We start from the raw sequence: 83,694 nt of genomic DNA on the forward strand, positions 1-83,694 counted from the left end.
AGAGAAGTTAAGCCCGCCCGAGCCGATGGTATTGCCGTAACAGGTGGGAGAGTAGGTCGGTGCCTTTTTTTATACAACAGCCTTATCACATAACGTGGTAAGGCTGTTTTGCGTTTAAGGAAGTTTTGAAGATTGAATAGAGGTTTAGTAAATCATAAATATTGGAAATATTAGGTAAATTTAAATAATATATAAAGGGAGGAAGAAATGAATAAAGGACAATTAATTGAAATCGAAAGAGAAACTGAAAACACAAGACAACTTTTGTCGAGATTAAAGGAAGAACATTTTTCGTATAAACCTCACGAAAAATCTATGTCGTTAATACAATTAGCAAGTCATATAGTCGAATTACATAACTGGATGAAGGAAGCATTGTCAGGAGCGTATTTTGATTTTCCAACTATGTATAAGCCTTTTGAAGCACAGTCGGTGCAAGAACTATTAGATGTACTAAATAATGGTTATGCAGCGAATGTAGAGACTATATCAAACATCTCTGAAGAAGACTGGAAATCGATTTGGAAGCTAAAAGCTGGTGATTATGTCATTGCCGAAGTTCCTAAATCAGCGGCGTATAGGTTTATTATTCAAAATCATTTGGTGCATCATAGGGGACAACTAACGGTATACATGCGTATGCTAGATATTCCTTTGCCTGGGCTTTATGGTCCCTCAGCTGATGAGAAATAAATCGATAAACTCATTTATAAATGTTTATAATGTGGGTTTTCTCTGCCATTGAAATTTATTAAAGTGCAAAATCTGAATGTAATAGAAAAGGAGACTCTTTTGAAGTCTCCTTTTCTATTATAAAATATAATTAATATTATTTAGCTAATTCTTCAGCAATAGCTTTACCGATCTCAGCAGGTGATTCTACTACGCGAATACCACACTCACGCATGATAGCCATTTTTGCGGCAGCAGTATCATCAGCACCACCTACGATAGCACCAGCGTGTCCCATACGACGTCCCGGAGGCGCAGTTTGACCAGCGATGAATCCAACAACTGGTTTAGTACCGTTTTCTTTAATCCAACGAGCAGCTTCAGCTTCCATGCCACCACCGATCTCACCAATCATGATGATACCTTGAGTTTCTGGATCGTTCATTAACAATTCAACAGCTTCTTTCGTTGTAGTTCCGATAATTGGGTCACCACCGATACCGATAGCTGTAGATATACCTAAACCTGCTTTTACTGTCTGATCAACGGCTTCGTAAGTTAATGTACCTGATTTAGAAACAACACCTACTTTACCTGTTTTGAAGATAAATCCTGGCATGATACCAATCTTAGCTTCTTCAGCAGTGATAATACCTGGACAGTTAGGGCCGATTAAACGAGAATCTTTGTCACTCAAGTAAGATTTTACTTGAATCATATCTTTAGTAGGGATACCCTCTGTAATACAAACGATTAATGCGATACCAGCAGCAGCAGCTTCCATGATAGCATCTGCAGCAAATGCTGGTGGAACAAAAATAATAGAAACATTAGCACCTGTTGCATCAACAGCATCTTGAACTGTATTGAATACTGGACGGTCTAAGTGAGTTTGACCACCTTTACCAGGTGTAACACCACCTACGACTTGCGTTCCATACTCAATCATTTGAGACGCGTGATAAGTACCTTCTGTTCCAGTGAAACCTTGAACGATAACTTTTGAATCTTTATTTACTAATACACTCATTGTTCTAATTTTTAGCAGAGCAAATCTACCATTTTGTAACGACTTCTGGAAATAATGCTTACTCTATTCGGTCTTTTTTTTATTAAAACTTTATTTTCTTCAGGATATCCCAAAGAACTATTCCAATTGTAACAGAGACATTAAAAGAATGTTTTGTGCCAAATTGTGGAATCTCAATACAGCCATCGACGATTTGCATTACTTCCTCATCAACACCGTGTACTTCATTGCCAAATACAAAAGCATATTTATCGTTCGTCGGTATTTCAAATTGCTCTAAAGAAGTAGAATTCTCGGCTTGTTCGATGGCGAAGATTTTATAATCTTGTTCTTTTAAATGCTGCAAGGCTTCTGTTGTTTCTTTATAATGTGTCCAGTCTACTGATTGTGTAGCACCCAGGGCAGTTTTTTCAATTTCGCGATGAGGTGGCGTTGCTGTAATACCGCATAATAAGATTTGTTCGATCGCAAAACCATCAGCAGTGCGAAAGGCAGAACCGACATTGTGCATACTGCGTACATTATCTAGTACAATAGTAATAGGTGTTTTCTCTAATTCTTTGAATGATTCGATATCAACTCGATTGAGCTGATCCATAGACAACTTTTGCATCCGACAAAAATACTTATTTTTTACCTTTAATGGTTATCTTGAATGAAATACTACTTTATTTTACTTATCTTTGCAGGGTTAATAAAGGATTCGGATAGAAACTTGAAAATAGATTTTGAATATTAAATAATACTCGTTATTTTTGCAGTCCGAATTTAGTATAAAAAGTATTATAAAATATATAGCTAATAGAAATGGCAAATCATAAATCAGCGATTAAAAGAATTAGAGCTAACGCTGCGAAGCGTTTAAGAAACCGTTACCAAGCAAAAACTACGCGTAACGCAATCAAAAAATTACGTACTACAACTGATGCTGCTGAAGCACAAGCGTTATTACCACGTGTTGTTTCTATGCTTGACCGTTTGGCTAAGAAAAACGTTATCCACAAGAAAAAAGCATCTAACAACAAATCTAAATTAACTAAATTGGTTAATAAATTAGGTTAATCCTTGGATACTAAGATATATTAGGACACAGCGATGTGTCCTTTTTTATTTTGCATTATATTTTGATTTAGTATTACAAACAAAAGGTTCGATTAATTCGAACCTTTTGTTTGTAATATCTTTTGGATTATTCCATCCAACTTTTGTGGTTGTTTTTTATACTTTTCTAAATCGTATAATTCTACTTTTCTGAAATCAATCGGATGACTTTCTGATTGTAGATAGATATAACCACCTGTTATAGCTTTACCATCTTGTTTCACTGCCGGATTGTGTCCTTCTACCATATCTCCGCCAATTGTCGGTTTCGAATATTCAATAACCGTCTCACCTTCGAGCACGTGACGGATTACAGAATCTCCTAATACGACAAAGTCCGCAGTAACCCATTGATCACCATGATAAGTTTTTGATTTGGCATTAATACAGTGTGGTGTGAACAATTTATCATTCATCACGACGTGCGTACCTGGAGTACAAAGATTCGATGTAGTGCGTACAGAATTTGGATCGTTATCACCGCCTAAGAATTGCGCTTCGATCGAAATTGGGAAATTCTGATCTTTCCACATTGTCTTTGGATCTTGGCCATGTAGCATGGCACCACTGTTTCTCCAAGCCCATCCTTCTCCACCTTTTGGTTGCTCACCTACAAAACGATATTCTACGCGTAATACATAATAGGAGTATGGCGTATTGTATGCAATATGACCATATCTAAAGTTAAAATCATCGTATTGATCATATCTTACTTTCATCATGCCGTCTTCTACACGAAATGTGTTTCCGAAATTTACGCCAGTTTCATAATTTCTAATTTTCGGAGTCCAATTTTTAATGTCTTTGCCATTAAAGAGTTGAATAGCTTTTGGCTCATCCGAATCTACAGCACCTTTTTGAGTCGAGCAAGATAAAATTGATACAGTCGCTAATGCTGACCATACGATCGTTTTTAAGTTCATAAATTTAAGTTTAGTTGAAGTATTTATAATAAAGTATTTTGATGCTTTACGTAATCACTTGGACGCACACCAATAACTTTGTTGAATGTATTACTAAATGTTGGAAGACTGCTATATCCTACTTTCAAAGCAACTTCGTTTACACTTAACTTTTCGTCTAATAAAAGCTTAAGCGCCGTTAACATACGCAAAATTGTGTAATATTGAATAAAAGACATGTTTAATTCTTTTTGAAATAATCGAGCAAGTGTCCGCTCACTTATATCAAAATTTTGTGCAAGTACTTTGAAGCTCACATTTTCCGAAATATTGTATTCTAAATACTTAATAATGTCTTTTAATTTCTGATTCTGCGGGTAAGGCAATGCCAATGGTAATTCCGATTGCGAGAGCTCCGGTAAGATTAATTTGAATGCTTTGGCAATAGAATATTTAGGCTCTTCTACAGGGAAAATGTTACCATTCCAACGATTGGTAAACATGATTAATTCGATTAATAAATCATTTACGGGGTAAATATTTATTTTATCGTAAAAATCTGTATCTATTTCATATTTAGGAAAATACAAGTTACGCATTACAACATTAGAAGAACTTGGATGAATGCTGTGTTTTATACCAGCAGGAATCCAAATATAATGTCTTGCTGGAAGAAAGTAGGATTTTGTCGCCGTTTTCAAAAAGACTACACCGCCCTCTGTGTATAAAAATTGTCCTTTCTTATGTACGTGCTCACTAATGTAACTATCTCCCATCAATGCGTGATGACAATATATACTATCATCGAATGCATCAACTTCGGTCATGTAATATTTATTTACATATTCCTTTTCCATATACTATAATTTGAAACAAATTTCTAGTTTTTAAGTTAAATAACCAAAAAGTAAGTGTTTGATCACTTTGATTATACTGTTTTAGCCACAATTTAATGCTATACAATTAAAGATTATGGTGTCTAAATACATGTTTATGAGTGATTTGAAAGAGAATTAAAATTATTTTCTATTGTGTTTTAAGCATAAAATATTGATAATTAGATGATTGCTGTTTTTGCTGTTTGAATAAATAACTTACTGACTGAAAAGAATAAAAATGACACTTTTTTAATCATTAATATTGTAAAGTTATATGATTATAAGGTAGATAACGATTAGTAATATACTTTTGAATATGAATTTAAATAGAATACGTTTAGAATCTTTGCATAATAAAGTGATGACTGCTGAAGAAGCAGCGCAACTTATACAGGATGGTATGGTGGTAGGTTCAAGTGGCTTTACCAAAGCGGGAGATAGTAAAGTTGTACTTCCTGCATTAGCAGAACGTGCAAAGAATGAGAATGTAAAAATTACATTAATGACAGGTGCTTCTTTGGGACATGATACCGATGGTAAATTGGCTGAAGCAGGTGCATTGAGCAAGCGTATGCCTTTCCAAGTTGATCGTACCTTACGTAATAAAATCAATGCAGGTGAAGTACTATTTATTGACCAGCACCTGAGTGAAGCAGCAGAACTATTGCATAATAAAAATCTTCCTCCAGTGGATATTGCTGTATTGGAGGTAGCGTATATCGATAGAGATGGAAGTATTGTCCCAACTACTTCTGTAGGTAACTCATTGACTTTTGCTAATCTGGCGAAACAAGTGATTTTAGAAGTAAATACAGCTATTCCAGAAGAGTTTTACGGTATTCACGATATTTATCAAGCAGAGAATTATCCGCACCGTAATGTTATTCCTATTGTAGCGCCTTGGAACAAAATAGGTCGTAAGACTATTCCTTTGGATCCGAATAAAGTAGTTGGCATTGTCTTTACAGACAAAAAAGATAGTCCAGCTGATATCGCACCTCCTGATGAGAAAACATCAAGTATCGCGAAGCATATTTTACGTTTTTTTGAAAAAGAGGTAGAATTGGGTCACTTAACAGAGCGTTTACTTCCTATTCAAGCAGGTATTGGTAAAGTGGCGAATGCGGTATTGATGGGGTTCCAGGATAGTAATTTTTACGATTTGACAATGTTTTCGGAAGTGTTGCAAGACAGTACATTTGATCTGATTGACTCAGGTAAATTGAGCTTTGCTTCTGCATCATCAGTTACAGTTTCGCAAGAATGTTATGATCGTGTATTTGATAATTTGTCAAAATACAGAGATAAATTTGTATTGAGACCGCAAAACATTTCCAATACACCAGGATTGATTCGTCGTCTAGGGGTAATTGCTATTAACACTGCTATTGAGTTTGATATTTATGGTAATGTGAATTCTACACATATTTCAGGTACCAAAATTATGAATGGTATAGGTGGGTCGGGTGACTTTGCACGTAATGCTTATTTAAGTATTTTCGTTGCACAAGCAGCTTCTAAGGAAAACAAAATCTCACACGTATTGCCGATGGTTTCGCACGTCGATCATACGGAGCATGATGTAGATATATTGGTTACGGATATAGGTTTGGCAGATTTGCGTGGTCTAGCACCTCGTGAGCGCGCTCAAAAAATTATAGATAACTGTGTGCATCCTGATTACCGCGAAGAATTACAATCTTATTTCGATAGAGCTTGCGCGCGTGGAGGACATACGCCACACTTATTAGAAGAAGCTTTCAGCTGGCATCTGCGCTTAGCAGAAACTGGAAGCATGAAGAAGAATTAATTTTACTTTCTTGATTTTTATTCAATTAAAGTCGCAGTTTATACTGCGGCTTTTTATTTGTATTTTCTCTTGCGAAGGGATTGTTGGATAAAGCCAATGAATAGCAATAGTACGATTGGCGAAGCAACATTTATTAATTGCCATTTGAGCTTATCTTGCTTTACAACACTTTGATTTAATAGTCGCAGTTTTACTTCTCTATTACGAAGCTTAATCAGCTGCTCATCATTAGTCAGATAGTCAACGACATTTTGCAAAAGCGTTTTATTCGCAAATTGCTGTTCGGTATATCTATCCCAACCCAATGGATAAGGCGAATTATCTTTGCTATTCACCTGATTTATTAGCCAATCACCATCCGCAATGACAAACATTTTTGCGGGTTTGGAAATATTCGAAAGGTCAACTGGCGATTGTATACCTTGAGGTGCAGGACGATTTTCGAAAATATAGGGGAAGTGACCAGATAATAAGACAGCCACAAGTTTTTGTGCATTTTGAAATGTATTGGGATCAGGTTGTTCTTCGACCATATAAAATGAAATGCTAGCTCCAGTGTTATATACTTTATGGAATGGTGAAGATTCCAAAATAATTTCCTTTTTGATAGTTGGATTCGCAATGGTGTCTATGCTACCAATAAATTCCGTACGGATACCATCCAAATTTTTGATAATCGGATGTGAGCGTGTTGGCATTAGAATAGGGTAGAAGAGCCAAGGGGTTAATTCGATTTGTGGTTGGCCATTTATATTTCCGACTGACAATGGAATTTGCGTACAATTCATATCCGCGATGATATCATAATTTAGGCGCGCACCATACAAGAAAAGTTGGTCGTCGAGATTTAATTCTTTACCAATCAAAACTTGAGATCCCGATGTGCGTAAATTCTCTATAGTTGCGTGAACTTGATCAATCGCCCAAATTACAGAACCACCATTTCTAACGAAATAATCTAATTTATATTTGTCGCTCTCTGAAAATTTTCTTTGTGGTTTTGCGATGACGATAGTCGAGAATTTCTGTAGATCTTCCAATTGAATGGAATCTAAATTCAATCTTCCAACTTGATTTGTTTGCGCGAATGTTTGCATCGCATCATACAATTCCAAATCAGAAGGTTCGCCGTGTCCTTCAGTAAATCCGATAAAAGGTTTTGATGCTATAGACAGTTTCTTGATCGCTGAAATAAAACTGTATTCCAAGTTTTGGATGGAATTATTAAGCACTTGTTCAGGACTTAATCCAATTTTGTTTTGCAACAAATGCACATTAATTTCTTCTTCTCCCTTGTTGACAATAGCATAAGGGAAAATTAAATTTTGGGAAAATCCACTGCTATTTTTGACACTTAGATTTGTGGGTTGCAAGCCCCTATCGATGAGTGCAGCCGCTAGTTCTTGTTGCTCTTGTGCAGAACCATCCTTTGGATTGATAATATTGACTTTGATATTTCCATTCGAAATACGACTCATGTCGCGTGCCATATCAATAGCGGATTGACGTAAACGTTGAAATCCACTCGGCAAATCTCCATCCAAGAAAATGGTAATATACATCACATTTTCTGTGTCCTTCAGAATGGATTTTGTCGTGTAAGAAAGTGTATATCTTTTATCTTCTGTAAAATCAATTCTGCCAAGTAAGTTCGTAATAAATGATTGATTGATGAGAATGATCAATAGTAAAACTATGCCATAAGCAGTAAATGTTTTCTTACTTTTTCTAAATTTCCGACCCAAATGACCGATTGACAAAACAAGAAAGAATAGAATGAAACTTATAAAATATATTAAATCTGAAGCCAGCATTACACCTCGGCTTAATGCCTCGTAATGATATTGTATTCCTATCGCAGCAAAACCATCTTCAAAAACATATAAAAAAGGAAATTTACTTACGGCATCAAATCCATAATAACCAAAAAAGCATAATACAACTGCAAGCAAAAAGGCTATTATGGGATTGGAAGTTAACGTAGAACTGAAAATTGAAAGTGCTGTGAACGCAGCTGTCAAGAATAATAACCCTATGTAGGAGCCAATTATTCCGCCAACATCAATATTTCCCGAAGGTGCAGCTAAAAAGTAAAGACAAACCGGATAAATTAAAGTAGGTATAATTACGAGCAGAGAAATGGATAAGCTTCCTAAATATTTTCCAATAACAATTTCCGTAAATGTGATAGGCTTGCTCAATAATAAATCAAAAGTGCCATTCGCTTTTTCTCCTGCTATTGATTGCATTGTCACGGCAGGAATTAATAAGAGAAGTAAATAGGGACTCAGATTGAAGAATGAATCAAGAGTAGCGTATCCGTTATCCAAAATAGATGTCTCAGGAAACACCCAAATAAGTAAACCCGTGACTAAAAGAAATAACCCAATGGCTAGATAACCAATAAAAGCATTGAAATAGGATACGATTTCTTTTTTATAAATACTAAGCAATTTCTTAAGGTTTTAGGCTCGAAAATAGGAAATATTGCTGCATAAAGCAAAATATACCTCTTGGATTGATATAGTAATTATTTAGTTAGCAACACGAAAATTTCTTCCATTGACAGGTTTGGATAACGTTCAGTTTTATCCTGTAATAGAAATTGATCTTTAATTTTACCTTGATGAATTACTATAATTTCATCACAAATCGCTTCTACCTCTTGCATTAAATGGGTAGATAACAACACCGTTTTATCTTGGGCTAGATCACGAATTAATTGACGAATTTCAATGATTTGGTTGGGGTCAAGTCCAGTAGTTGGTTCATCCAGAATCAAAACTTTTGGATCGTGTACGATAGCGCACGCTAATCCAACACGTTGTTTGTACCCTTTTGATAGTTCTTTTATTTTCTTGTGTTGTTCGTTTACCAATCCGGTCTTTTCAATTACTTCACAAATGCGAGCTGGAATATTATCGATTTGGTACAGCGAAGCTTGAAACTCTAGCATTTCTTGGACATACATGTCCAAATACAGTGGATTATTCTCAGGTAAATAACCGATTATCTGCTTTGCTTCAATAGATTTTTCTTGAATATTCAAGTCATTAACCCAACAAGTCCCCGATTCAATAGGAATTATTCCTGTTAAAGTTTTCATGGTTGTCGACTTGCCAGCGCCATTAGGACCTAAAAATCCAATAATACGATTTCTTTGCGTTTGGAAAGTGATTTTATCCAAAGCTTTTTGTTTCCCATACAGTTTTGAGAGGTTCTGAATACGAATAGACATCTTTTATCGATTAATAAAAGGTGATTTAATATTTCTTTTCTGAATGTAGAAATCCAAAGCTTTCTGTGCCTCGACAGGACGGTCTGTGCTCAATATATCAGCTCCATTTTCTATGTATTCAGCGTACATCTGATAGCCTTTATTATCGGCTTGTTTATCCAAGTTGCCGATGGTTCCGAGGATAGTTTTGATACCATGTGCATGCAGTTTTTCGACCAAATCTTTTTTTGGTTGCGAAGTGCCAACAAATGCTACTATTCGATTGTCTGGAACACCAGCCTCAGCAAGCTTATCTAGATCTTTTTGTGATTTTACACTAGCTGAAATCATCAAATCAGGATTGATACGATTTATAGCTCGTGCTTGATTCGCATTATATGTAATTACCACCACCGATGCTTGTGCATTTGTTTTTTGAATGATCTCCGATAGCAGTGAATAGGGGACATCTTGTTTTACATCCAGCGTAAATACAACATTTCCTTTTCCCCACGTCAGCGCTTCTTCCAAAGTAGGAATTTGGTAGACTGTCAATTCTCCATTTTTGTCTTTTAAGCGTAATTCTTTTAATTCGGCTAAGGTATGTTTTCCAATTCTTCCAGATCCGTTCGACGTCCGATCTAAGGTTTCATCGTGCATTAAAATCAAAACTGAATCTTTGGACATTCGGACATCACATTCGATAATCAAAGGAAATTGCTTTGCCCAATGTTGGAACGTTTCGATAGCATTTTCGGGTAAACCGTCTGAATCACCACCGCGATGTACGCTCACTAATGGATATCGATTTTCGTTATAGGTGAGGAATTGATAAAGATCTTCAAGTGTCGTGATATTAAAATTGTCTGATGAAAAATCCGACGTTTGGATTGCGCTTGTTTCTCTTTTTTCTTTTTTATTGTCCGAAGGAGCATTTCTAAAGCAAGCTGTTAGTAAAAATGCGAAAATAAAAAGGCTTAAAATGTGCGTAGAATTTTTCATCTATTTTACATCGTGATTTTTGATCAGTTCAATTATTTCTTCTAACGGTGTGTGGATTTGCTCGAATTTAATGTCTGCCTTATCGTAAAACTCTTCTCTTTCCTTTAATTTCGTGTCGATAAATTCAAATAATTCATCACCAGATAATCCCTTCAATACAGGTCTTTTATTCACATCAGATTGACTCAATCTAGCCCAAAGAGATTTACTTGTATGGTATAAATACAATGAAAGTCCATTTTGATTTATCCAATCCATATTATCGAAATAACATGGTGTGCCTCCACCAGTAGAAATAATTGCAACTCTTCCTGCTTGTTTCTTTAGAAATTCGTTTTCTAATTTTCTAAAATTTTCTTCGCCATGCAGTTTGAAATATTCTGGAATAGTCATTCCTATATTTTCCACGATTTCATGATCTAAATCCACAAATGGCAAGTCTAATGCGTTTGCAATTTTTTTGCCCCAAGTGGTTTTGCCACTCCCCATAAATCCTACTAAGAAAATTGGTTTGTCCATTTCGTTATTTTAGATAATTAGCTACTAACTCTTCTTTGGATGGAAAAGTATCTTTTGACCATTTTTGAATGACAACACCATTTTGCATCAACATGACACCTGGATTTGAACGCACCATACTTTTTAACGGTACAGCATCTGCATAGAAAGTTTCTAAAACCAAATCCAATTGATCATTCAAATAATCAATATCCGAACTTGCACTAGCTGTCAGTAGTACAGCGCGAAGATTGTATTCTTCGCTCAACGATCTAATTGTTTGATTGATTTTGTCCAATGCTAAGAAATCTGCAGGCGTAAATTTTGTGACGTCAACACTTGTTACGATAAAATTGTAATGTGGGTTTTCGATCACTTCCTGCGTCAAATCTTGACCCTCATTATCCGAAATAATCAAATCTGGTATTGCAACTTGGTAACCTTTTTTGATAAGCTTAGTCACAGGCTCACCTACGATTTCCCAGTTCTCATCTTCCCAAATCTTTTGACCCATATATTCTTTATCTGTAACTTGTTTTGTCTCTCCAGACTGTTTATTTTTTAGGTTGTAAATGTGTTCAAACTCATCTTGTGCTGCGCCATCAGGAATTTTCATTAAGGATGGAATATTATTACCGACTTTATAAGGTAAGAAATCTAAGAATGGCAAATTCGTATACGTATAAACTCCAATTCCAAAAGAAAAAATTACAGCTAAAAAAGCAAGTAACTTGTTGATACCCGAATTGCTAAATAGAGGTGTGATTTTATGTCTTTTGATGAATATAATACCAATAAAAACCAGTAAAATTAGATCCTTGATAAAGGACTCCCAAGGTGTGAGTGGAATTGCATCTCCAAAACATCCACACGATGTCACTACATCAAAAAATGCAGAGTAGAATGTCAAAAATGTAAAGAAGACGATTAGGATCAAAAGTCCCCAAGCTACTGTATGTTTAGCTAGTCCCAATAGTAAAAGTATGCCTAAAATAATTTCAAAAGCACAAATTAGTATTGCAATCCACGTACTGTAATCATTCAAAAAATTAAGATTGAATACATGGAAATATTCTTGAAGCTTGAACCCAAAACCCATCGGATCATTAGCTTTGATTAATCCAGAAAATATAAATAGAAGCCCCACAAATAGGCGAGATATCCAAAGAAGAATATCAGGTTTCGCAGAACTATTTTGTAATGGACTATAAAATGAAGTATTCGACATAATTTTATTTTTTAACTGCAAATCCCATTTTGATTAATGCAAAAACGGCATAATTCAACATATCTTGGTAGTTGGCAGCAAAGCCTTCCGAAACTAATGTTTTGCCATCGTTATTTTCCATCTGTTTTACACGGTGCAATTTCATCAAAATCATATCCGTCATGGATGAAATACGCATATCACGCCAAGCCTCACCATAATCATGATTCTTAGCGAACATTAAATCACGTGTTTCGTTTACTTTTTCGCTGTACTTTTGCTCAACAAAGGTAGCATCTAAATTTTCTTCGCCTTCTTCGCCCATTTCGAGTTGCATTAAAGCAATCACACAGTAATTCACAATAGCTACAAATTCGCCAGCGATATCTTCACCAACTTTAGAAACTTGCTTTACCTCTAGCGTACGAATACGTTTGGCTTTGATATATAATTGGTCAGTAATAGAACTCAAGCGCATGATACGCCACGAGGTACCATAATCCTTGGTTTTGTTCACAAAAAGATTTTTACAAAAATCAATGACCGCATTATATTCTTCCGTAGTATTCATTCTTTTTATTTAGCTATGTTGTGTTACAAATATAGTCAGAAAAGTTTTTAGCCTGTAGTCACATTGCTGTCTGATTTTAGGTTTTTATGACAAATTCTAATATATTTTCGAGTAACTTCGAATATACTTAGAAATAACAGATGGGAATACAGAAACCAGAAATTCGGGAAGTCGAAATCATTCGCTATGTGCAACCTTTTCGGGAAGGAGGATCATTGCCAGGCTTGGTGGATGCGGATGACGACTTTAGTTACGTAATAAAATTTAGAGGTGCTGGTCAAGGTAAAAAAGCACTAGTTGCGGAATTGATCGGTGGCGAACTAGCTCGTGTTTTGGGTTTGCGCATGCCCGAATTGGTATTTGCTAATTTAGATGAATCATTTTGGCGCTTGGAATCGGATGAGGAGATTCAAGATTTACTTAAATTTTCTATTGGCAAAAATCTAGGTGTTCACTTTTTGAATGGAGCTATCACATTTGATGCGAATGTGGATGTCGTAAGCGCAGAAGAAGCTTCTAAAATCGTGTGGTTGGATGCTTGGCTGATGAATGTAGATCGTACAGCGCGTAATACCAATATGTTGATTTGGAAGAAAGAATTGTGGCTAATTGATCATGGTGCTTCGTTGTATTTTCATCATTCTTGGGATAATTGGGAAGACTATATCAACAAACCTTTTCTACAGATCAAAGATCATGTACTATTAAAGCAATCATCTTTGGTGCAGGAAATAAACGATAAATATACTTTGTTATTTACGGAAGATACAATCCGGGGTATTTTGGATGTTATTCCAGACGAATGGTTGGTGGAAGAGGGAAGAGAATTGAGTCCGAACGAAGTGAGAGAAGTATATTTCCAGTTTTTGGTGAGGAGATTAGCAAATTCAGCAGTGTTTTTAAATCAGATACAAAATGAGCGTAAGAACATTATATGAGTATGCGGTAGTGCGTGTGGTTCCACGAGTGGAGCGTGAGGAATTTGTGAATGTGGGAGTGGCACTTTATTGTAAGAAATTACGTTATGCGGAATTTTTATTTCATGTTGATGAATCTAAACTCAAAGCGATGTATGCTGATGTAGATATTGAAAAAATTAAGAAACATTTGGCATCGTTTCAAAAAATATGTGCTGGAGATGCCAATTTTGGTAAGATTGCGAATTTGGAACAAGCAGAACGGTTTCGTTGGCTGACTGCCAATAGAAGCACGATTATTCAATCTTCACCGTCACATACTGGACTTTGTATTTCGGCAGAAGACACCCATAAAGAATTAATGAATAAATTAGTTCTATAATATCTATCTTAAAAGTAGATTTTTATGTTTCAAAAATGTAGATTTGCATTCATGGAAGATTTTTATAACCATCTTTATCAAAAACAATTAGAAGCACAGGATATGCCGAGCAATACGCGCATATGGACTTGGGCGCGTGATTTGTTTAGAGCTTTATTTCCCGAAAGGAATCCGCAACAATTGTCTTCTGTTGAAGATGTAAAAGAGATATTTAATCGTTCTGAAGTCGAACTTTTAAGCATTCTGCGCAAGAGTCGTATGTGTAATCATTGTGATAACGACATCGTTGTACGAGAATTTTATGAATCCTTGCCAGAATTATATGATGTGATGTTGACGGACGCACAGGCTATTTTGGATGGTGATCCCGCTGCTCAAGATTTGCGCGAGGTTATTCGCACCTATCCAGGTTTCTTGGCTACCTGTATTTACCGTATGGCAAATAAATTGTGGCTTTTGGAAGTTCCGTTGATTCCACGAATTTTGACCGAATGGACACACGAACGTACAGGAATTGATATTCATCCAGGCGCAACAATAGGCAAATATTTGCATATAGATCATGGGACGGGATTAGTAATAGGAGAGACTTGTATTATTGGTGAGCACGTGAAGCTTTATCAAGGTGTGACATTAGGTGCATTGAGTGTGGAGAAAAATCTTGCGGGTAAGCAACGCCATCCCATTATTGAGGATCATGTCGTTATTTATGCAGGTGCGACTATATTGGGTGGTGAAACACGTATAGGTCATCATTCTGTCATAGGAGGTAATGTTTGGTTGACGTCGAGTATTGACCCTTACACCACTGTTTATCATCAATCGAATTCAAAATTTATAGATACTAAACCCGCTTTATAATGGGAAATATAATAGATACAATTGGAAATACACCTTTGGTAGAAATCACAAGTTTTCACGATAATCCAAAGGTCAAAATATACGCAAAGCTTGAGGGAAATAATCCAGCGGGTTCTGTAAAAGATAGACCAGCATTGAATATGATTCGTTCGGCAATAGAGCGTGGAGAAATCAAAAAGGGCGATAAATTAATTGAGGCAACTAGTGGAAATACGGGGATTGCTTTGGCGATGATTGCAAGTATGTATGAATTAGAGTTGGAATTAGTCATGCCGTCTAGCTCTACACGTGAACGTACCTTAACGATGGAAGCTTTCGGAGCGCAAGTTACATTATTAGAAAATATGGAAGTTTGTCGTGATTATGCAGAAGAAAAGGCTGAAAAAGATGAAGTATTCATTCTAAATCAGTTTGCAAATCCGGACAACTATGAAGCGCATGTAAAAACCACAGGACCTGAAATCTGGCGCGATACCCAAGGTAAGATTACACATTTTGTTAGTGCTATGGGTACTACAGGAACAATAATGGGAAATTCCATTTATTTAAAAGAGAAGAACCCAAATATTCAGATTGTAGGCTGTCAGCCTACAGAAGAATCTTCAATTCCAGGTATACGTCGTTGGCCAAAAGAATATTTGCCTAAAATATTTGATGCCTCAAAAGTAGATCGTGTTATAGATGTAGCACAGCAAGATGCTGTTGAAAAATCTCGTTTATTGGCGAAGAAAGAAGGTGTTTTTGCTGGAATGAGCACAGGTGGAGCATTTCATGCAGCATTACAAGTAGCTAATGAAATTGAAGAAGGTGTGATTGTGTTTATTGCTTGTGATCGTGGAGATCGATATTTAAGTTCGGATTTATTCGGCTAAGTATAAACAAAAAACGAGGATTTAAAATCCTCGTTTTTTTATTTTATTTTCTTGAACCGCATGATAGAGATATCATCCGTAATTAAAGTCAAATGATTAGCGTCAACACTAAAAGAAGCAATGCGCTCCAGATTCTTGAAATACAACGCTTCACCTTCTAAAGATGGACATGCCATCTTTGTAGACGCTATAGCTCCAAATTTTAATTTATACCCGTCTGCTTTGTACGTACCTGAATAATTGTTGCAACCACCATTACCTATTAAAGTTTCTTCTTTCGTATTAAATTCAAGTGTAGGTTTTCTAAATTTGTAAAGGTCTTCAAGAGATTTATTTGTCAAACGTGTAAAGTCTAATTCCCACTTGCCTTTTAATAAAGCAGATTTATCTTCTTTTTTCAGTTTAAATTGTGCTTTTACCATCTTCTTTGTATCCAAAAAAGATAGGGTGTCATTGCTAACTTTATAATAATTAATTTGTGGTAATATGCGAGATAAACCTTGCTCAACCGTCATATTATCACAGGCCATCATGGTTGAGATTCCAATTGAAAATTTAATTTTATCTGATGATTTTAAATCAAAACCACCCATAAGATTATTACAACCCGTAATAGCAGTATATTCTTTCTTAACTAAATCAAATATAAAGACAGGCTCTTTGCCATTAATTTTCTTGTCAATAGTTTTATTTTCAATGGATATTATTTGCCATTTAGCATTCAAATCACTAGCTTTTTGCAACCCTACTTTATTCGTGTTGTTCAATATATTACAACTTGAAAACAATATAAATGTTGCTGAAAAAAGTAAAATATTTGATTTCATAGGATAAAAGTATGCTTTTATTACAAGTATAACAATAAATTTAATATAACCTTAAAATAGACTATAGTAAAAAATCTCAGCTCTTAGCTGAGATTTTACCTGTTTTATTAAATTTTAAATTCTTAATTTGGATTTTATTCCTTTTTGGATACCATTTTTGTGTAATAAAATCGAAATAGTTTTATATTTTACAAATTCTTTAGTTGCGTACATGTAACCTTTGTAATCATTTGATTCACCCCAAGAGTTTTTAACAATATAATATTCTTTTCCGTTTTGATCTTTTACTAATCCAACGATGTGCATGCCGTGATCATCCGTAGTCGAGTAATCGTCATAAGCAGCTTGACGCATATCTTCTGTTACCTTAGCCTCTGGTTTCGGACCATTAAATAATTCAGCGACTTCTTGCGGAGTCATCTTATCCATTTCATTTTCAGGAACAAAAGCTACTCCGTTTTTCCAGCTAAAGAATTTTTCTGACACATCGGTTGCCCATGCAACAGTATAGCCGTTCACCAAAGCATTATCAATGATTTCCGTGATATCATTCATTTGGACATTGTAAAGACTTTCAAACGACCAGTTATCAGGAATCAATAAAACGAAAGGTTTGTAGTATTCTTGGGATTTAAACGAACTTATGCCAATGTAATCTTCAGGTTTGATACCAATAACTTGATCTGCCCAAGTGCGCGGCGTGTAAGTCTTTCCATTGTATTGGAAAGATTGTGGAGGAGTGCCCAAATAAGCATCCATTACGCCGGTAACCGCTTTCTGCCAATTTGGAGTTAGTTTTTTATTCTTTACAATATTTGCCGTCATACCATGAAGAATGCTACTCATTTCAGAGAAATTATTTCTTGTCTGTCCTTCACGCAAACCAGTGTAAACATTTTGCGGAACTGCACCATACTTGCGATAGATTGTCAATACATCATGCAATTGTCCACCTTCACCTTGAGCTTGATTACCATGCAGCTGGACAAATGTTTTTGCTTTTTCTAAATACGTGTAATATGCAGTAAAAATTTGTGAAATTTCAACAGGCTGTTTACCCATGCGAATCATTTCAGATTCTAAAAATGAATTTCCTGAGTACGACCAACATGTACCAGAAGAACCTTGATCTTTTATGGAAGTATTAGCCAAATTAATGACTTCAGTAAATACAAATCCATCTTTACTTTTGTCACTCACATTGTTTTTTAACGCATTAATGAGGTTATCTTGAGCAAAAGTTTGTGACGAAGTAGCCAACAATAATGCGGCTATATAAAAGGATTTTCTCCAGTTCATAAATTATAATTATTAGTTATTTCGATACGAATATAAGTGTTTTGCTAACTATTTTTTGTAAAAATGCTATCGCAATTATTGTTCATTTATATGCAAAGGGAAAATAATAAAAAATTTAGTGCCTGAATTTAATTTGGTTTCATAGCCAATAGTACCACCCAAGCCTGTTATAGTCTGCTTTACGAAGGCGAGTCCTAACCCCGTGCCGGAGGTCTTCGTCGTAAAGTTAGGTTTAAATATTTTTGGTATTACTTCATCTGGTATCCCAAATCCATTATCAATTATTTCCACTAAAACATGTTTGCTATCATATGGCTTGATGACGATTTGGATTTTGGGTTTACGACGTCCTAATGTGGCTTCAATAGCATTTTTAATCAGATTATTGAATGTCCGGATTACTTGGTCTCTATCCCCGAAAATTTCTATTCTATTGCCCAAATTCGTCTCATTAATTAAATCTATTTTGACGTTTGGAAGATTATCATATACGTGAATCGATTTATTGATTTTTTCGATTAAATTCAGCGTGGTGTATTTTGCTTCAGGTAATTTGGCGAATGCTGAAAATTCAGAAGCAATTCGTGCTAAAGTTTCAATTTGTTCGATGAACGAATTTGAAATCTTTTCAAATCTTTCTGGAAATCTGCTATCATTATCTTTGAAAGATTTATTGAGCTGCTGAATCCCCAATTTCATTGGGGTCAATGGATTCTTAATTTCATGCGCCACTTGCTGCGCCATTTCACGCCACACACTCTCGCGCTCAGCATGTCGTAGTTGCTTAGCATGCTCTTCCAATTTAACCAACATATAATTATATTCTTTGACCAACAGACCTATCTCGTCATCCTTTTCCCAAAACAAGGATTCATTAGGTTTATCAGAAATGTTTGTTTGGGAAAGTTTACGTCGAATCATTTGAAGTGGTTCGGTAATTTTGTTGGAAATGTACAAGGATAAGAACGCAAAAATGATTAGGATTATAGTGAAGATATTCAAGATTGTCTTCAACAAAATATTGGTACTCTCATTTTCCACTTCTTGATAATTGAAATATGGTATTCCAAGATATGCTATCGTTTTATAATTAGAATCTTTTATAGTTGCGTACGCGCTTTCATAATTGAAATCTATGATTTGCTCTTCGAGCAATGTTTCATTTTTCTTCAATACATTCATCTCCAAATATGCATGAGGATTGATATATGATGAGACTAAGTTATGGTTGTAAATATTAGGTTTTGTTGTAAAGAATAACTTCCCATTTTTGTCATACAAGTTGAAATCTGTCACGACAACATCAGTCAACGTAGTCATAACTTTGTGAAGTGAGGAAATGTGGGTGTATGATGTATCTTTAGATGATATACTTTCCAAATTCTGAACTACCTGTGCGATATAAGCTAATTTTTGGTCTTTTCTGCTTTGTGCGGTTTGTATTCGTATACTATAAAAGCTTATGATCCCAGAAATAATAATTGCGATCAAAACAGAACTTATGACTAGCGTCTGTATGCGGGAGCTGTATCTGATTTGTGCAAGTGTGTATCGTAATCGTAAATATAAATTGATGATTGATACATCTTGTTGTAAATATATAGGTATTATTTTCGCAAGGAATCTAACAAAATTGATGATTATGTATAAGAATAAAAATGTGATGGACACGACTGTAATAAATTGCCAATAGGATTGAATTGGCTTACTGATCAGAAGTGTCGTATGTTGATCTGGACGAAAAATTATATGTTGATGATCATCATTGTCATCGATAACGATAAATTCCTCTGTCTTTTGATTATAATATGGATCTCTGTTGGAGTAAGTGTATTTTCCGTTCTGACTGATTAGAATACCATTTTTATAGATTGCAAAATTGTAATCTTTCGTTCTTGAATGTTCAAAAGTTTCCGCACTATTATCCGTTAAAAATGGAATAAAAGTGGTAATACTGTTTAGGTTTTTTTTGAGATTAATAATAATAGAATAATTATTCCCTCGAATATCTTGTGAATTAAGTAATGTGAAGTAATCGTAATAACCGATTTCTGTTTTAGACTTATAAAACGATGTGGTATAATTTACTTTTGTAGCATTTGATATTACTTTTTCTCTAAAATCTGCTAAAGGATTAGAAAAATAATTAATCAGCGGCTTCCCGTTGAAATAATAATACATCGAATAATTGTAGTTTGTGAGATATCCTACCAAATAGTTCTTCTGAATATAATCATCAATTAATTGTGAATTAGGATTTACACTAGCAAGCTCTATTAATTTTTTAAGTTGCTCATCATTCTGAATTCTATTTTCTATTTCTGCAAAGTGAGAAATAGCTTCAACATCATCATCAGCTTCTAAATTTAGAAGCATTAACTTCATATGTTCACGGTTATTTTCATTGATTGCCTCGGCATATTTAATAGTTGTAATACAAGCTAATGTAAGTACCGTGATTATTTGCGTATAAATATTGTTGTATTTCAACATCGACTTATCAAAAGATTGCATCATTATCAAAATACCAATGAGCACATTGATTAATGAAAAATCTTGATAAAAACCACTTACAATTAAAGCTGTTACTAACGCAATAAGTTGAATATTAAGATTCGTTGTTGCTTTTGGCGTTAGAATTTTACCCACAAAAACCACAATGTCAGCAATCAAAATAACTGCGAAAACAATTATAGAATAAATAAGTATGTGATAGAATGTGAAGTCGTAAGTGAAAAAAAGCGTTATTAGATCTTCTGTAGAAAAAGAAGAGTGTGTAATCAGCGTTGCAAGTTGACTAAACAATTGATTGTACAAGAAATAAACACCAAGTAGTATGAGTAGATAAACCCAGTTTCGAATATTTCGCTTAAGTAATATCTCAGGTAAAACGATGTGTTGTTTGATAAATATGCAATAACATACTAACCACAAGAGTACAATTGAATTTACCAAGAACGACCAAAGGTTGGGCGCTAGGTAGCTGTAGGCATAAGTGCGTGGAGAAAATAATTTGTAGTCTGATATTTGCGACAACCAATTTGTCTCCAAATCAATAATTCGTATTACAACGAATGTAAATGTCAACAAAATTATTGACAATAAGGGTTTACCTTTTCGTGCTAATCCAACACAAATGCTACTAATTAATATTACACAACAAATAGTTCCTAATACCCAGCATATCAGTTGAATATTTAAATATATATTATTGTATTTATTACTTTTAAGCTTGACGGAAAAGAGGTAGTCTTTGTCGATAGAGTAAATATTTTGAATATCATCGCTGTCACCAAATTTTGCTACTTGAAGCTGGGTTTTAGAAGTTACACCTAGATAATGTTGATCGTTTTTCGCTTTGTAATTTGTATTATACTGCCTTTCTATGGGGATGAGTGCAAGAATATTTAGCTCATTTGCTAATTTTTTCTTCTTTACGAGAAAAGAAAAGTTGTCTGCGTAAATATAGGATGTGCCTTCTTTAAGACCAGCTTCTGTATCGGGAACATAGATATTTGATGCCCAAAAAATCGGTTTGGATTTTTTATAAATGTATAAATAAATCTGTTGTTGCTCGTATTCATTGGCAATTTCTCGAACTTGTAAAGGATAACGTTCGCTATTTACAAAGGTCTTGTTGAGAATCGAATCCGAAAAAATACCTTCAATGAGTTTTTCTTTCTGATGTAAATTCGAAGCAAATTTTTTACTTTCTAGATCTAAAATGTCTTTGTCTGTAATTGCGTTTTTGACGGTAACTGCTGTTGCAAAAAATAAAAGGGTAAGTACGAATAAAAGTATTCGGAGTTTGTTTTTCATGTTTTACGACGCTAACTTTTGTTTATTGCTACTTACAGATATTTGGAGATAGTTTAAGATAAAAATAACATAATTTATCCAAACAAAACTAAGGAACATATAATCATCGAATAAGTTTTATTTTCAGTATTTATTTTGCTGTTGGCAGATTTAATTCTTCGCTGCCCCATTCGGACCAAGAACCATCATAAACTCTTATTTTTTCGTATCCAATCAAATGGCTGGCAAATGCCAAGATGGATGCGGTTATTCCTGACCCACAACTGAAGATATATTCTTCAGCCTCTGGTCTTATATGTTTAAAGAAACGAGCGATTTTCTCCTTATCTCCGTAAAATTTTCCATCCAATAATTCCTCAAAAGGAATATTATTGGAGTGGGGGATATGTCCACTTTTTAAACCTTGTCTTGGCTCTGGAGCTACACCTGTAAATCTCGCTTTGCTTCTTGCGTCAAATATTTGGATGAAATCCTTTTGGTAATTCTCAAGAATATATTCTTTATCTGCGTACCAGGATACGTTGAAATTGGCTTTGAAATTTCCTTTTTCTATCGGCTCAATATAACGCTCTACCAAAGGGAACTCTTTCTCTTTCCAAGCGGGCAAGCCACCATTTAATATATGTACATTATCAAATCCCATTACTTTGAACATCCACCAGGCGCGTGGACTCGAGTAGATTCCCCAGCGATCATACAAAACTACCGTACTATCTTGATTGATGCCAAGAGCTTGCATTTCTTGCTCAAATATTTCTGCGGACACCAGCGTATGCGGTAATTTAGAGCTTTTGTCCGATAATTTTCCTTCAATATCAAAGAATAATGAATTCGGAATAAGTTCCAATGACTCATCTCGAAGTGATTGGCCGACTTTATCAATTGTACAATCTAGCAAAACAATGGACTTGTCATTTAATGCAGTCGCGAGTTCCTGAGTCGTAATAAGAGAAGAGTTAAATACCATAGTTAAAATTACAAATGCTTTCTTACAAAAGCAAAAAGCTCCAATCTTTCGATTGGAGCTTTAATATATTTAGTTAGTGACTAAAAAAAATTATTTTTTGTCGCCACCTTCCATTTGCTCTTTTAATTGAGCTAATACATCTAAATCACCTAAAGTAGATTTCTCAACTGAATCTTTTACTTTTTTCACTGCGTTAGAAGCTGATTTAGCATCTTTTTTGCGTGAGTTAGATTCTTCTTTGCGAGCTTCTTCTTTAGCTTCTTCCCAGATACGTGAGTGAGAAATAACTAAACGTTTGTTCTCTTTGTTGAATTCAATGATTTTGAATTCTTGTGTATCATCAACTTTCAATGAAGTACCGTCTTCTTTTACAGAGTGCTTAGAAGGACAGAAACCTTCAACACCGTATTGTAAAGCTACGATATCACCTTTGTCACCAACTTTGATTACTGTTCCTTCGTGGATCGAACCTTCAGTGAAGATAGTTTCGAAAGTATCCCAAGGATTTTCTTCTAATTGTTTGTGACCTAAAGATAACTTGCGGTTTTCTTCGTCTAATTCTAATACAACTACTTCTAAAGCTTCACCTACTTTAGTGAATTCGTTAGGGTGGTTGATTTTTTTAGACCATGATAAGTCAGAGATGTGGATCAATCCGTCGATACCGTCTTCTAATTCAACAAATACACCGAAGTTAGTCATGTTTTTAACAACAGCTTTTTGTTTAGAACCTACAGGGTAACGCTCAGTGATGTTTTTCCAAGGATCTGGAGTCAATTGTTTGATACCTAAGCTCATTTTACGCTCATCGCGATCTAATGTTAAGATTTGAGCTTCGATTTCGTCACCTACTTTTAAGAACTCTTGAGGAGAACGTAAATTTTGTGACCATGACATTTCAGACACGTGAATTAAACCTTCAACACCTGGGATGATTTCTAAGAAAGCACCGTAATCAGCAACTGTTACGATTTTTCCTTTTACTTTAGAACCGATAGCTAACGCTGTGTCTAAAGATTCCCAAGGGTGAGCTGATAATTGTTTTAAACCTAATGCGATACGTTTTTTCTCGTCATCAAAGTCTAATACTACCACGTTGATCGTTTGATCAAGAGCTAATACTTCTTTTGGATGTTCGATACGACCCCATGAGATGTCTGTAATGTGAAGTAAACCGTCAACACCACCTAAGTCGATGAACACACCGAAGTCAGTGATATTTTTAACAGTACCTTCTAATACTTGACCTTTTTCTAATTTAGCAACGATTTCTGATTTTTGGTTTTCTAAATCGTCTTCAATTAATACTTTGTGAGATACTACTACGTTTTTGAACTCGTGGTTGATTTTTACCACTTTGAATTCCATAGTTTTACCTACGTAAACATCGTAATCACGGATAGGTTTGATGTCGATTTGAGATCCAGGTAAGAAAGCTTCTACACCTTTGATGTCTACGATTAAACCACCTTTAGTACGAGATTTAACGAAACCGTCGATGATTGCATCATTCTCTAATGCATCATTGATAGCTTCCCATGATTTTTGAGTTTTTGCACGCTTACGTGATAATACTAATTGACCATTTGCATCCTCTTGAGATTCAACAAATACATCAACAGTATCCCCGATTTTTAATTCAGGAAGATCACGAAACTCAGTTTTTGCTACAAGACCGTCTGATTTGAAACCTACGTTTAATACAACGTCTTTGTTGTTGATAGATACAACAACACCTTCGATAATTTCACCTTGATTGATTTGGTTGAAAGTACCAGCGTATTGCTCTTCTAATTGAGCACGCTCAGTGTCACTGTAGTTACCGAAAGCTTTCTCGTCAGCATCCCAATCGAAATCACCTTCTGGTGTAGACCAAGTAGTTGATTTGATTTGGTCGATCAAAGTTGAATCTGCTTCAGACTCAATTGTCTCAGTGTCTTTCACTACTTTAGTGTCAGCACCTTGTAGCTCTGCGTTTTTCGCCGCTAACTCTTTTTCTGCTTCTTGTTTTTTTGCCATTAATTAATTTTCTCCTTTTTCCTACATTGTAGGAAGTGCAAAGATACGAAAAACTTTTATTTACAATTATTTATGTGAAAAAAGTTTTCAAGTAATCTTATAGAGTTGTGTTTGCTTGCGCTAGTGTATGATTGATAATTTTTACTAAATCTTTTTCACTGAAAGGTTTCATAATCACATTGTCAAAGAATTCGTTACGTTTTTTTTCTAATTCTTTTATTTGTTCGTAATCAGATGACGTTGCAATTATTTTTGTAAGTTTTAATTTGGGTAATTGCCTAATGTAGACTAATAATTCATCTCCTGTCATAATCGGCATATTAATATCTGTTATTATAATATTCGGCGTGTAAACTTTTAATATTTCCAAAGCTTCTAGACCATTCGAAGCAGTTTTCACATGTTTAAATGTTTGAAAGAATTGTTTTAAGTAAAGAATATTTAAAATATTATCATCAACTAATAGCCATGAAAGATCATCTGGGAAATCAGCTAATGATTTCAAATCAGATGATGATTTAATTTTCATTTTAGCTTTAGGAATTGGAATCTCAATGGTAAATGTTGTTCCTATGTTTTCTCTACTTACGAATGAGATTGTTCCTTGCAATTTACTTACTAATTTTTTTGTGATGTATAATCCGAGGCCTATGCCATTGCTGAGTTTGTTTTCATCACTTCGTGTAAAATATTTTTTGAAAATATGTGGTTGCATGCCTTCTGGAATTCCTAAGCCTGAATCAGAAATTTTTATCTGCAGGTTATTTATCTCATTGATCTTAATGTAACAACTGACTTTACCCTTGATTGTATATTTAATCCCATTGGAAATTAGATTCGTTAATACTTGTCTAATTTTTAGTTCATCACTGTATATAATATTTGGAGCTGTCTCATCGACTGTGACTTCAAAATCAATGTTCTTTATTTCAGCTTGGCTTTTATGTATGTGGTAAATATCATTTGCTAAATCATTGATATCAAAGTCATGTAAGTCCAAATTGGAAGTGTAATCTATCCTGCTCAAATTAAGAATATCATTTATACTGCGAGATGTATTCGTTATATTAGAATAGGCAGAATCTAAGAAAAGCTGTTCTTTTTCAGAATAAATATTTCCTCTTTTACGCAACAAATCAATTATTCCTATCAGAGAATTAAGGGGTGTTCGTATTTCATGACTTATTTCTGCAAGAATATCAGACTTTTCTGAAGCAAGTTTGGCTGCATAATGTTGCTCTTGTATCAATTGCTTTTCATAATATCTATTTCTAAATTGATAATAAATCATTATAAAAATGAGAATAAAGATAAATACCAAACAAATAATAGTCTGCCAAGTCAATTTGCTGGATTGAATCAATAATTCATCATGTTCACTTCGGAGTAATTTCTTATGATTGCCTATCTGATAGTCATATTCCTTGTATAGATTGATAAATACTGTACAGTAAAGTGAAATGATTAGAAAGAAGTTTACGTTCAGACTTTCTTAATGATTCGTATGAAGATCTAAATTCATTAAAATAATTACTGGTTGTTTTAGAAAAATTCTCCAGTTGCTTATTATGAACTCTTATGGTCTCTTCGTCGATAATTAATTGCGGTGTATTTTTGATTGCCTTTGGTAATGGTAATTTATTTGGTCTTTGTAGCGTTTTTGGGGCTTTATCAATATCAAGATTTAAATTTTTCGCAGTAGGAATTGGTAAATGATTTGTGCCAAGTGGGAGAGATTGTATTGAATCTATCCGTACAGATAGCGCGATTAAATTCTTTATGTCATTTTGTAATTGAGTATATTTCTTATATAGAATTGCATCATTAACCTCTGCTTGTTTTGCAGTTGAATCTCCCTTTTGTTGGGAAATTATATCAGATATTCTATTGTTAAGATTGTTTATATTTTTTTCATAGTTTTTATAATGGGCTATATCTAAGTCGATACTATATTTTCTAAAATGATTTTCTGCTTCTAAGAAGTCATTTACTACGTCTTCATATTTTGAATCTTTGTAATTCGTTAATTCTATAAGTTTTGTGATTCTTTTATGAATGGCTTCAAAATAATTGATGCTAATAAAGAAAATTGTAGTTATAACGAGGAAGAGCGAAATAGTGACAACAAGTAAAGCTGTTCGTATATTATTGTTTGACTCTACTTCTTTTTCAATCATTAATTAACTTATATTTTAAATTGGTTGTGTGATTTGTGTCTTACGACTTTAATACTTCGTTTGGATAAAACTAAGCTAGTGTTGAGTTCAAATCCTATCAAAATTATTAAAGAATTTAAATACATCCAAATCATTATAACAATAATTGTACCGATAGACCCGTATATTTTATTGTAAGCGTTAAAATTATTGATGTAAAAAGCAAACCCCGAGAAAGTGAGAATGGCTAAAATTGTGGCTAATATTGCTCCTGGGCTAAAAATTTTCCAATGTCTTGAACTTGATGGTCCATATTTATATACTAATCCAACTGTGAAAAAATATATTAAGAATAATATACACCATTTTGAAACGGTCAATAAAAATGTCCAAAACCAAGAAAGATCGTATTCTATGTTTTCTTTGAGGTAATTAATAAATATCCCAACAATTGTGAAAACACCGATACCTAAAGCTAATGCAGTAACGATTGCAAAAGAGAGAGCTAAGGCGATGATCCGGCGTACAAGCCATTTTCTATTCTCACGAGTCAATGATGCTTTATTGAAAGTCATCATTAGGTTTGTCATTCCATTGGTAGCAAAGAACGTTGCTAGGACGAAACCAAAAGACAATAATCCGCCATTTTGGTTTTTAATGATATCCTCTAATGTTGTTTGAATTGCAGAAAATGCATCCGTAGGTATGACAATTTCCAAAAAGCTGAGTAATTTCTCTTGAAAATTGTCAACTGGAATATAGGGGATAAGCGTGAACAAGAAGATAATCCCTGGGAAAATTGCCAACATAAAGTTGTACGATAGACTTGAAGCTTTGTTGAGAATTGATTCACGAGTAATTTCTTGGAAAAAGAAGGTTGCGACAGTGTAAAGCGGTAATTTTCCGAAACCTGGAATTATGGCTTTTTTGCTCCATTCGACTAAGTTGTCGTAGGGTTTAAACACTAATAATCGGTTATGGAGCTTTTTCATTTCATATTAATCAAAATATGGCTCCATCTTTTGCATAAACACATCAGGTGCTTTGCATGGCCTATTTCGAGCCATATCTACAAATACCAATTGTGTATTTCCTATATTTAGCAAGGTACCAGCTTCGTCATATACTTCGTATTCGAACTTGATACGTACAGATGGTTTTTCTTTGATGATAACTTTTATGGTAAGTAATTCATCGTATTTTGCAGGCTGGCTATATTTGATGTTCATTTCCAAAACAGGCATCATGACGCCCATCTCTTCTAATTCTTTGTACGAAAATCCTGTTTTACGCAACATCTCTGTACGTGCTACCTCGTAGTATGCGGCATAATTTCCATAGTATACGTATCCCATTTGGTCTGTCTCTGCATACCTCACTCTAATCTTTTCTTCGTGTACAAACATGGATTTGTTTTATTTCTTAATATTTCTCTCGTCTAATGCTTTTTGGAATTTACGGGCATTCACCAAATGTTCTGCTACAGTCACAGCGAAAGCATGGTAACCCGAAAAATCTTCTTTTGCACACATATAAATATAATTGTGGTCTGCTGGGTTTAATACCGCATCGATTGCTACAATAGGTGGCATATTAATAGGACCTGGAGGTAATCCTTTGAATCGATATGTATTATAGGGATTGTCAATAGTCAAATGTCGATTCAGCACACGTCTTATTGTAAAATCATTATTCGCAAATATGACAGTAGGATCCGCTTGTAATAGCATACCTTTTTTCAATCTATTCAAATACAGACCAGCGATCATCGGCATTTCATCGTTGTGCAACGCTTCACCACGCACTATCGATGCAAGAATTGAGACTTCAGCAGGTGTTAAATTTTGTTGTTTTGCTTTTTCTAAACGTTCTGCTGTCCAAAACTTTTTATATTCTTCACTAAATCTTTCTAAAATTTTGTCCGCTGATGTATTCCAATAGATTTGGTATGTATTTGGAATAAACATTGTGTAAAAATTGTCTTTCGTGAAACCGTATTTTTCAGCTTCTAACTCGTTCGTAAGTAGAGATATGAATTGCACTGAATCTGGTTCGAAATTGCGTCCTAGGAAACCCGCAAAATCCTCTTTTAATCTAATATTAGAAAAACGAAGCGAAACTGCTTCTTGATAACCACCACGTAAATTACCTACTAATCTACGGTTACTCATTCCTTTCTCAAGTTTGTAACGACCCGCTTTTACTGTGGTAGGATATTTCATCGTTTTCGCTACATAATCGAATTCGTCAGCATCTTTTACTATATTTTCTGTGCGAATTCTTCTAAGGACATTCTCGTAAGTATCATTAGTATGTACGTAAAGATATTTTTGTGCGTCTGTAACCGAAGCACCCAAAAATATTTGATATACTTTATACCCAACAATTAATCCGATAGCAAAAATTATTGCAATAGTTATTCCTATCCATTTAGGAAACTTTTTCGTTGTAGCCATTTTATTAATTTGGATTATTTTGAGTTGGTGTAATATCGTTGCCTAATTCTAAATTAATTGGTGATCCAATACTAATGAATCTGGAAGTAGAGTCAGGAGATTGGCTGATTACGCGGGCTGATGCAGTATCTATTATGTTTCCGGTGATCTTGCCTAATGTTAGTCCTAGCCCAGCTAATGCAAACTTTGCTTCTACTAAAGTATAATTAGTTAATGTTGGTATTTCCACTTCGTTAGCGCCACGTCCATTACCAAGAACAAGCGTGATTTTAGAGCCTTTAGCTATAAGACGACCTGTTTTGATGGTCTGACCAGCAAATTTAGCGTCCAATACAACATCTCTGGCAATATCATTGATGTAAATGGTATCACCAATTTTTAACGAAGCATTATTAATAATTGCTTGGGCTTCTATAAAATTCTTTTCGATAATATTAGGGAATTCAACATCTGGTGCAACTTCGGTAATGATTGTTAAGTAAATTGTTCGTCCACTTTTAACTAATGCAGTCGCTGAAGGGTTCTGCTCGATTACTAATCCTGGTTTTGCATCCATTTGGTATACAGAGTCTACCTTATATTCCAAACCTGCTTTGTCTAATACTTCTTTAGCCTCGCTGATGGTTAGTCCTTTTAATAAAGGCACTTCTTGTGCATCACCATGTTTGGTATAAATTCTAAGTCCAATATATACAGCTAGGAAAAAAACTGCAATTACAATCATTGCATAAATTAGATTTTTTCTGAATACATCAGTTTTAAGATATAATAATATTTTGGACATCCCTTCGTGTTTTTATTTTGATGATGTAAAGTTAAGTTATCTATAGGGGATTAACCTAACGAATATTCAGCAAAAATATTCGTTTTTCCGTGTATCACAAATTATATTTGCGAACAGAATCCCTTAACATGAAAACAAAAGTAGCATTAGTCACAGGTGGATATACAGGTGAAGCTGAAGTATCTTACAAAAGTTCAAAATTCGTCTACAGCCAATTAGACAAAGATAAATACGATATATATATAATCGATATCACTCCCGAAGGTTGGTTTTATACCGATGCTGAAGGCGTCAAGCATACAGTTATCAAAGATGATTTTTCATTGTTGTTAAATAATGTTAAAATCAACTTTGATGTCGCATTTATCATTTTGCATGGAACACCTGGCGAAGATGGGCGTTTACAAGGATATTTTGATATGGTCGGTTTACCGTACACATCGTGCAATGCATTGACTTCTTCCTTAACGATGAATAAAGGGTATACGAAATCAATCATAGCTGATATTCCCGAATTAAATGTCGCAAAATCAGTTTTATTATTCGAAAATCATAGAAATGAAGCTGTTCAATTAGTCGAAGAAAAATTAGCGTTGCCTTATTTTGTGAAACCCAATGCTGGAGGTTCAAGTATCGGAATGAGCAAAGTAAAAGTTGCTGAAGAATTACAAGAAGCTATTGATAAAGCTTATGATGCTGAAAATACAGGCGCTCAAGTGTTGGTGGAAGAGTTTGTGTCGGGTAGAGAATTTTCACAAGGGATTTTTAGAAACGCAATAGGTGAATTGGTGGTGCTTCCTGCTACTGAAGTTAAAATTACACGTGAGTTTTTTGATTTCGAAGCCAAGTATGTTCCTGGGTTAACGGAAGAAATTACTCCCGCTGATTTGACGCAAGAGCAACAAGAACGTGCTGCACGAATTATCATAGAAATTTACATACGTCTGAATTGCAAAGGTATGGTGCGTGTGGATTTCTTCTTGGAAAATGAAACGGATAAATTTTATTTTATTGAAATTAATACCATCCCTGGACAAACTGCTCAAAGTTTTATTCCACAGCAAGTAAGAGCTTTCGGTATGAAAGAATCTGATTTCTACGCAGAATTGATTGAGGCTGCTTTGGTGAAATAAAATAAATTGCCATAAACAATAAGAGCAAGTTCTTATGAGCTTGCTCTTATTGTTTTAATACAAATTGTTGAACAACAATTTAAATGTAACGTGAGCTTGCGCTCGAAAAGTAATGTCAGGCGTGAAAACCGTGATTTTGCCCTTTCCTATACTTTTTTCAAAGCCTAGGATACCATCTTTAAGGTGTTTTTCACCCCAAGACCAACCACTTTTTAATACTTTATCCGAAGAAAACCATAAAAGAGGTTTGATCGAAGAATCTTGAATGCGATACACATTATTATTTGCGAAATAAAAATCAATTTCTTCAGGATAACCAAGACCTGATTTGCTAGAATTATCCACATTAGCCTTTAGTACAGAGCCAGGTGTATAGTAAACTTCGCGTTTCAGCGGTTTGTTTTCATTATCCACCAAATGATTAGTTACCTCAATTTTTAAATCTTCCACAATGCTTGAGCTATTTCCTATTGATATAAGATGACCACCGTTTTTGATGAATTTTTCTAATTGGGGAACTGTTTTTTCTTCAGTCATATTTCCCCACCGCGAAGCATATTCTTCTGGGATATTATCAGGAATAGGATTAGAAGAAGTTCTTACAAGCGCATTACTCGGTAATAAAATTACATCAAATTCTTTGTTTAAATCTCCTTTATCCAATTCTGGTGCATAGATAACTTTGTAATCAAATCCATATTTTTCAAATATATAACGCGTCCAGCCAGAAGGCATACTTCCACCATAAGTATCCCACAGGCCAATCCGTAATACTTTAATTGTTTTCACATCAGAAGGTAATTTATCTATTCTTTTGGTTGCAAGACTTGAGCTTGAAAGTAGTTCTTTCGAAAATGCATTATTCGCTACAATGAATTCACCTTTGTTTGTACGGTAAACTTTAATTTTCTTCTTAATCAGTTCGTTAATTACACGAAAGCTTTCGTTATCTTGATTCGAAAGAGTTAGGAATTTTCCCTCTGCAATAGGTTGTTGAATTATTTTTAAAGGTTCACCAAACGGTAAAATCGTGAAATTTTCAGTTATTTCCTCAAAGACACGATCAAAATTGATGTGCATCAAATAAGCCAATGTCCATCCAGCAGCATCGTAAGGTGGAATAGGAGGGCCTCCAGCATATTCAAAATCATTCGGGTGATCTTGTGCCTCAAACATATCTAAGATATGAGGTCGAAAGGCTTGATTTGTCTTAATGATATAACTTTGCGCTGGGTAGTTCTTGCCATTGACACTAAATGATTCATTGGCTTTTTCGATACGAATTCCATTTGCAGAAAGTGCATTTAAAAATCGTAATGTTGTCGCTGGATTATACTGCTGCGCAGAAATGATATACGCACGTGGATCACGGTGTTTTGGATTTTTTAGTAATGAGTCAATCGCTTGTTTGGGATTGCCGCGTTGATTTTTTAGTTTTTCATCTTGCGCTTTTAGATTTTCAATAGCTTTTTCCACCACAGCGACTTTACTAGGTGACAAGGACCAAGTATCTTGATTGCCTTTTTCTATGGAGTTTCTACCCATTCTATAGATATTAAACAACAATTCTTCTTTAAATTTTGCAGCATAATTTAAAACAGCGTAATTCAACGAAGTAGAATATTCAATGGATTGTTTGAAGTGCCATGTTTGGGGAATGACTGGATAATGTGTATTGCTATTTGGAATTAATCGTGACGGTACTAATGGAATTTCAAAAGGATTGGGTCCACCAATAATTTCGGTAAGTAAGCCAATGGTATTATGAAAATAAGTTGTGGTCCGCAATCCGCCATTATACCAAGTTGAGAAAACAGAACCCCCACGCTGGGTATAACCAGGTTTATTTTCGGCATATAATCGCGAAGCCATAGCTGCCCCCAATGATTCAATTCCTGTAATCACAAGTGGATCAAATACATAATTAAACGGATCACGATAAGGAGCGCCTGCTACAACCGCACCAGCAGGTGCTGTTTGGTGATGGTTGTACATTATTTGTGGATTCCACTCAATGAATAACTGCTTTGCGATATTCTGTGATTCTTTCAAATTCAACATAAAGAAATCCCGATTGTTATCATGTCCTGCATACTTTTGATAGAGTTTTGGCAAATTGGCTAATGATCTTTTTTCCGGTACAGATTCACGCATATACCAATTGCTAACTAATTCTTGCCCATCTGGATTTGCATGGGTCAGAAGTATGATGCTATTTTCAAGTATATTTTTTGTTTCATCATCGCTTTGACTTGCCAGAAGATAGGCGATTTGGATGAGTTGGTGCATCGCAACAGTTTCTGTCGAATGCAATCCACCGTCAATCCATACCACAGATTTTCCATCTTTGGCTAATTTCTTTGCTTCAGTTTCAGGTAATTCAGCACGTACTAATTTTTGTGCTATGGATTGGTAATGGTCAAGTTTGGTGAGATTCTCTGGTGCGGAAATAATGAGCATAGGTTGCTCTCTGCCTTCTTCTGTCTTACCAATAACTTTATAGCGAATTCGATCAGATTGTTTAGCTATTTTTTTGAAATAAGCTTCCGTTTGAGTGAAGTTAGCTAAATGATAATCATCTCCAATAGCAAAGCCAAAATGTTCTTTTGGAGTTGTGATTTGCGCTTGGGAAAAAGTGATTTGCGCAATAAATAGAATTACAAGGTATATTTTCTTCATCAACTTAGAAAATTGGTGGTGTTGAATAAAGATAAATAAGAATGCTGGAATTGTATCGTCCAAAAACTAGGTCATTAGAATTGTTACATTCTATTTTTCGACGATAGTTCGAAAAGTAAGGTTGATACGTGGCGAATTAACTCTCTTGGTCGGTGGTAGCCGATGCAGCCAATTCGTTTGAGTCTCATCTTTCATTATTAAGAGAGAGCCATTTTCCAAAATTAGATCAATTTTTTCTGTAGTAGTTTTATGTTTAAAAGAAAATTTTCGTTCTGCCCCAAAACTCAAAGATGCAATAGCTCCGTTTCTCTTTAAATCTTTTTCACCATCACTATGCCATGCCATACCTTCGCTGCCATCGTGATATAGGTTCAGCAGACAAGAATTAAAAGTTTCTCCACATATCTTCTCTACTAGACATTTCAGTTCTAAAAGTATAGTGTTCCACGGGGAAGCTACTTTTTCAATGCCAGAATATTTATAGTTGAATGCCTTATTGCCGTACCAAGCTACCTTACGTTTGGTGGTTACTAACTTTCCAAAAATAATCGCTTGATCATGTTGCCAGTCTATTTGATTTAATAAGCTCTGAAAGTAGTGGTCTGGATTTGCAATAACATTCCCATAGTAATTAACTGTTCCATCATGAGGCAAATGATTTTTGAATGGATCGGCTGTGTTAAAAAGTTTCATCACTACTTACATTAATCTTCGCATTTTCCCAGCCGATAATGGCTGTTTTGCGAATCGGTCCCCACATATAACCACCGAACAATCCAGAAGTTTGAATGACACGGTGACAAGGTATCAGAAAAGCTATTGGATTGCTTCCAATGGCTGTACCTACAGCTCTTGAAGATTTTGGATTGCCAATTCGTTGCGCGATGTCTCCATAAGTTTGGAGCTGACCTTGTGGGATTTTTAATAAAGCTTCCCAGACTTTTAGTTGAAAGGGAGTTCCTTTTAAATGCAAATGAAGTGGAGAGGTCAATGTTGCAGTATTGGTGAAAAAATGAATTACTTCTTGATGGATAGACATTTCTTGATGAATGATTTGCGCATTCGCGAAATTTTGCAGCAAACTTTGAATCGGATTTTCTTGCTCATCAATAAAGGAAATATGACAAATTCCTTTTTGAGTCGAAGCAATACAAATTTCGCCAAAAGGTGTGGTTTGTGTGCTGTAATATATAACTAAGGAAGCTCCAGCATTTTTAAATTCAGCGGGAGTCATACTTTCTATATTCACAAAGAGTTCGTGCAAGCGACTTGAACTACTTAATCCTGTTTCATATGTTGCCTCTTCTGTAGACTTTGATTCTTGAAGAATTTTCTTGGCGTATTGCAAACTTATAAACTGCAAAAATTTCTTAGGCGTAGTACCTGCCCATTCTTGAAATAAACGTTGGAAGTGAAAAGGACTCAAATGCACATTTTCAGCAATTTCTTCCAAACTAGGTTGTTGTTTGAAATTAGCTTGAATGAAAGCAATTGCTTTGGCTATTCTATTGTAATTCAGTATATCTTGTGACATCTCCATATTCAAATGTCCTACTTCTTTTTCGCCTACACAATCCGAAAATTGCTGAAAATAAATTATATGTCATTCCAACGAATGAGGACTGGAATGACGGTACAAATTATTTCCTTGGTTCCATTCTTACTAAAAACTGATCATTCTCATCTTCGAAAAGAATCTGAACGACCCAACCTTCCTCATGCGCTACTTTGATTAATGTTTTTTGATCCAAGTAAAGCCATTTGAAAGGTTCCCCTTTGACTCCATTAAATTCATATTGGTAACCAATTTCTCCAAAATAATATTCAGGTCTTTGGATGCGGTATTCGTCATACAAATAGGAGATGTCAGAGCTGTCAAAAAGCAATTGACCTTTTTCGGATAATAATTTTTTACTGTGAGCTAATAATTCACGAAATCCATCTAGCGATCCCGCTAAACCAATTCCATTCATCAAAAATAAAAGTGTGTCGTATTGCTGATCTGCTAAATCAAAGAAATCTTGCTGTACAATTTTTTGCACACCACGTTGTTGCATGATATTACATGCCGTTTGCGAAATTTCTAATGCTGTAACATCAAATTTCTTCTCTTGAAGATACAATGCATGCGCACCAACACCTGCGCCCACATCCAAGACTTTACCATCACAAAGTGATAGTGCGATAAATTCCAATTCTGGGAAATCTTCTGAATCTCGAAAAAACACTTCTACCGGCATTTCTTCGATATCACCGTAAGTGCTGTGCAATAATAAAGGTGAGCTTAATTCTTCCTTCTCAAAATATTCGGCAAGTGCTTCGCCGTAAACGTCTCTATGTGTGCTCATCAATCTGTAAATATCTTTTTGCTAATTCAATCTCTTCGGGATCTCCTGTATGTTTCATTGCTTCGTCCGAAAGTTTGATAACGGGAGTCCATTCGCCATCTTCTGGTAGTGTTTCAGTCATTTTCAACACAATATTCATACGTTCTAAACCTACATCATTCGTGAAGTCTGTCCCGATACCGAAGGATATTCCTATTTTTCCTTTGCAAAAGTTGACAATACGTTCAACTTTATTATAGTCCAAGCCATCGGAGAAAATGATGGTTTTAGAATTTGGATCTATTCCTTTACTGATATAATGGTTGATTGTTTTTTGCGCAAATTCAATTGCATCCCCCGAATCATGACGCACACCATCAAATAATTTGGTCAATTTTTTATCAAATTGTTTGAAAAAAGCTTCTGTAGTATACGTATCTGATAAGGCAATTCCCAAATCTCCACGATAGACATCTGCCCAATTTTCCAACCCCAATAAGTTTGCCATTTTGTAACCAAACTTTGCGGCATGAAACATAAACCATTCGTGTGCATGCGTGCCTATGGGCTTGGTCTGGTATTTCATTGCCAAATACACATTGCTCGTTCCAATGAAGGTTTTTGAATTGTGGTTTTTAAGTGTTTTTATAACCAAATCATGAACAGCAAAAGAATGTCTTCTTCGAGTTCCGAAATCTGCTATTGTAATATCCAGCTTGTCGTATTTCTGCATTTTGCTTTCAACAATTGTAGCGACTTCTTCGTCAGACACACGCTGTAGGCCAGTGGTTTCGTAATACAATTCGCAGATCAACGACATAATCGGTACTTCCCACAGAATTGTGCGGTACCAATATCCTTCGATTTTTACCGTCAATTCGGGTCCTTCTTGCGTAACCGTTACTTCATCTGGATCATAGCGATAACCTTGAAGAAAATCGAAATAAGTTGGATCAATATAAGGACATGTTTCTGCAAAGAAATTTTTCTCCTCTCTCGATAATTTCAATTTTCCTAATTCTTGAATAGCTTCTTTCAGCTTCTCTCCAAACCCATCAGGGTATTGATGTTTTCCTCTATTGATAAACTGATATTTAGCTTTTGCTCTTGGGAATAATTTGATCACTGCATACTGCATGGTGAACTTATAGAAATCATTATCTAATATGGATTCGAGTTTTGCCATAAGAAGTAATTATAAAGTTGAAATCCCAAATAAGATGAAATTGTTCGACCAAAATTTAATCGAAAATACATAAAAAAAGCGAGCTAAGATGTCCTAGCCCGCTAAATAGATGAATTATGATTTTATTCTTATATTATCTTCTGCTACGTTCAGAGCTGTTTCCGTTTCCTCCGCGTTGTGAAGTTCCTGCTGATCTACTGCTCGATGCAGGAGCAGAACGTTCTACACGTGGAGAAGATTGTCGCGCAACAGTCGTACTCGAAGATTGAGAACTACGCGTATGTGATGCTTGTTGCACTGGTGTGCTGCTTCTCACACTACGCTCTTGTGTTCTTTGCTCTCTTTGTGGTTGCGCACGCTCTTGACGTTGCGGTTGTGTTCTCTCCACTCGTGGTGCTTCTGTTCTTTCCACGCGTTGTGGCTGAGATCTCTCTACTCGTTGTTGTTGTTGTGGAGCTGAGTTTCTTGAATTTACAGATTCTCTGTTTTGTACATTACTGCGTTCACGATTCACACGGTTATTATCTGTATTGTTGTTTGTTACCGGACTGCGCTCCACAGTTCTAGCACTTCTGTCCGTATTACGATTTACATTATCCGTATTTCTGCTGGACGTATTTCTTGGCGTGGTTTCATTCGTATTTCTATTAGTTACAGCACGCTCTTCTGTTCTGTTATTTCTATCACGAATAGTAGTGTTTCCATCGCTACCGATATGCAATTCACGTTGCGCGCTTCTAGCTGCACTTCTGCTGTTGTCAACACGGTTCTCATTTCTATTCACTTCTCTAGAGTTTGTTGCAGATCTTCTTTCTGGAGATACGGAGCGGCTTGTTTTTCTGTTATTATCGCGATCAGGTCTGTAAATAGATACACTTCTGTTGTCTATACGAGAAGCTCCTGGGCGGTCTGATTGTCTTACGCTACGAACATCCACTCTTCTGCCAATAGCACGTTCTACATCTCTACGTGATGGACCTCCATAATAATGATTGTTATTCACTACATATGTATTGTTGATTATAGTCGTTCTATTGTAAATGTTAGTACGTCCGTAATACGCATGTCTATGAAAATTGCGCGAGTAGATATGTCTTACAGGCGCAAAACACCATGCTGACACCGGAATATGAATAGAAATGCTAACTCCTGAACGTGGCATCATTGGCGCCCAGCCATAATAGCCATTACCCGAACGCCAGTCTACCCATGCAGGTCCCCATTCGTAGCCAGGAATCCATCCCCATCCCCGATATGAATTGTGTACCCAGCGACCATAATGAAAGGGAGCCCAACCCCATGCGTAATTAGACACCCATGTGTTGCCATATTCTGTCATTGTCCAATAGCCATTTGTGCTGTATGGTCTGAAATTTCTACCTTCGTTTGGATACCAAATATCCCCATAAGTAGGATCCATATCCCAATCACCGTAAGGTGATAGTTCGTCATAAAATATATCTAATGAAACTTGTCCATATACTTGTGCTTTAGCATTGCTTAGGAACAAGATGCTGGAAAGTGCGATTACTATCGCGGACATGTAGTGGGTAAATTTCCAGTTTTTCATATCGTATAATTTTAAATGTAAATATTCTCTTTTTGTAATCAATTTTGTGGGTATGACAATGCGAAGAGGAAGATGGTTTAATTCGATGAAATATAATTGTGCATTTGTATCAACAAGTTGTAAATATTCGTTAAATATTTTTACGCAATAGGGATATTAATGTTTATTCGATGTCATTTAAAACAATTTATCGATTATTAGTATTTGTAATTTTAGCTATACATAAGAGCGGTCGCTTAAAAATTTGTACATTTGCGCTATACTTTATGTATAGTACTTTTTAATTTATCTAATTCGTATAAGAAATATAAATGGGAAGGAAAATCAATAATTTACTCCTCGAATTTGCTAGAATGCATCGCTTTTTGATGCGTTTTTTTCGCGAAGTTGTAAGTCCACCATTTGAGTTTAAGGAAATTATTAGACAATGTTATGAAGTTGGGTGGAAGTCTTTTCCATTGATTTCATTAACAGGTTTTATCGTAGGTTTTGTTTTCACAAAACAATCGAGACCGTCTCTAGAAGAATTTGGGGCAACATCTTGGTTGCCAGCTTTGATTTCAATTGCAATAGTTCGTGCACTAGCTCCCTTGGTTACAGCATTAATTGCGTCAGGTAAAGTGGGTTCACAAATTGGCGCTGAATTAAGTTCGATGAACGTAACGGAACAAATCGACGCGATGGAAGTTTCAGGTACAAATCCTTTCAAATTTTTGATTGTTAGCCGCATTATTGCCACAACGATAATGATTCCTGTATTGTGTTTTTATGTAGCGGGAATTGGACTCTTCGGTGGATACTTAAGCATTAGCGCAGTAGATGATTTGAGTTTGTTGAGTTTCTTTTCACAAGTATTCGATTCGATCCAAATGATTGACTTATTCGCAATGGTTTTACGCGCTGTGGTGTTTGGATTTACAATTGGATTTGCAAGTTGTTATGTTGGATATTATTCCTCAAAAGGTACAGAGGGTGTCGGTAAAGCAGCCAACTCAGCTGTGGTTGCTTCTATGTTTATCGTCTTCATCGAAGAATTATTGATTGTACAACTTTTGGGTATTATTACACCTCTAATCACACAATAATGGAAAAAGCAAAATCGCATATAAATTATGACAACGCTGTAATTCATGTTGATGATGTAAGTAAATCTTTCGGCGATAGACAGATTCTACGAAACGTGGATTTGAAATTGTTTGAAGGCGAAAATTTAGTGGTTTTAGGTCGTTCTGGAACAGGTAAATCTGTGCTTATAAAATTGATTTCTGGTTTATTGAAGCCAGATTCGGGCACGATTAATGTATTGGGCGAAGTTGTGAATGATCTGAAAGAACGTGAATTAATGCAATTGCGCTTGAAAATTGGCTTTTCATTTCAGAATAGTGCGCTGTACGATAGTATGACAGTGCGTGAAAATTTAGAATTTCCACTTGTTCGTAACAAACGTAATCTTTCTCGCGCAGAGATTAACCGTGAGGTGGAAGATGTATTGGAAGGAGTAGGATTATCTCAAGCTATTAACCAAATGCCGTCTGAACTTTCTGGTGGTCAGAAAAAAAGGATAGGTATTGCACGTACATTGATTTTAAGACCTGATATCATGCTGTATGACGAACCTACAGCGGGTTTGGATCCGATCACATGTTTAGAAATTAATACGTTGATCAACGAAGTGCAGCAACGGTATAAAACTTCTTCGATTATCATTACCCACGATTTGGCTTGTGCTAAAATGGTAGGTGATCGCATGGTGATGTTATTGGATGGCCGATTTGAAAGGCAAGGAGCTTTCTCCGAAATATTTGATACGGATGATGAACGTGTCAAACCGTTTTATGATTATAATTTTATAGTGTAATATATTAATAATGAGTGCTTCAGAAAATAAAAGATCGTTAATAGTAGGGCTTTTTGTTTTTATTGGATTAATAATTTTGGTTGCAGGTATACTTGTAATGGGTACACAGCAAAACAAATTTAGTAAAAACCTAAAAGTAACTTCATATTTCAAGGATGTTAAAGGACTTAAAGTTGGTAACAATGTTTGGTTTTCAGGTGTGAAAGTCGGTATTGTTAAAGAGATAGCTTTCGAAGGAGTTGAAAATGTGCGTGTAACAATGAATATTGAGGAGAAAAACAGTCAATTTATTCGTAAGGATGTATTGGCGACTTTGGGCTCTGATGGTTTGATTGGAAATTCGATCATTAGTTTGGTAGGTGGTAATGCTCAGACTCCACAAATTCAAGAAGGAGATGTCTTAAAAACGGGTTCAAGTGGAGGCATGGAGCAAATGATGGGTATGTTGCAAGAAAATGGAGCTAATCTATCCGTTATTACACAAAACTTTGCTAAACTTTCTCAACAAATGGTGGATGGAAAAGGTACAGTGGGTGCTTTAATGACTGATGACGCGATTGCGACCAATTTGAAAACTTCTGTACAATCCATGAATAAGGTTATGACTGATGCAAGTGTTGCGGTTAATAATTTAGTAGCGTTGACTCAAAAATTAAACAACGATCAAGGTCTTATCCATGATTTGACTACAGACACAAAAGTTTTTGCGTCGTTGCGTGATGCAGCCGCACAGTTACAAGGTGTGACACAAACAGCAAATGCTTTGGTGGAGAACTTAAATCAAACTTCTTCTCGTCTGAACGATAAAGATAACGCAATTGGCGTATTGACGAATGACCCTGCAGCAGCGCAAGAGATCAAACAAATATTAAGAAATTTGAATACAAGTACGGAGAAGCTTGACCAAAATATGGAAGCTTTACAAAGCAACTTTTTATTCAGAGGATTCTTCAAAAAGAAAGAAAAAGAAGAGCAAAAGGAAGTAGTTAAGTAGGTAATTCTTTTAAAAATTATAATGTCTGTAATTACAGAAAATGATGTCATATTCGAAGACAATCATTTAATAGCAATAAACAAGCGCGGTGGTGACATCGTTCAAGTGGATGATTCGGGAGATAAGTCACTTGAAATAATGGTCAATGAATTTTTGACTAAAAAGTATAACAAGCCGAATGGTGCTTTTGTAGGTGTTATTCATCGACTAGATCGCCCCGTGAGCGGTATGATTTTGCTGGCGAAAACCAGTAAATCGTTGGATCGTATGAATAAGGCTTTTCACGACCGCAAAGTTCAAAAAACTTATCTTGCTATAGTACGCGAACGTCCGCCTCATAAAGCAGGGAAATTGACCAATTGGTTGTTGCGTGACCGGAAGAAAATGGTGACAAAAGCGTACGATAGGGAAGTTAAGAATGGTAGCTATGCAGAATTGGATTACGAAATTGTAGGTCATTTAGATGGATATTATTTGTTAAAAGTAACCCCGTTGACTGGACGCACACATCAGATTCGTTGTCAATTGGCTTATATGGGATGTCCAATTGTTGGTGACAATAAATATGGCTATCCACGTGGTTCACTTCGTCGTACAATCTGTCTTCATTCGCGTTCTTTAGCATTTGCACATCCAGTGAAGGAAGAAGAAATGTTGATTGAAGCTCCTTTGCCTGTAGATGGCTTTTGGGAGAAATTTAACGTGTTATTGAAATAGTTTTCTTACACAATTTTGATATTTAATTAGTTACCTTTGAGGTATGAAATTATTCCGAATTCTTCTTATTTGTTTTACACTTTCAGTAGGTTTAACTACAATTCCGACCAAGGTAGTTGCCCAATGCGCTATGTGTTCGTTAAATGCAGAAAATAGTACACAAAATGGCAATACGCAAGGTAAAGGGTTAAACAACGGAATACTTTTTTTACTTGCCGCGCCTTTTCTAATTGGCGGAGGCGTAGCAATTCTATGGTACAAGAAATTTCGTCATAAAGAAACAAAGTCTCCTATATTTTAGGAGACTTTGTTGTTATTTGGTTGCGCTAAAATGCTAGATGTATTTCATTGTACTATCAAAAAGAAATGCTTTTTCCAAATGATTCGTTGCAATATGCGATTGAAGAATTACTAATTTTTCTTGTTGGAAAGTTGGTATTTCTGAAGGGTTTTCAAAGATCAATTGCACACAATATGTATGCCCTTCATGTGGGGAATCTAATAATTTCAAAAACTTAGCTTGCGCGGGAAGTGTATTTAACCAATTGTCTTTCACCCATTGAATCAAAATCTCGTGTCGATCATTGTCGACGATAATAGATATGTTGTATAGATACATGCTACAAAGTTAGGAATTGAAGACTAATAAGCTGTAAAATTAAGGTTGCAATTGTTAAAATATGTTAGAAAATTACTTTATTTGAATAGAAGTCGAGGTTTTATGAACATAAAGGTGTTATTCAGGTGTGTGCTTTTATCAATATCATTATTGGTAATGAGTTGTGGTGGCAATGTTCACGATCAACACATTCCAATTGAAGATTTTTTTGACAAACCTGATCATACTAGTTTTAAGATATCTCCAAATGGTAAGTGGGTAGCATATTTAGGTTTAGAAGATCACTGCAAAAATATTTTTATTCTTAATCTAGAGCATCCCGATTCTTCAAAACAGCTTACCTACCAAAATAGCATGAATGTGCAGTATTATTTTTGGGCAACCGATAATACTATCGTCTTTTCAAATGCACAATCTTATCAGGATAGCTTGCGTCTCTATACCGTTGATATTCATTCTGAAAAGATTAATACACTTTTAAAACCAGCTAAACACAGCATAAAGTGGCTTTCTCCTTCCACAGCCTTTGATGGTCATTTGTTAGCTCAAATGAATAGGAGAGATTCTACTGTCATTGATTTATACCGCATTCCGCTGAATGGCGATGAACCTATTTTGGTTGATAAGAATGTACATAATTTCAATGAGTGGTTTGTATCATCCGACGGTAAGGTGCGGTTGGCTATATCTAGCGATAGTGTCGAAGACAAACTTTGGTACAGGGAAGAGGAAGGGCTACCTTATCAAAATGTATTAGAGACAGACTTTTCTTCGATGATATATCCATTGGGTCCTGTTAACAATTCTAAGCATACTATTTATGCTTTATCCAATAGAGGACGTGATAAGATAGCTGTCGTTAACTTAAATTTGGAGAATGGAGAGGAAACGATTTTGGCGAGCAATAATGAAGTTGATTTGAATGCAGAAGGCTATTCTTTCACGCGCCAAGAAGTATTATTTTCTACAGCTTTTTCCAAAAAGAAAGAAACGATTATTTATAACACGGAGTTGAAAAATATTTACTCAAAAATTTCTGCTCAATTCGAAGGTAATAGTGTAGATATAATGGATGTAGATAGTGCGTTCAATACAGTACTGTTTAAAACCTATACTGATACACATCCAGGTGGTATTTATTATTATTACAAAGGAAAAATTAGGGAACTAACACCGTTGAATCCTTCGTTGCGTGACAAGCAGCTTTCTCCTATGGAGGAAGTAACTTTTGACTCACGGGATGGCAAAAGCATAAAGGGGTATATTACGTATCCGTTAAAAAAACTAGATAAATACCCAGTGGTGGTATTGGTACACGATGGCCCAAATAGACGTGATGTGTGGGGGTTTAATTCGGAAGTTCAATTTTTGGCCAATAGAGGGTATGCTGTTTTTCAGGTCAACTACCGTGGCTCTATAGGTCTAGGAAAAGACTTCTACGTTTCGGGATTCAAGCAGTGGGGTGGAGAAATTCAGAACGATATAAATGATGGTGTGGCATGGTTGATTCATACTGGTATTGCGGATAAGGAGCATATTGCTATCATGGGTACTGGATTTGGCGGTTATTCTGCACTATACGCAGCTTGCTTTAACCCAACGATGTACAAATGTGCTATTTCTTCTTCGGGTTATATTAATTTGTTTACTTATTTTAAAGAATTGCCTCCTTATTACAATTCATACAAACAATTGTATTATAAAATAATTGGAGATCCACAGAAGGAGTACGAGCTATTTAAGGCTATCTCACCTCTATTTCATACCGAAAAAATCAGAATGCCGATTTTGATGTTTCAAGGGGGAAAAGATCGTTATAATACAATGACAGATGTTAATCAATTTGTGCAGAAGTTGAAAAGTAACAATGTGGATTTGCAATACGTATGGAAAGAAGACGAAAATAGAAAGTTCAAAAAGGAAGAAAATATTATTGAATTTTATCAAATAATAGAAACATTTCTGAAAGAGCAGATGAAATAATGGCTAAGATAGATTCGAGATATAGAAAGAACTTTGGCTTATTAATAGTCTTTCTTTTATTTGTTACTTTGTTGTTTGTAATTTCTGTGTTTTTTGCGCGTACAATTACAACTAATTTTGTCCAAACAGATTTCAATAACCGTAAAACTGAAGTTTTTGATGAAACCATAAGTGATTTCAATGAGTTTTTTCAGGAGAAAATTCCCGAAGTAGCTTATTATCAGGGTTTCATGGATTCTGTGCAAGCAAAGGATTTTTCGAATTCAATATTACGTAGATATCCATTCGTGCAGAAAATAGATTTCTCGGATATTGTCTTTACCAATAGCGATACGATCGAACGCCAAATGCGAATTGGCAATCTTGGTGCTTCTGCCAAATCGAGTTATCAATACCAACTTACTTCGGATTACAAATTACAAAGTAGAAAACAGGTTTCTAGCAGTGATTTATCTTCCAACGAGGAGCTTTACAGTATTTTCTTAAAATTGTGTACCTATCTCGGTCGAGATAAAATTGATAGCGCACGTATCTCCAATACCGAAGTTTACAAACTTTTTTACAATATTCAACCTGGAAAGATTTCATATATGAATATTCCGAGAATGACTGATATTTTGTCGTTCCGCAATATGATGGTAGATGATAAATTTCAAGAATCCAATTACGAACAGGATTTTTATGTGTTTTATATCTCACCTACGAAAATTCAAGTCAAAAATAAGTACCGAAATCTATACGAACACATAAGTATAATGCCCGTAGTGGATCAATATTCTCTAAGTGAAGAAGCTTATTTGAAAACTGAAATCGCTCTACCTGGTGCTTTGTCTGATTATAAATTGCAATTTGAAACATCGCAAAGTCATTTCACCAAGGAAATTAACAAGTGGTTTTTTCCTGTAGTAGGTATTTTAGTTTTAATCTACTTGATTTTACTTTTGATTGGTTATTTGATTTATCGCAATGTGTTGATTAATAATAGGATGTTTCAGTTGCAGTATGATTTCATCAATAACCTCACTCATGAATTCAAAACTCCAGTTAGTGTAATTAAAATTGCGGGCAATAATATTAAAAGTGCAGAGCAGATTAGTGATGCCGAGCGCGCGATGTATGGGCGTATTTTGGATCAAGAAGCGGATAAGCTCAACAGCTTAATGAATAAGTTGCTTTCTTTTGCACAAATTGAAAATAAATCTATTAAATTCAACGGAGAGTTTATAGATTTAAACGAGTTTTGTCAGCATGTATTTGAATCTACTCGAATCAAATATCCAGACTTACAACTTTTGGATAGTGTGGAGGTAAAGGATGAAATATATGCGGATCCAGTATTGTTAAACTCTGTTTTTCAAAATCTGATAGACAATGCGTACAAGTATTCAAACCCGACGAATCGGTTTTTGGAAATAAAAGTGGAACAAACTAAGAAAAATTTTGTTATTTTATTCAAAGATCGTGGGATAGGTATAGATAAGAAAGAATTTAATAGTATTTTTAAGAAATTCTATCGAGTCAAGAATCAATTTAACCAACAAGGTAGTATAGGATTAGGCCTGGCGTTTTGTAAGGAAATCACCGAATTCATGGGTGGTGAGATTAAAATAGAAAGCGAACTTAATATAGGTACATCATTTACATTGATATTTCCTATAGAAGTGAAAAATGTATAAAATATATGGATAGAGATATAACAATTGCTGTCATTGAAGATGACGAAAATTTACGTTTCTTGATTAGTCATCGTTTGCAGACAGAGCGTTATAAAGTAGTTCAAGCTGGAAATGGGGTAGAAGCAGAAGAATTGATCTTATCTGTACAACCTGATATCGTTCTTTTGGACTGGATGTTACCTGGTAAGGAGGGTATAGATGTTTGCCAATCGGTTCGTAAGCAAGGCTTCGAGAGTATTATTATCATGATGACTGCAAAGTCGCAGGATGTGGATAAGATCGATGCATATAGTCATGGTATCACAGATTATATCACTAAGCCATTCAATATGGATGTATTGGTGGCCATGATAGATAATAAGGTGCGTTTCTTTGTGCCCAAAAATGCAAATAAAGATGTTTACTTTTTTGGCAATACAGAACATCACCCACAGATACACTCTTTAATTCGCGAAGGCAAAAAGATTGAATTAACGATTTTAGAAAATCGTATTCTATTACATTTTTTGCAGAATATGGGTAAGGAAATTACCCGTGAAGAATTGATGGAAGTTGTATGGGGATACAGTTCTAATGTGAATACGCGTACACTCGATATGCATGTGGTTCGTTTGCGTAAGAAAATTGAAAGCAATCCAGATAAACCTACTTATTTACAGACCGTTCGTGGTTTGGGTTATAAATTTGTAGACGAGGAATAGATTTTTATTAATTTGGAAGTATAATATATTTGGTATATCTTCGTGTATACCGATGAACAAGACCATTCTCTCCGTGAGCGAATGGTCTTGTTTATTTTTTTGTTAAATTTTTAGTAGTTAATAATTAAGTTTAAATATATATTATGGCAGAAATAACTTATTACACAGCAGAGGGGTTAGCGAATCTCAAAGAAGAATTGCATTACTTGAAAACTGAAGGTAGAGCGAAAATTGCTAATGCGATAGCAGAAGCACGTGACAAAGGTGATTTGTCAGAAAATGCAGAGTATGATGCTGCAAAGGAAGCTCAAGGGTTGCATGAAGCTAAAATAGCGAAGTTAGAAGATGTATTGGCGAGTGCTCGTCTTATTGATGAATCAAAGTTAGATCTGAGTAAGGTATTAGCGTTATCTATCGTTCGTATCAAGAACAAGAAGAATGGCGCAGAAATGACTTACCAATTGGTATCTGAAACAGAAGCAGATTTGAAGGCAGGGAAAATTTCTGTAAAATCACCAATTGCACAAGGCTTGCTAGGTAAGTCTGTAGGTGATGTAGCAGTAGTAAAAGTACCCGCAGGAGAAATTGAGTTTGAAGTTTTAGAGATTTCAAGATAATACATATAGGGGTTATGAGCGGTGCTGCCATAACCGCTTTTAATACTTTATATTTTTAAATAAAATGAGGATTCCGATGAAAATCAGAATCCTCATTTTATTTGATTATGTTTTTTTAATGTAATAAGAACAACAAAACCCATGTAATATATATGATATTCTCTTTTATATTTTATTATATTTGCAGGTACACTGATTTGATATATTTTTATGTCTACGATATTTTCGAAAATTATTGCTGGTGAAATACCTGCGTATAAGGTCGCTGAGAGTAATGATTTTTTAGCTTTTTTAGATGTATCTCCCCTGACACCAGGGCACGTATTGGTTATTCCTAAAAAAGAAACCGACTATATATTTGATATTGATAATGACGAATATATGGGGTTGTGGGTGTTTGCAAAAATTGTATCTCAAGGTATCAAGAAAGTGTTTCCTTGTAAAAAAGTGGGTGTAGCAGTGGTAGGGTTAGAAGTTGCACATGCGCACATTCATTTGATTCCGTTAAATAAAGTTAGTGATATGAGCTTTGATAAACCTAAATTATCATTGCCAGCTGATGAAATGAATAAAATTGCTGAAGATATTCGTCAAGCAATATCAGAAGTTACCAATGCTGAATAATATAAAGCAGCTATTGTCTTATAACTAACAACTATGCAAGATTTTTTAATTTCTTTCCAGCAATTGATGGATCCGGAGTATTTACTAAGTCATGGTGGATTCTATTTAGTTTGCTTGATTGTATTTGCCGAGACTGGTCTTTTCTTTGGCTTCTTTTTACCAGGTGATTACTTATTATTTCTAGCAGGTTTGTTTTGCGCATTAAATAAAATAGATGTGAGCATTACGACTATGTTTTTTGGTATACTTGGTTCAGGGGTAGCAGGTAATTTTGCGGGCTATTGGTTTGGTTATCGAGCTGGGCCTATGCTCTTTAAACGGAAGGATTCCGTTGTTTTCAAACAGAAATATATTGTAATGGCTGAAGAATTCTACCAAAAATATGGTGGATCTGCTTTGGTTGTAGGACGCTTTGTGCCGATTATTCGTACATTTGCACCAATATTCGCTGGGGTAGTAAAATTGGACTTCAAAAAGTTCGTTTTTTACAATGTCTCAGGAGCCTTAATTTGGGTAGGCGTATTGACACTATCAGGGTATTATTTGGGCGCAGCCTTTCCTGAAATCATCAACTACGTAGAATATATTGTCATTGGTATGATCGTCATTGCGTTTTTGCCGATCATCATTGCTGTAATAAAGCGATGGCTAAAAAATAGAAATCAAAATAAACAACAATAAACAGTAAGAATATTAATGAGTACACAACATCCTTGGCATCAAGTGTCTCCTGGAGACGACGTGCCAAATTCAGTAAATGCTATAATCGAAATACCTAAAGGCTCGAAAGCGAAATACGAAATTGATAAAGATAGTGGTTTGATTAAATTGGATCGCGTTTTATTTTCTTCGGTAATGTACCCTGCAAACTATGGTTTTATTCCACAAACATATTGTGACGATAAAGATCCATTAGATATCTTAGTAATTAGCTCGGTGGACGTATATCCAATGAGTCTGATTGAAGCTAAAGTAATCGGTGTAATGCACATGATTGATGGTGGCGAACAAGATGATAAAATCATTGCGGTAGCTAAAAACGATGTTTCTGTTAATTATATCAACGATTTGTCGGAATTACCTCCGCATACGATGAAAGAAATCGTTCGTTTCTTCCAAGATTATAAAGCATTAGAAGGTAAGAGCGTAGAGGTTCAAAACCTTTATGGTCGTGCTTATGCTCAAAATATCATCAACGAAAGTATTGAGCTTTACAATACTGAAATAAGAAATAAATAATCAAATGGCTCTCGATATTTTTTGGACATTTTTATTGGTCTTTGCAAATGGCTTTTTTGTCGCCGCCGAATTTGCGATTGTCAAAGTAAGGGCATCGCAGATCGAGCTACAAGCTAAATCCGGTAGCAACGTAGCAAAAATAGCAAAGAATATTACAGAGCATTTGGACAAATACCTAGCTGCAACACAGCTAGGTATTACTTTAGCATCCCTAGGCCTAGGTTGGATCGGAGAGGAAGTGATGACGGAGGTGGTAAATCACGTTTTTACTTTTTTCAATATCGACATTTCCCAAAGCTGGACTAAAGGATTAGGATTAGTGCTAGCATTTGGATCCATTACATTATTACATGTGGTATTGGGTGAGTTGGCACCAAAATCAATTGCTATTCAAAAACCAATAGCTACGACAATGAGAGTCGCTATTCCATTAAGATTATTTTATTGGCTAATGATGCCATTGATTTATGTATTTAATGGATTTGCTAATTTCTTATTGAAATTAATTGGTATTACACCTCATCCCAACGAGGCGCATCATTCTTCCGAAGAGCTTCAATATTTATTGGATAAGGGTATGGAGTCTGGCGCTTTGAATCTTTCTGAGCATGAGCTTATCAAAAATGTTTTTGATTTTAATGAGCGTATTGTCAAGAATATTATGGTTCCGCGAACTAAGATCATTGCGGTAGAGTTATGTGATTCGCCAGAAGAATTCATCAATACCGTCACAGAAGAGGGATATTCTCGTATTCCGATTTATGATGACAACATTGATAATATTGTCGGTATTGTACATACAAAAGATATATTGCCACTTTTGTTTAAAGGCGAAGAGATAGAGCTTAAAAGCATAATGCGTAAGCCTTATTTTATTCCTGAGACGAAGAAAATCAATGATTTGATGGCAGAGTTTCAACAAAAGCGAATTCAAATTGCTATTGTGTTAGATGAATTTGGTGGTACTTCAGGTATGGTAACTTTGGAAGATATCGTTGAAGAACTCGTTGGTGATATTCAAGATGAATACGATGAAGAAACACCAGTGGTGGAACAAATTTCTGAAACTGAGTTTATTATTGATGCAGGTGCAGGGGTTCATGATGTGAATGAATATTTACCTTTTGAGCTTCCTCAAAGTTCGGACTACGATACGATTGCAGGTCTTGTGAGTCATGTGTTTGATAAGATTCCTGATGTGGGCGAGACTACAGAAGAATTTGGGTATCGTTTTACAATCATGAAGAAAACGCAACAGAATATCGAATACGTAAAACTTGATGTAGTAGAAGAAACAGGAGACGAAGATTCAGATTCATAATATGCAGCTTTTTTATACACCTGAAATTCAACCAGCACACCCAACATTTATGTTGAGTGAAGAGGAAAGCAAACATGCAATTCGCGTGTTGCGACTTACTGTTGGGGAGAAAATTCACCTTATTGATGGGCGTGGTGGTTTATACGAAACTGAAATTATCGAAGCGCATCCCAAACGGACTACTTTGCGTGTGCTTTCTGTACAAGAGAATTTTGGAAAGTCCACGTACGAAATTCATATGGCTGTAGCTCCAACCAAGAATATTGATCGTATTGAATGGTTTCTTGAAAAAGCTACCGAAATTGGTCTGACATCTTATACGCCTATTATTTGCGAGCATTCTGAACGTAAAGAAGTTAAGGTGGAGCGACTGGAAAAAGTCGCTATTGCAGCGATGAAACAATCTTTAAAAGCTTATTTGCCCAAAATAAAACCACCTACGAGCTTTTCTAAATTTATCCAAGAAATTAAAGACGAAACTTACACTAAAGGAATTGCACATTGTGTAGATAGCGAAAAGAAATATATTTCTAACACATTCGCACCTCGTGGTAAGTATTTGATTTTGATTGGTCCAGAAGGTGATTTCTCTGAAAAAGAAATAAGCCAGGCTATTGAAGCTGGCTTTATCCCTTTATCTTTAGGTGAAGCAAGATTACGCACGGAAACCGCGGCGTTAGCTTCAGTTCTTGAAGTTTCTTTATTGAATCGTTAGTTAATGATTTCCGCATCCACAATCTGAATTTCAGCATTTCCTTTCAGTGGTTCAGGATTGAAAACCATTTTTCCTTTTAATTTCAACGGTTCTTCTGTGAACTTAATCGAACCTTTTTTCATAAAAATCTCGACCATTGGTGGAATACCATTCGTTCCACAAAATTGACACTGCGCTATAGGTAAGACCGATAACATAAATGTGCTGTGTTGACGACCGCTTGTCAGTGGTACCAAATAACCTGGTAATTCCACAATCTTGTTTTCTAGTTTTTTCAATTCCGCAGGATAATGTGGCGTGTACACTTTTTTGTTTCCACTTGTCGTTACTTTATACATCATTTTGTCAATGGCTTCCCATGTGCTATTCATCATTGGGGTATGATCTGGAACGTCGAGCCCTTGGTTGAAGCCACCTATCTGAGCTTTAGCCCCAATTGTTAATAACGATAAACAAAGTACAATTATGTAGTTTTTCATTTTATTTAGAAGATAATGTGTTCGAAATAGTTGTTTGATAAGCCTTAATAGCAGGGATAATACTTGCTATTACGCCAATTAGTATTGCTGAAATCAAAATTACAAATTCATTTGGATGCATTGCGAATGCTTGAATGAAATCAGCGCTTTCGCTAGTTTGTAAACTGATATAATACAATATGCTATGCCCCAAAAATAATCCAAAAATTCCACCAATTAAAGTAATAACCAACCCTTCGACTATAGTAATGGTAAATAGTTTAGCTTTTGTGGCTCCCAAAGTACGCATGATAGCCAAATCATATTTGCGATCTTTCATTGCATTGTACAAACTAATAAATACGCTGAATCCTGCAATGACCATGATAACATAAGCCAATATTCCTAAAGAATCAAAGCCAACGCCTAATAATGAAAATATTCTTGAACTTTCCATGGCAGGTGAAGCCGCTTGCATTTGGGTACTTTGATTAACCATACGTGGCAATACACTAATTGCAGTAGGTGAGCTGTATTTGATTAACAAGGCCGTAATTTCAACACCTTGATCATCGATCATGTCTTGTCCTAAGCTTTTGATGAAGTCATTGTTCTGTGGTTTCTCCGTTACTAATTGCTCTTCGTGTACATGTGATGATTCACTGTGTTCGTGTTTATGATCGTCATGGCTGTGATCGTGTCCTTCATGATCGTGGTCAGAATGATCGTGTTTATGTTCATCATTATGGCTTTGCGCTGTTGATGTTGTCTCATGTGCATGATTGTGACCATCATTGTGGTCATGGTCGTGATTATGATCGCAATGTTCGCCGTGAATATGTTCGCCATTGTGTGCAATCCCATGAACTTCCCAGACACTGGCTAGATTACTTAATATTAAATTATCGACAATAGACTGTCCTGGATTTAAAATACCGACAACTGTGAAAGGGTGATCGTCGTGCTGATGTGCATCAGCAGAGAGTCCGTGAGCACTGAAAATTTGATCGCCAATTTTAAGATTATGCTTGCGTGCGACCTCAGAACCTAATACAACTTCAAAAGATTTGCTCCACAATTTCCCTTCTTTCAATTTCAACTCATATAGTTGTAAAAAACTAGCATCAGTTCCGATAATACGATGACCTTTGTAATTATCACCTAAAGATATTGGCGTAGCTAATTGTACTAAAGGATTTTCAGCAAGTTTATTCGCTTCGCTCATTGGAATATTACCCGTAGGGTTATCTACATGATACAGCGAACTCAATATCAATTGCATTGGGCTACCTTTAGCTCCGATAACTACATCTATATTTTTGGTGTTATTTTCAAGTTGTTTTTCTAATGTCACTGAGCTAATGTAAATGACAATTAGAATAGCCACACCAAAAGCAGTAAGCAGGACACTTAATAAAGTGGATCCCCATTGTTGTGAAATATTTTTCCAAACAAGAGATAATGTATTCATAGGGTGCTGTTATAATTGATAAGTGTGTGCAAAAAATGATTTTATGCGCGTGTCGTGCGTGGCAATCAATAGCGTAGCATCATAGTTCGCCGCTATTTCCAAAAGCAAATCCATTGCATGCTTCGTATTCGAATCATCTAAGGCTGCTGTTGGTTCGTCCGCAATTAATACTTTTGGATTGTTTATGACAGCACGTGCGATAGCAGCACGTTGCAATTGACCACGACTCAATTGGTTTGGGTAGCTATTTGACTTTTCGCGTATTTGTAATTTATCTAGAATATCAGCAACAGCTTTTTTGTTTTGCTTTTCTTTCGCTAGATATTGTGCAAGAAGAATATTCTCTTCGATTGTCAGATTTTTGAGTAAATGCGCATCTTGGAAAATAAACCCCATATTTTTTGCTCTAAAAAGATCTCTTTCTTGTTCGCTCAAACTATAAATGTCCGTTTCATTAATAAAAACTTTACCGGATTTTGGTTGAGATAGCCCACCCAACAAATGCAGTAAAGTTGTTTTGCCACTTCCTGATTCTCCCAACAAAAGGGAATGATTATGTTTCTCAACATGCATACTTGGAAAGGATAATTCAGCAGAATTTGAATATTTAAATGTGAGATTTTCTGAACTTATCATAGATTTTTTATTTCTAAATAGCTTTTAGATTAACATTAAAGGTATAGACAATACATTAGATTCGAAAATTCTATTCAAATTATTACAAGGTAAAGACCGTATTCTGCGTAAAGAAAAATTAATCTTAGCACAACATAACGTGCCTTTTTTACCGGCTATATCTAACTTTTTGACATTCAGTTTTACTTATTAATGATTACTTAACATTTCTGTCATGAAATGGTAATTTGACCGTAACATTGAGTTAATACACTTGCTTTTAATTTGTGTTAAATTAAAATTAAATAATGTTGAAAGTAGATTTACACATTAAAAAGGCAAATTTATTATTACTAGGTGTAGTTTTAAATGGAATGGTTTTCGCGCAGAGCACGGGTATTGTTGCCGGATCTATTAAAAATGCTAATACTGGAGAGCCTCTTCCTGGTGTTGCTGTTAAGATTATTTCACTAAATAAAAAAACAGCATCTGAGCCTAGCGGTAATTATACTTTAGCGGGCTTGTCACAGGGACAATATACATTGGAATTTTCTTCCAAAGGTTGGCAGACACAAACGATTGATTCTGTAATAATCACTGGAGGAAAATTAACAAAGGTGAATGTTGATCTTATAAATAATAACAAAAATAACACAACTGGCCTTACAGCAGCTCAGCTTGACACAGCAAAAACCTTAGTTGCATTACAAAAAACGAGTGCGCCTATCGCTGATGGTGTTTCTGCTTTAGGTATTAAAGGTCGTGTCATCGACGTGGAAACTTTAGAACCTATTCCTGGTGTAAGTATCGTCTTATTGGAAAATGGCAAAGCAACTTCTACAAACGAGCGTGGAGAGTTTACAATTCCTGTAAATACGAAAGGCAAATACAGCATAGAAACGAGTTATCTAGGGTATAATAAAGAAACTACACCTGTCGTATTCACAGATAAGAATTGGGAAATGGTCAATGTCGTGCTAGTAAATGCGAGCTCTGCATTGGATGAAGTGGTTGTGTCACGTCGTAGATCACAAGTTGGTGAGCTGGCTTTATTAGAAGAGCGCAAAAATGCAGCTTTGGTCGTAGAGAAAATAGGAATAGAGGAATTGTCGAGAAAAGGAGTGAGTGATGCTGCTACGGCTGTTTCTAAACTTTCGGGCGTATCAAAACAAGAAGGTAATAGTCAAGTGTATGTACGCGGCTTGGGCGATCGATACAATACCACTTCGTTCAATGGCTTACCGATCCCATCAAGCAATCCAAACTTAAAGAATATTGCTTTAGACGTATTTAGCACGGATGTAGTCGATTATATAGGTGTAGATAAATTGCACAATGCAACTTTGAACGGTGATTTTGGAGGAGCAAATGTAGACATTGCTTCCAAAAATTTCAAAGGTGATCAGTTATTTGAAGTTTCTTTGGGTTCTACGGTGAATACAAATGCATTGAAGCAAGCGGGCAATTTCAATTTGCAACAAGGACCTAGCTTTTTTGGATTTTCGAACGCCAATATTCCAGCTGACGCACAAGGAAGTTACCATTTCAAAAATAGTTGGGATTTAGGCTCCAAAAATATCTTGCCCGTTGACTTGGGTGTCAAGCTAGGTAAATCATTTAATATCGGAACTGACAGTCGTTTAAGTCTTTTTGCAACCATGAATTTCACAAATGGATATACTTATCGTGAAGGATTAAATGCAAATGTAGGCGCTCAAGGTGATCGTTTGAAAAGCTTTTTTCAAACACGACACAGCTACAATACCAAGTCTACAGGTATGTTGAATGCGAATTATAAAATTAATAATAAGCACAGCGTAGCTTACAACTTTTTGTATATCAATTCTGGAGAACAATTCGCAGATAATTTTAAAGGATACATTCGTGATGCAGCAGAAGATGAGAATGGCGTAGTGAGACGTAACACATTTTCACAGACTCAACTAATAATCAATCAATTCCTAGGTAAACATGAGTTGACAGAAAAAATTGATTTGAATTGGGGCTTGGTAGCGAATATTGTAGACGGCGATATGCCAGATCGTATGCAATCGCAGACGCGTTTGTTGAGTAATGGAGATCATGTTTTCATTCGTGTGAATGAAGCTGATAATCACCGCTACAATTATTTCTTGAAAGAAAATGAATATGCAGCCAACATTGCGGCAAGCTACAAATTAGGTGATGATAATAAAGGGAAAATTACATTAGGTTACAATGCAAGAATGAAGAAAAGATCATTTGATGTAATGCAATTGAACTTTAATATACTTACAGATGCTAGACAAACTGTTATAGATCCGAATAATATGGATCAGTATTTAGGAGCTGCAGGCTATGGAACATTTTACCAATTAAAAGGATTTGCGGGCAATGCATTCCAATATTATAATGGAGATCAAAATATTCATTCCGCTTTTGCAAGTGTAGATTATGCATTGACGGACCGTTTGACTGCTGTATTAGGAGCTCGTTTTGAGAAAATCAAACAAAGTGTTGATTACTATAGTATAGAATTTCCAAAAGCAAAAAATGAGATTCTTAAAGATGCCTTTTTACCCAGTTTGAATCTAAAATACACATTAGATGAAAAGCAGAATTTAAGATTTGGAGCCAGCAAAACTTATACGTTACCACAATTCAAAGAGAGAGCACGTTTTCCATACGATGATGTAACTGAAGTGGTGCTTGGTAACCCATATTTGTATGCTTCGGACAATTATAATTTAGATTTGAAATGGGAAATGTTTCCGAATGAGTCTGAATTAATTTCGGTAGCGGCATTTGGTAAGTATATACAAAATCCGATAAATGAGATTATGATTGCTTCTGCAACGAATGATATTTCATATGCGAATACAGGCGACAATGGTTATGTATATGGTGTAGAATTAGAATTCAAAAAGGATATTTTTGAATTTAATGGAGATAAATTGAGCTTCGGATTTAATTCTGCAATCATGAAAACAGACCAAGATTTCGATGCGGAAAAAGTGAATACTGAAACGAATGGTATCGTTAATATCGACCCAACACACTCAAGTTCAAAATTCACTGGAGCCTCTGATTTTATTATCAACGCGGATTTATCATATAATAAAAATTTCGCTGAAGGCAAAAATATAGTGGCTACTGTACTTTACAATTATTACTCCGACAAAATTTATGCAATTGGAACAGGTGGATTAGGACATCGTGTCGACAAAGGCTTGGGAACATTGGATTTAATCGTAAAAAGTAAAATTTCGAAAAGAATAGGTTTGGAATTAGCAGCACGTAATATTTTGAATCCAGCATTCGAAAGATGGCAAGAGAATTCGGAGCCTGTGAAAGTTCTTTCATACAAAAAAGGCCAATTCTTCAATATAGGTTTGAAGTATAATTTCTAAGCCTTTATAATTAATAATTAATTAACAATCAAGTAATTAGGTGTTAATACTAACTAGGTTTATTTGTATAAATAAAAATTGAAAATTAATAAATCATAAATAATGAAAAAATCAGTTTCAACTCTATTATTATTAATGTCCTTATCTGCGACGCCATTCGTTTTCACAGCTTGTAGTAGCGATGATGATGAACTTATTGTGGTAGATCCGGGAAAGCAAGTAGATCGTGAAAACCTAAAAGGTGCGATTAAGAACGGTGAACACATCGTATTGGAAAGTGGAGTTTACAAATTGACAGGACCTCTTATCGTAGAAAACGGCGGTAAGTTAACTATTAAGGCTGGTGTTATTGTAGAGGCTACAGCTTTCAAAGATGGGGAAGAAATAAGATATATTGCTACAGCTCAAGGTGGTCAAATCTTTGTAGAAGGTACAGCAACAAAACCTGTCGTAATGACGGCAACAAATAAAGTGCAAAGTTCTTGGGGAGGTTTAGTGTTATGTGGTAAAGCTCCAATTAACAAGGGAACTACAGCTACAGCAGAAGTGTCAGGTTTAACTTACGGTGGTACGTTAGCAAATGACAACTCGGGATCAATTAAGTATTTGCGCATTGAATATTCGGGCTATTCTTACTCAGCAGAAAAAGAATTTAATGGATTATCAATGTTTGGTGTAGGTAAAGGTACAACAATTGAGTATGTACAAGTTCATGAAGGTTCAGACGATGGGTTCGAATGGTTTGGGGGAACGGTTGATTCTAAATATTTAGTAGCTACAGCAAACGAAGACGATCAATTTGACTGGACTGAAGGCTGGAATGGTACAAATGAAAATTGGTATGCAAAAGAAGCTTCAGCTAAAGGAAATAGAGGTATTGAAGCGGATAACAATTCAAATACACATGATGTAACCCCAACCTCTAACCCAACGATTAAAAATTTAACTTTGATTGGTCGTGGTGCTCATGAAGGTGAATCTCAAGCTATAAAACTTCGCGTAGGTACAAAGGGTATGCTTGATAATGTGGTTCTTTCCAACTGGGGAACTGGATTTGATGTAGAACATGATGTGACAATTGGTTATGTTAGTTCTACGTTGAAAGCTACTCGTGTAAAATTTGATAATGTCGCTACCAAGTCTAAAGGTAAGAAAAGTGATGGTTCGTCTGTAGATGTAGCATCGGTATTTACAGAAGATGGAACTGCTACTGGTGCTGGAGCAGGTACTTCTACACCTGAATGGGCTAAAGGTTGGACTGTAGGTTTGTAATCTTCAATCAAATTATTATATAATACTATAATTTTAAACTTAATATAACTCCTTGCTATTTCGGCGAGGAGTTTTTTATTTGGGAGAGTAGTGATATACGACTTTGTATTCTTCGTCCAAATATTTGTCTGCCAATTCACCTATGTTGAAGCTTTTAGCTTGCGGTGTTGGTTCACAAATTGAATAATATTGATCTTCAAATTTGATGGTTTTACCAATTTTTTTGTCAAACTGAACACCCATAGTAATGTGTGTTGGGTACAAGATCGCGACCATCGGAAGATTATAAATCTCTTTTACCAAATAGAAAAACAACGCCACACGGTCATCACAATCGCTATATGGATTGAGCAGCGTGAGTTCTGGTGAAAGTCTTTTTTCAGTGCCAAAATTTTCTTCGTCATTTTCATATAGGAAAGCATAGCGTGTAAATCGCATCAAATAATCGACTCCATTTTCAGTGTTCATCTCAGCTACATTCTTTTTCAATACAGGGATCAACGAGCTGTATGTTTCTTTTGTGAGTGGTATATTAAAGTACGATTCGAAATCAACACCTGGATAGTTTTTAAATATACTGGAAACTTCATCATTCACTTTGATGTTAAAATTGTACACTTTGTCGTTATATTCAAATTGAATATTCTTTTCTTTGTAGCCTTGTGCCATTAACTCCGGCATTTGATCTATTTTATACCTAAAATCATTTTTACCTTCCGCAAAGTAAATATCTACAGGCTTATACGCATTGGTTCGTTGAAATAATTTTCCATAATCGTGGTAATTCAAGCAAGTGTATTGTTGATTATCAATGTTAAAAAATGGGATGTCCGAAATGTCTTCTTTGTTTTTTATGTAGAAAATGATTTGATTATTTCCGATTGCGATTCGTGCATCATAGCCCGATTTATTCATCAGGTACCATTTATACAATGTATAGCGCGGGTAATTTTCAGCCTTTGGACTCAAAGATTGCGAAACTCGTCGAATCAGTTGATAATACAGCCAATCGCTAAGCTTTTCATTCGTACGATAAGTTACGAGTTCATGTATAAGATGCTGATATTCTTCTGAATTAATCTTTTGATGAAATTGTTGAATTGCCTCTTCACTTATTATGGTTGGAAAATCAAATGTTTCTAAGCGTGATTTGTCAAATTGAAATGGTTTTTGCAGAAAGTCAATGCTTTCAAAATTTTGACCAAATGAAATCAAGCCATTACATAGAATAGTAGCAACGCAAATAAACCGTGTAAATAATTGATTCATTCAGAAGACCTTTAAATAACATAAATATAACACAAATTTAATCAAAAAGTTGGTGCTTAAGATTTCAAAAGAAAACCCCTTATTTTGTGAATAAGGAGTTAACAATATATATAGGGAGAGAAAGTTCTATTTTAGCGAGATGCACAATTTATTTTGGCATCTTATTATGTATGTAAAGAATAAGCTTTAGACATTATGTAAGTGTATTCGTGCTAAAGCTTATTCTAACTCAATAATTCAATATTGAGGTTAATAGGTTTGGTTAAAATTTCTTATAATATTTAAGTTTATCCTCGTAAATCTGTGTATGTCTGTTTTTATATGTTTAGTTGATTACTATTAGCTTCACAAAGCATTTCAACATCCATTCATCATTTAATTTCGCTACGACAAGACACATAATTGTACTTAGTAAACATAAATTTTTGAGTTTTCAAATCTTATTTAGTTACAAGAGGTGCCGAAACTAGTGCTTTATCTCGTGTAATTCTTAATTCATACTCAATTGTTTCCTTGCCTTTTACCAGTTTTACAATATAATGTCCTTCTGGGAAGGCATTTAGGTTGTAAACCTTAGTTAAAGGTTTGTCAGCTTTGATACTTTCTTTATAAAGTTCACCTTCATATATGTTGTAGATAAATAAATCTACTTTTTCAAGTTCTTTTGTTGAAAGGATAATTGATTTTTCTTTATATGAATGAGGTTTTACCGATAATTTGATATCGTTGCTATAAGTTGCTGATGAAATTGCTAAAAGAGCAAGTAAAAAAGTTGATTTTAATAAATTTTTCATGACAAATAATTTTAAATAATTATTAAATAACTTACAATACAAATGTATAGCTGAAAAATGTGTAATTTTTATGCAGTATTTTCTAATTTCTATGCTATATTGATAATTTATCACAAATAATAATCTTTAGTTAATTTCTTGTAAATTTTTATCTAACTTTCTACTCGTTATGAAAAAGATCAACCCAAGCTTTGAAGTAGTCGAGCCCTCCTTCGGCAGTTCTTTCGCTTATTCGAAATATATAGAGAATGAAAATAATAAGGCGCATGTCTGGCATTATCATCCTGAGATAGAGATAGTATATGTGCATGGTGGAGCGGGAAAACGACAAATAGGTAGTCATATCTCGTATTATACCAATGGAGACCTCATTTTGATAGGTAGTAATCTTCCACATTGTGGATTTACAGATACAAATACTGGGAATAAAAAGGAGACAGTAATCCAATTTAAGCCAGAGTTGTTTGGAAGAGAATTTATGATGCTTCCTGAAAACAAATTTTTAATTGACTTTTTTGAAACTGCAAAGGCAGGTATGGCATTCAGTGCCGCGACTAAAAAATCTGTTGGTTCTAAAATCGAGAAGATGTTCGATCAAGAACCTTTTCAACGATTAATTAGCCTTTTAGAAGTTTTGAAAGAGTTGGAATCAGCCACAGATCATAAGATATTGAATGCTTCAGGTTTTACGGTAGAGCTTCAAGTGCAGGATAATGATCGTATCAATATGATATTTAATCATGTGAAAGATCATTTTTTAGAAGAAATAAGTTTAGAGCAAGTAGCTGAAATGTCTAATATGACTATTCCTTCTTTTTGTCGATTTTTCAAAAAAGTAACCAATAAGACTTTCACTCGCTTTGTCAACGAATACAGAATCGTACATGCGTGCAAATTGTTAGCCGAAAAACCAATGAGTATAGCAAATATCAGCTATGAAAGTGGCTTTCATAATTTTAGTCATTTCAATAAACTGTTTAAAGAATTTACGGGTAAAAGTGCTTTACAGTATCGAAAAGAATTGAATACTATTATTAAATAAGTATATTTAGTTTTCTAGTTCCTTTATTATATCAGACAAACTTTATGTAGCGAGTTAGTTGATTTAGTCGTTACTGTAAGTAAATCAATTATAATTATGAGAAATTTAATAATCATGTTTTGCATAGTTGGATTGCAACTAATGAACTCATCCTGTAAAAAGAATAATTCAAGTGAATCTGAAGTATCCTCAATCATTGGAAAATGGAAATTGACGGAAGTTTATTCAGATCCGGGTGATGGTTCTGGCAAATTCACAAAAGTTAATGGCGGTAAAATTTTGGAGTTTACATCTGAAGGTGAAGTTTCATCAAATTCTTCATTATGCTCCTTGATTTCAAATGGTCTTTTACATGAAACATCTGCTTATACAATAACAGAATATACAGATAATAGAAATACCATAAAAATAGAGAAATGTCCTACGAATTTTAGTTATGAATTGAAAGGAAATCAATTAACAATATATTATCCATGTATTGAGGGCTGTGGTGAAAGATTTGTACGTGTCGCTGATTAATGAAGGGGTAATTATGTAATCATGTGTTGTCTTAGCGTTCGAAATTAGCTATCTTTGTGATGATGGATAATTTCATTGTTTCTGCACGTAAATATCGTCCCGTTGCCTTCGATTCTGTCGTTGGACAATCACATATTACGAACACCCTTAAAAATGCTATTCACAACAATCAGTTAGCCCAAGCTTTCCTTTTTTGTGGACCAAGAGGTGTTGGTAAGACGACTTGTGCACGTATTTTGGCAAAAACCATCAATTGCGAACAGATTTCTGAAAATACAGAAGCTTGTGGCACTTGTGAGAGTTGTAATTCTTTCCAAAATGGTGCTTCATTTAGTATTCACGAATTAGATGCAGCCTCCAACAATTCTGTGGATGATATACGAAGCTTGATTGAGCAGGTACGCATTCCGCCGCAGACGGGCAAATATAAAATTTACATCATCGATGAGGTGCATATGTTATCTCAAGCCGCTTTTAATGCTTTCCTGAAAACATTAGAAGAGCCACCCTCGTATGCTATTTTCATCCTAGCTACTACAGAAAAGCACAAGATACTTCCGACTATTCTTTCGCGTTGTCAAATCTTTGATTTTAATCGAATCAAAGTAGAGGATATGGCCAATCATTTGGCAAATATTGCGGCAAAAGAAGAGGTAACTTTTGAGGCGGATGGCTTACATGTGATTGCGCAAAAGGCAGATGGCGGTCTTCGTGATGCTTTATCGATGTTTGACCAAATTGTGAGCTTTTCGAATCGCAATTTGACTTATCAAGCTGTAATTGATAATTTAAATATTCTTGATTACGATTATTATTTCAAATTAATGCAGGCTATCGCTCAAGAAGACGCGGCAGATACGTTGTTAATTTTTGATAATGTGTTGAACAAAGGTTTTGATGGGGGGCATTTTATCGCAGGATTGTCGAATCATATTCGAAATCTTTTAGTAACAAAAGAACCACGTACGTTAAAGCTTTTGGATGTCAGTGAGAATATTAAGAAAAAATATTTTGAGCAATCTTCTGCATTAAGTTCGGGATTGTTGCTTTCTGCATTGAACATTGCGAATCAATGCGAAATATCTTACCGCACGAGCAAAAATCAACGTTTACAAATCGAACTGGCTTTATTAAAGATGTGCCATTTGTCCTCCGCTATCAAGTTAGGAGTAAATGGTATATCAGCTACGCAAGTGGAACTAAAAAAAAAACTCCCTGAGTCAGTAAAATCAGCTGTGGCTTCTACGCCGCAAGCTCCTCAAGTAGCATCTAATACATCTTCAGCAACTAGTGCGCCAGCTCCCGTAAAATCTCCTATTCCAAGTCCTGTTAAGGCACCTGAACCAGAGAAAAAATCATTTTCTTCTGGGAAAGGATGGGGAAGTTTCAAACCTTCTGTTGCGGTGCCGAGTTTGACTACAGTTTTTGAAGAAAAAACAACAGATGAATCCGAAGAATCCGATTTAGTACAAGGTAACGAGTTTCATGAAGTAACTTTCAATTCATTTATCAGTAAATGGAATACTCTAGCAGAAAAGCTAAAAGCTGAAAATCGTATTACCTTGTATACCATTATGACGGCCAACGAGCCACGTCTGAATGGGAATATTATCGAGATCGATGTGGAAAATATGGTGCAAAGTGAACAGCTTAAAGAAGGAAAAATAGATATTCTTAATTACTTAAGGGTAGAACTAAAAAACTTTTCCTTGGATATTACGACACATCAACTTGAAAAGTCTGTTATCCGTAAAGCTTATACTTCCCAAGAAAAGTATCAGGTCATGGTGCAAAAGAATCCATCTTTGGAAACTTTGCGAAAAACATTCAATTTAGGTCTTAGCTAAATTTCTCTTTCTTATCTTTGTACAAAATTTTGGTAAATAGTTATTAAGCTACTTATCTCATTACTTATAATTTACAATAATGCAAAACAGTTTCCAACGTCGTGATCGCGGCGAACAACGAGAAAGTAATCAAATGGTTTTTGGTATTCGTGCTGTCATCGAAGCCATCGATAGTGGTAAAGAGATAGAATCTCTTTTTATCCAACGTGGATTGAGCGGTAGTTTACTGTTGGAATTGAAAGCATTAATCAAGGAAAATAACATTGGTTACCAACAAGTGCCAGTTGAGAAATTGAATCGGATTACACGCAAAAATCATCAAGGTGTAATCGCCGTTATTTCACCTATTATTTACAATAACATTGAAGATATTCTTCCTGAGATATATGAGAAAGGTGAAACGCCATTGTTGTTGATGTTGGATGGAGTCACAGATGTTCGTAATATGGGCGCTATTGCGCGTACGGCAGAATGTGCAGGTGTACACGCGATTATTGTTCCGAAAAAAGGTTCGGCAGAAATCAATCCTGATGCAATTAAAACTTCAGCAGGTGCTCTTTATAAGATTCCAGTTTGTCGTCAAGATTCCTTAGGTAAAACAGGGCGATTTTTAATTGATTCGGGAGTACAATTGGTAGTGAGTACCGAAAAAACGAAGGATTCTGTGTATGACGTAGATTATTCAGGACCTACTTGTATCATTATGGGGGCTGAAGATGTCGGTGTGTCGGATGATTTGATTCGTATTTCGGATAAATTGGCAAAGATTCCGATGTTTGGTGAGATAGGTTCATTGAATGTCTCTGTTTCAGCAGGTGTGGTGCTCTATGAGGCTATTCGCCAACGAAATAATAAATAAAAATGCTAAAGCAAAAACTACGAAGACAACTTAGAGTTTATAAATACGTAGTTTATAAAGAAACATTAGTCGATTTTAAAGACCATTTCTGGTCTTTTGTCGGTGCTTTTATAGGGATTGGAATTATTGCTTATTTGCAATCCCTTCAACTTCCACAGTTAGAAAATCTATTTCTCATCGGTTCTTTTGGAGCTTCTTCTGTATTGATTTACGGTGCAGTGTACAGTCCTTTGGCGCAGCCAAGAAATTTGGTAGCTGGTCATGTTATTTCGGCAATTGTTGGAGTGACTGTAGCGAAAGTTTTTCCAGATATCATATGGCTCACAGCACCAACTGCTGTTGCACTTTCGATAGTTGCGATGCAGGTTGCTCGATGTTTGCATCCTCCAGGAGGAGCTACAGCTTTGATAGCGGTATCTGGTGGAACCAAGATTGCTGAGATGGGGTATATGTATGTGCTATCGCCTGTTCTTTCAGGGGCTTTGATTTTATTGGTGATTGCTTTAATTTTCAATAATATCACAAAAGATAGACATTACCCCGTTAAACACTCCCGCCTACGAAAATCACGAAGATTGCAATTGAAAAGAAGATTTGTGAAGCTATAAATATTCATATTTTCATTAACATCATTTTTCTCATTAAAAAATAATGCAGGTTTGTAAAGGTTTGCTCTAAAAAACTATTAAATTAGCGCAATCAACCTAATGAAAAATGAATAAATCTTTTGCGGGTCTATCACTTCTTGCGTGTTTGTGCTTGAATGTACGAACTTCTTTTACACAAGAAAAGTCAAAAATTGAGGATAGTATTTTGAGGGATAGCAGCAGTTTCTATCATATCGATTTCTCTAATTATTCCCGGCCTTTACATCAATTGCCGATAGGCGTTTTTGATTCAGGAACTGGTGGATTAACTGTGCTGGACGCCTTGGTGAATTTTGATCAGCATAACAATATTTCTAAAGAGCGAGGTGCGGATGGGGCTTCTGATTTTTCATCTGAAAAATTTATCTACCTCGCAGATCAAGCCAATATGCCGTATGGAAATTACAATTCAACAGGTAAAGATGATCTGCTGAAAGAACATATTATAAAGGATTTCCAATTTCTATTAGGGAATAAATACTACCAATCCGGTACAAGCACATCTTATTTATCGAATAAGGAACAAGTCAAAGCTATTGTAATCGCGTGCAATACAGCTACGGCTTACGGTTATGAAGATGGTCGATCCTTTGTGAAAAAAACAAACTTGGATATCCCAATTATTGGCGTGATAAACGCAGCTACACGTGGAACGCTTTCTTTCTTTGATAAAACTGAAAATGGTGCAATAGCTGTTTTTGCGACAGTCGGTACTATTGCTTCCAGAGGATATGAGCGTACATTGAGGCAACAAATTGCAGAAGGCAATTTCAGTGGAAATATTCAGATTTTTAATCAAGGAGGTTACGGTTTGGCTGAGGCGGTGGATGAAGAACCTGATTTTATTCGAAAAAATACTAATGTTCCACAAGATGCTTATCGTGGACCTTCCTTCGAAAATCCAAATTATACGATTGATAAAGCGTTGATAGATGTTTATAATTTCAAAAATGAAGGAAACAGTTTATTATGCGATAATAAAAATATAGACGACTGTTCCATAATTCAGCTCAATGATGCAGAAAATTATGTGCGATATCATCTTGTTTCTTTATTGGAGCAAATGCGAAAATCGAAAGACCCACAACCTTTAAAGGCTATTATTTTAGGCTGTACACATTATCCATATTTAATCAAAGAAATTAATAAAGTCTTCGCGGAATTAAGGAGTTATAGGGGAGGTGATGGAAGATATCATTACAAGCATTTGATAGGAGAGAAGTTGCACATAATTGATCCATCCGTGTATGTAGCTCAGGAGTTATATTCGGCTTTAGAGACTAAGAAGTTATTTAATGCAAGTAAACAACCATTATTACAGCAGTCAGAATTTTATATTTCTGTTCCAAATTTGACAAACTCAAATGTAAAATTGGATAGCGCGGGACGATTTACATACGATTATAAATACGGAAGAACTGAAGGCGAAATTCAAGAATACGTGAAGTCTATTCCTTTTGATCGAGAGAATATTTCTGCTGAGACTTTAAAACGCTTGGAGACTATGATTCCGAATACCTATAAACTCATTCAAAGGTTTTCGAAGGAAAATCCAAATACTAATCATCTAAAATCGGAAAATAAGATTTAAAAATATAGCCTTCACGATTTGGAAGGCTATATTTTTAAGAATAAATTTCCTTATAGTTTACAAGATATTTCTCAATAATTTTCTTGCGTTTCATCTTCAAAGTAGGTGTCAATTCACCACCTTCAATGGTGAATTCATTTGGAATGATAGCGAATTTTTTGATTTGCTCCCATTGTCCGAATGCTGAATTGACTTTGTCGATCTCTTCCGTAATCTTATGTTTAATTTTATCATTCAGAAGAAAGTTTTCCTGCGCTAATTTAGATAATTCTGGAGCGTTGACTTTTGCCCATTCCAATAAGTTTGTATAAGAAGGAACGACAAAGGCAGCGGGGAATTTTTCGCCATCGCCAACTACCATTAATTGTTCGATATATGGCGATTCGACCATTTTGGATTCTATAGCCTGAGGAACTACATATTTGCCACCAGAAGTTTTAAACATTTCTTTCTTGCGATCGATGATTTTTAGGAATTTACCATCCACCCATTGTCCAATATCACCTGTATACAACCAACCGTCTTTAATAACTTCCTGTGTCGCTTGTGGATCTTTGTAATAGCCCAACATCACATTGTCTCCTTTGGCAAGAATTTCACCATCTTCGGCTAATTTGATTTCGATATTGATTAGTGGTAAGCCAACAGTTCCGATTTTCATTCCGCGTTTGAAATCATTAACCGAAAGGCAAGGGCCACCTTCTGTGAGTCCATATCCTTCGTAAATCATAATTCCTGCAGCTATATATAATCTTATCAAACGCTCTTGTAATGCTGCTGAGCCTGTCGCAATACCCTTTATTTCGCCACCCAAAGCTTCTTGCCATTTTGAAAAAATCAATTTACGTGCTATGTTGAGCTGTGTGTCGTACCACCAAGATCTTTTCGACTCATCTAAATCATATTTTTCACCTAAGCCAATAGCCCAAAAGAATAGTTTATGTTTTATTCCAGTGAGCGAATTGCCAGTAGCCATAATTTTGTCATACACTTTTTCCAATACACGAGGTACAGCAGAGAAAATATGTGGTTTGACCTCCTTCATATCAGCACCGATAGTTTCCATCGATTGTGCATAAAAAATCGTCAACCCTTTGTACATATATACGTAATGAAACAAGCGTTCATAGGCATGGCAGACGGGAAGAAACGATAAGGCACGATCGTATGCAGTTACTGGAAAGGAATATTCACTACTCATCATATCCGCTAATAGATTCTTGTGTGTTAGCATGACACCTTTGGGACTACCTGTAGTGCCACTGGTGTAAATGATCGTGGCAATATGCTCATTTTCAACCGCGGATTTACGTGCAGCAAGTTCGTTATCAGAAATTACTTTTCCTGTTTGTAGTATCATATCCCAATTGGGATATAAAGTTCCTTCATCCAAAATAAAAGTATGTTGCAATTCTGGTATGCTAGGTCTAAGTTCATTTATACGTTCATATAAAGTCTTAGAACTTATTATTGCAAGCTTGATTTCGGCATGATTGAATATATATGAATAGTCGTTGTCCGAAATGTTTGGATAAAGTGCGACAACCACAGCGCCAATTTGTTGTATTGCGAAGTCTATTAAAGACCATTCAATTCGATTTTCACTTACGATACCTATTTTATCATCGGGTTGTACACCTAGTGCGATAAGACCTTTTGAAATCTCATCGACTTTTTTTTGAAAGTCCAAGTTTGAAATTTCTTTCCAGCGGTTATTTTCTTTGTGTGAAAAAATCGCGGAAATAGGGTAAGTGTGTTGTCTGTAGTTGACTAAGTCAAATACACGTGTAAGCTCGTTATTCATAAGCAATATCACAAAAAAATAAGGCTACCCAAAGTAGGTAGCCTTACAAATTTACGCAATATTCTTAAGATTAATATCTGCTTTTCGATTCGCGTTTTTTGCCAGAGAAATCACGGAATCCGCCATTATCTCCGCCGCTGCGCTCTCTTCTTTCGCCGCCACCGAATCCACCACGACGATCACCGCCACGATCTCTTCTTTCGCCGCCGAATCCACCACCACTACGCTCACCACGAGGTCTTCCTCCACGGTCACCGCCTCTTGAAGGACGACCACCACGATCTCCGCGATCCGAACGACCTTCGCTAGCGCCAGATACTTCGATACGTACTTGACGTCCGTTGTAATCTACACCTTTGAAACCATCGAATACTTTATTAACTTCTTCGTCTTGAACTTCGAAAAATGTGAAAACACCCTTCAAATCAATTTTACCGATAGACTTGCCAGTAATATTTGCAGTATTACAAATAAATCCTAACATATCTCCACGGCTGAACTCATCTACAGAACCTAAGTTCATGAACAAGCGAGTGTAACCTTTAGAACTCTGACGAGGTCCACGATCATCTCTTTCACGTCTATCGCCACTTATTTCGCGAGCTTCGATGTTTAAGTCCGGAGAATTTTTGTAGTATTCTAAGAATCTATTAAATTCTAATGATGCAAATCTTTTTACAATCTCCTCTTTTGATAAAGATTCAAAACCTTCCATAATAGCAGGCATGAATGGATTGATTTGATCTTCGTTAACCTCTACATTATTAACTTTGTTTATGATAGTCAATAACTGTTTTTCAACAACATCAGCACCTTGAGGTACTTGCATTTTAACAAAAGGTTTACCAATTACTTTTTCAAGTTGACGGATTTTACTTTGCTCTTTGATGTTGATTAATGAGATTGAAATACCAGTTTTACCAGCGCGAGCCGTACGACCAGAACGGTGTGTATAGTTTTCAATTTCATCAGGTAATGAGAAGTTAATAACGTGTGTCACGTCATTCACATCGATACCACGTGCAGCTACGTCTGTTGCGATCAACATTTGTAAACTACGGTCACGGTAACGCTTCATTACTTTATCGCGTTGTTGTTGTGATAAATCACCGTGTAAAGCATCCGCATTGTAACCATCTTTGATTAATGCTTCAGCGATTTCTTGCGTTTCGATTTTAGTACGACAGAATACGATACCAAAGATTTCTGGATTAGAATCAACGATACGTTTGAATGCTGCGTATTTATCTCTCGCTTTTACCAAGAAGTATTGGTGTTCGATATTTGCATTACCTGTATTTTTTGTACCTACAGTTAATTCAAATGGATCAGTCATATACTTCTGAGCGATACGACGTACCTCTCTTGGCATTGTTGCAGAAAACAACCAAGTTTTTTTGTCCTCGGGAGTTTCTGATAAAATGTTGTTGATGTCTTCTTGGAAACCCATGTTTAACATTTCGTCCGCTTCATCTAATACAACATATTTTACGCTAGAAAAATCAATTGCATTTCTGCCAATGATATCTAACATACGACCTGGGGTCGCTACTACAATTTGCACACCGCGTCTGATTTGACGTAGTTGGTCACTGATATTTGCACCTCCATATACAGCAACAACATGTACGTTATCGATGTATTTAGCAAATTTTTCTAAATCTTTAGCGATTTGTAAACACAACTCACGTGTAGGGCACAAAATTAATGCTTGTGGGTGTTTTTGAGAAAAGTCTAATTGCTCTAATAATGGAAGACCAAATGCCGCTGTCTTACCTGTGCCGGTTTGGGCTAATCCGACAAAATCGTCGCTACCAGTCAATAAAACAGGAATGGCTTTTTCCTGAATTTCAGAAGGTTTCTCGAAACCTATTTCTGAGATGGCTTTAACAACTTCCTCACGGATTCCCAGTTCTAAAAATGGGTTCATGAAATAAATTATACAATAGGCACTATTGCCTAAGGCGTTGCAAAGGTATGCAAAACATTTGATATACACAATAGTATATTGTTTTAGTTTTGAACTATATTCGAAAATTCAAAATTATTTATTCATTTATATTATGAAATATCTTATTTTATTATTTCTTTTTATTAATCAGGCTGTTATAGCACAAGAAAAACCTAATTCTAAACTCTTTTTGGAGCAGTTCAAGCCATTTGAAGGTCAATATTTCGAAGGTGAAATAGTGGAAGGTGGAAAAGAGGGGGATGGTTTTACAGGAAAACGATTGCTTATGCAAGTAATGTCTTACGATGATCGCGAAGTAAAAATTCCATTCTATGTCGGCGAAGACAAATCCAGAACTTGGATTTTAAATTATTCCAACAATGTTATTACCCTGAAACACGACCACAGACACGAAGATGGTTCTCCAGATAAAGTAACGTTCTATGGTGGCACATCACCTAATGAAGGTGCAAAACACATTCAAGTTTTCCCAGCGGATAATGAAACTTGTGATCTTATTGATCATGCGTGTCAAAATGTGTGGTGGATTACTATGGATGGTACAACATATACCTATAATTTGAGAAGAATTGGATCAGAAAGAGTATTTACTGTAAAATTTGATTTAACGAAACCAGTTAATTCGAATTATAAACCTTGGTAATTTTTTTCTTTTTAGTTTTATTTATTAAATATTGTGTTTAGATTGGATTAATTATTCAAATCTAAATTATGTGGTATAAAAAATCAATACCCAAACTAGTTGCCGAGGCGTCACAAAGTGGGGAAGGTACATTAAAAAGAACATTAACAGTTCTGGTCTGATAGCTTTGGGAGTAGGATCGATTATCGGAGCAGGACTTTTTTCTTTAACAGGTATTGCGGCAGTTGAAAATGCAGGTCCTGCCGTCATGTTATCCTTTATAATTGCAGCGGTAGGATGTACATTCGCTGGTTTATGTTATGCTTAATTTGCTTCTATGATTCCAGTTGCTGGTTCTGCCTATACTTATTCCTATGCAACGATGGGTGAGTTTATGGCATGGATAATTGGGTGGGATTTGGTATTGGAGTATGCATTAGCGAATGCTACAGTCGCTGCGAGTTGGTCGCAATATTTCAATCAATTACTCATTGTTTTTGGCATGTCATTACCTCCTGAGTTATTGGCGGGACCGTAGGAGGGCGGAGTGGTAAATCTACCAGCAATCGTAATAGTTTGTTTGCTGTCTTTGTTATTGATGCGTGGCACACAGGAATCTTCTTTTGTGAATAATATTTTGGTTGTATTAAAAGTAGCTGTAGTTATCCTATTTATAACATTAGGTTGGCAGTTTATTAATCCTGCGAATCACACACCATTTATCCCTGTAAATGAGGGAGAAGAATTACTAAAACAAGGTAAAGTCGGTTTTTTTGAGTTTTTCTCAAGTGATAGTTTTGGTGAATTTGGTATTTCAGGTGTACTTCGTGCCGCTGGAGTTTTATTTTTTGCATTTGTAGGATTTGACGCTGTGAGTACAGCAGTTCAAGAAGCTATTAATCCAAAAAAGGGAATGCCTATAGGAATAATTGGACCCTTACTTATTTGTATTATTCTTTATGTACTATTCTCCTATGTAATGACTGGTTTGGCTAATTATACGGAATTTAAGGGGGATGCTAAGCCCGTAGCAACAGCTTTTGGTAGGACAGGCTATGATTTTCTGAATACAGCTATGGTTGTAACTATTATCGCAGGATACACCTCCGTAATTTTGGTTATGCTATTAGGACAAAGCCGTGTTTTTTATTCGATGAGTAAAGATGGTCTTTTACCTAAAATATTTTCAGACTTATCCAAAAGACAAACGCCGTGGAAAACAAATTTAATTTTTATGGTTTTCGTCAGCATATTTGCAGGATTTGTTCCCGTATCAGATCTTGGACATATGGTAAGTATTGGGACATTATTAGCATTCACATTGGTGTGTATAGGTATACTTGTTTTGCGTAAAAGTAATCCAACTGCAAATCGTCCGTTTAAAACACCTTTCGTGCCTTTAGTACCAATATTAGGTATAATTGTATGTGTACTTATGATGCTTTCGTTGCCACTGGTTAGTTGGGAGAGATTAGGGATTTGGATGTTAATTGGGGTTGTAGTCTATTTCATATATGGTAAGAAGCATTCTGTCTTGCGAAAAGAGATTGAATCAGGAGAGCAAGCGCAATAGATATAATTAAAAGCAAAACTAACCTGCAAATTTTGCAGGCTAGTTCTTTATTCTTTTTTTCTATTTTGAATCTTACTTCGTAGTAAGTTGAAAAAATCTTCTTCGACTTGAAAAAATTGTGAAGCTCGAGTTTGTCCTATGAATTTTGCAAAGTCAGCACGATAGGCTTTTTTGAGTTCAACTTCTTTCACATCATATGCAATGACATCACGTTTTTCGGGATTTAAAGAATTCGCACCTTCTGGCGTACGTTGAGCACCTCTTTTAGCACGTTTTAATTCCCACATTTCTTTATTGTATTGATTGTATATCGGAAAAAATCGTTCAGCCTCTGCAGGTGTTAATTTCAATTCTTTTGTAATATATGCTATCTTTTCGCTTTCAATTGCCTCAAAATTGCGTTGCGCAAAAGAGAAGTGTGTTATAAAAAGCAAACAAATAGTAGTAAGTATATATTTAAAATGTAACATTATAGCACGTAATTTAAATAATCTTCAATTTCATCGTCATCAATATTTGAATCTAATTGTGTTTTCTCGTCATCGTTATAATCATCAGACGCAAACTCTGCCAATTGGATTAAATCTTCTCCTTCAGAAACTTGAGCTAAATAACCGAGAATTTCTTCGTCACTTATATTCTCCAAATTCACATCTGAAGATGCCACCTGCTGTTGCAATTGTGGATTTGAATTGCTGTTTTGCAAACCAAAATAAGCTCCACTACCAACAATTATAGCCACCGCTGCTGCTGCGTATTTTTTCCAAATCGGACGTTTTGGCAATGTAATTACCTTAACTTTTTCTGGTATATCACCTACGGTTTTAGCAAGGATGTTATCAGATAACTGATCAAAATATCCAGTTGGAACAGCAAAATGTTCTTTACCTAAATCTTTTGACCATTTTTCAATCAATATACGGTCTTCAATTTCTGCGGTCGCTTGAGTAAAATATTCCGTAGGAACCGTAAAACCTGTATCATTCCCAATTGTATCGCGAAGATTCTGCTCTGCGATTTTAGCGAAAATACCTTCTTCTGCTTTCGCGAAATAATCTTCAGGAATTTGATATTCTAAAGTTGGGCTGAAAGATTTTAAATTTTCTTCTGCTAAACGCACTTCGATAGTTTGACCGAATTGTTCGAAATATTGATCTGGCACAATAAAACCTTCTTCACTTACTTGATCCTTCAAATCTTGTTCGGCAATTTTTGCGAAAATATTATTTTCTAATGTATCAAAATAGCCTTCAGGAACTTTCGCTTCTGTAGCATTTGATTCATCATTTTCGTTAAAATCACGCAGACTTTCAAGCATAATTTGATGTAAGATTTGGTTTTCTTGCTCCGCAAAGAAATTAGTAGGAATGGCAAAAGGATTTACACGCAATGAATCTGGTAGATTTTTGCCTCCTAATTCTTCGTTATATGTGTTATTTTCCTTCATGAGTCCTATATAGATGTCTTTAATATCCGAAGGTTTAATCTTGGCTATTAAAAAAATGTTCTATTTTTTTGACGGCTAGGTGGTATGATGCTTTTAATGCACCAACACTAGTCCCTAAAATACTAGAAATTTCATCATATTTCAAATCTTCGAAATATTTCATGTTGAAAACCAAGCGTTGCTTTTCTGGTAATGTAAGTAAAGCTTGTTGCAATTTCATCTGCGCTTTATCGCCGTTGAAATAGCTGCCACCTGCTAATGTTTCGGATAAATACGATGAATTGTCGTCATCCAATGAAACATTGTTTTTTTGCTTTTTCTTATTTAGAAAAGTGATGCATTCATTCGTTGCAATTCTGTACAACCACGTATACAATTGAGAATCTTCTCTGAACTTATCTAAATTACGCCATACCTTTACAAAGATATCTTGGGTCACGTCATCCGCATCGTCATGATCGATGACCATGCGTCTGACATGCCAATATATTTTTTGCTGATATTTCTTCAACAATTGTTTGAAAGCCGCTTCACGCGAACTTTCATCGGCAAACATGGATATTATTTGCGCGTCTTCCATTTATTATTTTTTTCTGCTAATAACTTTTTGAGCTGCAACAACAATGTTAGCGGCATTCAAACCGTATTTTTCCATCAATTGTGCTGGTGTTCCTGACTCGCCGAAGCTATCATCTACAGCTACATATTCTTGTGGAGTTGGTAAATGTTGAGCCAAAACTTGTGCTACGCTATCACCCAAACCACCTAGACGGTTGTGCTCTTCTGCTGTTACGACACAGCCCGTTTTCTTAACTGAGGCTAAGATTGCTTCTGCGTCCAAAGGTTTGATTGTATGAATGTTGATAATCTCCGCATCGATGCCTAATTTTTCCAATTCTTCACCCGCTTGGATAGCTTCCCATACCAAGTGACCCGTAGCGATGATTGTTACATCTTTACCTTCATTTAGCATCACAGCTTTACCAATTTCGAAAGTTTGATCTGCAGGTGTAAAGTTAGGGACAACTGGTCGGCCGAAACGTAGGTAAACAGGTCCTTCGTATTCTGCTACCGCAATAGTCGCCGCCTTAGTTTGATTGAAGTCACAAGGGTTGATAACAACCATTCCTGGCAACATTTTCATTAAACCAATATCTTCTAAAGTTTGGTGCGTCGCGCCATCTTCACCCAAAGTAAGACCTGCATGTGAAGCAGCAATCTTAACATTTTTATTCGAATAAGCAATAGATTGACGGATTTGATCATAAACACGTGCTGTAGAAAATTCAGCGAAAGTACCTGTAAAAGGAACTTTTCCGCCGATTGTTAATCCAGCCGCAATACCCATCATATTTGCTTCTGCGATACCAATTTGGAAAAAACGCTCTGGAAATTCTTTAATAAAAGCATCCATTTTCAACGAGCCTACCAAGTCAGCACACAATGCTACTACATTTTCATTCTTTTTTCCGGCTTCCAGTAAACCAACACCGAAACCCGAACGTGTATCTTTAGATTCTGTAAAAGTATATTTTTTCATGTTTGTCGTAGTATTTAGATGTTAGTAGTTAGTATTTAGAAAATAATCTAATATCTAACATCTCATATCTAAAATCTATTATTAATAATCGCCTAATGTTTCTGGTAATTGATTCAAAGCACTAGCCAATTGCTCATCATTTGGAGCTACGCCATGCCATTTGTGTGTACCCATCATGAAATCAACTCCTGAACCCATTGCTGTATGCAATAAGATAACAACAGGTTTACCTTTTCCACTACGTGATTTTGCTTCTTCGATACCAGCTACTACTGCAGACATATCGTTACCTTTTTCTACATCTAAAACATCCCAACCGAAAGCTTCCCATTTTGCTCTCAAGTTACCTAAAGACAAAACTTGATCTGTAGAACCATCAATCTGAGCACCATTATAATCCACAGCAGCGATAATGTTGTCCATTTTGTTGTGAGGAGCATACATCGCAGCTTCCCAAACTTGACCTTCTTGCAATTCACCATCACCCATCAATACATAAACAAGACTATTATCTTTGTTTAATTTTTTAGCTTGAGCTGCCCCAATAGCAACCGAAAGACCTTGTCCTAATGACCCTGAGGCAATACGGATACCAGGTAAGCCTTCATGCGTAGTAGGGTGACCTTGTAGACGTGTATTGATCTTACGGAAAGTAGCCAACTCACTTACTGGGAAATATCCAGCGCGAGCTAATGTACTGTAAAATACAGGTGAGATGTGTCCATTTGACAAAAAGAATAAATCTTCACCAGCACCATCCATATTAAATGATGGGTCGTGTTTCATAGCATGAAAATATAACGCTACGAAATAGTCTGTACAGCCTAATGATCCCCCTGGGTGGCCTGATTGACATCCGTGTACCATACGTACGATGTCACGTCTTACTTGTGTTGCAGTCTGTTCAAGTTTATTGATATCTACACTCATTTTGATTGTTTTATACAAATTTATGCGTGTAAAGTTAATGAATTAAAATGTTTTAATAACTTACAATTTGAGGATAATGCGATTTTGCGAAGCTTTTTTATAGAATTAGTAAATACCAATCGAATGATTTGATTTGGATTTAAGATTTATGTATAAATTCTAATCACAAATCACCTTTCAGTTTTATGTACTAAAACAGATATTCGTAAATAAAGTGTCTCAAAATTTCTTCTTCGCTTTTATAATGCTGAAGAAATTTCCTCCATGTCGATGGCGAAAATTGAAATCTATTGCCTAACGAATCTTCATAAGTCCATCTTTTTGTTTTATTCTCAAATAATTTTGCGAATTCATTTCCATCGCGATAGATATATTCCGCATTGCTAATTCTTCGAATTCGAATATCCTCATCTAAGGATGTATCTTCTACAACATTGAAATCTGGCATAAGGTAATACGCATCGTTTGACTCTCGCTTAAAACCTCTATTGTCGGAAACAATCACTTTGTTAAAAATGTCTACTTCAAAATCGACCTTATAATTTTTTTCCGAAGACAGTCTATCGATAAGATTTGTGAAAAATTTATACTGGTCTTTACTATTGCGAAAAGGGTTATTTTGAATTTTTGCTAGATATTTTTCATCGTAAGACAATTGATTCCCCTGATTATCCGAAAAAATACGCGCATTAAATATGTCTTTTTTGAATTTCGCTTCGTAATTATTATTAACATTTGTTTTGAATATCCAAGTGTCAAATATGTCAATTTCAAATTCTTCTGTTCTATTGGTTACATTTCGAAAGTAAGTAATGTGATCTTCAAAAAATATTTCTTGATCTTTAGAATTTGAAAGTACTGTAGGATTTGTTCTAGACAAAAATTTATTATTAAAAGTGATTTTGTTGTTTTTATTATCCGTAAATATTAAGTCATTGAAAACGTTTTTCTCCAATTTGGATTTGTAGTTTTCTCGCGCAGACTCGTGCGTCAAATTATTAAAAAAATCACGTCCAAACTGTTGGGCAAACGAACTGAAAATAAATACTTGAAAGCAAAGAAATAGGATTACACTTTTCATAATGGATAATTTGTAAGTATGACTACTGCGTAGCCCGAAAGTTTATTGCTAAATAATATAATCTTTTGGGAAGTTATACTATTTCATATGTAAAATAAAAAGGCTCATTTTGAGAAAAATGAGCCTTCAATATTTTTAGTTTAAAATCGACCAAGTCGACCAAGGAATTCTGGTAAGAATCAAGATCAATGCAATCGTGTAAGTGATAAACACTGTTTTGTTTGCTGCATAATCTAATGTTGCTTTCTTCGCTTTGATATAACCAACCGTGATTAATACAATTGCAATAATCATTATCAACGGGTGCTCCAAGAAATATAATCTTGATAAGCTGTTGCTCATATTCTCTCCAGAGAAACTTTTGATGCCAAGTGGAGACACGAAGTAAATAATCAAACCAATAAGTAATTGCAAGTGTGCAGAGATAAACCCGATTAAAGCAATTTTACGGTTATATGGATTTGCTTTGAAATAGTTTACCGCTGTAATGACAATTGAAATAACTAAAGCCAATAAAAGAATGACAGCTAAAGTCGAGTGTAAATGTTTCATGCCTGTTAACATATGTTTAAAGTTTTAATTTTTTTCTATTTCCTACAAAAGTACTATTTTGAAAGTCGTTTTTCGCCTAATTCTCTAAATTCAGATTTAGCCTTGAATTGTGGGAATGTTTTTTCTTGACTCATTACATATCCGATATCAAAGAAAAGACGAATATCAGCCAAAATTCCACCGAAATCCCAATTTTCATCCAATTCATCTTGCGGTTTGTGGTATCTATTAGCTAATGCTTCTTTACGCTTTTCGTTTGCTACAGAATCTGTCGAAATTAATTCTGAACCTGAACCCATAAACAATCCTGGTACACCTTTCTTCACAAAATTGAAGTGATCAGAGCGGTAAAAGCCTCCAGAAGTCGGATTTTTCTCACCAACTACTGTTCTTCCGAATTTAGCAGCCGAACGCTCTACGTAATCTTCAATCTCTGTTTGTCCAATACCCACTATCGATACATCTTTTGTCGCACCTAATGGATTAAACGCATCCATATTTAAGTTAGCTACTGTTTTGTTTAACGGATAAATCGGATTGTTCGCGTAATAAGATGAACCCAATAAGCCTTCTTCTTCAGCGGTCAACGCAATAAATACAATAGTACGTTCGGGTTGATGTTTAGCAGCTTTGAAAGCTTTTCCTATTTCAAATAAAGCCGCTACACCAGCTGCATTGTCAATGGCACCATTGTAAATCGAATCACCATTTACTGGTTCACCGATACCCAAATGATCCCAATGTGCCGTGTAAATAATTGTTTCGTCAGCACGTTTCGTGCCTGATATTTTCGCGATTACATTGTTTGACTTGGAATGTCTAAAAACATTTTTTAATTCTACTTTCGTGCTGATATTCATCGGTACTGCCTTGAAGCCAGGCTTTTTAGCAGCTTCCATTAAGTCTGCGTTAAGACCAGCGAGTTTAAATAATTTTTCGGCAGTAGGTGTAGAAACCCAGCCTTCAAATTCGGGTAACTCGTCAGGATTGTTGGTTGTTAATTCCAATTGCGGTCCCGACCATCCTGAACGAACAACATCCCAACCATAACTTGCTGCGCCAGTTTCATGAATTAATAAAATTCCGGTTGCGCCTTGACGACCTGCTTCTTCAAATTTATAACGCCATCTCCCATAGTAGGTCATCGTATCGGCTTTGAAAAGGTTTTTATCGTATCGCCCTGGGTCGCTAACCATTACTACGACAGTTTTGCCTTTTACATCCAATCCTTCGTAATCGTTCCAATTATATTCTGGTGCGAAAATACCGAATCCTGCAAAAACAAGTTCAGTATCTTCCACTAAAGTATTTTCCTTGAGTTTGCGCGTGCCAATAACAAAATCATCCAATGATTTTACAGAAATAGAACCGTTTTTGCCTTTGAAAGTTAAATTAGGCTCGACAGGTTTTGATGTGATTTCAACCATTGGTACTTCTTGAAAGTATGAATCGCCATTCCCTGGCTCAAGTCCTATTGCCTTAAATTGTTCTTCAATATAATTGACAGTTAATGTATCACCTTTGGTAAAAGGCTTTCGACCTAAGAAATCATCAGAAGCGAGTTGAGCTACGTGGGCTTTGTAGGATTCTTCTGTAATAGCTTCAAGTGCTGTGCTGTCTAATGCTGTAGCATCAAAGTTCGAAGCTTGTTCAGTACAGGAAAATAGCCCTATACTCAATGCACAGGAAAATAGAAAAGTTTTATTCATAATTCTTATGTGTTGAATCAATAAAAATACGATTTAAAAAGAAAGATAGACTTTTGTATCTAATCTTTGACAGGAATGACCTCGGCAATTGGGTGAAATAGATAGATTTTTTGTGTGGAAATCTCCAAACACTTGTATCTTTTACGAAGTTTTTCTAGTTTTTGAAAAGTTCTTCCATTTTTCATTTGAAAGATTGACTGTTCGGGTAATTCTTCAACATGAATTAGTTCAGACACCTTCTTATCATACTGTTTTAGTACACGATAGAGATTCAAATCCGTGCAAGAAGATGCCGCAGGATTGTTCATGTAATTATTAATTGCGATGACAACATCAGCAGGAAAAATGTTCAATTTCAAAAAGGGTTGAATAAGCGATTTAAAATTGTTTTTCCATTCCTCTCCGTGGGGTTTTACACGGTTTTTATATTCTTGATACGTTTTCAAATGCGCAAATTCATGTACTGTTGTCATCAGAAAAGCATAGGGATTGAGGTCGTAATTGACCGTGATTTGATGAGAACTTCCACGAAATGGAGCACGGTAATCGCCTAATTTTGATGCACGACTTTTGGTTACCTTAAATCGACAAGCAGAATCGTTAATCCACTGCGAAATAATAGGTGCAGCTTCTGCAGGAATGTACTTACTCAATTGTTTGCTGAAATCTGGCATATCACTACAAACATATTATTTAAATACTAAAAAGTGAATTTTTTATGGTTCTCAAACCTAAATCTTATCCCTATATTTGACATTGAAATTTCGTTACACATTACATCAATTTATAGAATATGCTATCACGATTACTCATAAAAAACTACGCTTTGATTGATAATTTGGATATCGCTTTTGATAAGGGATTGAATATTATCACCGGGGAAACAGGAGCTGGTAAATCTATTCTGATGGGTGCTTTGGGCTTGGTTTTGGGAAATAGAGCGGAGGGCAAACAGTTTTTTGATGATTCCAAGAAATGTGTTATTGAGGGTTATTTTTCTATTTCATCGTATGATCTGAAAGGATTTTTTGAAGAATATGATTTAGAATACGAAGACGAAACGATTATTCGTCGTGAAATATCGGTAGATGGCAAATCACGTGCTTTTGTTAATGATTCACCAGTAAACTTAGCAACATTGAAGGCTTTGGGTGAACGATTGATTGATATTCACTCGCAACATGCGACTTTGCAAATCAATACAGAAGAATTTCAACTGTTTGTGCTTGATTCTATTGCAGGGAATGAAATTTTACTTGAAGAGTTTCGACAAGAACTTCAACAATTGCGTCAGCTCGATAAAAAGTTAAAAACGCTTAAAGAAGAATCTCGCACGGCCAATGCTGAATTGGATTATAACCAATTTCTATTTGATGAATTGGAAAAATTAAATGTGCGTGAAGGCGAACTCAAGGAATTAGAAGAGGAGCAAAGCCAATTAGAGAATGCAGAGGAAATCAAGCGCGCGTTGTTGGCTTCTACGCATTTGTTGGCGGACGGCGAACAAAATGCATTGACCTTATTAAAGGAAAGTATACAACAAATTCAACAGGCTTCTCGGTATTTTACAGATGCCGAAGAGTTGGCAAATCGATTGAACAGTGCCTATATAGAAATCAAGGACGTGTCATCAGAAATTGCACATCAGGAAGCTTCTGTCAATTTGGATGAAAAGCGTTTGGATGAAGTGAATTCACGTTTGAGTGATATCTACAGTTTATTAAAAAAACATCGCTTTGAATCGGAAACGGAACTTATTCAATTAAGAAATGAATTGGAAGAAAAACTCCAGGTTGCCTTAAATCACGATGATATCTTAGCGAAACTAGAGGGGGATAAGAAAAATCAGGAGGCAAAAGTTTCACAATTGGGTGCAAACCTTCACAAAAAGCGTCATGAAATAAAGGCTAAAGTAGAAGAGTCAGTTCAAAAGACTTTGGCTCATGTAGGGATGGTAAATGCTAAACTCGAAGTCTCCTTAAACTTGCTATCGTTAGATAAAGCTTCCAATAGAGGTATGGACAGCGTTCAATTTCTTTTCTCCGCAAATAAAGGACAAGCTTTACAACCAATTCATAAAGTTGCTTCCGGAGGTGAATTATCACGTGTGATGCTTGCTATTAAATCATTGGTCGCTCAGAATTCAGCTTTGCCTACGATTATTTTTGATGAGATTGATACAGGAATTTCAGGGGAGGTAGCACTGCGAGTGGGAGAGGTGATGCATGATTTAGCGAATAATATGCAGGTATTGGCGATTACACATTTGCCGCAGATTGCTTCAAAGGGAACCTCGCATTTCAAAGTTTACAAAGAGGACAAAAATGATAAAACGCGTTCGAATATTGTACTGATGAATGCGGATGAACGTATTGTAGAGGTTGCACAAATGCTTAGCGGAGCGAATCCAGGAGAAGCGGCATTAGCTCACGCGAAGAATTTATTGAGTTAATAGCATTTTACTATCAACTAAAGACGCCTGCGA

At 35.5% G+C, this 83,694-nt stretch carries 76 protein-coding genes and 1 pseudogene; 33 read left to right on the plus strand and 44 right to left on the minus strand.

The genetic code is table 11. The features are described from left to right. The first annotated feature begins 207 nt into the window (after positions 1-207). Positions 208-693 carry a DinB family protein gene (locus GOQ16_RS08825; protein ID WP_160068951.1) on the plus strand — a complete coding sequence of 162 codons (486 nt, stop codon included), beginning with the start codon at positions 208-210 and terminating at the stop codon, positions 691-693. Positions 694-829: 136 nt separating this feature from the next. Here the strand turns inward: GOQ16_RS08825 and sucD are convergent, their stop codons facing one another. Beyond that, positions 830-1,702, minus strand: coding sequence for a succinate--CoA ligase subunit alpha (sucD, locus tag GOQ16_RS08830; RefSeq protein WP_160068952.1), 873 nt, complete (start codon positions 1,700-1,702; stop codon positions 830-832). Positions 1,703-1,784: 82 nt separating this feature from the next. After that, a complete protein-coding gene (locus GOQ16_RS08835) occupies positions 1,785-2,315 on the minus strand; it encodes an RNA methyltransferase (protein WP_160068953.1) in 531 nt (176 codons plus the stop codon). 194 nt (positions 2,316-2,509) lie between these two features. On the opposite strand from GOQ16_RS08835, the gene rpsT reads away from it, so the two are divergent. Continuing rightward, entirely contained in the window at positions 2,510-2,764 is a 255-nt protein-coding gene (gene rpsT / locus GOQ16_RS08840; RefSeq protein ID WP_149915512.1) for a 30S ribosomal protein S20, read from the plus strand. Positions 2,765-2,856: 92 nt separating this feature from the next. Here rpsT and GOQ16_RS08845 read toward each other — a convergent pair whose 3' ends face one another. Next, positions 2,857-3,726, minus strand: coding sequence for a 3-keto-disaccharide hydrolase (locus tag GOQ16_RS08845; RefSeq protein ID WP_160068954.1), 870 nt, complete (start codon positions 3,724-3,726; stop codon positions 2,857-2,859). A 23-nt stretch (positions 3,727-3,749) separates the two neighbouring features. After that, positions 3,750-4,562: a helix-turn-helix transcriptional regulator gene (locus GOQ16_RS08850; RefSeq protein ID WP_160068955.1), complete on the minus strand. Its 813-nt coding sequence runs from the start codon at positions 4,560-4,562 to the stop codon at positions 3,750-3,752. A 337-nt stretch (positions 4,563-4,899) separates the two neighbouring features. On the opposite strand from GOQ16_RS08850, the gene scpC reads away from it, so the two are divergent. Beyond that, complete coding sequence (gene scpC, locus GOQ16_RS08855) at positions 4,900-6,393, plus strand: succinyl-CoA:acetate CoA-transferase ScpC (protein ID WP_160068956.1); 1,494 nt, start codon at positions 4,900-4,902, stop codon at positions 6,391-6,393. Positions 6,394-6,446: 53 nt separating this feature from the next. On the opposite strand, the gene gldG is transcribed toward scpC, so the two are convergent. From gldG to GOQ16_RS08885, 6 genes are all read right to left on the minus strand, one after another. After that, a complete protein-coding gene (gene gldG / locus GOQ16_RS08860) occupies positions 6,447-8,846 on the minus strand; it encodes a gliding motility-associated ABC transporter substrate-binding protein GldG (protein ID WP_160068957.1) in 2,400 nt (799 codons plus the stop codon). A 77-nt stretch (positions 8,847-8,923) separates the two neighbouring features. After that, complete coding sequence (locus tag GOQ16_RS08865) at positions 8,924-9,631, minus strand: ATP-binding cassette domain-containing protein (protein ID WP_160068958.1); 708 nt, start codon at positions 9,629-9,631, stop codon at positions 8,924-8,926. A gap of 3 nt (positions 9,632-9,634) precedes the next feature. Next, complete coding sequence (locus GOQ16_RS08870) at positions 9,635-10,612, minus strand: glycerophosphodiester phosphodiesterase family protein (protein ID WP_160068959.1); 978 nt, start codon at positions 10,610-10,612, stop codon at positions 9,635-9,637. Next, positions 10,613-11,131 carry a shikimate kinase gene (locus tag GOQ16_RS08875; protein ID WP_160068960.1) on the minus strand — a complete coding sequence of 173 codons (519 nt, stop codon included), beginning with the start codon at positions 11,129-11,131 and terminating at the stop codon, positions 10,613-10,615. 4 nt (positions 11,132-11,135) lie between these two features. Next, positions 11,136-12,338, minus strand: coding sequence for a BT_3928 family protein (locus tag GOQ16_RS08880; protein ID WP_160068961.1), 1,203 nt, complete (start codon positions 12,336-12,338; stop codon positions 11,136-11,138). A gap of 4 nt (positions 12,339-12,342) precedes the next feature. After that, on the minus strand, positions 12,343-12,888 hold the full coding sequence (locus tag GOQ16_RS08885) for a DUF1599 domain-containing protein (RefSeq protein ID WP_160068962.1): 546 nt from the start codon (positions 12,886-12,888) through the stop codon (positions 12,343-12,345). Positions 12,889-13,028: 140 nt separating this feature from the next. Here GOQ16_RS08885 and GOQ16_RS08890 point away from each other — a divergent pair, with 140 nt between their 5' ends. From GOQ16_RS08890 to cysM, 4 genes are read left to right on the plus strand one after another with little or no spacing between them, the layout of a single operon-like run. Continuing rightward, a complete protein-coding gene (locus GOQ16_RS08890; protein ID WP_160068963.1) occupies positions 13,029-13,826 on the plus strand; it encodes a HipA family kinase in 798 nt (265 codons plus the stop codon). After that, positions 13,804-14,187 (plus strand): DUF3037 domain-containing protein, encoded by a 384-nt coding sequence (locus tag GOQ16_RS08895; RefSeq protein WP_160068964.1) that lies wholly within the window; start codon positions 13,804-13,806, stop codon positions 14,185-14,187. Before GOQ16_RS08890 ends, GOQ16_RS08895 begins: the two co-directional genes overlap by 23 nt. Positions 14,188-14,211: 24 nt before the next feature. Next, the gene (locus GOQ16_RS08900; protein WP_240140989.1) at positions 14,212-15,048 is read left to right on the plus strand and encodes a serine O-acetyltransferase; all 837 of its coding nucleotides are present in this window, start codon (positions 14,212-14,214) and stop codon (positions 15,046-15,048) included. After that, a complete protein-coding gene (gene cysM, locus GOQ16_RS08905; protein WP_160068965.1) occupies positions 15,048-15,920 on the plus strand; it encodes a cysteine synthase CysM in 873 nt (290 codons plus the stop codon). Before GOQ16_RS08900 ends, cysM begins: the two co-directional genes overlap by 1 nt. 38 nt (positions 15,921-15,958) lie before the next feature. On the opposite strand, the gene GOQ16_RS08910 is transcribed toward cysM, so the two are convergent. The 11 genes from GOQ16_RS08910 to GOQ16_RS08960 form a co-directional block, all read right to left on the minus strand. After that, the gene (locus GOQ16_RS08910) at positions 15,959-16,747 is read right to left on the minus strand and encodes an META domain-containing protein (RefSeq protein ID WP_160068966.1); all 789 of its coding nucleotides are present in this window, start codon (positions 16,745-16,747) and stop codon (positions 15,959-15,961) included. A gap of 114 nt (positions 16,748-16,861) precedes the next feature. After that, the gene (locus GOQ16_RS08915; protein WP_160068967.1) at positions 16,862-18,046 is read right to left on the minus strand and encodes a C1 family peptidase; all 1,185 of its coding nucleotides are present in this window, start codon (positions 18,044-18,046) and stop codon (positions 16,862-16,864) included. A 75-nt stretch (positions 18,047-18,121) separates the two neighbouring features. Beyond that, on the minus strand, positions 18,122-21,865 hold the full coding sequence (locus GOQ16_RS08920; RefSeq protein WP_160068968.1) for an ATP-binding protein: 3,744 nt from the start codon (positions 21,863-21,865) through the stop codon (positions 18,122-18,124). Positions 21,866-21,995: 130 nt separating this feature from the next. After that, positions 21,996-22,832, minus strand: coding sequence for a sulfurtransferase (locus GOQ16_RS08925; protein WP_160068969.1), 837 nt, complete (start codon positions 22,830-22,832; stop codon positions 21,996-21,998). Positions 22,833-22,922: 90 nt separating this feature from the next. Next, on the minus strand, positions 22,923-24,851 hold the full coding sequence (gene rpsA / locus GOQ16_RS08930) for a 30S ribosomal protein S1 (protein WP_149915530.1): 1,929 nt from the start codon (positions 24,849-24,851) through the stop codon (positions 22,923-22,925). 97 nt (positions 24,852-24,948) lie between these two features. After that, positions 24,949-26,142 (minus strand): hybrid sensor histidine kinase/response regulator, encoded by a 1,194-nt coding sequence (locus GOQ16_RS08935; RefSeq protein WP_160068970.1) that lies wholly within the window; start codon positions 26,140-26,142, stop codon positions 24,949-24,951. A 124-nt stretch (positions 26,143-26,266) separates the two neighbouring features. Beyond that, positions 26,267-27,028 carry a CHASE3 domain-containing protein gene (locus GOQ16_RS08940; protein WP_160068971.1) on the minus strand — a complete coding sequence of 254 codons (762 nt, stop codon included), beginning with the start codon at positions 27,026-27,028 and terminating at the stop codon, positions 26,267-26,269. 8 nt (positions 27,029-27,036) lie between these two features. Next, positions 27,037-27,999, minus strand: coding sequence for a YihY/virulence factor BrkB family protein (locus GOQ16_RS08945; protein ID WP_160068972.1), 963 nt, complete (start codon positions 27,997-27,999; stop codon positions 27,037-27,039). 6 nt (positions 28,000-28,005) lie between these two features. After that, on the minus strand, positions 28,006-28,413 hold the full coding sequence (locus GOQ16_RS08950; protein WP_160068973.1) for an acyl-CoA thioesterase: 408 nt from the start codon (positions 28,411-28,413) through the stop codon (positions 28,006-28,008). Positions 28,414-28,422: 9 nt separating this feature from the next. Further along, positions 28,423-29,463, minus strand: a complete 1,041-nt coding sequence (gene mltG / locus GOQ16_RS08955; protein WP_160068974.1) for an endolytic transglycosylase MltG — start codon at positions 29,461-29,463, stop codon at positions 28,423-28,425. Between the two features lie 4 nt (positions 29,464-29,467). Continuing rightward, entirely contained in the window at positions 29,468-30,187 is a 720-nt protein-coding gene (locus tag GOQ16_RS08960) for a PASTA domain-containing protein (protein ID WP_240140990.1), read from the minus strand. Between the two features lie 188 nt (positions 30,188-30,375). On the opposite strand from GOQ16_RS08960, the gene GOQ16_RS08965 reads away from it, so the two are divergent. Beyond that, entirely contained in the window at positions 30,376-31,380 is a 1,005-nt protein-coding gene (locus GOQ16_RS08965; protein WP_160068976.1) for a D-alanine--D-alanine ligase, read from the plus strand. Positions 31,381-31,434: 54 nt separating this feature from the next. Here the strand turns inward: GOQ16_RS08965 and GOQ16_RS08970 are convergent, their stop codons facing one another. The 6 genes from GOQ16_RS08970 to GOQ16_RS08995 form a co-directional block, all read right to left on the minus strand. Further along, positions 31,435-34,059 (minus strand): M14 family metallopeptidase, encoded by a 2,625-nt coding sequence (locus tag GOQ16_RS08970; RefSeq protein WP_160068977.1) that lies wholly within the window; start codon positions 34,057-34,059, stop codon positions 31,435-31,437. A 90-nt stretch (positions 34,060-34,149) separates the two neighbouring features. Continuing rightward, entirely contained in the window at positions 34,150-34,752 is a 603-nt protein-coding gene (locus tag GOQ16_RS08975; RefSeq protein WP_160068978.1) for an alpha-ketoglutarate-dependent dioxygenase AlkB family protein, read from the minus strand. After that, positions 34,739-35,599: a methylated-DNA--[protein]-cysteine S-methyltransferase gene (locus GOQ16_RS08980; protein ID WP_160068979.1), complete on the minus strand. Its 861-nt coding sequence runs from the start codon at positions 35,597-35,599 to the stop codon at positions 34,739-34,741. Before GOQ16_RS08980 ends, GOQ16_RS08975 begins: the two co-directional genes overlap by 14 nt. 100 nt (positions 35,600-35,699) lie before the next feature. Then, the gene (locus tag GOQ16_RS08985; RefSeq protein ID WP_160068980.1) at positions 35,700-36,407 is read right to left on the minus strand and encodes a class I SAM-dependent methyltransferase; all 708 of its coding nucleotides are present in this window, start codon (positions 36,405-36,407) and stop codon (positions 35,700-35,702) included. Continuing rightward, positions 36,394-37,572, minus strand: a complete 1,179-nt coding sequence (gene pncB, locus GOQ16_RS08990; RefSeq protein ID WP_160068981.1) for a nicotinate phosphoribosyltransferase — start codon at positions 37,570-37,572, stop codon at positions 36,394-36,396. Before pncB ends, GOQ16_RS08985 begins: the two co-directional genes overlap by 14 nt. A gap of 133 nt (positions 37,573-37,705) precedes the next feature. Continuing rightward, positions 37,706-39,142: a DUF6600 domain-containing protein gene (locus tag GOQ16_RS08995; protein ID WP_160068982.1), complete on the minus strand. Its 1,437-nt coding sequence runs from the start codon at positions 39,140-39,142 to the stop codon at positions 37,706-37,708. Positions 39,143-39,453: 311 nt separating this feature from the next. Between GOQ16_RS08995 and GOQ16_RS09000 the strand changes: the two genes are divergently transcribed. The 5 genes from GOQ16_RS09000 to GOQ16_RS09020 are packed head-to-tail and all read left to right on the plus strand — an operon-like array spanning position 39,454 to position 43,012. Beyond that, entirely contained in the window at positions 39,454-40,227 is a 774-nt protein-coding gene (locus tag GOQ16_RS09000) for an MlaE family ABC transporter permease (RefSeq protein ID WP_149915544.1), read from the plus strand. After that, positions 40,227-41,000, plus strand: a complete 774-nt coding sequence (locus tag GOQ16_RS09005; RefSeq protein WP_160068983.1) for an ABC transporter ATP-binding protein — start codon at positions 40,227-40,229, stop codon at positions 40,998-41,000. Before GOQ16_RS09000 ends, GOQ16_RS09005 begins: the two co-directional genes overlap by 1 nt. 10 nt (positions 41,001-41,010) lie before the next feature. Then, on the plus strand, positions 41,011-41,994 hold the full coding sequence (locus tag GOQ16_RS09010) for an MlaD family protein (RefSeq protein WP_160068984.1): 984 nt from the start codon (positions 41,011-41,013) through the stop codon (positions 41,992-41,994). Positions 41,995-42,015: 21 nt separating this feature from the next. Further along, complete coding sequence (locus GOQ16_RS09015) at positions 42,016-42,711, plus strand: RluA family pseudouridine synthase (protein ID WP_160068985.1); 696 nt, start codon at positions 42,016-42,018, stop codon at positions 42,709-42,711. A 43-nt stretch (positions 42,712-42,754) separates the two neighbouring features. Beyond that, entirely contained in the window at positions 42,755-43,012 is a 258-nt protein-coding gene (locus GOQ16_RS09020) for a hypothetical protein (RefSeq protein WP_160068986.1), read from the plus strand. A 33-nt stretch (positions 43,013-43,045) separates the two neighbouring features. On the opposite strand, the gene GOQ16_RS09025 is transcribed toward GOQ16_RS09020, so the two are convergent. Then, positions 43,046-43,330 carry a DUF4286 family protein gene (locus GOQ16_RS09025; RefSeq protein ID WP_160068987.1) on the minus strand — a complete coding sequence of 95 codons (285 nt, stop codon included), beginning with the start codon at positions 43,328-43,330 and terminating at the stop codon, positions 43,046-43,048. Positions 43,331-43,432: 102 nt separating this feature from the next. On the opposite strand from GOQ16_RS09025, the gene GOQ16_RS09030 reads away from it, so the two are divergent. The 9 genes from GOQ16_RS09030 to GOQ16_RS09070 all read left to right on the plus strand — a co-directional run bounded on the left by GOQ16_RS09030 (position 43,433) and on the right by GOQ16_RS09070 (position 52,206). Next, a complete protein-coding gene (locus GOQ16_RS09030; RefSeq protein WP_160068988.1) occupies positions 43,433-45,313 on the plus strand; it encodes a S9 family peptidase in 1,881 nt (626 codons plus the stop codon). Further along, positions 45,313-46,989 carry a sensor histidine kinase gene (locus tag GOQ16_RS09035; RefSeq protein WP_160068989.1) on the plus strand — a complete coding sequence of 559 codons (1,677 nt, stop codon included), beginning with the start codon at positions 45,313-45,315 and terminating at the stop codon, positions 46,987-46,989. Before GOQ16_RS09030 ends, GOQ16_RS09035 begins: the two co-directional genes overlap by 1 nt. 5 nt (positions 46,990-46,994) lie before the next feature. After that, positions 46,995-47,690, plus strand: a complete 696-nt coding sequence (locus tag GOQ16_RS09040; RefSeq protein ID WP_149915552.1) for a response regulator transcription factor — start codon at positions 46,995-46,997, stop codon at positions 47,688-47,690. Positions 47,691-47,833: 143 nt separating this feature from the next. Then, complete coding sequence (gene greA / locus GOQ16_RS09045; protein ID WP_149915553.1) at positions 47,834-48,307, plus strand: transcription elongation factor GreA; 474 nt, start codon at positions 47,834-47,836, stop codon at positions 48,305-48,307. Between the two features lie 210 nt (positions 48,308-48,517). Beyond that, positions 48,518-48,931, plus strand: a complete 414-nt coding sequence (locus GOQ16_RS09050) for an HIT family protein (protein ID WP_149915560.1) — start codon at positions 48,518-48,520, stop codon at positions 48,929-48,931. A 33-nt stretch (positions 48,932-48,964) separates the two neighbouring features. Then, on the plus strand, positions 48,965-49,612 hold the full coding sequence (locus GOQ16_RS09055) for a DedA family protein (protein ID WP_160068990.1): 648 nt from the start codon (positions 48,965-48,967) through the stop codon (positions 49,610-49,612). Positions 49,613-49,627: 15 nt separating this feature from the next. Then, complete coding sequence (locus tag GOQ16_RS09060; protein ID WP_149915562.1) at positions 49,628-50,170, plus strand: inorganic diphosphatase; 543 nt, start codon at positions 49,628-49,630, stop codon at positions 50,168-50,170. A 4-nt stretch (positions 50,171-50,174) separates the two neighbouring features. Further along, positions 50,175-51,491 carry a hemolysin family protein gene (locus GOQ16_RS09065; RefSeq protein ID WP_160068991.1) on the plus strand — a complete coding sequence of 439 codons (1,317 nt, stop codon included), beginning with the start codon at positions 50,175-50,177 and terminating at the stop codon, positions 51,489-51,491. Position 51,492: 1 nt separating this feature from the next. Next, a complete protein-coding gene (locus GOQ16_RS09070) occupies positions 51,493-52,206 on the plus strand; it encodes a 16S rRNA (uracil(1498)-N(3))-methyltransferase (protein WP_160068992.1) in 714 nt (237 codons plus the stop codon). Here the strand turns inward: GOQ16_RS09070 and GOQ16_RS09075 are convergent. Genes GOQ16_RS09075 through GOQ16_RS09085 form a run of 3 tightly spaced genes read right to left on the minus strand, consistent with a single transcriptional unit; the run spans position 52,203 to position 54,771 of the window. Beyond that, complete coding sequence (locus GOQ16_RS09075; protein WP_160068993.1) at positions 52,203-52,685, minus strand: hypothetical protein; 483 nt, start codon at positions 52,683-52,685, stop codon at positions 52,203-52,205. The genes GOQ16_RS09070 and GOQ16_RS09075 overlap by 4 nt on opposite strands. A gap of 1 nt (position 52,686) precedes the next feature. Further along, a complete protein-coding gene (locus GOQ16_RS09080; RefSeq protein WP_160068994.1) occupies positions 52,687-54,135 on the minus strand; it encodes an ABC transporter permease in 1,449 nt (482 codons plus the stop codon). A 9-nt stretch (positions 54,136-54,144) separates the two neighbouring features. Next, positions 54,145-54,771 carry an ABC transporter ATP-binding protein gene (locus tag GOQ16_RS09085; RefSeq protein ID WP_160068995.1) on the minus strand — a complete coding sequence of 209 codons (627 nt, stop codon included), beginning with the start codon at positions 54,769-54,771 and terminating at the stop codon, positions 54,145-54,147. A gap of 287 nt (positions 54,772-55,058) precedes the next feature. Here GOQ16_RS09085 and GOQ16_RS09090 point away from each other — a divergent pair, with 287 nt between their 5' ends. After that, a complete protein-coding gene (locus GOQ16_RS09090; protein ID WP_160068996.1) occupies positions 55,059-58,139 on the plus strand; it encodes a TonB-dependent receptor in 3,081 nt (1,026 codons plus the stop codon). A gap of 102 nt (positions 58,140-58,241) precedes the next feature. After that, on the plus strand, positions 58,242-59,411 hold the full coding sequence (locus GOQ16_RS09095) for a beta-helix domain-containing protein (protein WP_160068997.1): 1,170 nt from the start codon (positions 58,242-58,244) through the stop codon (positions 59,409-59,411). Positions 59,412-59,486: 75 nt separating this feature from the next. On the opposite strand, the gene GOQ16_RS09100 is transcribed toward GOQ16_RS09095, so the two are convergent. Together GOQ16_RS09100 and GOQ16_RS09105 are read right to left on the minus strand one after the other, a co-directional pair. Then, complete coding sequence (locus GOQ16_RS09100) at positions 59,487-60,680, minus strand: hypothetical protein (RefSeq protein WP_160068998.1); 1,194 nt, start codon at positions 60,678-60,680, stop codon at positions 59,487-59,489. Between the two features lie 440 nt (positions 60,681-61,120). Then, on the minus strand, positions 61,121-61,474 hold the full coding sequence (locus GOQ16_RS09105) for a hypothetical protein (RefSeq protein WP_160068999.1): 354 nt from the start codon (positions 61,472-61,474) through the stop codon (positions 61,121-61,123). 169 nt (positions 61,475-61,643) lie between these two features. On the opposite strand from GOQ16_RS09105, the gene GOQ16_RS09110 reads away from it, so the two are divergent. The 6 genes from GOQ16_RS09110 (at position 61,644) to GOQ16_RS09135 (ending at position 67,979) form a co-directional block, all read left to right on the plus strand. Further along, on the plus strand, positions 61,644-62,516 hold the full coding sequence (locus tag GOQ16_RS09110) for an AraC family transcriptional regulator (protein ID WP_160069000.1): 873 nt from the start codon (positions 61,644-61,646) through the stop codon (positions 62,514-62,516). Positions 62,517-62,612: 96 nt separating this feature from the next. Further along, complete coding sequence (locus tag GOQ16_RS09115) at positions 62,613-63,035, plus strand: lipocalin family protein (RefSeq protein WP_160069001.1); 423 nt, start codon at positions 62,613-62,615, stop codon at positions 63,033-63,035. A 59-nt stretch (positions 63,036-63,094) separates the two neighbouring features. Further along, positions 63,095-64,882: a DNA polymerase III subunit gamma/tau gene (locus GOQ16_RS09120; protein ID WP_317163810.1), complete on the plus strand. Its 1,788-nt coding sequence runs from the start codon at positions 63,095-63,097 to the stop codon at positions 64,880-64,882. Between the two features lie 79 nt (positions 64,883-64,961). Next, positions 64,962-65,741: a 23S rRNA (guanosine(2251)-2'-O)-methyltransferase RlmB gene (gene rlmB, locus GOQ16_RS09125; RefSeq protein ID WP_160069002.1), complete on the plus strand. Its 780-nt coding sequence runs from the start codon at positions 64,962-64,964 to the stop codon at positions 65,739-65,741. A gap of 2 nt (positions 65,742-65,743) precedes the next feature. Next, positions 65,744-66,349: an HPP family protein gene (locus tag GOQ16_RS09130; protein WP_149915574.1), complete on the plus strand. Its 606-nt coding sequence runs from the start codon at positions 65,744-65,746 to the stop codon at positions 66,347-66,349. A 106-nt stretch (positions 66,350-66,455) separates the two neighbouring features. Continuing rightward, on the plus strand, positions 66,456-67,979 hold the full coding sequence (locus GOQ16_RS09135; protein WP_160069003.1) for a glutamate racemase: 1,524 nt from the start codon (positions 66,456-66,458) through the stop codon (positions 67,977-67,979). A 34-nt stretch (positions 67,980-68,013) separates the two neighbouring features. Here the strand turns inward: GOQ16_RS09135 and GOQ16_RS09140 are convergent, their stop codons facing one another. Then, the gene (locus GOQ16_RS09140) at positions 68,014-69,783 is read right to left on the minus strand and encodes an AMP-dependent synthetase/ligase (RefSeq protein ID WP_160069004.1); all 1,770 of its coding nucleotides are present in this window, start codon (positions 69,781-69,783) and stop codon (positions 68,014-68,016) included. 70 nt (positions 69,784-69,853) lie between these two features. Then, complete coding sequence (locus GOQ16_RS09145; RefSeq protein ID WP_149915577.1) at positions 69,854-71,713, minus strand: DEAD/DEAH box helicase; 1,860 nt, start codon at positions 71,711-71,713, stop codon at positions 69,854-69,856. A gap of 133 nt (positions 71,714-71,846) precedes the next feature. Here GOQ16_RS09145 and GOQ16_RS09150 point away from each other — a divergent pair, with 133 nt between their 5' ends. Further along, positions 71,847-72,398 (plus strand): hypothetical protein, encoded by a 552-nt coding sequence (locus GOQ16_RS09150; protein ID WP_160069005.1) that lies wholly within the window; start codon positions 71,847-71,849, stop codon positions 72,396-72,398. A gap of 68 nt (positions 72,399-72,466) precedes the next feature. Then, a pseudogene (locus GOQ16_RS09155) lies at positions 72,467-73,950 on the plus strand (amino acid permease). A 47-nt stretch (positions 73,951-73,997) separates the two neighbouring features. On the opposite strand, the gene GOQ16_RS09160 reads toward GOQ16_RS09155, so the two are convergent. The 9 genes from GOQ16_RS09160 to GOQ16_RS09200 form a co-directional block, all read right to left on the minus strand. Next, a complete protein-coding gene (locus GOQ16_RS09160; protein ID WP_240140991.1) occupies positions 73,998-74,420 on the minus strand; it encodes a hypothetical protein in 423 nt (140 codons plus the stop codon). Further along, positions 74,420-75,397 (minus strand): hypothetical protein, encoded by a 978-nt coding sequence (locus GOQ16_RS09165; RefSeq protein WP_160069006.1) that lies wholly within the window; start codon positions 75,395-75,397, stop codon positions 74,420-74,422. Before GOQ16_RS09165 ends, GOQ16_RS09160 begins: the two co-directional genes overlap by 1 nt. A 34-nt stretch (positions 75,398-75,431) precedes the next feature. Continuing rightward, entirely contained in the window at positions 75,432-75,977 is a 546-nt protein-coding gene (locus GOQ16_RS09170; RefSeq protein WP_160069007.1) for an RNA polymerase sigma factor, read from the minus strand. A 3-nt stretch (positions 75,978-75,980) separates the two neighbouring features. Next, positions 75,981-76,937 carry a transketolase family protein gene (locus GOQ16_RS09175; protein WP_160069008.1) on the minus strand — a complete coding sequence of 319 codons (957 nt, stop codon included), beginning with the start codon at positions 76,935-76,937 and terminating at the stop codon, positions 75,981-75,983. 81 nt (positions 76,938-77,018) lie between these two features. Beyond that, a complete protein-coding gene (locus tag GOQ16_RS09180; RefSeq protein ID WP_160069009.1) occupies positions 77,019-77,867 on the minus strand; it encodes a transketolase in 849 nt (282 codons plus the stop codon). A 190-nt stretch (positions 77,868-78,057) separates the two neighbouring features. Then, positions 78,058-78,948 (minus strand): hypothetical protein, encoded by an 891-nt coding sequence (locus tag GOQ16_RS09185; RefSeq protein WP_160069010.1) that lies wholly within the window; start codon positions 78,946-78,948, stop codon positions 78,058-78,060. Between the two features lie 135 nt (positions 78,949-79,083). Beyond that, positions 79,084-79,500, minus strand: a complete 417-nt coding sequence (locus tag GOQ16_RS09190) for a hypothetical protein (RefSeq protein WP_149915585.1) — start codon at positions 79,498-79,500, stop codon at positions 79,084-79,086. A 53-nt stretch (positions 79,501-79,553) separates the two neighbouring features. Further along, positions 79,554-81,209 (minus strand): M28 family metallopeptidase, encoded by a 1,656-nt coding sequence (locus tag GOQ16_RS09195; protein ID WP_160069011.1) that lies wholly within the window; start codon positions 81,207-81,209, stop codon positions 79,554-79,556. A gap of 59 nt (positions 81,210-81,268) precedes the next feature. Next, the gene (locus GOQ16_RS09200) at positions 81,269-81,883 is read right to left on the minus strand and encodes a SprT family zinc-dependent metalloprotease (RefSeq protein WP_160069012.1); all 615 of its coding nucleotides are present in this window, start codon (positions 81,881-81,883) and stop codon (positions 81,269-81,271) included. Positions 81,884-82,002: 119 nt separating this feature from the next. Here GOQ16_RS09200 and recN point away from each other — a divergent pair, with 119 nt between their 5' ends. Further along, positions 82,003-83,661, plus strand: a complete 1,659-nt coding sequence (gene recN, locus GOQ16_RS09205; RefSeq protein ID WP_160069013.1) for a DNA repair protein RecN — start codon at positions 82,003-82,005, stop codon at positions 83,659-83,661. The last annotated feature ends 33 nt before the right edge of the window (positions 83,662-83,694 follow it).

The sequence above is a fragment of the Sphingobacterium bovisgrunnientis genome, assembly GCF_009829085.1.
Lineage (GTDB): Bacteria > Bacteroidota > Bacteroidia > Sphingobacteriales > Sphingobacteriaceae > Sphingobacterium > Sphingobacterium bovisgrunnientis.

What these genes read in the sequence shown, in the direction of transcription:
- GOQ16_RS08825 (WP_160068951.1), top strand. Translation starts at nt 208, where the DNA reads ATGAATAAAGGACAATTAATTGAAATCGAAAGAGAAACTGAAAACACA.
- sucD (WP_160068952.1), bottom strand. Translation starts at nt 1,702, where the DNA reads ATGAGTGTATTAGTAAATAAAGATTCAAAAGTTATCGTTCAAGGTTTC.
- GOQ16_RS08835 (WP_160068953.1), bottom strand. Translation starts at nt 2,315, where the DNA reads ATGCAAAAGTTGTCTATGGATCAGCTCAATCGAGTTGATATCGAATCA.
- rpsT (WP_149915512.1), top strand. Translation starts at nt 2,510, where the DNA reads ATGGCAAATCATAAATCAGCGATTAAAAGAATTAGAGCTAACGCTGCG.
- GOQ16_RS08845 (WP_160068954.1), bottom strand. Translation starts at nt 3,726, where the DNA reads ATGAACTTAAAAACGATCGTATGGTCAGCATTAGCGACTGTATCAATT.
- GOQ16_RS08850 (WP_160068955.1), bottom strand. Translation starts at nt 4,562, where the DNA reads ATGGAAAAGGAATATGTAAATAAATATTACATGACCGAAGTTGATGCA.
- scpC (WP_160068956.1), top strand. Translation starts at nt 4,900, where the DNA reads ATGAATTTAAATAGAATACGTTTAGAATCTTTGCATAATAAAGTGATG.
- GOQ16_RS08865 (WP_160068958.1), bottom strand. Translation starts at nt 9,631, where the DNA reads ATGTCTATTCGTATTCAGAACCTCTCAAAACTGTATGGGAAACAAAAA.
- GOQ16_RS08870 (WP_160068959.1), bottom strand. Translation starts at nt 10,612, where the DNA reads ATGAAAAATTCTACGCACATTTTAAGCCTTTTTATTTTCGCATTTTTA.
- GOQ16_RS08875 (WP_160068960.1), bottom strand. Translation starts at nt 11,131, where the DNA reads ATGGACAAACCAATTTTCTTAGTAGGATTTATGGGGAGTGGCAAAACC.
- GOQ16_RS08880 (WP_160068961.1), bottom strand. Translation starts at nt 12,338, where the DNA reads ATGTCGAATACTTCATTTTATAGTCCATTACAAAATAGTTCTGCGAAA.
- GOQ16_RS08885 (WP_160068962.1), bottom strand. Translation starts at nt 12,888, where the DNA reads ATGAATACTACGGAAGAATATAATGCGGTCATTGATTTTTGTAAAAAT.
- GOQ16_RS08890 (WP_160068963.1), top strand. Translation starts at nt 13,029, where the DNA reads ATGGGAATACAGAAACCAGAAATTCGGGAAGTCGAAATCATTCGCTAT.
- GOQ16_RS08895 (WP_160068964.1), top strand. Translation starts at nt 13,804, where the DNA reads ATGAGCGTAAGAACATTATATGAGTATGCGGTAGTGCGTGTGGTTCCA.
- GOQ16_RS08900 (WP_240140989.1), top strand. Translation starts at nt 14,212, where the DNA reads ATGTTTCAAAAATGTAGATTTGCATTCATGGAAGATTTTTATAACCAT.
- cysM (WP_160068965.1), top strand. Translation starts at nt 15,048, where the DNA reads ATGGGAAATATAATAGATACAATTGGAAATACACCTTTGGTAGAAATC.
- GOQ16_RS08910 (WP_160068966.1), bottom strand. Translation starts at nt 16,747, where the DNA reads ATGAAATCAAATATTTTACTTTTTTCAGCAACATTTATATTGTTTTCA.
- GOQ16_RS08915 (WP_160068967.1), bottom strand. Translation starts at nt 18,046, where the DNA reads ATGAACTGGAGAAAATCCTTTTATATAGCCGCATTATTGTTGGCTACT.
- GOQ16_RS08920 (WP_160068968.1), bottom strand. Translation starts at nt 21,865, where the DNA reads ATGAAAAACAAACTCCGAATACTTTTATTCGTACTTACCCTTTTATTT.
- GOQ16_RS08925 (WP_160068969.1), bottom strand. Translation starts at nt 22,832, where the DNA reads ATGGTATTTAACTCTTCTCTTATTACGACTCAGGAACTCGCGACTGCA.
- rpsA (WP_149915530.1), bottom strand. Translation starts at nt 24,851, where the DNA reads ATGGCAAAAAAACAAGAAGCAGAAAAAGAGTTAGCGGCGAAAAACGCA.
- GOQ16_RS08935 (WP_160068970.1), bottom strand. Translation starts at nt 26,142, where the DNA reads ATGATTTATTATCAATTTAGAAATAGATATTATGAAAAGCAATTGATA.
- GOQ16_RS08940 (WP_160068971.1), bottom strand. Translation starts at nt 27,028, where the DNA reads ATGATTGAAAAAGAAGTAGAGTCAAACAATAATATACGAACAGCTTTA.
- GOQ16_RS08945 (WP_160068972.1), bottom strand. Translation starts at nt 27,999, where the DNA reads ATGAAAAAGCTCCATAACCGATTATTAGTGTTTAAACCCTACGACAAC.
- GOQ16_RS08950 (WP_160068973.1), bottom strand. Translation starts at nt 28,413, where the DNA reads ATGTTTGTACACGAAGAAAAGATTAGAGTGAGGTATGCAGAGACAGAC.
- mltG (WP_160068974.1), bottom strand. Translation starts at nt 29,463, where the DNA reads ATGGCTACAACGAAAAAGTTTCCTAAATGGATAGGAATAACTATTGCA.
- GOQ16_RS08960 (WP_240140990.1), bottom strand. Translation starts at nt 30,187, where the DNA reads ATGATTGTAATTGCAGTTTTTTTCCTAGCTGTATATATTGGACTTAGA.
- GOQ16_RS08965 (WP_160068976.1), top strand. Translation starts at nt 30,376, where the DNA reads ATGAAAACAAAAGTAGCATTAGTCACAGGTGGATATACAGGTGAAGCT.
- GOQ16_RS08970 (WP_160068977.1), bottom strand. Translation starts at nt 34,059, where the DNA reads ATGAAGAAAATATACCTTGTAATTCTATTTATTGCGCAAATCACTTTT.
- GOQ16_RS08975 (WP_160068978.1), bottom strand. Translation starts at nt 34,752, where the DNA reads ATGAAACTTTTTAACACAGCCGATCCATTCAAAAATCATTTGCCTCAT.
- GOQ16_RS08980 (WP_160068979.1), bottom strand. Translation starts at nt 35,599, where the DNA reads ATGGAGATGTCACAAGATATACTGAATTACAATAGAATAGCCAAAGCA.
- GOQ16_RS08985 (WP_160068980.1), bottom strand. Translation starts at nt 36,407, where the DNA reads ATGAGCACACATAGAGACGTTTACGGCGAAGCACTTGCCGAATATTTT.
- pncB (WP_160068981.1), bottom strand. Translation starts at nt 37,572, where the DNA reads ATGGCAAAACTCGAATCCATATTAGATAATGATTTCTATAAGTTCACC.
- GOQ16_RS08995 (WP_160068982.1), bottom strand. Translation starts at nt 39,142, where the DNA reads ATGAAAAACTGGAAATTTACCCACTACATGTCCGCGATAGTAATCGCA.
- GOQ16_RS09000 (WP_149915544.1), top strand. Translation starts at nt 39,454, where the DNA reads ATGGGAAGGAAAATCAATAATTTACTCCTCGAATTTGCTAGAATGCAT.
- GOQ16_RS09005 (WP_160068983.1), top strand. Translation starts at nt 40,227, where the DNA reads ATGGAAAAAGCAAAATCGCATATAAATTATGACAACGCTGTAATTCAT.
- GOQ16_RS09010 (WP_160068984.1), top strand. Translation starts at nt 41,011, where the DNA reads ATGAGTGCTTCAGAAAATAAAAGATCGTTAATAGTAGGGCTTTTTGTT.
- GOQ16_RS09015 (WP_160068985.1), top strand. Translation starts at nt 42,016, where the DNA reads ATGTCTGTAATTACAGAAAATGATGTCATATTCGAAGACAATCATTTA.
- GOQ16_RS09020 (WP_160068986.1), top strand. Translation starts at nt 42,755, where the DNA reads ATGAAATTATTCCGAATTCTTCTTATTTGTTTTACACTTTCAGTAGGT.
- GOQ16_RS09025 (WP_160068987.1), bottom strand. Translation starts at nt 43,330, where the DNA reads ATGTATCTATACAACATATCTATTATCGTCGACAATGATCGACACGAG.
- GOQ16_RS09030 (WP_160068988.1), top strand. Translation starts at nt 43,433, where the DNA reads ATGAACATAAAGGTGTTATTCAGGTGTGTGCTTTTATCAATATCATTA.
- GOQ16_RS09035 (WP_160068989.1), top strand. Translation starts at nt 45,313, where the DNA reads ATGGCTAAGATAGATTCGAGATATAGAAAGAACTTTGGCTTATTAATA.
- GOQ16_RS09040 (WP_149915552.1), top strand. Translation starts at nt 46,995, where the DNA reads ATGGATAGAGATATAACAATTGCTGTCATTGAAGATGACGAAAATTTA.
- greA (WP_149915553.1), top strand. Translation starts at nt 47,834, where the DNA reads ATGGCAGAAATAACTTATTACACAGCAGAGGGGTTAGCGAATCTCAAA.
- GOQ16_RS09050 (WP_149915560.1), top strand. Translation starts at nt 48,518, where the DNA reads ATGTCTACGATATTTTCGAAAATTATTGCTGGTGAAATACCTGCGTAT.
- GOQ16_RS09055 (WP_160068990.1), top strand. Translation starts at nt 48,965, where the DNA reads ATGCAAGATTTTTTAATTTCTTTCCAGCAATTGATGGATCCGGAGTAT.
- GOQ16_RS09060 (WP_149915562.1), top strand. Translation starts at nt 49,628, where the DNA reads ATGAGTACACAACATCCTTGGCATCAAGTGTCTCCTGGAGACGACGTG.
- GOQ16_RS09065 (WP_160068991.1), top strand. Translation starts at nt 50,175, where the DNA reads ATGGCTCTCGATATTTTTTGGACATTTTTATTGGTCTTTGCAAATGGC.
- GOQ16_RS09070 (WP_160068992.1), top strand. Translation starts at nt 51,493, where the DNA reads ATGCAGCTTTTTTATACACCTGAAATTCAACCAGCACACCCAACATTT.
- GOQ16_RS09075 (WP_160068993.1), bottom strand. Translation starts at nt 52,685, where the DNA reads ATGAAAAACTACATAATTGTACTTTGTTTATCGTTATTAACAATTGGG.
- GOQ16_RS09080 (WP_160068994.1), bottom strand. Translation starts at nt 54,135, where the DNA reads ATGAATACATTATCTCTTGTTTGGAAAAATATTTCACAACAATGGGGA.
- GOQ16_RS09085 (WP_160068995.1), bottom strand. Translation starts at nt 54,771, where the DNA reads ATGATAAGTTCAGAAAATCTCACATTTAAATATTCAAATTCTGCTGAA.
- GOQ16_RS09090 (WP_160068996.1), top strand. Translation starts at nt 55,059, where the DNA reads ATGTTGAAAGTAGATTTACACATTAAAAAGGCAAATTTATTATTACTA.
- GOQ16_RS09095 (WP_160068997.1), top strand. Translation starts at nt 58,242, where the DNA reads ATGAAAAAATCAGTTTCAACTCTATTATTATTAATGTCCTTATCTGCG.
- GOQ16_RS09100 (WP_160068998.1), bottom strand. Translation starts at nt 60,680, where the DNA reads ATGAATCAATTATTTACACGGTTTATTTGCGTTGCTACTATTCTATGT.
- GOQ16_RS09105 (WP_160068999.1), bottom strand. Translation starts at nt 61,474, where the DNA reads ATGAAAAATTTATTAAAATCAACTTTTTTACTTGCTCTTTTAGCAATT.
- GOQ16_RS09110 (WP_160069000.1), top strand. Translation starts at nt 61,644, where the DNA reads ATGAAAAAGATCAACCCAAGCTTTGAAGTAGTCGAGCCCTCCTTCGGC.
- GOQ16_RS09115 (WP_160069001.1), top strand. Translation starts at nt 62,613, where the DNA reads ATGAGAAATTTAATAATCATGTTTTGCATAGTTGGATTGCAACTAATG.
- GOQ16_RS09120 (WP_317163810.1), top strand. Translation starts at nt 63,095, where the DNA reads ATGATGGATAATTTCATTGTTTCTGCACGTAAATATCGTCCCGTTGCC.
- rlmB (WP_160069002.1), top strand. Translation starts at nt 64,962, where the DNA reads ATGCAAAACAGTTTCCAACGTCGTGATCGCGGCGAACAACGAGAAAGT.
- GOQ16_RS09130 (WP_149915574.1), top strand. Translation starts at nt 65,744, where the DNA reads ATGCTAAAGCAAAAACTACGAAGACAACTTAGAGTTTATAAATACGTA.
- GOQ16_RS09135 (WP_160069003.1), top strand. Translation starts at nt 66,456, where the DNA reads ATGAATAAATCTTTTGCGGGTCTATCACTTCTTGCGTGTTTGTGCTTG.
- GOQ16_RS09140 (WP_160069004.1), bottom strand. Translation starts at nt 69,783, where the DNA reads ATGAATAACGAGCTTACACGTGTATTTGACTTAGTCAACTACAGACAA.
- GOQ16_RS09145 (WP_149915577.1), bottom strand. Translation starts at nt 71,713, where the DNA reads ATGAACCCATTTTTAGAACTGGGAATCCGTGAGGAAGTTGTTAAAGCC.
- GOQ16_RS09150 (WP_160069005.1), top strand. Translation starts at nt 71,847, where the DNA reads ATGAAATATCTTATTTTATTATTTCTTTTTATTAATCAGGCTGTTATA.
- GOQ16_RS09160 (WP_240140991.1), bottom strand. Translation starts at nt 74,420, where the DNA reads ATGTTACATTTTAAATATATACTTACTACTATTTGTTTGCTTTTTATA.
- GOQ16_RS09165 (WP_160069006.1), bottom strand. Translation starts at nt 75,397, where the DNA reads ATGAAGGAAAATAACACATATAACGAAGAATTAGGAGGCAAAAATCTA.
- GOQ16_RS09170 (WP_160069007.1), bottom strand. Translation starts at nt 75,977, where the DNA reads ATGGAAGACGCGCAAATAATATCCATGTTTGCCGATGAAAGTTCGCGT.
- GOQ16_RS09175 (WP_160069008.1), bottom strand. Translation starts at nt 76,937, where the DNA reads ATGAAAAAATATACTTTTACAGAATCTAAAGATACACGTTCGGGTTTC.
- GOQ16_RS09180 (WP_160069009.1), bottom strand. Translation starts at nt 77,867, where the DNA reads ATGAGTGTAGATATCAATAAACTTGAACAGACTGCAACACAAGTAAGA.
- GOQ16_RS09185 (WP_160069010.1), bottom strand. Translation starts at nt 78,948, where the DNA reads ATGAAAAGTGTAATCCTATTTCTTTGCTTTCAAGTATTTATTTTCAGT.
- GOQ16_RS09190 (WP_149915585.1), bottom strand. Translation starts at nt 79,500, where the DNA reads ATGAAACATTTACACTCGACTTTAGCTGTCATTCTTTTATTGGCTTTA.
- GOQ16_RS09195 (WP_160069011.1), bottom strand. Translation starts at nt 81,209, where the DNA reads ATGAATAAAACTTTTCTATTTTCCTGTGCATTGAGTATAGGGCTATTT.
- GOQ16_RS09200 (WP_160069012.1), bottom strand. Translation starts at nt 81,883, where the DNA reads ATGCCAGATTTCAGCAAACAATTGAGTAAGTACATTCCTGCAGAAGCT.
- recN (WP_160069013.1), top strand. Translation starts at nt 82,003, where the DNA reads ATGCTATCACGATTACTCATAAAAAACTACGCTTTGATTGATAATTTG.